This window comes from Cryobacterium tepidiphilum (assembly GCF_003716325.1).
GTDB classification, from domain to species: domain Bacteria; phylum Actinomycetota; class Actinomycetes; order Actinomycetales; family Microbacteriaceae; genus Cryobacterium; species Cryobacterium tepidiphilum.
On record NZ_RDSR01000004.1, the window covers coordinates 54,635 to 168,161 of the forward strand.

General features: G+C 69.5%; 104 protein-coding genes and 5 tRNA genes (2 of these 109 cut by a window edge). 22 read left to right on the forward strand and 87 right to left on the reverse strand.

The annotated features are described in order from the left end of the window. The 3 genes in view from EEJ31_RS03580 to EEJ31_RS03590 are tightly spaced (each overlapping or abutting the next) and all read left to right on the forward strand, a layout consistent with a single transcriptional unit that may run on beyond the window. Positions 1-167: the 3' portion of a DUF3099 domain-containing protein gene (locus tag EEJ31_RS03580; protein ID WP_123044926.1), read on the forward strand. It extends 178 nt beyond the left edge of the window; only the last 167 of its 345 coding nucleotides appear in the window; the start codon falls outside the window, past its left edge; it ends in the stop codon at positions 165-167. Further along, positions 164-382: a hypothetical protein gene (locus EEJ31_RS03585; protein ID WP_123044927.1), complete on the forward strand. Its 219-nt coding sequence runs from the start codon at positions 164-166 to the stop codon at positions 380-382. The genes EEJ31_RS03580 and EEJ31_RS03585 overlap by 4 nt, the downstream gene beginning before the upstream one ends. Further along, a complete protein-coding gene (locus EEJ31_RS03590) occupies positions 379-1,218 on the forward strand; it encodes an SURF1 family cytochrome oxidase biogenesis protein (RefSeq protein WP_123044928.1) in 840 nt (279 codons plus the stop codon). The genes EEJ31_RS03585 and EEJ31_RS03590 overlap by 4 nt, the downstream gene beginning before the upstream one ends. Positions 1,219-1,264: 46 nt before the next feature. Here the strand turns inward: EEJ31_RS03590 and EEJ31_RS03595 are convergent, their stop codons facing one another. From EEJ31_RS03595 to sufB, 6 genes are all read right to left on the reverse strand, one after another. Next, positions 1,265-2,863 carry an ABC-F family ATP-binding cassette domain-containing protein gene (locus EEJ31_RS03595; RefSeq protein ID WP_123044929.1) on the reverse strand — a complete coding sequence of 533 codons (1,599 nt, stop codon included), beginning with the start codon at positions 2,861-2,863 and terminating at the stop codon, positions 1,265-1,267. Positions 2,864-2,975: 112 nt separating this feature from the next. Continuing rightward, complete coding sequence (locus tag EEJ31_RS03600; protein WP_123044930.1) at positions 2,976-3,305, reverse strand: metal-sulfur cluster assembly factor; 330 nt, start codon at positions 3,303-3,305, stop codon at positions 2,976-2,978. Between the two features lie 4 nt (positions 3,306-3,309). Continuing rightward, positions 3,310-4,074 carry a Fe-S cluster assembly ATPase SufC gene (sufC, locus tag EEJ31_RS03605; RefSeq protein ID WP_123044931.1) on the reverse strand — a complete coding sequence of 255 codons (765 nt, stop codon included), beginning with the start codon at positions 4,072-4,074 and terminating at the stop codon, positions 3,310-3,312. A gap of 38 nt (positions 4,075-4,112) precedes the next feature. Further along, the gene (locus tag EEJ31_RS03610) at positions 4,113-4,439 is read right to left on the reverse strand and encodes a non-heme iron oxygenase ferredoxin subunit (protein ID WP_123044932.1); all 327 of its coding nucleotides are present in this window, start codon (positions 4,437-4,439) and stop codon (positions 4,113-4,115) included. A gap of 2 nt (positions 4,440-4,441) precedes the next feature. Further along, positions 4,442-5,626, reverse strand: coding sequence for a Fe-S cluster assembly protein SufD (gene sufD / locus EEJ31_RS03615; protein WP_407643194.1), 1,185 nt, complete (start codon positions 5,624-5,626; stop codon positions 4,442-4,444). Next, entirely contained in the window at positions 5,627-7,045 is a 1,419-nt protein-coding gene (gene sufB / locus EEJ31_RS03620; protein WP_123044934.1) for a Fe-S cluster assembly protein SufB, read from the reverse strand. Positions 7,046-7,321: 276 nt separating this feature from the next. Here sufB and EEJ31_RS03625 point away from each other — a divergent pair, with 276 nt between their 5' ends. Continuing rightward, positions 7,322-8,266 carry a COX15/CtaA family protein gene (locus EEJ31_RS03625; RefSeq protein WP_199727261.1) on the forward strand — a complete coding sequence of 315 codons (945 nt, stop codon included), beginning with the start codon at positions 7,322-7,324 and terminating at the stop codon, positions 8,264-8,266. A gap of 219 nt (positions 8,267-8,485) precedes the next feature. Here EEJ31_RS03625 and EEJ31_RS03630 read toward each other — a convergent pair whose 3' ends face one another. After that, complete coding sequence (locus tag EEJ31_RS03630; RefSeq protein ID WP_123044935.1) at positions 8,486-9,421, reverse strand: heme o synthase; 936 nt, start codon at positions 9,419-9,421, stop codon at positions 8,486-8,488. Positions 9,422-9,678: 257 nt separating this feature from the next. Between EEJ31_RS03630 and tkt the strand changes: the two genes are divergently transcribed. Genes tkt through pgl form a run of 6 tightly spaced genes read left to right on the forward strand, consistent with a single transcriptional unit; the run spans position 9,679 to position 17,816 of the window. Continuing rightward, the gene (gene tkt / locus EEJ31_RS03635; protein WP_123044936.1) at positions 9,679-11,772 is read left to right on the forward strand and encodes a transketolase; all 2,094 of its coding nucleotides are present in this window, start codon (positions 9,679-9,681) and stop codon (positions 11,770-11,772) included. A gap of 25 nt (positions 11,773-11,797) precedes the next feature. Beyond that, entirely contained in the window at positions 11,798-12,925 is a 1,128-nt protein-coding gene (gene tal, locus EEJ31_RS03640) for a transaldolase (protein WP_123044937.1), read from the forward strand. Further along, positions 12,922-14,526 (forward strand): glucose-6-phosphate isomerase, encoded by a 1,605-nt coding sequence (locus EEJ31_RS03645; protein ID WP_123044938.1) that lies wholly within the window; start codon positions 12,922-12,924, stop codon positions 14,524-14,526. Before tal ends, EEJ31_RS03645 begins: the two co-directional genes overlap by 4 nt. Positions 14,527-14,566: 40 nt before the next feature. Then, complete coding sequence (gene zwf, locus EEJ31_RS03650) at positions 14,567-16,108, forward strand: glucose-6-phosphate dehydrogenase (protein ID WP_123044939.1); 1,542 nt, start codon at positions 14,567-14,569, stop codon at positions 16,106-16,108. Further along, the gene (locus EEJ31_RS03655) at positions 16,105-17,049 is read left to right on the forward strand and encodes a glucose-6-phosphate dehydrogenase assembly protein OpcA (protein WP_123044940.1); all 945 of its coding nucleotides are present in this window, start codon (positions 16,105-16,107) and stop codon (positions 17,047-17,049) included. The genes zwf and EEJ31_RS03655 overlap by 4 nt, the downstream gene beginning before the upstream one ends. Then, entirely contained in the window at positions 17,046-17,816 is a 771-nt protein-coding gene (gene pgl / locus EEJ31_RS03660) for a 6-phosphogluconolactonase (RefSeq protein ID WP_123044941.1), read from the forward strand. The genes EEJ31_RS03655 and pgl overlap by 4 nt, the downstream gene beginning before the upstream one ends. A gap of 67 nt (positions 17,817-17,883) precedes the next feature. Here pgl and EEJ31_RS03665 read toward each other — a convergent pair whose 3' ends face one another. The 15 genes from EEJ31_RS03665 to polA form a co-directional block, all read right to left on the reverse strand. Further along, positions 17,884-18,252: an RNA polymerase-binding protein RbpA gene (locus EEJ31_RS03665; RefSeq protein WP_123044942.1), complete on the reverse strand. Its 369-nt coding sequence runs from the start codon at positions 18,250-18,252 to the stop codon at positions 17,884-17,886. A gap of 62 nt (positions 18,253-18,314) precedes the next feature. Beyond that, entirely contained in the window at positions 18,315-18,566 is a 252-nt protein-coding gene (gene secG, locus EEJ31_RS03670; protein ID WP_123044943.1) for a preprotein translocase subunit SecG, read from the reverse strand. 67 nt (positions 18,567-18,633) lie between these two features. After that, complete coding sequence (gene tpiA, locus EEJ31_RS03675; RefSeq protein ID WP_123044944.1) at positions 18,634-19,422, reverse strand: triose-phosphate isomerase; 789 nt, start codon at positions 19,420-19,422, stop codon at positions 18,634-18,636. After that, on the reverse strand, positions 19,413-20,627 hold the full coding sequence (locus EEJ31_RS03680; protein ID WP_123044945.1) for a phosphoglycerate kinase: 1,215 nt from the start codon (positions 20,625-20,627) through the stop codon (positions 19,413-19,415). The genes tpiA and EEJ31_RS03680 overlap by 10 nt, the downstream gene beginning before the upstream one ends. A gap of 13 nt (positions 20,628-20,640) precedes the next feature. Beyond that, complete coding sequence (gene gap / locus EEJ31_RS03685; RefSeq protein ID WP_123044946.1) at positions 20,641-21,648, reverse strand: type I glyceraldehyde-3-phosphate dehydrogenase; 1,008 nt, start codon at positions 21,646-21,648, stop codon at positions 20,641-20,643. 100 nt (positions 21,649-21,748) lie between these two features. Then, entirely contained in the window at positions 21,749-22,375 is a 627-nt protein-coding gene (locus EEJ31_RS03690) for a superoxide dismutase (protein WP_123044947.1), read from the reverse strand. Positions 22,376-22,444: 69 nt separating this feature from the next. Next, positions 22,445-23,425, reverse strand: a complete 981-nt coding sequence (gene whiA, locus EEJ31_RS03695; RefSeq protein ID WP_123044948.1) for a DNA-binding protein WhiA — start codon at positions 23,423-23,425, stop codon at positions 22,445-22,447. A 53-nt stretch (positions 23,426-23,478) separates the two neighbouring features. Beyond that, on the reverse strand, positions 23,479-24,351 hold the full coding sequence (rapZ, locus tag EEJ31_RS03700) for an RNase adapter RapZ (RefSeq protein WP_123044949.1): 873 nt from the start codon (positions 24,349-24,351) through the stop codon (positions 23,479-23,481). Between the two features lie 42 nt (positions 24,352-24,393). Further along, entirely contained in the window at positions 24,394-26,271 is a 1,878-nt protein-coding gene (uvrC, locus tag EEJ31_RS03705) for an excinuclease ABC subunit UvrC (protein ID WP_123044950.1), read from the reverse strand. Between the two features lie 13 nt (positions 26,272-26,284). Continuing rightward, the gene (gene uvrA / locus EEJ31_RS03710; protein WP_123044951.1) at positions 26,285-29,152 is read right to left on the reverse strand and encodes an excinuclease ABC subunit UvrA; all 2,868 of its coding nucleotides are present in this window, start codon (positions 29,150-29,152) and stop codon (positions 26,285-26,287) included. Positions 29,153-29,204: 52 nt separating this feature from the next. Further along, positions 29,205-31,289, reverse strand: a complete 2,085-nt coding sequence (gene uvrB, locus EEJ31_RS03715; RefSeq protein ID WP_123044952.1) for an excinuclease ABC subunit UvrB — start codon at positions 31,287-31,289, stop codon at positions 29,205-29,207. A gap of 10 nt (positions 31,290-31,299) precedes the next feature. Continuing rightward, positions 31,300-31,905, reverse strand: a complete 606-nt coding sequence (gene coaE, locus EEJ31_RS03720) for a dephospho-CoA kinase (RefSeq protein ID WP_123045050.1) — start codon at positions 31,903-31,905, stop codon at positions 31,300-31,302. 266 nt (positions 31,906-32,171) lie between these two features. Next, entirely contained in the window at positions 32,172-33,623 is a 1,452-nt protein-coding gene (rpsA, locus tag EEJ31_RS03725) for a 30S ribosomal protein S1 (RefSeq protein ID WP_123044953.1), read from the reverse strand. A gap of 260 nt (positions 33,624-33,883) precedes the next feature. Then, a complete protein-coding gene (locus EEJ31_RS03730; protein ID WP_123044954.1) occupies positions 33,884-35,560 on the reverse strand; it encodes a DUF885 domain-containing protein in 1,677 nt (558 codons plus the stop codon). 105 nt (positions 35,561-35,665) lie between these two features. Next, on the reverse strand, positions 35,666-38,347 hold the full coding sequence (gene polA, locus EEJ31_RS03735) for a DNA polymerase I (RefSeq protein WP_123044955.1): 2,682 nt from the start codon (positions 38,345-38,347) through the stop codon (positions 35,666-35,668). A gap of 55 nt (positions 38,348-38,402) precedes the next feature. On the opposite strand from polA, the gene EEJ31_RS03740 reads away from it, so the two are divergent. Beyond that, positions 38,403-38,867, forward strand: a complete 465-nt coding sequence (locus EEJ31_RS03740) for a hotdog fold thioesterase (RefSeq protein WP_123045051.1) — start codon at positions 38,403-38,405, stop codon at positions 38,865-38,867. 73 nt (positions 38,868-38,940) lie between these two features. Here the strand turns inward: EEJ31_RS03740 and EEJ31_RS03745 are convergent, their stop codons facing one another. Next, positions 38,941-39,546, reverse strand: coding sequence for an ANTAR domain-containing response regulator (locus tag EEJ31_RS03745; protein ID WP_123044956.1), 606 nt, complete (start codon positions 39,544-39,546; stop codon positions 38,941-38,943). A 38-nt stretch (positions 39,547-39,584) separates the two neighbouring features. On the opposite strand from EEJ31_RS03745, the gene EEJ31_RS03750 reads away from it, so the two are divergent. After that, positions 39,585-39,667 (forward strand) — tRNA-Leu (locus EEJ31_RS03750). 1 nt (position 39,668) lies between these two features. On the opposite strand, the gene EEJ31_RS03755 is transcribed toward EEJ31_RS03750, so the two are convergent. Together EEJ31_RS03755 and EEJ31_RS03760 are read right to left on the reverse strand one after the other, a co-directional pair. Next, positions 39,669-41,489 (reverse strand): family 43 glycosylhydrolase, encoded by a 1,821-nt coding sequence (locus tag EEJ31_RS03755; protein WP_123044957.1) that lies wholly within the window; start codon positions 41,487-41,489, stop codon positions 39,669-39,671. Between the two features lie 105 nt (positions 41,490-41,594). After that, positions 41,595-42,068, reverse strand: coding sequence for a heme-degrading domain-containing protein (locus EEJ31_RS03760; protein WP_123044958.1), 474 nt, complete (start codon positions 42,066-42,068; stop codon positions 41,595-41,597). Between the two features lie 205 nt (positions 42,069-42,273). On the opposite strand from EEJ31_RS03760, the gene EEJ31_RS03765 reads away from it, so the two are divergent. Continuing rightward, complete coding sequence (locus tag EEJ31_RS03765) at positions 42,274-43,698, forward strand: aldehyde dehydrogenase family protein (RefSeq protein ID WP_123044959.1); 1,425 nt, start codon at positions 42,274-42,276, stop codon at positions 43,696-43,698. 80 nt (positions 43,699-43,778) lie between these two features. On the opposite strand, the gene pyk is transcribed toward EEJ31_RS03765, so the two are convergent. From pyk to EEJ31_RS03990, 45 genes are all read right to left on the reverse strand, one after another. Further along, positions 43,779-45,224, reverse strand: coding sequence for a pyruvate kinase (gene pyk, locus EEJ31_RS03770; RefSeq protein WP_123044960.1), 1,446 nt, complete (start codon positions 45,222-45,224; stop codon positions 43,779-43,781). A 68-nt stretch (positions 45,225-45,292) separates the two neighbouring features. Next, the gene (locus tag EEJ31_RS03775) at positions 45,293-46,750 is read right to left on the reverse strand and encodes a glutamate synthase subunit beta (RefSeq protein WP_123044961.1); all 1,458 of its coding nucleotides are present in this window, start codon (positions 46,748-46,750) and stop codon (positions 45,293-45,295) included. Beyond that, complete coding sequence (gene gltB, locus EEJ31_RS03780) at positions 46,743-51,353, reverse strand: glutamate synthase large subunit (protein WP_123044962.1); 4,611 nt, start codon at positions 51,351-51,353, stop codon at positions 46,743-46,745. Before gltB ends, EEJ31_RS03775 begins: the two co-directional genes overlap by 8 nt. Positions 51,354-51,457: 104 nt before the next feature. Then, on the reverse strand, positions 51,458-52,447 hold the full coding sequence (gene lgt, locus EEJ31_RS03785; protein WP_123044963.1) for a prolipoprotein diacylglyceryl transferase: 990 nt from the start codon (positions 52,445-52,447) through the stop codon (positions 51,458-51,460). Between the two features lie 90 nt (positions 52,448-52,537). Then, complete coding sequence (trpA, locus tag EEJ31_RS03790) at positions 52,538-53,347, reverse strand: tryptophan synthase subunit alpha (protein WP_123044964.1); 810 nt, start codon at positions 53,345-53,347, stop codon at positions 52,538-52,540. Next, positions 53,344-54,555 carry a tryptophan synthase subunit beta gene (gene trpB / locus EEJ31_RS03795; RefSeq protein ID WP_123044965.1) on the reverse strand — a complete coding sequence of 404 codons (1,212 nt, stop codon included), beginning with the start codon at positions 54,553-54,555 and terminating at the stop codon, positions 53,344-53,346. Before trpB ends, trpA begins: the two co-directional genes overlap by 4 nt. Continuing rightward, a complete protein-coding gene (trpC, locus tag EEJ31_RS03800) occupies positions 54,556-55,338 on the reverse strand; it encodes an indole-3-glycerol phosphate synthase TrpC (RefSeq protein WP_123044966.1) in 783 nt (260 codons plus the stop codon). 5 nt (positions 55,339-55,343) lie between these two features. Beyond that, complete coding sequence (locus EEJ31_RS03805; protein WP_123044967.1) at positions 55,344-55,568, reverse strand: DUF6704 family protein; 225 nt, start codon at positions 55,566-55,568, stop codon at positions 55,344-55,346. Between the two features lie 58 nt (positions 55,569-55,626). After that, on the reverse strand, positions 55,627-56,262 hold the full coding sequence (locus EEJ31_RS03810) for a Trp biosynthesis-associated membrane protein (protein ID WP_123044968.1): 636 nt from the start codon (positions 56,260-56,262) through the stop codon (positions 55,627-55,629). Beyond that, entirely contained in the window at positions 56,262-57,794 is a 1,533-nt protein-coding gene (locus EEJ31_RS03815) for an anthranilate synthase component I (RefSeq protein ID WP_123044969.1), read from the reverse strand. The genes EEJ31_RS03810 and EEJ31_RS03815 overlap by 1 nt, the downstream gene beginning before the upstream one ends. Beyond that, on the reverse strand, positions 57,791-58,156 hold the full coding sequence (hisI, locus tag EEJ31_RS03820) for a phosphoribosyl-AMP cyclohydrolase (RefSeq protein WP_123044970.1): 366 nt from the start codon (positions 58,154-58,156) through the stop codon (positions 57,791-57,793). The genes EEJ31_RS03815 and hisI overlap by 4 nt, the downstream gene beginning before the upstream one ends. Beyond that, on the reverse strand, positions 58,153-58,917 hold the full coding sequence (hisF, locus tag EEJ31_RS03825) for an imidazole glycerol phosphate synthase subunit HisF (RefSeq protein WP_123044971.1): 765 nt from the start codon (positions 58,915-58,917) through the stop codon (positions 58,153-58,155). The genes hisI and hisF overlap by 4 nt, the downstream gene beginning before the upstream one ends. A gap of 13 nt (positions 58,918-58,930) precedes the next feature. After that, the gene (gene hisG / locus EEJ31_RS03830) at positions 58,931-59,770 is read right to left on the reverse strand and encodes an ATP phosphoribosyltransferase (protein ID WP_123044972.1); all 840 of its coding nucleotides are present in this window, start codon (positions 59,768-59,770) and stop codon (positions 58,931-58,933) included. A 49-nt stretch (positions 59,771-59,819) separates the two neighbouring features. After that, positions 59,820-60,083, reverse strand: coding sequence for a phosphoribosyl-ATP diphosphatase (locus EEJ31_RS03835; protein ID WP_123044973.1), 264 nt, complete (start codon positions 60,081-60,083; stop codon positions 59,820-59,822). Between the two features lie 12 nt (positions 60,084-60,095). Next, entirely contained in the window at positions 60,096-60,764 is a 669-nt protein-coding gene (gene rpe / locus EEJ31_RS03840; RefSeq protein ID WP_123044974.1) for a ribulose-phosphate 3-epimerase, read from the reverse strand. 106 nt (positions 60,765-60,870) lie between these two features. Continuing rightward, positions 60,871-62,289 (reverse strand): RsmB/NOP family class I SAM-dependent RNA methyltransferase, encoded by a 1,419-nt coding sequence (locus EEJ31_RS03845; RefSeq protein ID WP_123044975.1) that lies wholly within the window; start codon positions 62,287-62,289, stop codon positions 60,871-60,873. Continuing rightward, a complete protein-coding gene (gene fmt, locus EEJ31_RS03850; protein WP_123044976.1) occupies positions 62,286-63,197 on the reverse strand; it encodes a methionyl-tRNA formyltransferase in 912 nt (303 codons plus the stop codon). The genes EEJ31_RS03845 and fmt overlap by 4 nt, the downstream gene beginning before the upstream one ends. Beyond that, positions 63,198-65,228, reverse strand: coding sequence for a primosomal protein N' family DNA-binding protein (locus EEJ31_RS03855; protein ID WP_123044977.1), 2,031 nt, complete (start codon positions 65,226-65,228; stop codon positions 63,198-63,200). It lies immediately after the preceding gene. Positions 65,229-65,230: 2 nt separating this feature from the next. Further along, the gene (metK, locus tag EEJ31_RS03860) at positions 65,231-66,424 is read right to left on the reverse strand and encodes a methionine adenosyltransferase (RefSeq protein ID WP_123044978.1); all 1,194 of its coding nucleotides are present in this window, start codon (positions 66,422-66,424) and stop codon (positions 65,231-65,233) included. A 13-nt stretch (positions 66,425-66,437) separates the two neighbouring features. Continuing rightward, a complete protein-coding gene (coaBC, locus tag EEJ31_RS03865) occupies positions 66,438-67,697 on the reverse strand; it encodes a bifunctional phosphopantothenoylcysteine decarboxylase/phosphopantothenate--cysteine ligase CoaBC (protein WP_123044979.1) in 1,260 nt (419 codons plus the stop codon). A 23-nt stretch (positions 67,698-67,720) separates the two neighbouring features. Continuing rightward, positions 67,721-67,978, reverse strand: coding sequence for a DNA-directed RNA polymerase subunit omega (rpoZ, locus tag EEJ31_RS03870; protein WP_123044980.1), 258 nt, complete (start codon positions 67,976-67,978; stop codon positions 67,721-67,723). 48 nt (positions 67,979-68,026) lie between these two features. After that, positions 68,027-68,962 (reverse strand): guanylate kinase, encoded by a 936-nt coding sequence (gene gmk / locus EEJ31_RS03875; RefSeq protein ID WP_123044981.1) that lies wholly within the window; start codon positions 68,960-68,962, stop codon positions 68,027-68,029. Beyond that, on the reverse strand, positions 68,952-69,812 hold the full coding sequence (gene pyrF, locus EEJ31_RS03880) for an orotidine-5'-phosphate decarboxylase (RefSeq protein WP_123044982.1): 861 nt from the start codon (positions 69,810-69,812) through the stop codon (positions 68,952-68,954). Before pyrF ends, gmk begins: the two co-directional genes overlap by 11 nt. Continuing rightward, positions 69,809-73,093 (reverse strand): carbamoyl-phosphate synthase large subunit, encoded by a 3,285-nt coding sequence (gene carB, locus EEJ31_RS03885; RefSeq protein WP_123044983.1) that lies wholly within the window; start codon positions 73,091-73,093, stop codon positions 69,809-69,811. The genes pyrF and carB overlap by 4 nt, the downstream gene beginning before the upstream one ends. Continuing rightward, positions 73,093-74,274 (reverse strand): glutamine-hydrolyzing carbamoyl-phosphate synthase small subunit, encoded by a 1,182-nt coding sequence (carA, locus tag EEJ31_RS03890; RefSeq protein WP_233563712.1) that lies wholly within the window; start codon positions 74,272-74,274, stop codon positions 73,093-73,095. The genes carB and carA overlap by 1 nt, the downstream gene beginning before the upstream one ends. Position 74,275: 1 nt before the next feature. After that, positions 74,276-74,809 (reverse strand): PH-like domain-containing protein, encoded by a 534-nt coding sequence (locus tag EEJ31_RS03895; RefSeq protein WP_123044984.1) that lies wholly within the window; start codon positions 74,807-74,809, stop codon positions 74,276-74,278. Next, positions 74,802-76,139 (reverse strand): dihydroorotase, encoded by a 1,338-nt coding sequence (locus EEJ31_RS03900; protein WP_123044985.1) that lies wholly within the window; start codon positions 76,137-76,139, stop codon positions 74,802-74,804. Before EEJ31_RS03900 ends, EEJ31_RS03895 begins: the two co-directional genes overlap by 8 nt. Continuing rightward, a complete protein-coding gene (locus EEJ31_RS03905) occupies positions 76,140-77,090 on the reverse strand; it encodes an aspartate carbamoyltransferase catalytic subunit (protein ID WP_123044986.1) in 951 nt (316 codons plus the stop codon). Further along, entirely contained in the window at positions 77,087-77,629 is a 543-nt protein-coding gene (gene pyrR, locus EEJ31_RS03910; protein WP_123044987.1) for a bifunctional pyr operon transcriptional regulator/uracil phosphoribosyltransferase PyrR, read from the reverse strand. Before pyrR ends, EEJ31_RS03905 begins: the two co-directional genes overlap by 4 nt. 74 nt (positions 77,630-77,703) lie before the next feature. Continuing rightward, the gene (locus EEJ31_RS03915) at positions 77,704-78,414 is read right to left on the reverse strand and encodes a DsbA family protein (protein ID WP_123044988.1); all 711 of its coding nucleotides are present in this window, start codon (positions 78,412-78,414) and stop codon (positions 77,704-77,706) included. Positions 78,415-78,449: 35 nt separating this feature from the next. Beyond that, entirely contained in the window at positions 78,450-78,869 is a 420-nt protein-coding gene (gene nusB / locus EEJ31_RS03920) for a transcription antitermination factor NusB (protein ID WP_123044989.1), read from the reverse strand. Then, positions 78,866-79,429: an elongation factor P gene (efp, locus tag EEJ31_RS03925; RefSeq protein ID WP_123044990.1), complete on the reverse strand. Its 564-nt coding sequence runs from the start codon at positions 79,427-79,429 to the stop codon at positions 78,866-78,868. Before efp ends, nusB begins: the two co-directional genes overlap by 4 nt. Positions 79,430-79,589: 160 nt before the next feature. Next, entirely contained in the window at positions 79,590-80,036 is a 447-nt protein-coding gene (locus tag EEJ31_RS03930) for a type II 3-dehydroquinate dehydratase (RefSeq protein WP_123044991.1), read from the reverse strand. A 58-nt stretch (positions 80,037-80,094) separates the two neighbouring features. Next, positions 80,095-80,385: a hypothetical protein gene (locus EEJ31_RS03935; RefSeq protein WP_123044992.1), complete on the reverse strand. Its 291-nt coding sequence runs from the start codon at positions 80,383-80,385 to the stop codon at positions 80,095-80,097. A gap of 156 nt (positions 80,386-80,541) precedes the next feature. Next, entirely contained in the window at positions 80,542-81,645 is a 1,104-nt protein-coding gene (gene aroB / locus EEJ31_RS03940; RefSeq protein ID WP_123044993.1) for a 3-dehydroquinate synthase, read from the reverse strand. Next, entirely contained in the window at positions 81,642-82,121 is a 480-nt protein-coding gene (locus EEJ31_RS03945) for a shikimate kinase (protein ID WP_123045053.1), read from the reverse strand. Before EEJ31_RS03945 ends, aroB begins: the two co-directional genes overlap by 4 nt. Positions 82,122-82,153: 32 nt before the next feature. Beyond that, on the reverse strand, positions 82,154-83,362 hold the full coding sequence (gene aroC / locus EEJ31_RS03950; RefSeq protein ID WP_123044994.1) for a chorismate synthase: 1,209 nt from the start codon (positions 83,360-83,362) through the stop codon (positions 82,154-82,156). A gap of 4 nt (positions 83,363-83,366) precedes the next feature. Then, a complete protein-coding gene (locus EEJ31_RS03955) occupies positions 83,367-84,263 on the reverse strand; it encodes a shikimate dehydrogenase (protein ID WP_123044995.1) in 897 nt (298 codons plus the stop codon). 22 nt (positions 84,264-84,285) lie between these two features. Then, a complete protein-coding gene (mltG, locus tag EEJ31_RS03960; RefSeq protein WP_233563713.1) occupies positions 84,286-85,611 on the reverse strand; it encodes an endolytic transglycosylase MltG in 1,326 nt (441 codons plus the stop codon). Positions 85,612-85,613: 2 nt separating this feature from the next. Then, positions 85,614-86,084: a Holliday junction resolvase RuvX gene (gene ruvX / locus EEJ31_RS03965; protein ID WP_199727263.1), complete on the reverse strand. Its 471-nt coding sequence runs from the start codon at positions 86,082-86,084 to the stop codon at positions 85,614-85,616. A 3-nt stretch (positions 86,085-86,087) separates the two neighbouring features. Beyond that, positions 86,088-88,742, reverse strand: a complete 2,655-nt coding sequence (gene alaS / locus EEJ31_RS03970) for an alanine--tRNA ligase (RefSeq protein ID WP_123044998.1) — start codon at positions 88,740-88,742, stop codon at positions 86,088-86,090. Between the two features lie 39 nt (positions 88,743-88,781). After that, positions 88,782-89,009 (reverse strand): hypothetical protein, encoded by a 228-nt coding sequence (locus EEJ31_RS03975; RefSeq protein WP_123044999.1) that lies wholly within the window; start codon positions 89,007-89,009, stop codon positions 88,782-88,784. A gap of 35 nt (positions 89,010-89,044) precedes the next feature. Continuing rightward, entirely contained in the window at positions 89,045-89,416 is a 372-nt protein-coding gene (locus EEJ31_RS03980) for a DUF948 domain-containing protein (protein WP_123045000.1), read from the reverse strand. 101 nt (positions 89,417-89,517) lie between these two features. After that, positions 89,518-90,147 (reverse strand): 30S ribosomal protein S4, encoded by a 630-nt coding sequence (rpsD, locus tag EEJ31_RS03985; protein WP_123045001.1) that lies wholly within the window; start codon positions 90,145-90,147, stop codon positions 89,518-89,520. A gap of 196 nt (positions 90,148-90,343) precedes the next feature. Beyond that, positions 90,344-91,699: a replication-associated recombination protein A gene (locus tag EEJ31_RS03990; RefSeq protein WP_123045002.1), complete on the reverse strand. Its 1,356-nt coding sequence runs from the start codon at positions 91,697-91,699 to the stop codon at positions 90,344-90,346. Positions 91,700-91,749: 50 nt separating this feature from the next. Between EEJ31_RS03990 and EEJ31_RS03995 the strand changes: the two genes are divergently transcribed. The 3 genes from EEJ31_RS03995 (at position 91,750) to EEJ31_RS04005 (ending at position 94,636) form a co-directional block, all read left to right on the forward strand. Further along, complete coding sequence (locus EEJ31_RS03995) at positions 91,750-92,544, forward strand: peptidylprolyl isomerase (protein WP_123045003.1); 795 nt, start codon at positions 91,750-91,752, stop codon at positions 92,542-92,544. A gap of 131 nt (positions 92,545-92,675) precedes the next feature. After that, positions 92,676-93,908 carry a DUF349 domain-containing protein gene (locus EEJ31_RS04000; protein ID WP_233563714.1) on the forward strand — a complete coding sequence of 411 codons (1,233 nt, stop codon included), beginning with the start codon at positions 92,676-92,678 and terminating at the stop codon, positions 93,906-93,908. 179 nt (positions 93,909-94,087) lie between these two features. Continuing rightward, positions 94,088-94,636, forward strand: coding sequence for a hypothetical protein (locus EEJ31_RS04005; protein ID WP_123045004.1), 549 nt, complete (start codon positions 94,088-94,090; stop codon positions 94,634-94,636). Between the two features lie 26 nt (positions 94,637-94,662). Here the strand turns inward: EEJ31_RS04005 and EEJ31_RS04010 are convergent, their stop codons facing one another. The 13 genes from EEJ31_RS04010 to thrS form a co-directional block, all read right to left on the reverse strand. Beyond that, on the reverse strand, positions 94,663-96,918 hold the full coding sequence (locus EEJ31_RS04010) for a RelA/SpoT family protein (protein WP_123045005.1): 2,256 nt from the start codon (positions 96,916-96,918) through the stop codon (positions 94,663-94,665). Between the two features lie 51 nt (positions 96,919-96,969). After that, positions 96,970-97,287, reverse strand: coding sequence for a rhodanese-like domain-containing protein (locus tag EEJ31_RS04015; RefSeq protein ID WP_123045006.1), 318 nt, complete (start codon positions 97,285-97,287; stop codon positions 96,970-96,972). Beyond that, the gene (secF, locus tag EEJ31_RS04020) at positions 97,284-98,291 is read right to left on the reverse strand and encodes a protein translocase subunit SecF (protein WP_123045007.1); all 1,008 of its coding nucleotides are present in this window, start codon (positions 98,289-98,291) and stop codon (positions 97,284-97,286) included. Before secF ends, EEJ31_RS04015 begins: the two co-directional genes overlap by 4 nt. Beyond that, entirely contained in the window at positions 98,291-100,024 is a 1,734-nt protein-coding gene (gene secD / locus EEJ31_RS04025; protein ID WP_123045008.1) for a protein translocase subunit SecD, read from the reverse strand. Before secD ends, secF begins: the two co-directional genes overlap by 1 nt. 67 nt (positions 100,025-100,091) lie before the next feature. Beyond that, positions 100,092-100,490 (reverse strand): preprotein translocase subunit YajC, encoded by a 399-nt coding sequence (gene yajC, locus EEJ31_RS04030; RefSeq protein ID WP_233563715.1) that lies wholly within the window; start codon positions 100,488-100,490, stop codon positions 100,092-100,094. An 84-nt stretch (positions 100,491-100,574) separates the two neighbouring features. Further along, entirely contained in the window at positions 100,575-101,609 is a 1,035-nt protein-coding gene (gene ruvB, locus EEJ31_RS04035; RefSeq protein ID WP_123045010.1) for a Holliday junction branch migration DNA helicase RuvB, read from the reverse strand. Further along, complete coding sequence (gene ruvA, locus EEJ31_RS04040) at positions 101,606-102,238, reverse strand: Holliday junction branch migration protein RuvA (RefSeq protein WP_123045011.1); 633 nt, start codon at positions 102,236-102,238, stop codon at positions 101,606-101,608. Before ruvA ends, ruvB begins: the two co-directional genes overlap by 4 nt. Then, on the reverse strand, positions 102,235-102,837 hold the full coding sequence (gene ruvC / locus EEJ31_RS04045) for a crossover junction endodeoxyribonuclease RuvC (protein ID WP_123045012.1): 603 nt from the start codon (positions 102,835-102,837) through the stop codon (positions 102,235-102,237). The genes ruvA and ruvC overlap by 4 nt, the downstream gene beginning before the upstream one ends. Before the next feature lie 4 nt (positions 102,838-102,841). Continuing rightward, on the reverse strand, positions 102,842-103,606 hold the full coding sequence (locus tag EEJ31_RS04050) for a YebC/PmpR family DNA-binding transcriptional regulator (protein ID WP_123045013.1): 765 nt from the start codon (positions 103,604-103,606) through the stop codon (positions 102,842-102,844). Positions 103,607-103,652: 46 nt separating this feature from the next. Continuing rightward, positions 103,653-104,246: a pyridoxal 5'-phosphate synthase glutaminase subunit PdxT gene (gene pdxT, locus EEJ31_RS04055; RefSeq protein WP_123045055.1), complete on the reverse strand. Its 594-nt coding sequence runs from the start codon at positions 104,244-104,246 to the stop codon at positions 103,653-103,655. An 11-nt stretch (positions 104,247-104,257) separates the two neighbouring features. Further along, complete coding sequence (pdxS, locus tag EEJ31_RS04060; protein ID WP_123045014.1) at positions 104,258-105,160, reverse strand: pyridoxal 5'-phosphate synthase lyase subunit PdxS; 903 nt, start codon at positions 105,158-105,160, stop codon at positions 104,258-104,260. Positions 105,161-105,228: 68 nt separating this feature from the next. Further along, on the reverse strand, positions 105,229-105,786 hold the full coding sequence (locus EEJ31_RS04065) for an HIT family protein (RefSeq protein WP_123045015.1): 558 nt from the start codon (positions 105,784-105,786) through the stop codon (positions 105,229-105,231). Between the two features lies 1 nt (position 105,787). Further along, on the reverse strand, positions 105,788-107,716 hold the full coding sequence (gene thrS, locus EEJ31_RS04070) for a threonine--tRNA ligase (protein ID WP_233563720.1): 1,929 nt from the start codon (positions 107,714-107,716) through the stop codon (positions 105,788-105,790). A gap of 222 nt (positions 107,717-107,938) precedes the next feature. On the opposite strand from thrS, the gene EEJ31_RS04075 reads away from it, so the two are divergent. From EEJ31_RS04075 to EEJ31_RS14080, 4 genes are all read left to right on the forward strand, one after another. Continuing rightward, positions 107,939-108,256, forward strand: coding sequence for a hypothetical protein (locus EEJ31_RS04075; RefSeq protein ID WP_123045017.1), 318 nt, complete (start codon positions 107,939-107,941; stop codon positions 108,254-108,256). A gap of 349 nt (positions 108,257-108,605) precedes the next feature. Then, complete coding sequence (locus EEJ31_RS04080) at positions 108,606-109,547, forward strand: ABC transporter ATP-binding protein (protein WP_123045018.1); 942 nt, start codon at positions 108,606-108,608, stop codon at positions 109,545-109,547. Further along, a complete protein-coding gene (locus EEJ31_RS04085) occupies positions 109,544-110,341 on the forward strand; it encodes an ABC transporter permease subunit (RefSeq protein ID WP_123045019.1) in 798 nt (265 codons plus the stop codon). Before EEJ31_RS04080 ends, EEJ31_RS04085 begins: the two co-directional genes overlap by 4 nt. A gap of 95 nt (positions 110,342-110,436) precedes the next feature. Beyond that, positions 110,437-110,619 (forward strand): hypothetical protein, encoded by a 183-nt coding sequence (locus EEJ31_RS14080; protein ID WP_233563716.1) that lies wholly within the window; start codon positions 110,437-110,439, stop codon positions 110,617-110,619. A gap of 73 nt (positions 110,620-110,692) precedes the next feature. Here EEJ31_RS14080 and EEJ31_RS04095 read toward each other — a convergent pair. From EEJ31_RS04095 to EEJ31_RS04105, 3 genes are all read right to left on the reverse strand, one after another. Beyond that, a tRNA-Val gene (locus tag EEJ31_RS04095) sits at positions 110,693-110,764 on the reverse strand. A gap of 26 nt (positions 110,765-110,790) precedes the next feature. Continuing rightward, positions 110,791-110,864 (reverse strand) — tRNA-Cys (locus EEJ31_RS04100). Positions 110,865-110,919: 55 nt separating this feature from the next. Beyond that, positions 110,920-110,991, reverse strand: a tRNA-Gly gene (locus EEJ31_RS04105). Between the two features lie 159 nt (positions 110,992-111,150). On the opposite strand from EEJ31_RS04105, the gene EEJ31_RS04110 reads away from it, so the two are divergent. Further along, a tRNA-Val gene (locus tag EEJ31_RS04110) sits at positions 111,151-111,226 on the forward strand. A 109-nt stretch (positions 111,227-111,335) separates the two neighbouring features. Here EEJ31_RS04110 and EEJ31_RS04115 read toward each other — a convergent pair. Then, positions 111,336-112,211 (reverse strand): DUF2382 domain-containing protein, encoded by an 876-nt coding sequence (locus EEJ31_RS04115; RefSeq protein WP_123045020.1) that lies wholly within the window; start codon positions 112,209-112,211, stop codon positions 111,336-111,338. A gap of 262 nt (positions 112,212-112,473) precedes the next feature. Between EEJ31_RS04115 and EEJ31_RS04120 the strand changes: the two genes are divergently transcribed. Then, positions 112,474-113,527, forward strand: partial view of a YihY/virulence factor BrkB family protein gene (locus EEJ31_RS04120; RefSeq protein WP_123045021.1) — the 5' portion only. Its footprint extends 83 nt past the window's final position; only the first 1,054 of its 1,137 coding nucleotides appear in the window; the start codon lies at positions 112,474-112,476; its stop codon lies off the right edge, out of view.

A 113,527-nucleotide genomic window follows, 5' to 3' on the forward strand; every position in this document is an offset into this window, starting at 1 on the left:
CGGTCGTGGTCGCAAACGTGCACTCCGACCCGCGCGGGGCGCGGGTCGTGCGTCCCGGTGGCGTGGAGGTGTACCGGCCGGAGGGTCCGCCCTACCAACCGGAGACGCCGCATCCCGCCGCACGGGCCGCGGATGCGCCGGGCACGCCCGAGGACCAACCGCGGTGATCGGCGGCGACCTTGCCCACGCGACCTGCTCGCGTGCCGGGTGCAGTGAGCGCGCCACCTGGCGGCTGGACTGGCGGAACCCCAAGCTGCACACGGAGGAGCGCGTGAAGACCTGGCTGGCGTGCGAGGACCATGTCGGTTTCCTGCAGGACTTCCTCGCCGCACGCGATTTCCCGCTGACGGTGTCCGCCTACACCGAGGAGCAGCAGGCGTGATCGGCTGGCGGTTCCTGTTCTCCCGGCAGTGGGCGGGCTACCTCGCACTCACCATCCTCTTCGCGGTGGTGTGCGCGGGCCTCGGCATGTGGCAGCTGGACCGCCGCGGGCAGGCGCTTGCCGAGATCGCCCTCGTGCAGCAGAACTTCGACAGCGAGCCCGTGCCGATCGCGCAGGCTCTGCCGAGCCTGGGCGCGTTCGATGAGTCGCAGAAGTGGCTGCGGGTCACCGTCTCGGGCACCTACCTCACCGACCACACGATGTTGGTGCGAAACCGCCCGCTGAACGGCAACCCGGGCTTCGAGGAGCTGGTGCCCCTGCAGCTGGACGACGGAACGGTCTTCGTCGTCGACCGCGGATGGCTGCCCACCGGCCAGCGGCAGGACGCTCCGGACGTCGTGCCCGAGGCGCCCGCGGGACCGGTCACGGTGACCGCCCGGCTGAAGGCGGGCGAGCCGACGATCGCCGGCCGGAGCGCGAGCGGCCACCAGATCGCCACCATTCACCTGCCCGAGATCGAGGGCCGCGTCGACGCGCCCACCTACACGGGCGCCTACGGGCTCCTCGCCACGGAGGACCCGGCGCCGGCGCAGCGTCCCGTCGCCGTCACCAAGCCGATCCCCGATGAGGGACCGCACCTGTCCTACGCGTTCCAGTGGTTCACGTTCGGCGTGCTCGGCTTCGCCGGGCTCATCTGGGCCGCCCGGCAGGAATTCCGCAGCCGCAACGCCGACGATCCGGAGGAGCGTGAGCGTGCCGCCGAGCGGGCGCGCCGGAAGGCCGCCAAGCCGCGGAGCGACGCCGAGGTGGAAGACGAGCTGCTGGGCCACCGCTGACGCGCGCAGGCGCATCCGCTGGCGTCGCGCGCCCCGTGCACCAGTCTCAGGCGAGCGTGATCAGCTCGAGGTAGTCCGGGTTCCAGTGGTCCTCGACACCGTCGGGGAGGATCAGGACGCGTTCGGGGTTCAGCGCCTCGACCGCGCCCTCGTCGTGGCTGACGAGCACGACCGCGCCGCTGTAGTTCGCCAGCGCGTCGAGGATCTCGTCGCGGCTCGCGGGGTCAAGGTTGTTCGTCGGCTCGTCGAGGAGCAGCACGTTGGCGCCGGAGACGACGATCATGGCCAGCGCCAGGCGGGTCTTCTCCCCGCCCGAGAGCACGCCGGCGGGCTTGTGGGCGTCGTCGCCGGTGAACAGGAAGGATCCGAGCACCCGGCGGGCCTCGGTCTCGGTGAGGTTCGGCGACGACGACACCATGTTCTGCAGCACGCTGCGCTTGACATCGATCGTCTCGTGCTCCTGGGCGTAGTAGCCGATGCGGAGCCCGTGGCCCGGTTCGACCTGCCCGGTGTCCGGCTCGTCGACGCCGGCCAGCATCCGCAGCAGTGTCGTCTTGCCGGCACCGTTCAGTCCGAGGACGACGACCTTGGAGCCGCGGTCGATCGCCAGGTCGACGGCCGTGAAGATCTCCAGCGATCCGTAGCTCTTGGACAGGTCGCTCGCCATGAGCGGCGTGCGGCCGCAGGGCGCGGGCTCCGGGAACCGCAACTTCGCAACCCGGTCGACGGCGCGCACCTCTTCGAGGCCGGAGAGCAGCTTCTCGGCGCGGGCAACCATCTGGTGCGCCGCGGCCGCCTTGCTGGCCTTCGCGCCGAAGCGCGCGGCCTGCAGCTGGAGGGTGCTGGCCTTCTTCTCGGCGTTCGACCGCTCCTTGCGGCGGCGTTCCTCGTCGGCCGCGCGCTGGCGCTGGTAGTTCTTCCAGTTCATGTTGTAGATGTCGATCACCATGCGGTTGGCGTCCAGGTAGAACACACGGTTGACCGCCTCGCCGACGAGCTCGACGTCGTGGCTGATGATGATGCATCCGCCGCGGTAACTCTTGATGAACTCACGCAGCCAGATCACCGAGTCGGCGTCGAGGTGGTTGGTGGGCTCGTCGAGGATCATGGTGCCGGCGTCGGAGAAGAGGATCCGCGCCAGCTCGATGCGGCGCCTCTGGCCGCCGGAGAGCGTCTTCAACGGCTGGTCGAGGATCCGGTCGGGCAGGCTCAGGTTGCTGGCGATGGATGCCGCCTCCGCTTCGGCGGCGTAGCCCCCGAGCGCGTTGAACTGGTCGGTGAGGGCGCCGTACTTCTTCATGGCGGCTGCGCTCACGGCGGCATCCGTGCTGGCCATGGCGAGGCTCGACTCCTGCATGCCGAGGGCGATGCTGCCGAGCCCGCGGGCGTCGAGGATGCGCGTGCGCGCGAGCATCTCCGGGTCGCCCGAGCGCGGGTCCTGTGGAAGGTAGCCGATCTGGCCGGACCGGTCGATGGTGCCGTTCGTGGGCAGGGTCTCCCCCGCGAGCGTCTTGGTCAGCGTGGTCTTGCCCGCGCCGTTGCGGCCGACGAGGCCGATCTTGTCACCGTCGGAGACCCGGAAGTTGACGCCCTCCATGAGCACGCGAGCTCCGACGCGGATCTCGAGGTCTTGCACACTCAGCACAGCGAATGGTCCGTTCCGGGGGTTGGGGGTTGATCAGGCGTGATCATGGGTGAATCGGGGGCAGCACGCGAGTCGCCCGTGGCCGGTGGGCCACGGGCGACGGGGACGCAGGTCAGATGGCGAAGCCGAGGGCCCGCATCATCTCGCGCCCGTCATCGGTGATCTTCTCGGGACCCCACGGCGGCATCCACACCCAGTTGATGCGGAACTGCTCCACGACCCCGTCGAGGGCTTCGGCCGTCTGCTCCTCCAGCACGTCGGTGAGCGGGCAGCCGGCGGATGTCAGGGTCATGTGGATGATCAGGGCGTCGTTCTCGTCGTCCCAGCCGAGGTCGTAGATGAGCCCGAGGTCGACGACGTTGACGCCGAGCTCGGGGTCCATGACGTCTTTGAGCGCTTCTTCGATCTCGTCGTAGCGCGCAGGGCTGAGCGTGGAAACCATGGTCTTATTCTACGTTCGCGGTGTCGACATAGCGATCGTAGCCCTCGTCTTCGAGCCGGTCGGCGAGTTCGGGACCGCCCTGCTCGGCGATCCGGCCGGCCACGAAGACGTGAACGAAGTCGGGCCGGATGTAGCGGAGGATGCGCGTGTAGTGCGTGATGAGGAGCACGCCGAGGCCGGTGGTGGCCTTGGCGCGGTTGACGCCCTCGGACACGATCTTGAGCGCGTCGACGTCGAGGCCGGAGTCGGTCTCGTCGAGGACCGCGAACCGGGGCTTCAGCAGCTCGAGCTGCAGGATCTCAGTGCGCTTCTTCTCGCCACCGGAGAACCCCTCGTTGACGTTGCGCTCGGCGAAGCTCTTGTCCATGCGGAGGTTCGACATGGAGTCGCGGACCTCCTTGATCCAGCCGCGGATGGCGGGTGCCTCGCCGGCGATGGCGGTCTTCGCGGTGCGGAGGAAGTTGCTCACGCTCACACCCGGGATCTCCACCGGGTACTGCATAGCGAGGAACAGACCCGCCCGCGCGCGCTCGTCGACGGTCATCGCCAGCACGTCTTCGCCGTCGAGCGTGATGGTGCCGCCCGTGACGGTGTACTTCGGGTGACCGGCGATCGTGTAGGCCAGCGTCGACTTGCCGGAGCCGTTGGGGCCCATGATCGCGTGGATCTCCCCTTCGTTGATCGTCAGGTCGACGCCGCGCAGGATCGGCTTGATGCCCTGGTCGGTCTCCACGGTGACGTGCAGGTCTTTGATCTCAAGAACAGACATGAATTTCGATTTCGCTTTCTGACGTTTCTGGACGCGCGCTAAACGGCGACGGTCACGGAGGGGTCGATGTAGACGTCGCCGTCTTTGAGCTCGACCTGGTAGACCGGGACCGGCTCGTAGGCGGGAAGGGAGAGCGGGCGACCGGTGCGGAGCGAGAACTTCGAGCCGTGGGCCCAGCACTCCAGACTGTCGTCCTCGACGAAGCCCTCCGAGAGGGAGATGTCGCCGTGCGTGCAGGTGTCGCCGATGGCGAAGATGTCACCGGCGGAGTCTTTGACCAGGGCGATCGCGACGCCGTCGATGTCGACCTTCACCGGCTGGTCGGCCTCGAGGTCGTCCACGCCGCATACTTTCACTGCCGCCATCGTTATTCGCCTTCCGTTCCGCGCAGTTCGTCCTCGATCGCCTGGTGCAGCCGCTCTTCGAGCGCAGGCGAGCCGATCTGCTGCACGATCTCCGCGAGGAAGCCGCGCACGACCAGGCGGCGTGCCTCGCCCTCCGGGATGCCGCGCGCCTGCAGGTAGAACAACTGCTCGTCGTCGAACCGCCCGGTGGCGCTGGCGTGGCCGGCTCCCTGGATGTCGCCGGTCTCGATCTCGAGGTTCGGCACCGAGTCGGCGCGCGTGCCCTCGGTGAGCACCAGGTTGCGGTTCTGCTCGTAGCTGTCGGTGCCGGTCGCGGCCCGCCCGATGAGCACGTCGCCGATCCACACGGTGCGGGCACCCTCGCCCTGCAGGGCGCCCTTGTAGGTGACCCGGCTGCGGCTGTGGGGAGCGTCGTGGTTGATGTACACCTGCTGCTCGAGGTGCTGCCCGGCGTCGGCGAAATAGAGGCCGAGCGCTTCGATGTCGGAGCCGGCGCCGGCGAGGTGCACCGAGGGGTTCACCCTGACGATGCCGCCGCCGAGGGAGACGACGACGTGCTTGAGCTTGGCGTCGCGGCCGATGGATGCGAAGTGGCTGGCCAGGTGCACCGCGGTGTCGTCCCACTCCTGGAGCGACACGACGGTGAGGTTCGCCGACTCACCGACGATGATCTCGACGTTCTCGCTCAGCCGGGCGTCGCCGGTGCTCTGCAGGATGACGACGGCGTTGCTGAACGGCTTCGCCTCGATGATGGTGTGCGCGGCACGCGGGGCCGAACCGAGCCCGGAGCGCACGACGGTCAGTTCCCTGCGCCCCTCGCCGGCGACGGTGATGGCCAGTGCCTTCTCGAATCCTGTCCAGGCGTTCGCCGACGCGCGTTCCTCGGGGAAGCCCGCGGTGCCGATGCGGGCGTCGTCGCGGCCGACCCACTCCACGCTGATGTCAGCGGCATCCGTTGCCTGGACGGCGTACGGGGAGCCGTCGAGCGGCGCGCCGGTCAGGTCGGTCAGTCGGCTGACGGGCGAGAAGCGCCACTCGGCCTCCCGGCCGGTGACCGGCGCGAAGTCGGTCACGTCGTAGCTCTTGAACCGCTCCGAGCGCGTCTGCACCGGGACGATCGGGCCGTCGGAGTGCGCCTTGATTCCGTGCTGTTCTGCCGTGGGCATTGCTGTGGTTACGGCAGTCATCTAGCCGACCGATCCTTCCATGCCCATCTCGATGAGCTTGTTCAGTTCCAGGGCGTACTCCATGGGGAGCTCCCGGGCGATGGGTTCGATGAAGCCGCGCACGATCATGGCCATGGCTTCGTCTTCGGGCAGTCCGCGGCTCATCAGGTAGAACAGCTGCTCCTCGCTGACGCGGGAGACGGTGGCCTCGTGGCCGAGCTGCACGTCGTCGACGCGGATGTCGATGGCCGGGTAGGTGTCGGAGCGCGACTGGGTGTCCACCAGGAGCGCGTCGCAGCGCACGGTGTTGGCGGAGTGGTGCGCGCTGGCATCCACCCGCACCTCACCGCGGTAGCCGGAACGGCCGCCGCCGCGGGCGATCGACTTCGACACGATCGACGACTGGGTGTACGGCGCCATGTGCACCATCTTCGCGCCGGCGTCCTGGTGCTGGCCGGGGCCCGCGAACGCGACTGAGAGCGTTTCGCCCTTGGCGTGCTCGCCCATCAGGTAGATCGACGGGTACTTCATGGTGACCTTCGAGCCGATGTTGCCGTCGACCCACTCCATGGTGGCGCCCTCGGCGGCCGTGGCGCGCTTCGTGACCAGGTTGTAGACGTTGTTCGACCAGTTCTGGATGGTCGTGTAGCGCACGCGGGCGTTCTTCTTCACGACGATCTCGACCACGGCGGAGTGCAGGGAGTCGGACTTGTAGATGGGGGCGGTGCAGCCTTCGATGTAGTGCACGTAGCTGCCCTCGTCGGCGATGATCAGCGTGCGCTCGAACTGGCCCATGTTCTCGGTGTTGATGCGGAAGTACGCCTGCAGCGGGATCTCGACGTGCACACCCGGCGGCACGTAGACGAAGGAGCCGCCTGACCAGGCGGCCGTGTTCAGGGCCGCGAACTTGTTGTCGCCGCTCGGGATGACGGTGCCGAAGTACTCCTCGAAGAACTCGGGGTGTTCGCGCAGCGCCGTGTCGGTGTCGGTGAAGATGACGCCCTGGGCCTCGAGGTCCTCGCGGATCTGGTGGTAGACCACCTCGGACTCGTACTGGGCGGTGACGCCGGCCACCAGGCGGGAGCGCTCCGCCTCGGGGATGCCGAGCTTCTCGTAGGTGTTCTTGATGTCCTCGGGGAGGTCGTCCCAGGTCTGCGCCTGCTTCTCGGTGGAGCGCACGAAGTACTTGATGTTGTCGAAGTCGATCTCGGACAGGTCGGCGCCCCAGGTCGGCATGGGCTTGCGCTCGAACAGTTGCAGGGCCTTGAGTCGGCGCTTCAGCATCCACTCCGGTTCCTTCTTCAGCCGGGAGATGTCTGCGACCACTTCCGGTGAGATGCCGCGCCTGGCCGAGGCCCCCGCGACGTCGGAGTCGGCCCAGCCGAATTCGTATACGCCCAGACTGTTCAGTTCCGGCCGATCAAGCAAAACGTCCGACATAATTACCTCTTTCCCACCCACAACAACCCGGATATCAGTCCGGTCATTCCCGGGCATGCCCGTTGGAGGGCAATCACAGGGAACGGATTGTGTGGGCGGCTACGTTGCGTACCTAAGATGTTCACGGACCATGCCGCACCGACTCGTGATGCGACGTGCGGTGCATGTGAAACACCTAATTCTACTGGTTATGTCGGCAATGAATAAAGCATGCTCGGTGGATTCACACCCGGGCGGGTTCCGACCGGGTGAGCGCCGGTGTGCGACAGGAAAGTGATGGGAAGCGTGAAGCAGATCTTCTCGTGGATACCCGATCGGGTCGACCGACGGCTGCGCGTGATCGCCTGGGTGTACCTGGCGGCGCAGATCCTGCTCGTCGGCACGGGAGGACTGGTGCGCCTCACGGGCTCCGGGCTCGGCTGCCCGACCTGGCCCACCTGCACGGCAGACTCTCTCGTGAACACGCCGGAGATGGGCGTGCACGGCATCATCGAGTTCGGCAACCGGCTGCTGGCCGTCATCCTCGGACTCGTCGCGATCCTCGCGTTCGTCGCGATCCTGCGACTCCGCCGCGCCCGCCGCGACCTGTTCTGGCTGACCCTGCTGGCCGGCTTCGGCATCCCCGCCCAGGCACTGATCGGAGGCATCAGCGTGTGGACAGGCCTGAACCCCTACGTGGTCGGCCTCCACTTCGTGATCTCGGTGGTGCTGGTGACGCTCTGCGCCGCGTTCGTGCACCGGGTGTCGACCACACCGGGAGCCCGGGCCCTCGCCGTTCCCCGCTGGTACGCGGTGCTCGCCGGGGCCACGGCGTTCTTCGCCGCCGTGACGATCCTCGTCGGCATCATCACCACCGGCTCCGGTCCGCACGCGGGTGACGCCCACGCGCCCCGCAACGGACTCGACTCGGAGCTGCTGCAGCACGTGCACAGCTGGCCCGCCTACGCGACCTTCGTGCTGACCGTGCTGCTGGTCGCGTTCGCGCTTCGCCGCCGCCTTCCGGCCGCCGGCTGGGCGACGCTGCTCCTGGTGATCGAGCTCATGCAGATCGGAGTGGGACTGCTGCAGGCGAACACGGGCCTGCCCCCGTTCCTGGTCGGGCTGCACATGGTGCTCGCGGCGGCGCTGGCCGCGGCCACGACCGCCGTGCTGCTGAACCTGCGCCAACCGGCCCTCGTCGCGGAGCCGCGGCCCCTCCGCGCGCAGGCCGCGCTTCGCTGAGCAGCCGCGCCCTCGCTGCCTCTGGGCTCCTCGCGTTCGCTGAGTCGCGGACAAATGCGCCTTCGCCCGGGCTGCGCGAAGGTGGTTTCTCCGCACGTCAGCGACGGATCGCCACGGAACGAGCCCGCGAAAAGGCGCGTTCTCCGCAATTCAGCGAAGGAACGCGAAGGAACGCGCCCGTACCCGCGCCGTCGGTGAGCCAGGGGCTGAACCGCCGACCTAGAGCCAGGTGATGCCGGTCGGCAGCAGCGGGTCGATGCCCACGGCGAGGAAGACCAGTGACAGGTACGCGATCGAGCCGTGGAACACCCGCATCGGTGACACGTGCTCGTGCCGGATCGCGAGGTTGTACAGCCGGTGCGTCTCGTAGATGAACCAGGCGCCGACGACGAGAGCGACGAAGGCGTAGGTGAGCCCCATTCCCGCCACCGGAACCAGGAGCAGCGAGCACGCCACCGTCGCCCAGGCGTACAGGATCACCTGCAGCCCCACCTGCGCGCGTCCGCGCACCACGGAAAGCATGGGCACGCCCGCCGCCTGGTAGTCGCCGCGGTACTTCATCGACAGCGGCCAGTAGTGCGGGGGCGTCCAGAGGAAGATGATCGCGAAGAGAATGAACGGCGGCCAGGAGAGGTCGCCGGTGACGGCCGCCCATCCGATCAGCACCGGCATGCACCCGGCCACCCCGCCCCAGACGATGTTCTGCGCGGTGCGGCGCTTGAGGATCATCGTGTACAGCACCACGTACAGCACAATCGCTGCCAGGGACAGCACGGCGGCGAGCCAGTTGGTGAATACCCACAACCAGGCGATGGATGCCGCGCCGAGCACCCAGGCGAACACCAGCGCCTGCCGGTCGGTGAGCTCGCCCGTCACGAGGGGGCGGTTCTCGGTGCGCTTCATGACACGGTCGATGTCGCGGTCGAGGTAGCAGTTGAATGCGCCCGCCGAGCCGGCGCTCAGCGCGCCGCCCACGAGGGTCGCGAGCATGAGCCACAGGCTCGGGATGCCGCCCTCGGCGAGCACCATGGTCGGCGCCGTCACCACGAGCAGCAGTTCGATGACCCGCGGCTTCGTCAACGCGATGTACGCCTTGACGGTCGTTGAGAGACTCCGGCTCCTGCTCGCCACGGTCGGTTCTACGGCAACGTCCATTGCTCCTCTAACGCTCATCTCCCGAGCGATTCTAGTTCACCGGAGCACCGCCGGGCCCGGGCGCGATACCGGCGGGAAATCCTTACCACGCCTATACTGGGAATTGCTCGCCAGTCACTGTGATTGATGCGGCGGTTCCTCGCCGGACCAGCCGACAGCACTGGGACGCCGAAGATGTCTACGGGCGCGCTACACCTCATGGGGCGCGGGTTGAGACAGCCTGCCCTCTTTCTATTCGTAAGAAGGGTCAAGATCTAGTGGCAGCTTTGCAGTGGGATTCGATTGACGACAGGGCTGTGGACACCGCCCGCATTCTCGCGGCAGACGCCGTGGAGAAGGTGGGCAACGGTCATCCCGGCACCGCCATGAGCTTGGCCCCGGCTGCCTACCTCCTGTTCCAGAAGGTGATGAGGCGCGACCCATCCGACAACGCCTGGATCGGCCGCGACCGCTTCATCCTCTCCCCCGGCCACACCTCGCTGACCCAGTACGTCCAGCTCTACTTCGGCGGATACGGCCTCGAGCTCGACGACCTGAAGGCGCTCCGCACCTGGGGCTCCAAGACGCCCGGCCACCCCGAGTACGGCCACACCGACGGCATCGAGATCACGACCGGCCCGCTCGGGCAGGGACTCTCCTCCGCCGTCGGTTTCGCCTATGCGGCCCGCTACGAGCGAGGCCTTTTCGACCCCGAGGCGCCCGAGGGACAGAGCCCGTTCGACCACTTCATCTACACCATCGCCAGCGACGGCGACATGGAGGAGGGCATCACGAGCGAGGCGTCCTCGCTCGCCGGCGTGCAGCAGCTCGGCAACCTCATCGCGATCTACGACAGCAACGAGATCTCGATCGAGGACGACACCGACGTCGCGTTCACCGAGGATGTCGCCAAGCGCTATGAGGCGTACCACTGGCACGTGCAGACGGTCGACTGGAAGAAGACCGGTGAGTACGTCGAAGACGTGCAGGAGCTGTTCGACGCCATCGAGAAGGCCAAGTCCGTCACCGACAAGCCGTCGCTCATCGTCCTGAAGACCATCATCGGCTGGCCGGCACCGAAGAAGCAGAACACCGGGAAGGTGCACGGCTCCGCCCTCGGCGGCGAGGAGCTCGCGGCCGTCAAGGAAGTCCTCGGCTTCGACCCGGAGAAGACCTTCGAGGTCTCCGACGAGGTCATCAGCCACACCCGCGAGGCGGTCGAGCGCGGTGCGAAGCAGCACGCCGACTGGAGCGAGCAGCTCGCAGCCTGGGCCGACGCCAACCCCGAGAAGAAGCAGCTGCTCGACCGCATCCTCTCGGGCGACCTGCCCGATGGGGTGGACGAGGCCCTGCCCGTCTTCGAACCCGGCAAGGACGTCTCGACCCGCGCCGCCTCCGGCAAGGTGCTGAACGCCCTCGCCCCGGTGATCCCCGAACTGTGGGGCGGTTCCGCCGACCTCGCCGAGTCGAACAACACCACCATCGCCGACGCGGCCTCGTTCATCCCGGCCGAGCGCTCCACGAAGGAATGGACCGGCAACAGGTACGGTCGTGTGCTGCACTTCGGCATCCGCGAGCACGCCATGGCGGCGATCCTCAACGGCATCGTGCTGCACGGCAACACCCGCCCCTACGGCGGCACGTTCCTCATCTTCAGCGACTACCAGCGTCCCGCCGTGCGCCTCGCCGCACTGATGAAGGCGCCGTCGATCTTCGTCTGGACCCACGACTCGATCGCCCTCGGCGAAGACGGCCCGACCCACCAGCCGATCGAACAGCTCGCCTCGCTCCGCGCGATCCCCGGACTCGACGTGGTGCGCCCCGGTGACGCCAACGAGGTGGCATGGGCCTGGAAGGCCCTGCTGGAGCGCCGTAACGGCCCCGCCGGTATCGCGCTCACCCGCCAGAACATCCCCGTCTTCGAACGCGGCGAGGGCGATGCCTCCGGCGACACGCTCGCATCGGCGAAGAACACCGTCAAGGGCGCCTACGTCCTGGCCGAGGCACCGAACGGCACGCCAGACGTCATCATCATCGCCACCGGTTCCGAGGTGCAACTCGCCCTCGGCGCCCGCGACGAGCTGAAGAGCGAGGGCATCAACGCCCGCGTGGTGTCCGCACCGAGCCTCGAGTGGTTCCAGGAGCAGTCCGACGAGTACCGCGAATCGGTGCTCCCGGCATCCGTCACCGCCCGCGTGTCGGTCGAAGCCGGCATCGCACTCACCTGGCGTTCCTACGTCGGCGACCGCGGCCGCAGCGTCTCGATCGAGCACTTCGGCGCGTCCGCCGACTACAAGACGCTGTTCCGCGAGTTCGGCTTCACCACCGAGCACGTCGTCGCCGCCGCCAAGGAAACGCTCGCTGCCCAGTAACGGCAGCACGAATAGGAGACCGAAAATGACCGAGAACACTCCCCTCGCCCAGCTTTCCGCTGCCGGCGTCAGCATCTGGCTCGACGACCTGTCCCGCCAGCGCATCGTCTCCGGTGGGCTGCAGGAACTCATCGACAGCAAGAACGTCGTGGGCGTCACCACCAACCCGACCATCTTCGCCACGGCCCTCAGCAAGGGCGAGTCGTACGCCGACCAGGTGAGCGAGCTCGCCACCTCGGGCGCCGACGTGCACACGGCAGTCTTCGAGATCACCACGCACGACGTCGCCACCGCGAGCGACATGTTCCGCCCCGTGTACGACGCCACGAACGGTGTCGACGGCCGCGTCTCCATCGAGGTGGAGCCGGGACTCGCGAACGACGCCGAGGGCACCGTGGCGCAGGCCAAGCAGCTGTGGGCCAAGGTCGACCGTCCGAACGCGATGATCAAGATCCCGGCGACCATCGCCGGCCTCACCGCGATCACCGAGACCATCGCCGCCGGCATCAGCGTCAACGTGACGCTGATCTTCAGCCTCGAGCGCCACCGCGAGGTCATCAACGCCTACCTCGCCGGGCTCGAGAAGGCCAAGGCGGCCGGGATCGACCTGTCCACCATCCAGTCGGTCGCCTCGTTCTTCGTGTCACGCGTCGACACCGAGATCGACAAGCGCCTGACGGCCATCGGCACGGAGGAGGCGCTGGCGCTCAAGAGCAAGGCCGGCATCGCCAACGCCCGCCTCGCCTACCAGGTCTACGAGCAGGCCTTCGCCACCGAACGGGCGAAGAACCTCCTCGCGGCCGGCGCCAACAAGCAGCGCCCGCTGTGGGCCTCGACCGGCGTCAAGGACCCGAGCCTCCCCGACACGCTGTACGTGACCGAGCTCGTCGCACCGGAGATCGTGAACACGATGCCGGAGAAGACGATGCTGGCCACCCTCGACCACGGCGAGATCCCACAGAACTCCATCGCGGGCACCTACGACGAGTCCAACAAGCTGCTCGACGCCATCGCCGCGCAGGGCATCTCCTACGACGAGGTCACCCAGCAGCTCGAGGAGGAGGGCGTGTCCAAGTTCATCGTCTCCTGGAACGAGCTGCTCGACACGGTCACCGCCGCCCTCGAGGGCGCCGGAGCCAAGGCCGCACGATGAGCGTGCGGATCTCCGTCAGCGGCGCGTCGGCGGATGCCGTGCGCGCCGCCGTGCCGGGTCTGGTGAGCGACAAGGTCGCCTCCGGCATCCACGGCCAGAACGCCGACCTCTGGGGTCCCGACGCCCAGTCCGAATCCGCGAAGCGACTCGGCTGGACCGACGCCGTCGCGATCTCCCGGCCCCTCGTCGACGAGATCACCGCGCTGCGCGACGAACTGCGCCAGGCCGGCGTGGACCACATCGCGCTGGCCGGCATGGGCGGCTCCTCGCTGGCACCGGAGGTCATCACCCAGACCGCGGGCGTGGAGCTGACCGTCCTCGACGCGACCGCGCCGGGCCAGGTGCTCGCCGCCCTGAACGACCGGCTGGCGTCCACCGCGCTCGTGGTGTCGTCGAAGTCGGGCTCGACGACCGAGACCGACAGCCAGCTGCGGGTGTTCCGCCGTGCCTTCAGCGACGCCGGCATCGACCCCACCGGCCGCATCGTCGTCGTCACCGACCCGGGCTCGCCGCTCGACACGGCGGCCCGGGAAGCCGGCTACCGGGTCTTCAACGCCGACCCGAACGTGGGCGGCCGGTACTCGGCGCTCACGGCGTTCGGTCTCGTGCCGTCCGGGCTCGCCGGCGTCGACGTCGCGGGCCTCCTCGACGACGCGCAATCAGTGACCGAGGCACTCGGTTCCGACTCCGACGACAACCCGGCGCTCATCCTGGCTGCCGCCATCTCGGCGACCTCGCCGCGGCGCGACAAGCTCGCCCTGGTGGCCGACGGCACCCCCATCGTGGGATTCCCCGACTGGGCGGAGCAGCTGATCGCCGAATCGACCGGCAAACTCGGCACCGGCATCCTCCCCGTCGTTCTCGGCACGGATGCGCCGGAGCTGTCCGAGAACCTCCCCGACTTGCAGGTGGCCCGCATCGTCGACGACGCCGGAAGCGACGTCTTCCGGAACGACGGCACCGACGACATCTGTGTCAGCGGCGCCCTCGGCGCACAGTTCCTGGTGTGGGAGTACGCCATCGCCGTCGCCGGGCGTCTGCTGCAGATCAACCCGTTCGACCAGCCCGACGTCGAGTCGGCGAAGACGGCCACGCGTGGCCTGCTCGACGAGCGTCCGGAGCCGGAGCCCGCCGCCTTCGTGTCGGACGGCATCGAGGTGCGCGGCACGCCGCACGTCATCGGCGCAGCCAGCGACCTCGCATCCGCTGTCGACGCCCTGCTGGAGGAACTCGGACCCGACGGCTACCTCGCCGTACAGGCCTACGTGGATCGCCTGGCCCTGCCGCAGCTGGCGGGGGTGCGCGACCTGCTCGCCGAGCGGGCCAAGCGCCCGGTCACCTTCGGCTGGGGTCCCCGGTTCCTGCATTCCACCGGGCAGTACCACAAGGGCGGACCGGCGACGGGTGTGTTCCTGCAGATCCTGGCGACACCCGCCGAGGACCTCGACATTCCCGGCCGCCCGTTCACTTTCGGTGAGCTGGTCCAGGCCCAGGCCAGCGGCGACGCAAGCGTGCTCGCCGAGCACGGCCGCCCCGTCCTGACCCTGACGCTGACCGACCCCGACCGGGACGTCGACGCCCTGTTCGCCGCCCTTCGCTAGGGCGTTCCCGCACACCGACGTTCCCACACAAAGGAGCTGCATGTCCCCGGTGCCTGTCACCCCGGAATTCAATCCGCTGCGATCTCCGTCCGACTACCGGCTGAACCGCATCGCAGGCCCGTCCAGCCTCGTCATCTTCGGCGTCACGGGCGACCTGTCGCGCAAGAAGCTGATGCCCGCCGTCTACGACCTCTCGAACCGGGGCCTGCTGCCGCCGGGCTTCGCGCTGGTCGGCTTCGCGCGGCGCGACTGGGACGACCAGGACTTCATGCAGGTCGTGTACGACGCCGTCAAGGAGCACTGCCGCACGCCGTTCCACGAGGACGTGTGGGCCCAGCTGGCCGAGGGCATCCGTTTCGTGCCGGGGTCCTTCGACGACGACGCCGCGTTCGAAACGCTCAAGGAGACCATCGACGCGCTGGACCGCGAGAGGGGCACGATGGGCAACCACGCGTTCTACCTCTCGATCCCGCCGAAGGCGTTCCCGGTGGTGACCGAGCAGCTGCGTCGGTCGGGGCTCGCGGAGCAGAAGGCCGGTCAGTGGCGCCGGGTCGTCATCGAGAAGCCCTTCGGCAGCAACCTGGAGACGGCGCGGGAACTCAACGACGTCGTCGAGTCGGTGTTCCCGGCCGACTCCGTGTTCCGCATCGACCACTACCTGGGCAAGGAGACGGTGCAGAACATCCTGGCGATGCGTTTCGCCAATGAGATGTTCGAGCCGCTGTGGAACTCGAACTACGTCGACCACGTGCAGATCACCATGGCCGAGGACATCGGTGTGGGCGGCCGGGCCGGCTACTACGACGGCATCGGCGCGGCCCGCGACGTGATCCAGAACCACCTGCTGCAGCTGCTCGCCCTCACGGCGATGGAGGAGCCGATCTCGTTCAACGCGGCGGCGCTGCGGAGCGAGAAGGAGAAGGTGCTGGCGGCCGTGCGGTTGCCCGACGACCTCGCCACCGGCACCGCCCGCGGACAGTACGCCGGCGGCTGGCAGGGCGGCGAGAAGGTCGTGGGCTTCCTGGAGGAGGAGGGGATGAGCCCCGAGTCCGTCACCGAGACCTACGCGGCGCTGCGGCTCACGGTGGAGACGCGCAGGTGGGCCGGCGTTCCCTTCTACCTCCGCGCCGGCAAGCGCCTGGCCCGGCGGGTCACCGAGATCGCCGTCGTCTTCAAGCGCGCACCGCAGTCGCTGTTCAACGGGCGCAGTATGCAGCAGCTCGGGCAGAACGCCCTCGTCATCCGCGTGCAGCCCGACGAGGGGGTCACCCTCCGATTCGGCTCCAAGGTGCCGGGCGCCGGCATGCAGGTGCGCGACGTCACGATGGACTTCGGCTACGGCCACGCCTTCACCGAGGCCAGCCCCGAGGCGTACGAACGGCTCATCCTCGACGTACTCCTCGGCGACCCGCCCCTGTTCCCGCGGCACGAGGAAGTCGAGCTGTCCTGGAAGATCCTCGACCCGATCGAGAAATTCTGGGCGACGCAGGGACAGCCCGAGCAATACAGCCCCGGGTCGTGGGGGCCGGCGTCCGCCGACGCCCTCCTCGAACGCGACGGCCGGAATTGGAGACGCCCATGATCGTTGACCTGCCCAACACCACGACGGCGAAGATCTCCCGCGAGTTGGTGCGCATCCGCGAGGAGGGCGGCGCCGTCGCCCTCGGTCGCGTGCTGACCCTCGTGATCGTCTCCCAGCTGGGGCGCGAGGAGGAGGCGATCGAAGCGGCCAACGACGCGTCCCGTGAGCACCCGATGCGTGTCATCGTCGTCTCCACCGATCCCGGCGACACGGAATGCGACGCTAAGCTCGACGCCGAGATCCGCGTCGGCGGCGACGCCGGCGCCAGCGAGGTGATCGTGCTGCGCGCCTACGGGGCCGCCGCGTCAGACCCGGAGAGCCTCGTCACGGGCCTCCTCCTCTCGGATGCGCCGGTCGTCGCGTGGTGGCCGGAGCTCGCGCCCGACGTGCCCGCCGACTCCCCCATCGGCCGACTGGCGTCTCGGCGCGTGACGGATGCGTCGGCGCAGCCCGACCCGCAGGCCGCGTTGCACCGCCTGCAAGGCAGCTACCGACCCGGCGACACCGACTTCGCCTGGACCCGCCTCTCGCTCTGGCGGGCGCAGCTCGCCGCCGTGCTCGACCAACCGCCGTACGAGAGCGTCACGGGCATCCAGGTCTCCGGCGCGGCCGACTCCCCGTCGACCACGCTGCTCGCCGCGTGGCTGCAGATGGCACTCGAGGTGCCCGTCGACTACGAGCTCACCACGGGGCCGCTGGCCCACGGGATCCACGGCGTGCATCTCACCCGGCCGTCGGGCGTGATCTCGCTGGAGCGCAATATCCCCGACGTGGCGACGCTCAGCCAGCCGGGCCAGCCGACCCAGAATCTCACCCTCAAGCGCCGCAGCCTGCGGGACTGCCTGGCCGACGAGCTTCGCAGGCTCGATCCTGACAAGCTGTACGGTGAGGTCCTCGAACGTGGACTTCCGCTCCTCGATGAGAAGGTGGTCCAATCGTGACGAACGAACGACGCGTCCTCGTCCACGCCGACAAGCAGACTCTCGCCGGTGCCGTCGCCGCCCGGTTCATCACCAAGACGGTCGACATCCTCGACGAACAGGACGCGGCCACCGTGGTCCTGACCGGCGGAACCGTCGGAACGTCGGTGCTCGAGGCGATCCGGGAGTCGCCCGCCCGCGACATGGTCGACTGGTCGCGCGTGCACTTCTGGTGGGGCGACGAACGCTGGGTGCCCAAGGACGACCCGGAGCGCAACGAACGCCAGGCCCGGGACGCGCTGCTCGACCACATCGCGGTGCCGGCCGAAAACATCCACCCGTTCGCCGCCTCCGACGAGGGCATCGACCTGCAGGCAGCGGCGGCCCGGTACTCGGAGGAGATCGCCGAGGCCGCGCCGTTCGGGCAGCCGCTCCCCCGGTTCGACATCACCTTTCTCGGCGTCGGCGCGGACGGGCACATCGCCTCGCTGTTCCCGGCGAACCCGTCCACGAGCGAGGACGGCGCGAACGTGCTCGCCGTGACCAACTCGCCCAAGCCCCCGCCCGAGCGACTCAGCCTGACCCGCCCCGTGATCAACTCGTCAGAGCGCGTGTGGCTGGTGCTCGCCGGACCGGACAAGGCGTCGGCACTCGGGCTCGCCCTGGCCGGCGCCAGCCGCGACGAGGTGCCGGTCGCCGGCATCAAGGGCCGCCGGCGCACGGTCTTCTTCGTCGACCGTGAGGCGGCCGCCGAGGTGCCCGAGAACCTGATCGCGCCCAGCTACTGAGCCCACGAACGCGAAACGGCCTGGCCGCTCCCGAAGGGATGCGGCCAGGCCGTTTCGGCGTGGATGCCTAGTTCGTGGCGGTGAGCTTGCCGCGGCGGATGCGCAGCTGCTGGAGGGCCTCCTCGAGGAGCGCCTCCGCCTCTTCGTCGGTGCGACGTTCCTTCACGTACGCGAGGTGCGTCTTGTACGGCTCGAGCTTCGCCACCGACGGCGGGTTCTCCTTGTCCCGCCCGGCCGGCAGCCCCGACTGCGGGCTGTCGATGACGTCGGGGATCTCCTCCTCGGGGAGGTTGGCCGCGAAGTACCGGATGGTCTCGTTGCCGAGGGCGTCCCAGTAGGACACCTTCACCCGGTCCGCGTGGAAGCCGCGGTCCTGTTCGCCCATGGGTCCTGCTCCGACGCGTGACCCGCGGATCGCACTGCCACCAGATGCCATTGTGTTCCTCCGTTAGAACCGGGGAACGGTCAGGTCGACCGTTCGCCTGTGAAAGTCGTGGGCTATGCGCCGGTCTCGAACTTGGTGATCAGGCCGAGAACGACGATGCACGCGAGCCAGAGCAACGCCAGGATGACGGTGATGCGGTTCAGGTTGCGCTCGGCCACACCGGATGCGCCGAGGTTGGACGTGACGCCGCCGCCGAACATGTCGGACAGGCCGCCACCGCGGCCCTTGTGCAGCAGGATGAGCATGGTGAGGAGGAGGCTCGTGATGCCGAGCATCACCTGCATCACTACCTGGAGAATCTCCACGAGGAACCTTTCACAGTGTGGTGGGCATGGTGCCGCACCGAAGTCTTTGGCAATTATAGCCGAGAGGCTAAACTCCGACGTGCTTCTGGAAGCGCACGATGTTGGCGAACTCGGTCAGGTCGAGGCTCGCGCCCCCGACGAGGGCACCGTCGACGTTGGGCTCCCGCATGAAGCCGAGGATGTTGTCGGCCTTCACCGACCCTCCATACAGGATGCGCGTCTTCGCGGCGACGTCCTGCCCGAGCATGTCGGCGAGGACCGCCCGCAGCTGCGCGGCGACCTGTTCGGCCTGTTCCGGTGTCGCCGCCTTCCCCGACCCGATGGCCCACACGGGCTCGTAGGCCACGACAATGTCGGCCGCTGCGTCGACGCCGGCGAGGGCGGCGCGCAACTGGGCGACGGGGACGGCGCTCGGGCCGTGCTTCTCCAGGTCGTCGGCGCTCTCACCGACGCAGATGACGGGAACCAGGTTGTGCTTGAGGGCCGCCTGCACCTTCGCCTGCACCTGGTCGTCGTCCTCGCGGTGCAGTGTGCGCCGCTCGGAGTGCCCGATGATGACGTACTGGCATTCCAGCTGCGCGAGGAACGCGCCCGAGATCTCGCCCGTGTAGGCGCCAGAGTCGTGGGCGGAGACATCCTGCGCCCCGTAGGCGAGCGGCAGCTTGTCGGCGGAGACGAGCGTCTGCACCGACCGCAGGTCGGTGAACGGCGGGAACACGGCGACCTCGACGGCGGTGAAGTCGTGGTTCGCGTCCTTCAGGCCCCAGGCCAGCTTCTGCACGAAGGCGATGGCCTGCAGGTGGTCGAGGTTCATCTTCCAGTTCCCCGCGATGAGCGGGGTTCGGTTCACTGCCATCCGAGGACCTCCAGTCCTGGCAGGCGCTTGCCCTCGAGGAACTCGAGGCTCGCACCCCCGCCCGTTGAGATGTGACCGAAGCGGTCATCGTCGAAGCCGAGGGTGCGCACCGCTGCGGCGGAGTCGCCCCCGCCGACGACGCTGAGGCCGTCGGCCTGGGTGAGCGCCTCGGCGACGGTGCGGGTGCCTTCCGCGAACGGCGCGAGCTCGAAAACGCCCATCGGACCGTTCCAGAACACCGTCTTCGACGAGCGGATGACGTCGGCGAACGCTTTCGCGCTGTCGGGGCCGATGTCGAGGCCGAGGCCCGACGACCCGAACGGGGTGTCCTCGATGGCGTCGGCCGCCGTCACGACATGCTCGGCGTCGGCGGAGAACGCGGCGGCGACGACGATGTCCGTCGGCAGCACGAGGTCGACGCCGCGGCGCTCGGCCTCGTCGAGGTAGCCGCGCACGGTGTCGAGCTGGTCGGGCTCGAGCAGGCTCGAGCCCACACTGTAGCCCTTCGCAGCGAGGAATGTGAAGACCATTCCGCCGCCGATGAGCAGCGAGTCGACGCGGGGCAGCAGGTGCCCGATCACGCCGAGCTTGTCGGAGACCTTCGAGCCGCCGAGGACGACCGTGTACGGGGACTGCGGCTTCTTCGTGAGTCGCTCGAGCACATCCAGTTCCGCGGCGATCAGCAGGCCGGCGGCGCTCGGCAGGATCTCGGCGAGGTCGTAGACGCTCGCCTGCTTGCGGTGCACGACGCCGAAGCCGTCGGACACGAGCACGTCGCCGAGGCTGCCGAGCTGCTCGGCGAACGCACGTCGTACGGCGTCGTCCTTGCTGGTCTCGCCCGCGTTGAAGCGGAGGTTCTCGAGCACGACGACCGCTCCGTCGGAGAGCCCGTCGACCGCGGCCCGCGCCGAGTCGCCGACCGTGTCGGTGGCGAACCCGACCGGGGAGCCGAGGAGCTCCCCGAGGCGGGCGGCGACGGGCGCCAGGCTGTACGCCGGGTCCGGCTCGCCGTCAGGGCGGCCGAGGTGCGAGACGACGATCACCTTGGCGCCCTGCTCGACGAGCGTGCGGAGGGTGGGAAGCGACGCCCGCACCCGGCCGTCGTCGGTGATGCGCCCGTCGTCCAGGGGGACGTTCAGGTCGCAGCGGACGATGACACGCTTGCCGGCCAGCGGCCCGAGCGATGCGATGGTGCGAAGCGTCACAGCGGTCCCCGGGTTAGAGGCGCTCGGCGACGAACTCGGTGACGTCGACGAGACGGTTGGAGTAGCCCCACTCGTTGTCGTACCACGACGCCACCTTGACCTGGTCGCCGATCACCTTGGTGAGCCCGGCGTCGAAGATCGAGGAGTGCGGGTCGCCGACGATGTCGCTGGAAACGATCGGGTCCTCGGTGTAGCTGAGGATGCCCTTGAGCGGGCCCTCGGCGGCGGCCTTGTACGCCGCGTTGACGTCGGCGACGGTCACCGGCTTCGACGCGGTGACGGTGAGGTCGGTGATGGAACCGGTGGGGACGGGCACGCGCAGGGCATAGCCGTCGAGCTTGCCGACGAGTTCCGGGATGACCAGGCCGAGGGCCTTGGCGGCACCGGTGGAGGTCGGGATGATGTTCTCGGCAGCGGCGCGCGCACGACGGAGGTCGCTGTGCGGGCCGTCCTGCAGGTTCTGGTCGGCGGTGTACGCGTGCACCGTGGTCATCAGGCCGCGCTCGATGCCGAAGTTGTCCATGAAGACCTTGGCCAGCGGCGCGAGGCAGTTGGTGGTGCAGGAGGCGTTGGAGATGACGTCCTGGGTGGCCGGGTCGTAGCTGTCCTCGTTCACGCCGAGCACGAGCGTTGCGACATTGTCACCGGTGGCCGGTGCCGAGACGATGACCTTCTTGGCGCCGGCAGCGATGTGCTTGCGCGCGTCTTCGGCCTTCGTGAAGCGGCCGGTGGACTCGATGACGATGTCCACCCCCAGCTCGCCCCACGGCAGGTTCGCGGGGTCGCGCTCTTCGAGAACCTTGATCGGCTTGCCGTTGACGATGATGGTGTCGCCCTCGAGCTCGACGGTCGCGTCGAGACGTCCGTTGATGCTGTCGTACTTGAGGAGGTGGGCGAGGGTCTTGTTGTCGGTGAGGTCGTTCACCGCGACGATTTCGAGCTCGCTGCCCTTGGCGAGGGCGGCTCGGAAGTAATTGCGGCCGATGCGGCCGAATCCGTTGATTCCGATCTTTACGGACACAGATGACTCCTGTTGCTGGATGGGCGCCGGGGGCGCGGGTTGTGGGTGTTCCGAGACGCAGCGCGGTGTCCCGCGGGATGGGCCCGCGGGACACCATCGGTTATGACAGTATCAGCAGCCCGGCGGTCTTCTCACGGGCGGTCTGGAAGCGCTGCTGCACGTTCTCCCAGTTGGCGATGTTCCAGAACGCCTTGACGTAGTCGGCACGCACGTTCTGGTAGTCGAGGTAGTAGGCGTGCTCCCACACGTCGAGCATGAACAGCGGGATGACACCGGCCGGGACGTTGCCCTGCTGGTCGTAGAGCTGGTCGATGAAGAGCCGCTGGCCGACCGAGTCCCAGGCCAGGATCGACCATCCGGAGCCCTGGACGCCCATGGCCGCTGCGGTGAAGTGCGCCTGGAACTTGTCGAACGAGCCGAAGAAGTCGTCGATCGCGCTGGCCAGCTCGCCGGTGGGCTTGTCGCCGCCGTCGGGCGACATGTTGGTCCAGAAGACCGAGTGATTGATGTGGCCGCCGAGATTGAAGGCGAGGTCCTTCTCCAGCTTGTTCACGTTCGCGAGGTTGCCGGAGTCGCGGGCCTCGGCGAGCTGTGCGAGGGCGTTGTTCGCGCCGGTGACGTACGCCTGGTGGTGCTTGTCGTGGTGGAGCTCCATGATCCGGCCGCTGATGCTCGGCTCGAGGGCCGCGTAGTCGTAGGGCAGGTCAGGCAGGGTGTATTCAGCCATTGCGTATCTCCTTGTGTTTGTCCGACATTTTCAGTCTAGTCAGCCGTCCCGGTGTCGTTCCGGGCGCCGTCACACGTCGTCGAGGTCGGCCGGCAGGTTCGCGTCGGTGCCCGGGATGCCGAGTTCGACGGCCTTCTTGTCGGCCATGGCGAGCAGGCGACGGATGCGGCCGGCCACGGCATCCTTCGTCATGGGCGGGTCGGCGTGGTGACCCAGCTCGTCGAGGCTGGAGTCCCGGAAGCCCAGGCGGAGCTCCCCCGCGTACCGCAGGTGCGGCGGCGTCTCGTCCCCGAGGATCTCCATGGCGCGTTCGACGCGCGCGCACGCGGCCACGGCGGCCTGCGCGGAACGGCGGAGGTTGGCGTCGTCGAAGTTCACCAGGCGGTTCGCGGTGGCGCGCACCTCGCGGCGTTGCCGCATCTCCTCCCAGCCCTGCACGGCCTTCTCCGCGCCCATCCGGAGCAGCATGGCGCTGATGGCGTCGCCGTCCCGGATCACGACGCGGTGCACGCCGCGCACCTCGCGGGCCTTGGCGGCGATCCCGAGGCGCCCGGCCGAACCGACCAGTGCCATGGCGGCCTCGTTCCCGGGGCAGGTCACCTCCAGTGAGGCGGAGCGGCCGGGATCGGTGAGGGAGCCCTGGGCAAGGAACGCCCCGCGCCACACCGCGGCGACCTCCTCCTTCGACCCGGTGGTCAGCCGGTTCGGAAGCCCGCGGATGGGCCGCCGACGGGCGTCGAGCAGGCCCGTCTGCCGGGCCAGGGTCTCCCCGCCGTCCATCACGCGCACCAGGTAGTGGTTCGTGCGGCGGACGCCGGAGGCGCCGAGCACCGAAACGGCGCTGCGCACCCCGTACAACTCGGCCAGGTCCTTCCGCACCCGTTGGGCGAGCACCGGCGAGTCCAGTTCCGACTCCACGGCGATGCGGCCGGAGATGATGTGCAGGCCGCCGGAGAAACGCAGGATGGTGGCCAGCTCGGCAGCCCGCACCGTGGTCTTGGACACCTCAACGCGGGAGAGTTCGTCTTTGACGTCGATGGTGAGTGCCACTGGTGGATCCATTCTGTTGAAAACTGTCGCTGCGCTACCGGTGCCGGTGCGCGCTATTCACGGCCGAGGTCGCGGTGCTTGACGCTCACGTTCACCCCGAGGTCATCGCGGATCATCGTGGCCAGCTCGCGGACCATCGCGACCGAGCGGTGACGGCCCCCCGTGCAGCCGACCGCGATCGTCGCCCGCCGCTTGTTCTCGCGCTCATACCCGGCCAGCACCGGGCGGAGGGCGGCGACGTAGTTGTCGAGGAACTCCCGGGCGCCCTCCTGCTCGAAGACGTAGTCGCTGATCTCCTCGGTGAGCCCGGTCAGGGGCCGGAGCTCGGGGATCCAGAACGGGTTCGGCAGGAATCGCACGTCGGCGACCATGTCGACATCCGTGGGGAGCCCGTACTTGAAGCCGAAGCTCATGACGGTGAGGCGGATACCCGCCTCCTCCTCGTCGGCGAACGCCTCGGCGATCGCCGTGGCGAGCTGGTGGATGTTGAGGCTGGATGTGTCGATCACCATGTCGCTGGAGGCGCGCACCTCGCTGAGCCGCGCGCGTTCGGCGGCGATGCCGTCGAGGAGCGTCCCGTCGCCCTGCAGCGGATGCGGCCGGCGCACGGCCTCGAACCGCCGCACCAGCACCTCGTCGGTGGCCTCGAGGAAGATGACGCGCACCCGGGCGCCCGTGCGCAGGGTTCCGACGATGTCCTGGAACGCACTGAAGAAGTTGCCGCCGCGGATGTCGACGACCGCCGCGATGCGCGGCAGGCTACCGGCTCGCTGGGCGAGGTCGACGAGCGGCCGCAGCATCTGCGGCGGCAGGTTGTCGACCACGTACCAGCCGAGGTCTTCGAGCGCGTTGGCGACGGTAGAGCGCCCCGCTCCGGACATCCCGGTGACGATCAGCATCTCCTGCTGTTCGTGGTCGGTCGTCATGGATGCTTCGGGCTTTCGATCGGGGCGGTCACTGCCTCCAGCCTAGCCAGCCTTGGAGGCAGTGGCATGCACATGCTGGTGAATGGTGGCGGCCAGCACCGGGCCGATGCCGTTCACCTGGCCGATCTCGTCGACGCCGGCCTGCTTCAGCCGCGACACCGACCCGAAGTGGCGCAGCAGTTGCTTCACCCGCGCGGGCCCGAGCCCCGGCACCTCGGACAGCACGGTGGAGATATCGCGCTTGCGGCGGGTGCGCTGGTGGGCGATGGCGAAGCGGTGCGCCTCGTCGCGAATGCGCTGCATGAGGAACAGCGCCTCGCTGTTGCGCGGCAGGATCACCGGGTAGTCGGAGTCGGGGAGCCAGATCTCCTCGAGCCGCTTCGCGATGCCGCACAGCGCGATGTCGGTGATGCCGGAGTCGGCGAGGGCGCGGGCCGCGGCCGCGACCTGCGGCTGCCCGCCGTCGACGATCAGGAGGTTGGGGCGGTACCGGAACTTGGTGCGTCGTTCCTCGCCGGCGGCATCCGTTTCACCGAGCTCGGGTTTCAGGTAGGCGAGGCGGCGCATGAGCGTGCGGTACAGGGAGTCGGTGTCGTCCGTCGACTCCGGGATCGTGAAGCGCCGGTACTCGTCCTTGCGGGCGAGGCCGTCTTCGAACACAACCATGGAGGCGACGATGTTCGTGCCGCCGAGGTGCGACACGTCGTAGCACTCCATGCGCAACGGGGCCGACGGCATCTCGAGCGCCTCCTGGATGTCCTCCAGGGCCTTGCTGCGGGCCACGAAGTCGGAGCTGCGCCGGGTCTTGTAGAGCATGAGGGCGTGCTTCGCGTTCTGGTTCGCCGTCTCCAGCAGCGCCGCCTTCTCGCCGCGCTGCGCCGCGACGAGGCGCACCTTGCGGTTGCCGATGCTGCCCAGCCAGTCCTGCAGGGCGTCGACGTCGTCGGGCAGTTCCGGCAGCACCACCTCGCGCGGCGGCCGGCCGTCATGGTCGTATGCGGACTTCATGATCGAATCGACCAGTTCGTCGGTGGAGAGGTCGAGTTCCTTGTCCACGATCCAGCTGCGCACACCGCGCACCCGGCCGCCGCGGACGATGAACTGCTGCACCGCGGCCGCCAGCTCATCCTGGTCAATGCCGAACAGGTCGATGTCCACCGTGTCGCGGAGCACCACGGCGCTCTTCTCCAGGACGGCGTCGAGCGCCATCACCTGGTCGCGGCGCTTGGCGGCGAGCTCGTAGTCCTGCTCTGCTGCGGCAGCCTTCATCTCGGCGGTGAGCATGTTGATGAGCTTGCGGTCCTGGCTCGTCATGAAGCTGACGAACTGGTTGACCGTCGCCCGGTGCTCCTCGATGCTCACCTTGTGGGAGCACGGCCCGAAGCAGCGGCCGATCTGGCTCGCGAAACACGGCTTGCCGCTCTGCATGGCGCGCTTGTAGTTGGCGTTCGAGCAGGTGCGGATCGGGAACGCCTTGAGCATGAGGTCCATGGTCTCGTGCACGGCCCACACCTTGGGGTACGGCCCGAAGTAGCGGGCGCCGCGGATGCCGGTGGTGCGGGTCACGAGGACGCGCGGCGCTTCGTCGGCGAGCGTGACCGCCAGGTACGGGTAGGACTTGTCGTCCTTGAACTGCACGTTGAACGGCGGGTCGAACTCGTTGATCCAGGTCCACTCCAGCTGCAGCGCCTCCACCTCCGTGCCGACGACCGTCCACTCGACACTCGCGGCGGTGGTCACCATGCGCCGGGTGCGCTCGTGGAGGTTGTGCAGGGGCGCGAAGTAGTTGCTGAGGCGGGCGCGCAGGTTCTTCGCCTTGCCGACGTACAGCACCCGGCCGGTGGCGTCACGGAACCGGTACACTCCCGGGCTCGTCGGGATCTCGCCCGTCCTGGGGCGGTAGCTCAGCATGTCTGACATGGTGCTTCGCGGGTCAGTCGGCCGCGAGTATCTCCTTCAGGAACGTGCCGGTGTGGCTGCCTGGCGCCTGGGCGACCTGCTCGGGCGTGCCGGTGGCGACGATGGTGCCTCCGCCCGAACCGCCCTCCGGGCCGAGGTCGATGACCCAGTCGGACGACTTGATGACGTCGAGGTTGTGCTCGATGACCACCACGGTGTTGCCCTTGTCGACGAGGCCGTTCAGGACCAGCAACAGTTTACGCACGTCTTCGAAGTGCAGGCCGGTGGTCGGTTCGTCGAGCACGTAGACGCTCCGGCCGTTGGAGCGTCGCTGCAGTTCGGTCGCGAGCTTCACGCGCTGTGCCTCACCGCCGGAGAGGGTGGTGGCGCTCTGCCCGAGCCGCACGTAGCCGAGCCCCACTTCGACGAGCGTCTTCAGGTAGCGGTGGATCGCGGAGATCGGCTCGAAGAACTCGGCCGCCTCGCTGATCGGCATCTCCAGCACTTCGGCGATGTTCTTGCCCTTGTAGTGCACGGCGAGGGTATCGCGGTTGTACCGCGCTCCCCCGCACACCTCGCAGGCGACGTAGACGTCGGGCAGGAAGTTCATCTCGATCTTGATGGTGCCGTCACCCGAGCAGGCCTCGCAGCGGCCGCCCTTGACGTTGAAGCTGAACCGCCCGGGCAGGTATCCGCGCGCCTTCGCCTCGAGCGTGTCGGCGAACAGGGTGCGGATGCGGTCGAAGACGCCCGTGTACGTTGCGGGGTTCGACCGCGGGGTGCGGCCGATGGGCGCCTGGTCGACGTGGATGACCTTGTCGAGATGGTCGAGTCCGGTGACCCGGCTGTGTTTGCCGGGCAGCTTGCGGGCGCCGTTGAGCTGGTTGGCGAGCACCCGGTACAGGATGTCGTTGACGAGCGACGACTTGCCCGACCCGCTGACGCCAGTCACCGAGGTGAAGACGCCGAGCGGGAAGTCCACCGTGACGTTCTGGAGGTTGTTGGCCGAGGCGCCCTTGACCGTGATCATGCGGCCCGGGTCGATGGAGCGCCGGGTCGAGGGCGTCTCGATGGACTTGCGGCCGGAGAGGTAGTCGCCCGTGAGCGAGGCCGTGTCGGCGATGAGCTCGGCGTACGGGCCGGAGTGCACCACGGTGCCGCCGTTCACGCCCGCTCCGGGCCCGATGTCGACGATCCAGTCCGCCGTGCGGATGGTGTCTTCGTCGTGCTCCACGACGATGAGGGTGTTGCCGAGGTCACGCAGGGCGACGAGGGTCTCGATGAGGCGGCGGTTGTCGCGCTGGTGCAGGCCGATGCTGGGCTCGTCGAGCACGTAGAGCACCCCGGTGAGGCCCGAGCCGATCTGGGTGGCCAGGCGGATGCGCTGCGCCTCGCCGCCGGAGAGCGTGCCGGCGGAGCGGGCGAGGTTGAGGTAGGTGAGCCCCACCCGGATGAGGAAGTCGAGGCGCACCTTGATCTCGCGCAGCACCTGCGCTGCGATGGCGCTCTCCCGGTCGGTGAGCCGCAGCTGGTCCATGAACCCGCGGGCGTCGCTCAGGCTCAGCTCGCACACGTCGGCGATGCTCACGCCGTGCACGAGAACGGCGAGGACCTCGGGCTTCAGTCGCTTGCCGTCGCAGACCGGGCAGTTGACCTCGCGGAGGTACTCCCCCCAGCGCTGGCGCTGGCTGTCGGTCTCCGCCTGCAGGTACTGCCGCTCGATGTACGGGACGACGCCCTCGAACCCGGACGTGTAGGTCATCTCCCGCCCGTAGCGGTTCTTCCACTTGACCTTCACCTCGAAGTTGTCGCCGCGGAGCACGGCGTGGCGCACCTCATCGCTGAGCTCCTCCCACGGGGTGCTGAGCGAGAAGCCGAGGTCGCGGGAGAGGCCCTCGAGGAGCTTCTCGTAGTACTGGAACAGGCCCTTGCCCTGCGTGGTCCAGGGGACGATGACGCCCTCGGCGATGCTGAGGCTCGGGTCGGCCAGCAGCAGGTCCTGGTCCACCGACATGCGGGTGCCGAGGCCGGAGCACTCCGGGCACGCTCCGAATGGCGCATTGAACGAGAAGGTTCGCGGTTCGATCTCGGTGAGCTGCACCGGGTGATTGTTGGGGCAGGAGAGCTTCTCGGAGTAGGTCTGCCAGGCGGCGGTGCCCTCCGCGTCGACGTAGTTGACCTGCGCGAGGCCGTCGGCGAGTTTGAGGGCGGTCTCGAGCGAGTCGGTGAGCCGGCTGAGGATGTCGGGTGAGGCCACGAGACGGTCGACGACGACCGAGATGTCGTGCTTCACCTGCTTCTTCAGCGTGGGCGGTTCGCTCAGCTGCACGGTGACGCCGTCGACCATGGCCCGGGAATACCCCGACGCGGCCAGCTCCTTGAACAGGTCGACGAATTCACCCTTCTTCTTCGATACCAGCGGGGCGAGGATCTGGTAGCGCGTGCCGGCCGGCAGCTCCATGAGCTGGTCGGCGATCTGCTGCACGGTCTGCGACTGGATGACCTCGCCGCAGATGGCGCAGTGCGGCACGCCGATGCGTGCCCAGAGCAGGCGCAGGTAGTCGTAGATCTCGGTGATGGTGCCGACGGTGGAGCGCGGGTTGCGGTTGGTGGACTTCTGGTCGATCGACACGGCCGGGCTCAGGCCCTCGATGAAGTCGACGTCGGGGCGGTCCACCTGGCCGAGGAACTGCCGGGCGTACGCGGACAGCGATTCCACGTAACGGCGCTGGCCCTCCGCGAAGATGGTGTCGAAGGCGAGGGACGACTTGCCGGAGCCGGAGAGGCCGGTGAAGACGACGAGGGAGTCCCGCGGGATCTCCAGGTCGATGTTCCGGAGGTTGTGAACGCGGGCCCCGCGGACGCTCAGAGTGGACTCGGACTCGACCTTTGCAATTGACACCAAATGAGTCTATGCAGACCCTCCGCCATCCATTGACCGATCGCGCATGCTATCAGCGAACGCCGCCGACGGGGTTGACGTGCCCGGCGCGTTCCATGGTGCGGAGCTCGCGCTTGAGCTCGCTGACCTCGTCGCGGAGGCGCGCGGCCAGCTCGAACTTGAGTTCGCCCGCGGCCTCCAGCATCTGCCCGTTCAGGTCGGCGATCAGCGATTCGAGGTCGTTCGCGCCGTTGGCGGCGAGCCCCTGCCGCCGCAGGTTTGGCGTGGGGCTCTTCTTGCCCCGGTCGCGGCCGGCGAGGAGCGCGGCCGTGTCGGCCTCCTCCCGGGCGAGGATGTCGGTGATGTCGGCGATCTTCTTGCGCAGCGGCGTCGGGTCGATGCCGTGCTCGGCGTTGTAGGCGATCTGCTTGTCGCGGCGCCGGTTGGTCTCCTCGATCGCCAGCGCCATCGAGGGGGTGAGCCGGTCGGCGTACATGTGCACCTGGCCGGAGACGTTGCGGGCCGCACGGCCGATGGTCTGGATCAGCGACGTGGATGAGCGCAGGAAGCCCTCCTTGTCGGCGTCGAGGATCGCCACGAGCGAGACCTCGGGAAGGTCGAGGCCTTCCCGCAGCAGGTTGATGCCCACCAGCACGTCGAAGACGCCGGCGCGCAGCTCGGAGAGCAGCTCGACGCGGCGGAGCGTGTCGACGTCGGAGTGCAGGTAGCGCACGCGCACGCCCGCCTCGGTGAGGAAGTCGGTGAGCTCCTCAGCCATCTTCTTGGTGAGGGTCGTGACGAGCACCCGCTCGTTGCGCTCGACCCGCGCCCGGATCTGCTCGAGCAGGTCGTCGATCTGCCCCTCGGTGGGCCGCACCTGAATCTCGGGGTCGATGAGGCCGGTGGGCCGGATGATCTGCTCGACGACGCCGTCGGCGATGCCGAGCTCGTACTTGCCCGGCGTCGCCGACAGGTACACGGTCTGGCCGACCCGGTCTTTGAACTCGTTGAACTTCAGCGGCCGGTTGTCGAGGGCGCTCGGCAGCCGGAAGCCGTGGTCGACGAGGGTGCGCTTGCGGGAGGAGTCGCCCTCGTACATCGCCCCGATCTGCGGCACGGTGACGTGCGACTCGTCGATGACGACCAGGAAGTCGTCGGGAAAGTAGTCGAGCAGGCAGTGCGGCGCCTCGCCGGGGTTCCGCCCGTCGATGTGCCGGGAGTAGTTCTCGATGCCGGAGCAGAACCCGATCTGTTCCATCATCTCCAGGTCGAACATGGTGCGCATGCGCAACCGCTGCGCCTCGAGCAGCTTGCCCTCGCGCTCGAGTTGGGCGAGCCTTTCATCGAGCTCGGCCTGGATGGTGCCCATGGCCCGGTGCATCACATCGGTGCTGGCGACGTAGTGGGAGCCGGGGAACACCGAGACCGCGTCGAGCTTGCGGACGATGTCGCCGGTGAGCGGATGCAGGCTGTACAGCGCCTCGATCTCGTCACCGAACATCTCGATGCGGATCGCCAGTTCTTCGTACATGGGGATGATCTCGATGGTGTCGCCGCGCACCCGGAAGTTGCCGCGGGAGAAATCGATGTCGTTGCGCTGGTACTGCATGGAGACGAACTTGCGGATCAGCCAGTCCCGGTCGACGCGCTGCCCCACCTGGAGCGGCATCATCGCCTCCAGGTAGCCCTCGGGCGTGCCGAGGCCGTAGATGCAGGAGACCGTGGAGACGACGACGACGTCGCGGCGGCTCAGCAGTGAATTGGTCGTGGAGTGCCGCAGCCGCTCGACCTCGGCGTTGATCGAGCTGTCTTTCTCGATGAAGGTGTCGGTCTGCGGCACGTAGGCCTCGGGCTGGTAGTAGTCGTAGTACGAGACGAAGTACTCGACGGCGTTGTTCGGCATGAGTTCGCGGAACTCGGTGGCGAGCTGCGCGGCGAGGGTCTTGTTGTGGGCGAGCACGAGGGTGGGCCGCTGCACCGCTTCGATGAGCCACGCGGTGGTCGCCGACTTGCCTGTTCCCGTGGCGCCGAGCAGCACGACATCCGTCTCGCCGGCGTTGATGCGGCCGGCCAGCGCTTCGATCGCGGCCGGCTGGTCGCCGCTCGGCGAGTATTCGCTCACTACCTCGAACGGGTGCACGGCACGGGTGGCTTCCATGACCACCAGTTTACGGAGCGCCCCTGACAACGCGCTCCCAGAGGGCATCTGCCTGCGAGGCGGTCTGCTCGATGCTGCCGTCGGTGTCGATCACGACGTCGGCGATCGCGAGCCGCTCCGCGTCGGCCGCCTGCGACCCGAGCCGACGGGCGGCATCCGCTTCGCTGAACCCGCGTAGACGGATGAGGCGCTCACGTCGCACCGATTCGTCGGCGTGCGCGACGACGACGAGGTCGAACGGATGGTCGACGGCGGCTTCCACAAGCAGGGGCACGTCGTAGACGACGACGGCGTCGGGGTTCGCCTGCTCCGCCTCGGCGATGAGCCGCCGGGTGAGGGCGCGCACCGCCGGGTGCACGATGGCGTTCAGCGTGGCCAGCTGTTCGGGATGCCCGAAGACGCGCTGGCCGAGCGCCGCGCGGTCGAGTGTGCCGTCGGGGGCGATCACGTCGTCGCCGAAAGCGGAGCGGATGCGGGCAAGTCCCTCGGTGCCGGGTTCGACCACCTCGCGGGCCAGCCGGTCGGCGTCGATGTGCACGGCGCCCTGCTCGGCCAGGCGGCGGGCGATGGTGCTCTTGCCCGAGGCGATGCCGCCGGTCAGTCCGATCAGGTACACGCCTGCCATGCTACTGGCCGCCCAGCCTCCCGCGACCTCGCCCGTGCGGGGATTCCGCCGCCCTTCCCCTGCCGAGGCGGCAGTTTGCCCGCACCCGCGGCAGCGCATGCCCGCCGGTGCGGGGTTTCCGCCGTCTCCCACGTGTGGGGGCGGCAGTTTGCCCGCACCGACGAGGGTATGGGAGGAGGGCGCGCCCGACGCCGCGCGATAGACGACGAATGGCCGGACCCCGTGGGGCCCGGCCATCCGTGGTACTGCGGTGGAACCTAGTTGCCGGAGAGCTTCTCGCGCAGTGCGGCGAGGGCCTCGTCGTCGGCCAGGGTGCCGGCTCCGGCGGTCTCGCCGGAGTAGTTGGCACCGGTGCCGGTGGCGGCGCCGACCGAGATGAGCTCGTCGTTCGCCGACGCGACCTGCTTCTTGTGCGCCTCCCAGCGAGCCTGGGCGGCAGCGTAGTCCTGCTCCCACTTCTCGCGCTGGGCCTCGAAGCCCTCGCGCCACTCGTTGGTCTCCGGGTCGAAGCCCTCGGGGTACTTGTAGTTGCCCTGCTCGTCGTACTCGGTGAGCATGCCGTAGAGCGCCGGGTCGAACTCGGTGCCCTCGGGGTCGACACCCTCGTTGGCCTGCTTGAGGCTGAGCGAGATGCGGCGGCGGTCGAGGTCGATGTCGATGACCTTCACGAACACCTCGTCACCGACGGAGACGACCTGCTCGGCCAGCTCGACGTGCTTGCCGGAGAGCTCGGAGATGTGCACGAGGCCCTCGATGCCGTCGGCGACGCGAACGAACGCACCGAACGGAACCAGCTTCGTGACCTTGCCCGGTGCGACCTGCCCGATGGCGTGGGTGCGGGCGAAGACCTGCCAGGGGTCTTCCTGCGTGGCCTTGAGCGACAGCGACACGCGCTCGCGGTCCAGGTCCACCTCGAGGATCTCGACGGTGACTTCCTGGCCCACCTCGACGACCTCGCTGGCGTGCTCGATGTGCTTCCAGCTGAGTTCGGAGACGTGGACGAGGCCGTCGACGCCGCCGAGGTCGACGAACGCACCGAAGTTGACGATCGAGGAGACGACGCCCTTGCGGACCTGCCCCTTGTGCAGGTTGTTGAGGAACGTGGTGCGGCTCTCGGACTGGGTCTGCTCCAGCAGGGCGCGACGCGACAGCACGACGTTGTTGCGGTTCTTGTCGAGCTCGAGGATCTTCGCCTCGATCTCCTGGCCCAGGTACGGGGTCAGGTCGCGCACGCGGCGCAGCTCGATGAGCGAGGCCGGGAGGAAGCCGCGGAGTCCGATGTCGACGATCAGGCCGCCCTTGACGACCTCGATGACCGTGCCGGTGACCACACCGTCGGCGTCCTTGATCTTCTCGACGTCGCCCCAGGCGCGCTCGTACTGCGCGCGCTTCTTGGAGAGGATCAGGCGGCCTTCTTTGTCTTCCTTCTGGAGGACAAGTGCCTCGACCAGGTCGCCGACCTTGACGACCTCAGTGGGGTCGACATCGTGCTTGATGGAAAGTTCGCGGGAGGGGATGACACCCTCGGTCTTGTAACCCACGTCGAGGAGGACCTCGTCGCGGTCGATCTTCACGACGGTGCCTTCAATGAGGTCTCCGTCGTTGAAGAATTTCAGAGTCTTTTCGACCGCGGCAAGAAAGTCTTCAGCAGATCCGATGTCGTTGATGGCGACCTGCTTGGGTGCCTTTTCGGTCGTTGCGATTGTCATGTAGTGGTTGCTCCAGTATGGACAAATTCAGGCCCGCGCAGCAAGAGACCTGTATCGAACAAGCAGCTTGTGGTTCCGCGAGGGCAGCGGATAGTAAGTCACAAACGTGACGTTCTACCTTAGCTGCTTCGGCCTGCCGCCGGCAACCCGCACTCCGCCGGCACCACGGGGACGGCCACCGCCGCGAGTGCTGGCGACATGCCGCCAGCGTGCGAGGGAAGCGGCAGGAAGCGCGCACCCGCGGATCAGGGAGGCGAAGGCTAGGTCAGCAGTGCCGACCGCAGCGTGTCGAGGCCGACACCGCCCAGGTCGAGCGCCTGGCGGTGGAACTCTTTGATCGAGAAGGCGTCGCCCTCGCGTTCCCGGTAGGCGTCGCGCAACTGCTCCCAGATGCGCTGCCCCACCTTGTAGGAGGGCGCCTGCCCCGGCCAGCCCAGGTAGCGGTTGACCTCGAAGCGCACGAATCCGTCGTTCATGTTGACGTTCTGCCGCATGAACTCGAACGCGTACGCCGCATCCCAGACGCCGTGCCCGTCGGGGCGCTGCTTGCCGAGGTGCACGCCGATGTCGAGCACCACGCGCGCCGCGCGCATCCGCTGCCCGTCGAGCATGCCGAGCCGGTCGGCCGGGTCGTCGAGGTACCCGAGCTGTTCCATGAGCCGCTCGGCGTACAGCGCCCAGCCCTCGGCGTGCCCGGAGGTACCGGCGAGCTGGCGCCGCCAGGTGTTGAGCTTGGCGCGGTTGTAGACGGCCTGGCCGATCTGCAGGTGGTGCCCGGGGACGCCCTCGTGGTAGACGGTGGTGAGCTCCCGCCAGGTGTCGAACTCGGTCACGCCCGGCGGCACCGACCACCACATGCGGCCGGGGCGGGAAAAGTCGTCGGTGGGGCCGGTGTAGTAGATCCCGCCCTCCTGGGTGGGGGCGATCATGCACTCGAGCGCCCGGATCTCCTCGGGGATGTCGAACTGGGTGCCGGCGAGCTCGGCGACGGCCCTGTCGCTGGTCTCCTGCATCCAGCGCTGCAGCGCGTCGGTGCCGTGCAGTTTGCGGGTCTCGTCGCGGTCGAGGTGCGCGATGGCTTCGGCGACGGATGCGCCGGGCAGGATCTCCCGGGCGATGCTCTCCTGTTCGCGCACCATCCGATCGAGCTCCGCGACGCCCCACTCGTAGGTCTCGTCGAGGTCGATGGTGGCGCCGAGGAAGCGGCGCGACTGCAGAGCGTACAGCTCCCGCCCCACCGCGTCCTGCTCCGTCGCCGCCGGCTCCAGGTCGTGCTCGAGGAACGCGGCGAGCGTGCCGTACGCGGCGGCGGCCTTGCGGGCGCCGGCCTCGAGGTCGAGGGCGAGCGAGGCGGGCAGGCTGCCCTCGGCGAGGTCGGCGTTCGCGGCAAGGGCGGCGAAGAAGCCGTCGTGGGCCGCATGCTTGCCGGCCTGCTCGGCGACCTCCCGCACCTGCCGCTTCGCGGGCGTCACCCCGCGCTCGATGCCGAGCCGGAGGGTCTCGATGTAACCCGACACGGCGCGCTCCACCTGGCCGAGGCGGGAGGCGATGTGCGACCAGTCCTCCACGGTGGCGGTGGGCATGAGGTCGAAGACCTCGCGGATCTCCTGGGCTGGGGACGCGATGACGTTGAGGTCGCGGAGGTCCCAGCCCGCGTCGTGGCTCTCCAGCGCAAGTGCGAGCTCGCTGCGGAGGTCCGTCCGGGTGACCTCGTCCACGCCGTCGACCGGGGTGGACGCGTCGAGGCGGGCGATGACCTTCCGCGCCTCCTCGACGAAACGGTCGTGGCCCGCCGGCGAGTAGTCGCCGAAGCGACCGGCTCCCTCCGTGCGGCCGATGTAGGTCCCGACAGTCGGGTCGAGGTCGACGAGGGCGTCCACCCAGTCCTCGGCGATGGCGTCGATCGCGGTGGGAGTGCGCTGCGGTTCGTTCGTCATGCCCCGAGCCTAGAGGAGCGCCCAATACTCGCGAAACGGGAGTTGTGGCCGGACCCGCGGCGTTCTGAACGGCCACGACTCCGGTTTCGCATGCGGGGTCGCTGGTCAGTGGGCGGCCGCGTCCCAGTTCGGGCCGCGGCCCACCTGCACGTCGAGGGGCACCAGGAGATCAGCGGCCGTGGACATGCGGTGCGTGACGAGCGCCTGGAGCGGCTCCCACTCCCCCGGCGCCACGTCGAAGATCAACTCGTCGTGCACCTGCAGCATCATGCGCGACGCGAGCTGCTGGTCGGCGAGGTCGCGGGCGATGTTGATCATCGCGATCTTCATGATGTCGGCGGCGGAGCCCTGGATGGGCGCGTTCAGCGCCGCGCGTTCGGCGTTCTCGCGCAGCACCCGATTGCGGCTGTGCAGATCGGGGAACGGCCGGCGGCGACCGTAGATCGTCTCGGTGTACCCATCGACCCTGGCCTGTTCGACGACGTTCCGGAGGTAGTCGCGCACCGACCCGAACCGGGCGAAGTAGTCCGTCATCAGCTGCTTCGCCTCGGCTGTCTCGATGCGCAACTGCTTGGACAGGCCGAACGCGCTGAGGCCGTAGGCGAGACCGTACGACATGGCCTTGACCTTCGAGCGCATCTCGTTCGACACCTCCTCCGGGCTGACGCCGAAGATGCGGGCGCCGACGAACCGGTGCAGGTCCTCTCCCGCGTTGAACGCCTCGATGAGCCCTGGGTCCTCCGACAGGTGGGCCATGATGCGCATTTCGATCTGCGAGTAGTCCGCGGTCAGCAGCGACTCGGCATCCGCCCCGGCCTGGAAGGCGGCACGGATGCGACGGCCCTCTTCGGTGCGCACCGGGATGTTCTGCAGGTTCGGGTCGTTCGACGAGATGCGGCCGGTGGTGGTGCCGATCTGCAGGTAGTTGGTGTGGATGCGCCCGGTGGCGTCGATCGCCTTGTCGAGCGTCTCCACGATCTGGCGCAGCTTCGTGGCGTCGCGGTGCTGCAGCAGGAGGTCGAGGAACGGATGCGGGTTGCGCTCCTGCAGGTCGGCCAGCGAGCCGGCATCCGTTGAGTAGCCGGTCTTGTTGGCGCGGGTCTTCGGCATGCCGAGCTGGTCGAAGAGGACCTCCTGCAGCTGCTTGGGCGACCCGAGGTTCACCTCCCGGCCGATCTCGGCGTACGCGCCGGCGGCCAGCGTCGCGATCCGGTCGGCGAGCTGCGCCGACAGCTGCGACAGCTGCTCGTGGGAGACGGAGACGCCGGTGAGTTCCATGTCGACGAGGGCGCGGAGCGTGGGCATCTCGATGTCGGTGAGCACCCTGCGGGAGCCGTCGTCGAGGAGCGTGATGATCGCCGCGGCCGCGCGGAGCGCGAACCACGCCTGGGCCGGCGCTCCCCCGCCGGGCCCCTCGTCGGGCACGAGCTGGTTCGGGTCGCTCACCGGGAGCGTTTCGTCGAGGTAGCGGGTGACGAGGTCGGCCAGGGTCTTATCCGGGCCCCCGGGCCGGAGCAGCCAGCCGGCCACCAGGGCGTCGACGGCCAGGCCGTTGAACGCGACGCCGGCGCGGGCGAGGGCCTTCAGCTGGTACTTGGCGTCGCACATGACCTTCGGGGCGTCGCTTGCCAGCCAGGCCTCGAGCGGGGCGTAGTCGGCGCGTCCGGGCTGCCAGTTGAGGGTGATCGTCTCGGTGGGGCCGGCGAGCCCGAATCCGATGATCGCCTCCCCTTGCACCTCGACGGTCAGGCCGAGGCCTTCCGGGGAAGCCGCCTGGGCCTGGGTGATCCAATGCGCGAGTTCCTCATCGAGGAGCTCCTTCGGCTCGGGGATCGCCGGCGCCTCGGGCCGGAGGTCGCCCGCGACCTCGAGGATCTGGTCGGCGATGGGCCCGTCGGCGCCCTCGAGCTTCAGCACCCGGTCGAGCAGGCTCTTGAACTCCAGCTTGTCGAAGATGTCACGCACCGAGGTGTGGTTGATCGCCGCGCGCTGGAGCGCCTCAAGTTCGACCGGGAGCTCCACGTCGGTCACGAGGCGGTTCAGCCTGCGGTTCCGGATCGCGTTCTCCTTCTGCTCGCGCAGGTTGTTGCCGACGACGCCCTTGATCTCCTCGGCGTGCTCCAGGATGCCGTCGAGGCTTCCGTAGAGCCCCAGCCACTTCACGGCCGTCTTCTCGCCGACCTTGCTGATGCCGATGAGGTTGTCGCTGGTCTCCCCGACCAGGGCGGCGATGTCGGGGTACTGGTGCGGTTCGATGCCGTAGCGCTCGCGCACCTTGACCGGGTCGTACCGGGTGAGCTGCGAGACGCCCATCGCGGACGGGTAGAGCAGGGTGACGTCGTCGTTGACGAGTTGGATGGTGTCGCGGTCCCCGGAGACCAGGAGCACGTCATAGCCCGCCTCCCGGCCGCGTACCGAGAGCGTCGCGAGGATGTCGTCGGCCTCGTAGTCCTCTTTCGTGATGGTCGGGATGTTCATGGCGGCGAGGGCTTCCTGCAGCAGCGGGACCTGGCCGGAGAACTCGGGCGGCGTCTCGTTGCGGGTGCCCTTGTACTCCGGGTAGTCCCGGGTGCGGAACGAGTGCCGGGAGATGTCGAACGCGACGGCGAGGTGGGTGGGGTTCTCGTTCTTCAGCAGCAGGAGCAGCATCGACAGGAACCCGTGGATCGCGTTGGTGTGCTGCCCACCGCGGGTCTGGAAACTGTGCACCGGGAGTGCGTAGAACGCCCGGAAGGCCAGGGAATGGCCGTCGATGATCATCAGGGTAGGCTTTTTCGCGTCCGACACAGACCCAGCCTACAAGCGCCGTCCGGCGCCGCTGGCCGAGGATTTACAGGTGACGATGAGCGAGCAGACCGACGTGCCACAGCAGACCGCCGACCACCTCCACTGGGTGGAGCGACGCGGCGCCGGCGCCCTCGCCGAGAAGATGGGCATCGAGTTCCTCGAATTCAGCCTGGAACGCGCGGTGGCGCGTATGCCCGTGGAGGGCAACACGCAACCGGCGATGCTGCTGCACGGCGGCGCATACGTCGTGCTCGGTGAGTCGCTCGGCTCGATGTCGGCGAACCTGCACGCCGGGCCGGGCCGGCTGGCGGTGGGCATCGAGATCAACGCCACGCACACGCGGGCGGCGACCTCGGGTTACGTGACCGGGGTGTGCACGCCGATCCACCTGGGGCGCACGCTCACCACCCACGAGATCGCGGTCACCGACGACCAGGGCCGCCGCTGCTCCACGATCCGCATCACGAACCTGATCACCGACCGGCCTGCATCCGTCGCCCCTGACCCGAACGCGGGTTGAACGCCGCTGCGCGGGTCGAATTCATGCCGCGTAACGGCGTTCGACCCGCGCAGCGGAAAGAGACGGCTACTGGCTACTTCTTGACGGAGAGCTGCTCGATGATGGCCTGGGCAACGTCGTGCATGGTCAGGCGGCGGTCCATCGACGCCTTCTGGATCCAGCGGAACGCCTCGGGCTCGGTGAGGCCCATCTTCTCGTTGAGGAGGCCCTTGGCCCGGTCGACGAGCTTGCGGGTCTCGAAGCGCTCGACGAGGTCGGCGACCTCGGCCTCGAGCGTGATGATCTGGCTGTACCGCGACAGGGCGATCTCGATCGCCGGCAGCAGGTCGTTGGGGGTGAACGGCTTGACGACGTAGGCGAGGGCGCCGGCTTCGGTGGCGCGCTCGACGAGCTCCTTCTGGCTGAACGCGGTGAGCAGGACGACCGGCGCGATGTGCGCCTTGCTGAGGCGCTCGGCAGCGCTGATGCCGTCGAGCTGCGGCATCTTCACGTCCATGATGACGAGGTCGGGGCGAAGCTCGGTCGCGAGGGCGACGGCCGTCTCGCCGTCTCCGGCCTCACCGACCACCTCGAATCCGTTGTCGCGAAGGATTTCGACGATGTCGAGGCGGATCAGGGATTCGTCCTCGGCGACGACGACGCGGCGCGGAGGAGTGGGGGTGCTGTCTTGGTCGGTCACGGTGAAAGCCTACGGTATTCTGATCAACGGTGTTGTGAGCCGGTGTGGCGGAATGGCAGACGCGGAGCACTCAAAATGCTTTGTCCGGAAGGACGTGTGGGTTCAAGTCCCACCACCGGCACCTAGTCCTTGAGGGCGCTGACGCGAACGTAGTCGAAGGTGCTCGTGAACCCGGCGCCGCCCATCGACACGAGCCCGATCCGGGCGTCGCCGAGCGCGTGCGTCCAGGTGCCGGACTCGCGCCAGGTGTGGCCGTCGATGCTCGTGAAGGCCGTGTACAGGTCGGTGTCGCCCTGCGCGCGGTGCACGATCCGCAGGTACGCCCAGTCCTCCCCGACCGGGCCGCCGACGGTGTTGCCGTAGCTCGGGTATCCCTCGGGCACCGGCTGCACGTTCTTTCCGAACTCGGTCTGCTTGGTGTTCCAGATCGAGACGGATGCGAGCTTGACGTAGTTGCCGTCGTCGCCGTAGACCACCAGGCCGCCTTGCACGTAGTTGAAGCAGCAGCCCTCCGGCGTGTCCATGCTCACCTTGGCCTCGACCACGTAGTCGCCGTCGGGCGCCGGTTCGGTCAGTACGCTCGCGAGCGGCGTGGCCGGCGGATGCAGGTCGGCGGCCTGGGTGTCCCACACCAGCTTCCCGTGCGACAGGTCGTACTCCCCCGCGCCGGGCTCACGCACCCAGGTCCACTGGTCCGACAGCCGATTGCCGCTGAACTCGTCGGAGAGACCGGCGATGCGGTGGCCCGGGCGGAGTTCGCCGCTCCTGCCGGGGGCGAACGACGGCTCGTACGCGGTCTGCTGCCCCGGCTGCGCGGCCGGACCGGGCACGGGCTCGTCGGAAGGCCCCTGGCCGCCCCGCACCACCGGCCAGCCGTTCCGCCAGTCGAGCGGGTCGATCAGCGCCGGGCGTTTCGTGTAACCGACGTCCCCGGAATAGTAGGGGTCGGTGCGGTCGACCGCGTGGTAGACGATCCAGTCCTGGCCACTGGCATCGGTGATGACGGTGTTGTGGCCGGTGCCGACCCAGCGGTTGCCGTTCTGGGTGAGCACCGGGGTGCCGCCCACGTGCGGGTCGAGGATGGATACGCCGTCGCGGTCGAGGAACGGGCCCAGCGGGCTGCGCGAGCGCGCGACGAAGGTGGCGTACCCGGTGAGCGGCCCGTTGCAGCAGTTCGTAGCGGAGCCGAAGAAGTAGAACCATCCGTCGTGTTCGACGATGTAGGTGCCCTCGTAACGGTTGTCGATCGCGATCTGCTGCTCGGTCGCCGGGTCGGTGGAGAGCCCGTCGTCCGAGAGCACCCGCGCGAAGATGCCGCCGAAGTAGCTGCCGTAGTACAGGTAGCTGGCGTCGGCGGTCGTCACCACGTGCGGGTCGAACTTCCAGTGCCCGGCGTCGTCGGGCAGCACCACCGGGTCGTAGTCGTAGTTCCAGGGCCCGGTGGGGCTGTCGCTGGTGGCGACCCCCACGGCGGAGCCGCCGCCTGCCAGTGTGGTCTCGCTGGCGGCGAAGTACAGGCGGTACTGCCCGTCCCGGTAGATCACCTCGGGCGCCCAGATGCCGCCGGTGGGCTTCACCCAGTCGGGCTTCGTCGGGAACGCATCGCCGACGTAGGTCCAGTGGATGAGGTCGGTCGACTGGAATGTCGGCACGCTGTGCTGCACGAGGGCCCCGGCCGCGTCTCGCTCCGTCTCGGTGAGCGCGTCGGACGTGCAGTACAGGTACCAGTGGGTGTCGCCGCTCGCCTGCCCGTGGATGACGCTCGGGTCGGCGCAGCTGGCCGCCTGGCCGCCGTCCGGGAGCTCGAGGTCGAGCGGGTTCTGGTAGGCGGGGGCGACGGATGACGCGCCCGCCGTGGGCGGGGAGCCGAAGGCCGTCGTGGGTATGGCCAGCGCACCGGCTACGAGAACAGCGGTGAACAGGGCAAGACGGCGACTCGTCATTGTGGCTCCTCCACGTCGGCGTGGCAACTGGAGCCAAGGGTACGCCCGGCCGGGCGGGAGGCCAAGGGCGGCATCCGTCTCGTCACCGCCCGGCGGTCGGCCGCGTCACCGACCGGCGGTGTACTCCCGGAGCGCCTCGACGACGAGCGCGTGATCGTCGACCTGGGCGAGGCCGGAGACGCCCACGACACCGACCAGGATCTCGCCGACGATGAGCGGGAAGCACCCGCCGTGCGCGGCGAAGCGGCGCGGGTCGAGGCGGGAGTCTCGGTCGAAGTCGCGCCCGGCCGCCTGGAACTGGGTGCGCACGGCGAGCGACGAGTGGCCGAACCGGCGCACCACGCGTGCCTTGCGCTCCAGCCAGTCGTCGTTGTCGGCAGCCGACCCGGCCAGGGCGATGTGGAACACGCGCTGCTCCCCCAGCGTGACCTCCACGGCGATGGGGTGCGAGCGTTCCCGGCCGAGACGCACCAGAAGCATGCCGAGCTCGAACGCGTCGTCGTACCCGAACGAGCCGAACCGCAGGTCGCGCTCCTGCTGGAGGAGTTCGGACAGCAGGTCCTGGTCGTGCTCGCTCATGTGTCTCCCGTTCGTGTCAGCCGATGCCCGGTGCCACCGCGCATGCCCGAGCTTAGCGAGACCCGGGCGCGGTCAGGGTGTGAAGCGCGGCCCTCCGGGGTACCCGTCAAGGGAGCACGTTCGAGCAGCCGGGCCGACGCACCCAGGACGCGTGCACCAGGACGCGTGCATCCAGGACGCGTGCACCCAGGCACGGAGGAGACCGATGACAACGATGACCCGGCCCCACACCGAGCACGCCGAGAACGACGAGGCCGCCCGGATGCTGTGCATCACCGACCCGAGGGACGGCACGCCGGTCGGCGAGGTCGCGGTCTCGGCCGATGCCGAGGTGGCCGCGGCGCTCGAGCAGGCCGCACGCGCCTTCACGGAATGGCGTCGCGTCTCCCCCGCCCAGCGCGGCCTCGCCCTGCGCGCGGCCGGGCGACGTCTCGCCGCGCACGCGGAGGAACTGGCCGCGCTCACCGAGCGTGAGACGGGCAAGCCATACCAGCAGGCGCTCGGCGGCGTGAACGCGGGCGCCGACACGCTGCTGCAGTACGCGGAGCTGGCCCCGGTGCACCGCGGAAAGAGCCTGCGCGGTGCGGGCACCGCCATGGATTACACCGTCGACCAGCCCCGCGGCGTGGTCGTCGTGCTGACGCCGTGGAACGACCCCGTCGCCGTCGCCGCCGGGCTCATCGGGGCGGCGGTGGTCACGGGCAACACCGTCGTGCACAAGCCGAGCGAGCGCTGCCCGCACCTGGGCGCCCGCCTCGGCGAGATCCTCGCGCCCGCGTTCCCCGACGGCGTGCTCAGCACCGTGCAGGGTGACGGGGCGGTCGGGGCGGCGCTCGTCACTGGCCGCGGTGTGGCCGCCGTCGCCCACGTCGGCTCCTCCGACGCTGGGCGGAACATCGCGCGGGCCGCGGCCGGAACCGGGGTGCACGTCATCCGCGAGAACGGCGGCAACGACGTGCTGATCGTCGACGCCGACGTCGATCCGGCCTGGGCGGCGAGCCAGGCGGCTCTCGGCGCGTTCTTGAACTCCGGCCAGATCTGCACCTCGGTGGAACGCGTCGTCGTGCTTCGCGACATCGCCGACGCGTTCATCGGGCACCTCGTCGAGGAGGCGAACGCGCTGAACGCCTCCGGCGCGCTCGGCCCCATGGTCGACGAGCGGATGCGCCGTGCCGTGCACGCGCAGGTGCGCCAAGCCGTCGAGGCCGGAGCGCGGGCGCTCGTGGGCGGTGCGATACCGGACGGCGCGGGTTCGCACTACCCGGCGACCGTGCTCGTGGACTGCGACCCGGCGATGGAGGTTCTGCGGTCGGAGACCTTCGGGCCGGTCGCGCCCGTCGTCGTGGTCGACAGTTTCGACGAGTCCGTGCGCCTGGCGGCGGACGACCGATACGGACTCGCCGCGACGGTGCTGACGGCGTCCATCGCGCACGCCGCCCGGGCGGCGGACGAGCTGCCCGTGGGAACGGTGAAGGTGAACGCGGTGTTCGGCGGCGCCCCCGGCGGCGCCGCCGAGCCGCGTGGCGACAGCGGAAGCGGGTTCGGCTACGGGCCGGAACTGCTCGACGAGATGACATTCACCAAGGTGGTGCACATCGAGCCGGCGCCGCCGGCATCCGCCGCCTCGTAGCCCGGCGCGGCGGTTGAGCGCTGCGAGCGGAGACACGGAAACCCCGCCGGCGGGACCGGCGGGGCTTCGTATGCTCGCGGCTAGGCGCGGGCGTACGCGGGGTGCACCTGGTTGTGCGCGTCGCCGACCCGGTGGACCCGGATGTCGTTGGTCGAGCCGATGATGCCGGGAGGGGACCCGGAGATCACCACGACGGTGTCGCCGATCTCGGCCAGGCCCTCGCCGATCAGGATGTCGTCGACCTGGCCGAACATGGCGTCAGTGTGGGTGACGCGGTCGACGAGGTGGGTCTGGATGCCCCAGGTGAGCGCGAGGCGGCGGCGGATCGCGGGCAGCGGCGTGAAGGCGATCATGGGGATCTTCGAGCGCAGCCGGGCCATCCGGCGGGCGGAGTCGCCGGACTCGGTGAACACGCACAGGAACTTCGCGTCGACGAACTCGGCGACCTCGCTGGCGGCCAGCGTGACGGCCCCGCCCTGGGTGCGCGGCTTGGTCGACAGCGGCAGGATGCGCTCCAGGCCGTGCACCTCGGTGGAGTCCACGATGCGGGCCATGGTCTGCACGGTCACGACCGGGTACTCGCCCACGCTGGTCTCGCCGCTCAGCATGACGGCGTCGGCGCCGTCGAGCACAGCATTGGCAACGTCGGAGGTCTCGGCGCGCGTCGGCACCGGGCTGTGGATCATCGACTCCAGCATCTGCGTGGCGACGATGACGGGCTTGGCCATGCGGCGCGCGATCTCCACGGCGCGCTTCTGCACGATCGGCACGGCCTCCAGGGGAAGCTCGACGCCGAGGTCGCCGCGGGCGACCATGATGGCGTCGAACGCGTCGATGATCTCCTCGAGGTGGTCAACGGCCTGCGGCTTCTCGATCTTGGCGATCACGGGAACCCGGCGGCCTTCCTCGGCCATGATCTCGTGCACCCGGGTGATGTCGCTGGCGTCGCGCACGAAGGACAGCGCGATGAGGTCGGCGCCGAGCTTCAGGCCCCAGCGCAGGTCGTCCTCGTCCTTCTCCGACAGGGCGGGAACGTTGACGGCGACGCCCGGCAGGTTGATGCCCTTGTTGTTCGACACGGGTCCCGCGACCACGACGCGGGTCGTGACGACGGTGCCGTCGGTCTCGACGACCTCGACCTTGACCTTGCCGTCGTCGATGAGCAGGAAGTCGCCCGGCTTCACGTCCTGCGGCAGCCCTTTGAACGTGGTCCCCGAGAGCTCCTTGGTGCCCACGACGTCTTCGATGGTGATCTTGAAGATGTCGTCGACGGCCAGGTCGTACGGGCCGGCCTCGAACTTGCCGAGGCGGATCTTGGGACCCTGCAGGTCGACCATCACGGCCACCGCCCGGCCCGAGTCATCCGCTGCCTTGCGCACGTTGGCGTAGACACCCTCGTGCACGTCGTAGCTGCCGTGGCTGAGGTTCATGCGGCAGACGTCGACGCCGGCATCGATCAGCGCCCTGATCTGCTCGTAACTGGACGCTGCCGGCCCGAGGGTGGCAACGATTTTCGCGCGTCTCATTCTGGTGAGTCTCCGGTTTCCGCGCTTCTGGAGCGCTGTTGTGCTGGTTGTGCCGGCGCCGGCCGGGATCAGATGGCGAAGGCGCGGTCCGTGGGCTTCACGGGTGCGGGCAGCATGGTCTCGCCCTCGAGGTAACGGTCGACGGCCGCTGCGGCCGCGCGTCCCTCCGCGATCGCCCAGACGATGAGCGACTGTCCGCGGCCGGCGTCTCCGGCAACGAACACGCCTTCACGGCTGGTCTGGTAATCGGCATCACGGTCGACATTACCGCGCTCGTCGAACCCGAGACTCATCTGGTGCTCCAGGTCGCCCTGTTCCGGCCCGGTGAAACCGAGGGCCAGCAGCACGAGGTCGGCCGGGATCTCCCGCTCCGTCCCCGCCTTCGGCACGCGCCTGCCATCGAGGAACTCGGTCTCGGCGACGCGGATGGCGCGCACCTCACCCGCGTCGTTGGAGAGGAACTCGACCGTTGACGCCAGGAACTGCCGCACTCCGCCCTCCTCGTGCGCGCTGGACACCTCGAACAGTGTCGGCGACATGGGCCACGGCTGGTGGTCGGGCCGGGTCGTGCCCGGCTGTTTGCCGATGGCGAGGCTGGTCACGGATGCCGCGAGCTGGCGATGCGCCGTGCCCACGCAGTCGGCGCCGGTGTCGCCGCCGCCCAGGACGACGACGTGCTTGCCGGCCGCGGTGATCTGGTCGGCGACCTCGTCGCCGGCGCCCACCCGGTTCTGCTGCACCAGGTAGTCCATGGCGAAGTGCACGCCGCGGAGGTCGCGGCCGGGGATCGGCAGGTCACGGGGCACCATGGCGCCGATGGCGACCACGACGGCGTCATAGCGGCCGCGGAGCTCGTCCCAGCTCATGTCGACGCCGATGTTCACGCCCGGGCGGAAGCGGGTGCCCTCGGCGGTCATCTGCGCCAGGCGCTGGTCGAGCTGGCGCTTCTCCATCTTGAAGTCAGGGATGCCGTAGCGCAGCAGGCCGCCGATGCGGTCGTCGCGCTCGAAGACGGCGACCGTGTGCCCGGCGCGGGTGAGCTGCTGGGCAGCGGCGAGGCCGGCCGGGCCGGAGCCGACGACGGCCACCGTCTTGCCGGTGAGGCGCCCCGGAAGCTGGGGCTCGACCCATCCGTTCTCGAACGCCTGCTCGATGATCGACATCTCGACGTGCTTGATGGTGACGGCGGGCTGGTTGATGCTGAGGACACATGCGGATTCGCAGGGCGCCGGACAGAGCGTGCCGGTGAACTCGGGGAAGTTGTTGGTGGCGTGCAGGCGTTCGATGGCCACGCGGCCCTCGTCGCGCCAGGTGAGGTCGTTCCATTCCGGGATCAGGTTGCCGAGCGGGCAGCCCTGGTGGCAGAACGGCACGCCGCAGTCCATGCAGCGCCCGGCCTGGCGCCGCAGAGTGTCGTTGTCGCGCGCCTCGTAGACCTCTTTCCAGTCCATGAGCCGCACCGAGACGGGTCGCCGTGGCGGCAGTTCCCGCTCGCGGGTCTTCAGGAATCCCTTGGGATCAGCCATTGGTTACCTCCAGAATTCGGTTCCAGACCACGTCGCCGTCGGGGTCGAGGCCCTCATCGAGGGCGCTCTGCCGGGTTTCGAGCACGGCCGCGTAGTCGCGCGGCAGGACCTTGACGAACGATCCCATGGCGGTGTCGATGTCGGCGAGCAGCCGGGTGGCCAGGGCGGAGTCGGTCTCCGCGACGTGCTGCTGCAGCAGGTCGACGAGGATCTCCCGGTCGGCGGCGCCGAGCGGCAGCAGCTGCAGCTCACCGGAGTCGACGGCCTCGCGGTTGACCGCGTCGGGCCGGAGCTTGTACACGTACGCGGTGCCGCCGGACATGCCGGCGCCGAGGTTCCGGCCGGTGCTCCCGAGGATGACGGCGAGGCCGCCGGTCATGTACTCGAGCGCGTGGTCGCCGACGCCCTCGACCACGGCGATGGCGCCGGAGTTGCGCACCAGGAAGCGCTCGCCCACGATGCCGCGGATGAACATGCTGCCCTGGGTGGCGCCGTAGCCGATCACGTTGCCGGCGATGACGTTCTTCTCGGCCGCGAACACGCTCTGACGGTCGGGGCGAAGCACGATCTGGCCGCCCGAGAGTCCCTTGCCGACGTAGTCGTTGGAGTCGCCTTCGAGGCGGAGCGTGATGCCCGCCGGGAGGAAGGCGCCGAGCGACTGGCCCGCGCTGCCGGTGAGGGTGACGTCGATCGACCCGGCGGGCAGCCCGTTGGCGCCGTGGCGCACGGTCAGTTCGTGCCCGAGCATGGTGCCGACGGCACGCTCGGTGTTGCGGATGGGCAGTGCGATCCTGACCGTGCCGCCGTGGTCCAGCACGCTCGCGCTCTGCCGGATCAGTTCGTTGTCGAAGTGGTCCTCGAGCTCGTGGTCCTGGGGGCGTCCCCACTGCCGCGGCTCGGACCAGGAGAAGTCCGGCCCGACGAGGATGGGGGCGAGGTCGAGCCCGGATGCCTTCCAGTGGTCGATCGCCCCGTTCACGTCGAGCATCTCGCGGTGGCCGACGGCCTCCTCGATGCTCCGGAACCCGAGCTCGGCGAGGTACTCGCGCACCTCCTGGGCGATGAACTCGAAGAAGTTGACGACGTAGTCCGCCTGGCCGGAGAACCGCTCACGGAGCTCGGGGTTCTGCGTCGCCACGCCCACGGGGCAGGTGTCGAGGTGGCAGACACGCATCATGATGCAGCCCTCCACGATGAGCGGGGCGGTGGCGAAGCCGAACTCCTCGGCACCGAGGAGTGCGCCGATGACGACGTCGCGGCCGGTCTTCAGCTGCCCGTCGACCTGCACGACCACCCGGTCGCGCATGCCATTGAGCATCAGGGTCTGCTGCGTCTCGGCCAGGCCCAGCTCCCATGGCGTGCCGGCGTGCTTGAGCGAGTTGAGCGGACTGGCGCCGGTTCCGCCGTCGTGGCCGGAGATCAGGATCACGTCGGACAGGGCCTTGGCGACACCCGCGGCGACGGCGCCGATGCCCGACTGGCTGACCAGTTTCGTGTTGATGCGCGCCTTCGGATTGGCGCGCTTGAGGTCGAAGATCAGCTGCTTGAGGTCTTCGATCGAGTAGATGTCGTGGTGCGGCGGCGGAGAGATGAGGCCGACGCCCGCGGTCGCGTGGCGGGTGCGGGCGATCCACGGGTAGACCTTCGTCGGCGGCAGCTGCCCGCCCTCGCCGGGCTTGGCGCCCTGCGCGAGCTTGATCTGGATGTCCTCGGCGTGGGTGAGGTACATGCTCGTGACCCCGAACCGGCCGGATGCCACCTGCTTGACGGCGCTTCGGCGTTCCGGGTCGAGCAGGCGCTCCAGGTCCTCGCCGCCCTCACCGGTGTTGGACTTGCCGCCCAGCCGGTTCATGGCGATCGCGAGCGTCTGGTGCGCTTCCTCGGAGATGGACCCGTAGCTCATGGCGCCGGTCGCGAAGCGCTTCACGATCGTGGAGACCGGCTCGACCTCGTCGAGCGGCACGGGCGGCCGCACCCCGGTCTTGAGCTTGAACAGCCCGCGGAGGGTCATGAGCTTCTCCGCCTGGTCGTCGACCAGCGTGGAGTACTCGCGGAAGATGTCGTACCGCCGGGTGCGGGTGCTGTGCTGCAGCCGGAACACAGTGTCGGGGTTGAACAGGTGCGGTGCGCCGTCGCGGCGCCACTGGTACTCGCCGCCCGTGCTGAGCCGCTCGTGCGCGGTCGCCGCGGTGTCCTGCGGGTAGGCCAGGGTGTGCCGGCGCAGGTTCTCGGCGGCGATGACGTCCATGCCGACGCCGCCGAGCTTGCTCGTGGTGCCGGTGAAGTACGCGTCGATGAACTTTTGGCTGAGCCCGACCGCTTCGAAGGTCTGGGCCCCGGAGTAGGAGGACACCGTGGAGATGCCCATCTTCGACATGATCTTCAGCACGCCCTTGCCCAGGGCCTTGATCACGTTGTAGACGGCCTGCTCGGGCGTGACGTCGGTGATGGTTCCGCTGCGCACGAGTTCCTCGCAGGTCTCCATCGCGAGGTAGGGGTTGACGGCGGATGCGCCGTAGCCGATGAGCAGGGCCACGTGGTGCACCTCGCGCACGTCGCCGGCCTCCACGACGATGCCCACCTTCATGCGGTTCTCGGTGCGGATCAGGTGGTGGTGCACGGCCGCCATCATCAGCAGCGACGGGATCGGTGCGAGGTCCTTGTTGGAGTCGCGGTCGGAGAGCACGATGAAGTGCGCACCGGCCTCGATCGCCCGGTCGACCTCGTGGCAGATGACCGCGAGGCGGTTCGCCATCGCGCCCGGGCCCTCGTCGAAGCGGTACAGGCCGCGGATCGTCTTGGTGGTGCGGCTGCCGGGAGCGATGTCGATGTGCTGGATCTTGGCCAGCTCGTCGTTGTTGATCACCGGGAAGTCGAGGACCACCTGGCGGGCATGCTCCGGGCCGGCGGTGAGCAGGTTGCGCTCGGGTCCGAGGCCGAGGCGGAGCGAGGTGACGACCGCTTCGCGGATCGAGTCCAGCGGCGGGTTGGTGACCTGCGCGAACTGCTGGGTGAAGTAGTCGAAGAGCAGGCGGGGCCGCTCGCTCAGCACGGCGATGGGCGTGTCACTGCCCATGGCGCCGATCGGCTCCGCGCCGGTGCGGGCCATGGGAGCCAGCAGGATACGCACCTCTTCCTCGGTGTAGCCGAAGGTGCGCTGGCGGCGCACGACGGATGCCCGCGGGTGCACGATGTGCTCGCGCTCCGGCAGGTCGGCAAGGTTGATGCGGCCCGAACCGAGCCAGTCGCCCCACGGCTCGCTGGCGGCGAGCTCGGTCTTGATCTCGTCGTCCTCGATGAGGCGGCCGGCGACGGTGTCGACGAGGAACATCTTGCCGGGGCGGAGCCGCCCCTTCTTCACCACGCGGCTGGGGTCGATGTCGAGCACGCCGATCTCGCTGGCGAGCACGACGAGGCCGTCGTCGGTGACGAGGTAGCGTCCCGGCCGGAGGCCGTTGCGGTCGAGCGTCGCGCCGACCAGGGACCCGTCGGTGAAGACGATCGCGGCGGGGCCGTCCCACGGCTCCATCATCATCGAGTGGTATTCGTAGAAGTCGCGGCGCTCCTGGTCCAGGCCGGGCTGGTTCTCCCACGCCTCGGGCACCATCATCATGACGGCGTGCGGGAGGCTGCGCCCGGCGAGGGTGAGCAGCTCAACGACCTCGTCGAACGACGCCGAGTCGCTCGCACCGGGGGTGACGATCGGCAGCAGCGGGTCGAGGTCGCCGAGGAGCTCGGAGTGGAGCTGGGACTGCCGGGCGCGCATCCAGTTGCGGTTGCCCTGCACGGTGTTGATCTCGCCGTTGTGGGCGATCATCCGGAACGGCTGCGCCAGCGGCCAGGACGGGAAGGTGTTGGTCGAGTACCGGGAGTGCACGAGGGCGAGCGTCGACGCGAACCGCTCGTCGGAGAGGTCGGGGTAGAACGGCTCGAGCTGGAGCGTGGTGACCATGCCCTTGTAGACGAGGGTGCGACACGACAGCGACGCGAAGTACACCTGCAGTTCGCGCTCGGCGCGCTTGCGCAGCCGGAACGCCTGCCGGTCGAGGTCGATGCCGCCGACCGGCGCGCCGGCGGTTGTGGTGTGCGTGCTCGACACGAACAGCTGCTGGATGGCGGGCATGGCCGCGCGGGCGAGGGTGCCCACCTCGTCCGGGCGCACCGGCACCTCGCGCCAGCCGAGGACCGTGAGGCCCTCCGACTCGGCGATGGCGGCCAGTTCCCGCTTGACGGTGCTCCGGGCGGTGGGGTCGGTCGGCAGGAACGCGTTGCCGACGGCGTAGCGGCCCTTGTCGGGCAGGGCGAAGTCGGCGACGGCGCGCAGGAACACGTCGGGGACCTGCGTGATGATGCCGGCGCCGTCGCCGGTGCCGGCATCGGAGCCGACCGCGCCGCGGTGCTCGAGGTTGCGGAGCGCCCCGAGCGCGGCGGTGATGATGTCGTGCCCGGGGGTGCCGCGAAGCGTGGCGACCATGGCCAGGCCGCAGGCGTCGCGCTCATCGGCCGGGTCGTACAGTCCCTGCTTTGCGGGAAGGCTGCCGCACCGGGTGAACGGTGACGGCGCGACGGCGTCGGTCTGCGGGGAGTGGGGGGTCTTTGCCATGGGGCTGTCCTCACGTCGTGATCGGCACGCTGGGACGTCGCTGGCCCGCTGGATGGGGAGGTACGCGGGCTCGGCTGGCCCGCGAGGCCGGGGTTCGGGGATGCCTACCTGGCTTGGGAGTGCGAGTCGCCCTGACTTGTGGCCGGCGTCTCGTGGAGGGGAGGTGACCCAGCGGCATCGTCGCCCTGGTCGTCGATGTCGCCATCGATGTCGTCAGAGTCTACCTCAGCATCAACCGGTACCCATTCACGGCCCGGCCGGTAGGGGCTGAGCTCTTCGCCGGTGTGCCGGTAGTGCTGCACGATGAGGATGGCGACGCCGATCGCGACGGCCAGGAAGGCCGCCCAGATGTTGGTGCGGATGCCGAAGAACATCTCGCTCGGGTCGATGCGGATCGCCTCGAAGAAGCTGCGCCCGATGCCGTACCAGATCAGGTAGACCGCGAATGCCTTGCCCCAGCGCAGGGTGAACCGGCGTTCCAGGAACAGGATCACGGCGATGCCGATGACGTTCCAGATGATCTCGTACAGGAACGTGGGGTGGAACAGCGTTCCCGCGGGAAGCCCCACCGGGAACGCGGGGTTCGTGGACTCGATCTCCAGGCCCCAGGGAAGCGTGGTGGGCAGGCCGAACAGCTCGTGGTTGAACCAGTTGCCGAAACGTCCGAGAGCCTGGGCAAGCAGCATGGCCGGTGCGAGCGCATCCGCGAACGACCAGTAGCGGATGCCGGTCTGCCGGCAGCCGAACCAGGCGCCGATGGCCCCGCCGATCAGGCCGCCGAAGATCGCGTTGCCGCCCTCCCAGATGAAGAGGATCCGCCACGGGTTCGCGCCGTCGTAGAAGTAGTCGCCGGGGTGCGTGAACACGTGGTACAGGCGCGCCGCGATGATGGCGGGCACGACCGTCCAGATGACGATGTCGAGCACCACACCGGGCTCAGCGCCGCGGCGCGTCAGCCGCGACGACGTCCACATCGTGGCGGCGATGATGCCGGCGAGGATGCAGAGCGCGTAGGCGTGGATGCGGAACGGGCCGAGGTCGAAGTAGCTCCAGTCGGGACTGGGGATGCTGGTCAGAACAATTGCCGGAAGCATGGGTCGTGCCTTTCATCGTGGCTCAGGGCCACCACCTCGTCCGGGCGTGCCCGGTCCTGGTCTTCTTGTGAACGCTGTCTCTGGATGCCCTCAGACGCTTCGCACCACGTCGCGGGTGCCCTCCGCGAGCTCCCGGGCGAGGGCGCGAACCCCCTCGATCCCGCCGTCGGCGAGGCTCTTCACGAGCGCCGAGCCGACGATGGCGCCGTCGGCGTAGCCGAGGATCTCGCGGACCTGTGCGGCTGTGGAGACGCCGACGCCCACGCAGGCGCTGGTGGCGCCCGCGTCGCGCAGCCGGTCGATGAGCACGCGGGCCGCCGCATCGACGTCGCTGCGCGCCCCGGTGATGCCCATCGTCGACACGGCGTACACGAAGCCGCGGCTCGACTGCACCGCCTGCCGGAGGCGCGCGTCGGACGACGTGGGCGCGGCGAGGAAGACACGGTCGAGGCCGGTGCGGTCGCTGGCGGTCAGCCAGGCCCCCGCCTCGTCGGGAACGAGGTCGGGCGTGATGAGCCCTGCTCCCCCGGCGGCCTTCAGGTCGTCGGCGAACCGGTCGACGCCGTACTGCACGACCGGGTTCCAGTAGGTCATCATCACGACGGGCGCGGAGACCTGGCTGGTGATCGCGGCAACCGCCTCGAAACCGTGGCGGAGCTTGAACCCGTCGGCGAGGGACTGCTGCGTCGCCGCCTGGATCACCGGACCGTCCATGACCGGGTCGGAGTACGGGATGCCGAGTTCGATGACGTCGACGCCGCTCTCGACCAGTGCGACTGCGGCGTCGATGCTACCGCTGAGGGTGGGGAACCCGGCCGGGAGGTAACCGATGAGGGCGCCGCTGCCCGCGTCGCGGCGGGCGGCGATCGCGGTGGCGACGGCGGATGTGCCTGGGGTCATACCTGGAGTGCGCCTTCGTCGAGCAGGTCGAAGTACCGGCCTGCGGTTTCCATGTCCTTGTCGCCGCGTCCGCTGAGGCTCACCAGGATGGTGGCGTCCGGGCCGAGCTCCTTGCCGAGTTCAAGCGTTCCCGCGAGGGCGTGCGACGACTCGATGGCGGGAATGATGCCCTCGGTGCGGCTGAGCAGCCGGAACGCCTCCATGGCCGCCGCATCCGTCACCGGCCGGTACTGGGCGCGGCCGGTGCTGGCGAGCCAGGCGTGCTCCGGACCCACGCCCGGGTAGTCGAGGCCGGCTGAGATCGAGTGGGACTCGACGGTCTGCCCGTCCTCGTCCTGCAGCAGGAAGCTGCGGGCGCCGTGCAGCACACCGGGGCGTCCCTTGGTGATGGTCGCCGCGTGCCGCAGGGTGTCGGCGCCGTCGCCGCCGGCCTCGAAGCCCCAGAGGGCGACGTCCTGGTCGTCGAGGAAGGCGTGGAAGATGCCGATCGCGTTGGAGCCGCCGCCGACGCAGGCGGTCACGGCGTCGGGCAGGCGCCCGGTGAGTTCCAGCACCTGCGCGCGGGCCTCTTCGCCGATGATCTTCTGGAAGTCGCGCACCATGGCCGGGAACGGATGCGGGCCGGCGACGGTGCCGAAGATGTAGTTGGTGTTGCCGACGTTGGTGACCCAGTCGCGCATGGCCTCGTTGATGGCGTCCTTGAGTGTGCGGGAGCCCGTCTTCACGGCGACGACCTCGGCGCCGAGCAGGCGCATCCTGGCGACGTTCAGCGCCTGCCGCTCGGTGTCGACCTCGCCCATGTACACCACGCACTCCAGGCCGAACAGGGCGGCGGCCGTTGCCGTTGCCACGCCGTGCTGCCCGGCGCCGGTCTCGGCGATGATGCGGGTCTTGCCGATGCGGCGGGTGAGCAGGGCCTGCCCGAGCACGTTGTTGATCTTGTGCGACCCGGTGTGGTTCAGGTCTTCGCGCTTCAGGATCACGCGGGCACCGCCGGCGTGCCGGGCGAACCGGGGCACCTCGGTGATGATCGACGGGCGGCCGGTGTAGCTGCGGTGCAGCTCGGCCAGTTCCGCGGCGAAGGCGGGGTCCTGCTTGGCCACCTCGTACTCCGCGGTCAGCTCATCGAGGGCGGCGATAAGCGACTCGGGGACGAAACGTCCTCCGAAGTCGCCGAAGTACGGGCCGGATTCGGTGCGCAGGGACATTCAGACCGCCAGGAATTCGGAGAGGGTGCGGAGCGGGTCGCTGGTGACGAGGGCCTCGCCGACCAGGACGACGTCGGCGCCGTCCGCGCGGTAGCGGGCCACGTCATCCGCCGTCTTGACGGCGGACTCTGCGACGCGGATGACGCCGTCGGGGATGCGCTCGGCGAGCGACCCGAACAGGTTCTGGTCGAGTTCGAAGGTGGAGAGGTTGCGGGCGTTGACGCCGATGAGACCGGCGCCGATGTCGAGGGCGCGGCTGAGTTCGTCGCCGCTGTGGGTCTCGACGAGGGCCGTCATGCCGAGGTCCTGCACCAAGCCGTGCAGGGATTCGAGCGTGCGCTGGTCGAGGGCGGCGACGATGAGCAGCACGAGGTCGGCGCCGGCGGCGCGTGCCTCGAACACCTGGTAGCGGTCGGCGATGAAGTCCTTGCGGAGCACCGGGATCTCGACGGCGTCGCGCACGCGCCGGAGGTCGTCGAGGGAGCCGCCGAAGCGGCGTCCCTCGGTGAGCACGCTGACGGCGCTGGCGCCGCCGTCGGCGTATGAGGCGGCGAGGGCGGCGGGGTCGGCGATCTCGGCGAGGGGGCCGCGGGACGGGCTGGCGCGCTTGACCTCGGCGATGATCTTGACCCGGTCGGCGGGCGCGAGCGCGTCGAGGGCGTCGATGGCCCCGGGGCGGTCCAGCGCGGCGCGCTCCACGTCTCTCAGGGAACGGCGCGACTGGCGCTCCGCGGCGTCATCGAGCGCGCCAGCGAGGAGTTCGGCGAGGAGATCGGATGGCACGAGGCTCAGTGGCCCTGGCCGTTGACCGCGTCGACGCCGTAGCCCATCCGCTTCATGACCCAGCCCACGATAAGGCCGATGACGAGAAGCCCGACGGAGGCCCAGACGAGCCACTCGATCGCGAAGAAGAAGGCCACGGTGCCGATGAGGAAGGCGACGAGCATGATGATGACAGCGGTCCACGCTGCGGGCGAATTGCCGTGGCCGGGGTCAGCGATCTCGTTGCTCATGGTTCTCCTTCTGCGTCAGGCTGCCCCCCAGTCTAGCGGGCCGGGGGCAGGGCCTCGTTCAGGCGGTGGGGTCGTCGCCGCGGCTCAGCTGGTCCCAGTCGCCGACCGCATCCGGCGCGTCTGCGGCCGCGTCGGTCGGCTCCGAACGGGCGGTGCCCGCGGCAGGCGCCGTGCCCTCCGCCGGGGCGAATCGGGTCTGGTACCGGCGGGTCGGGCCGGGCCAGCGCCGGGCGGTGAGGAGGACCCCGACGCCCGCTGCGGCAAGGAGCACGGCGCCGGCGACGGCGATCCACGGCCAGAAGGTGATGGCGGCGCCGGCGATATCGGTCCGCACGGCGTCCTGCCCGGCGACGCCGGTCACCGCGGTGACCGCCGGGGCGCTGGCGGCCGCCGGGTCGGTGATGGGAGCGAGGGCGGCGATGAAGACCGAGACGCCGAGGAGCACGGCGAGGACTCCGAGCACCCCCCGGATCACGGGGCCGGCGATGGTGAGCGCGCCGGCGAGGGCGAGGCCGGCCAGCGCGAGGGCCGTCACTGCGGGCGCGGCGGTGGACCCGGTGACGCTGAGGTGGGATGCCGCGGCAGCCTCGGTGACGTCCACCTCCACCCAGGTCTGCGTCCAGGCGAGCAGGGCCAGGCCGCTGCCGGCGAGCACCGCGAGGATGAGGAGCAGCTTGACGCGCCTGCCGGTCATCAGGAGACCCGGTGCATGGCGTTCGCGACGGCGACGGCGCGAAGCGGCGCTGCTGCCTTGTTCTGCGACTCCTGGTACTCGGACTCGGGCACGGAGTCGGCGACGAGGCCGCCGCCGGCCTGCACGCGTGCGATGCCGCCGGTGATGGTGGCGGTGCGGATGGCGATGGCGAGGTCGGCGTCCCCGGCGAAGCCGAAGTAGCCCACCACTCCCCCGTACACCCCGCGCTGTGCTGGCTCGAGCTCGTCGATGATCTCCAGCGCCCGGGGCTTGGGCGCCCCGGAGAGCGTGCCCGCCGGGAACGTGGCCCGGAAGGCGTCGATGGCGCTTTGGCCGGGCGCGAGGTCGCCCTCGACCGAGGACACGAGGTGCATGATGTGGCTGAACCGTTCGATGCGCATGAACTCGGTCACTTCCACCGTGCCGGCGGTGCAGACCTTCAGCAGGTCGTTGCGGGCCAGGTCGACGAGCATCAGGTGCTCGGCGCGTTCCTTCTCGTCGTTCGCGAGTTCCTCGGCGAGGTCGACGTCTGCCTCCGGCGTGGCGCCACGCGGTTTCGACCCGGCGATCGGATGTGTGAACACGCGCCCGTTCTGCACCTTCACCAGCGCCTCGGGTGATGAGCCGACGATCCAGTACGGATCCTGGGTCGTCGATTCGAGGCGCAGCAGGTACATGTACGGGCTGGGGTTCAGGCTGCGGAGCACCCGGTAGACGTCGATGGGGTGGGCGGTGCACTCCTGGTCGAAGCGCTGCGAGATGACGACCTGGAACACGTCGCCGTCGACGATGCGCTCCTTGGCGGTGCCGACAGCGGCGAGGAAGTCGTCGCGGTCGGTGCGGTGCACGGGCGCCGCCGGGGTGCTGAGATCGACGTTGGCCAGCCATGCCTCGGCGGGCTGGGCCAGCCGGTGCTGCAGCGAGTCGAGGCGTTCCTGCGCGGCCGCCCACAGGGCATCCGCGGTCTCGTCGCCGTCGGCGAGGACGTTGGCGATGAGCTGCACGGTGCCGTGCCGGTGGTCGATGACCACCAGGTCGGCGACGAAGGTGAATGCCTGCCCGGGCATGTCGTAGTCGGCGGGCGGCTGGTGCGGGAGGCGCTCGATCTGGCGGATGGCCTCCCAGCCGATGAACCCGACCAGGCCGCCGGTCAGCGGCGGATGTTCCGGCAGGCGGGGCGTCTGCCAGCGGGCGTGCAGCTGGGCGAGGGCCTGCAGCGGCGCGAGGCCGGCCGCCTCGCCGAGAGCACGCTCCTCGGTGACCCCGTAGTCGACCCAGCGCGATTCGTCGCCGTCCTGGGTGAGCACGCCGAACGAGGACACCCCGACGAAGGAGTACCGCGACCAGATGCCGCCCTGCTCGGCGGACTCGAGGAGGAAGCTGCCGGGCGTCTCGCCGGCGAGCTTGCGGTAGATGCCGACCGGCGTCTCCCCGTCGGCGAAGAGCTCGCGGATGACGGGGATCACCCGGTGGCCGGGCCGGAGCGCGTCGAACTGCTCGCGGGTTGTCGATCCGGCGGTGCCCATGCTCATGATTCCTCCCCCGGCCGGTGACCGGTGACGACCTCGACCTCGCGTCCGTCGAAGCAGGTGTGGGTGCCGGTGTGGCAGGCGGCGCCCACCTGGTCGACCTGCACGAGCAACGTGTCCGCGTCGCAGTCCAGTGCCGCGCCGCGCACGTACTGGGCGTGGCCCGATGTGTCGCCCTTCCGCCAGTACTCCTGCCGGCTGCGCGACCAGAAGGTCACGCGGCCTTCGGTCAGGGTGCGTCGGAGCGCCTCCTTGTCCATCCAGCCGAGCATGAGCACCTCGCGGGTGTCCCACTGCTGGATGATCGCGGGAAGGAGCCCGTCGGCGTTGAAGGCGGCCTGGCCCAGAACGGCATCGGTCGTCATGCGCGCACCAGCATTCCGGCATCCGCCAATTCGCGTTTGACGTCGCCGATCGTGAGTTCCCCGTGGTGGAAGACGGATGCCGCGAGCACCGCGTCGGCGCCGGCGGTGATCGCCGGTGGAAAGTGCGAGGCCTGCCCCGCCCCGCCGGAGGCGATGACGGGAACCGTCGTCTCGCGGCGCATGAGCGCGATGAGCTCCGTGTCGAAGCCCTGCTTGGTGCCGTCGGCGTCGATGGAGTTGACCAGGAGCTCGCCGGCGCCGAGTTCGACGGCCCGGCACGCCCAGGCCAGCGCGTCGAGGTCGGTCTCGGTGCGGCCGCCGTGGGTGGTGACCACGAAGCCGGAGTCGGTGCGGCTGGAGCGCTTCACGTCGAGGGAGAGCACGACCACCTGGGCGCCGAACCGGTCGGCGATCTCGGCGATGAGCGGCGGTCGGCGGATCGCGGCGCTGTTGATGCCGATCTTGTCGGCGCCCGAGGCCTGCAGCCGGGAGACGTCCTCGACGCTGCGGATGCCTCCGCCGACGGTGAGCGGGATGAAGACCTGCTCGGCGGTGGCGCTCACGACGTCGTACATGGTGGCTCGGTTGTCGACGGTGGCGGTGACGTCGAGGAACGTCAGCTCGTCGGCGCCCTGCTCGTAGTACCGGCGGGCCAGCTCCACCGGGTCGCCGGCGTCGCGGAGGTTCATGAAGTTGACGCCCTTGACGACACGGCCGTCCGCCACGTCGAGGCAGGGGATCACGCGTACGGACAGACTCATGGTGTGCCTCCCGTCAGAGCCGGGCGTTGTGGATGGGGCTGACGAGGATGGCGCGGGCGCCGAGGCGGTACAGCTCGTCCATGACGTTGTTCATGTCCGCACGCGGGATCATCACCCGCACGGCGACCCATTCCGGGTCGTGCAGCGAGGAGACGGTCGGCGATTCGATGCCGGGGGCCAGGGAGCAGGCGTCATCCAGGAGCGCGACGGGAACGTCGTAGTCCATGAGCACGTATTGCCGGGCGACGAGCACGCCCTGCAGGCGGCGGAGCAGGGTGGCGACGCCCGGCTTCTCCTCGCCGCCGCGGATGAGCACCGCCGTGGACTCCAGGATCACCGGGCCGAAGATCTCCAGGCCGGCCTTGCGGAGGGTGGAGCCGGTGGAGACGACGTCCGCGACGGCATCCGCCACGCCCAGCTGCACCGCGGACTCGACCGCGCCGTCGAGCGTGACGATGTCGACGGTGACGCCGTGCGTGGCGAGGAAGGAGGCGACCAGGCCCGGGAAACTGGTGGCGACGCGCGCGCCGGCGAGGTCGGCCAGTGTCTGGAATCGTCCGGGAGGGCCGGCGAACCGGAAGGTGGAGTCGCCGAAGTCGAGGCTCGCGATCTCGGTGGCGCTGGAATTCGAGTCAAGCAGCAGGTCACGGCCGGTGATTCCCACGTCGAGGGCGCCGCTGCCGACGTAGGTGGCGATGTCGCGGGGTCGCAGGTAGAAGAACTCGACGCCGTTGCGGGGGTCGGCCACAACGAGGTCGCGCGGGTCGCGCCGGCCGGTGTAGCCCGCCTCGAACAGCATCTGGGCGGCGGTTTCGGACAGCATGCCCTTGTTGGGCACGGCGATTCGGAGCATGGGGGTGCTTTCTGGGGAAGGGGTCGACGAGGTCATCTGAACGCGCGCGTCACAGATGTCGGTAGACGTCGGCCGGGCTCAGCCCCTTGGCCAGCATGAGCACCTGCAGGTGGTACAGCAGCTGGGAGATCTCCTCCGCGGTCTCCGCGTCGCTCTGGTATTCGGCGGCCATCCACACCTCGGCGGCCTCTTCGACGATCTTCTTGCCGATGGCGTGCACGCCGGCGTCGAGCTCGCGCACGGTGCCGGAACCCTCGGGCCGGGTGGTGGCCTTCTCGCTGAGTTCGGCGAAGAGTTCGTCGAAAGTTTTCACAGTGACAGGTTACTAGTGCGCGTGGGCGTGCGCGTTCGCGGCGGCGCGGAGGGCGGCGATCTGCGCGGCCGGATCGCTCGAGTTGAAGACGCTGGAGCCGGCGACGAAGGTGTCGGCTCCCGCGTCGGCGGCCGTGACGATGGTCTCCTCGTTGATGCCGCCGTCCACCTGCAGCCACACGTCGAGGCCGGTGGCGCGGACGGCGCCGGCGACGGCCTCGAGCTTCGGCATGGTGGCGTCGATGAAGCTCTGGCCGCCGAAGCCGGGTTCCACCGTCATGATCAGCACCTGGTCGAATTCGGGCAGGAGGTCGAGGTAGGGCTCCACCGGTGTGCCCGGTTTCAGGGCGATGCCGGCCCGGGCGCCGATGGCGCGCAGCCTGCGGGCCAGGCCGACGGCATCCGTTGCGGCCTCGGCGTGGAAGGTGACCGAGAAGGCGCCGGCCTCGGCGTAGCCCGGCGCCCAGCGGTCCGGGTCATCGATCATGAGGTGCACGTCGAGTGGGAGCGGCGAGACCTGCTGCAGCCGTTCGACCATGGCCAGGCCGAACGTGAGGTTCGGCACGAAGTGGTTGTCCATGATGTCGACGTGCACGAGGTCGGCGCTGCGGATGCGGCCGAGTTCGCTCTCGAAGTTGGCGAAATCGGCGGCGAGGATGCTGGGGTTGATCCTGGTCGGCATGGTTTCACCCTATCGAGCGATTCCGAGGCGCGCGGGTTGAACGCCGTTGCGCGGGTTGACTTCAACGCGCGCAGCGGCGTTCAACCCGCGCAACGCACGAAGGTCGTCAGCGGATGCGGGTCAGCAGCGTGATGAACATGGCGTCGGTGCCCTGCCGGTGCGGCCAGAGCTGCACCTGGGTTCCGGCGCCGGCGAGGTCGAGCTCGGAGCGGGCGAAGCCCTGCACGACGGCGGCCGTGTCGCACTCCTCGATGCGGTCGCCCCAGGTCTTCAGCGCCGCCGCGACGATGCCGCGCGTCTCGCCGAGGTGCGGCGAGCAGGTCACGTAGGCGAGCACGCCGCCGGGCTTCAGGGCACCGAGCGCGGCGTCGAGGAGCGCCGTCTGCAGCCCGGACAGGGCGGCCACGTCGGCGGGCTCCTTGCGCCAGCGCGCCTCCGGCCGGCGGCGAAGCGCCCCGAGGCCGGTGCAGGGTGCGTCGAGCAGGATGCGGTCGAACGTCTTCGGGTGCGTGTCGGCGATGCGCGTGCCGTCGGTCTCCCACACGGGCACGTCGGCGGGGACGGCGGCCAGGGCGGTGCGCACGAGCTCCGCGCGGGCGGGCACGACCTCGTTGGCCACGAGCTCGGCTCCCCCGGCGATGGCCTCCGCGGCAAGCAGGGCGGCCTTGCCGCCGGGACCGGCGCAGAGGTCGAGCCAGCGCTCCCCCGGCCGCACCGGGCGGGCGCGGCTGAGCGCGAGCGCCGCGATCTGCGAGCCTTCGTCCTGCACGCGGATGCGGCCGCCGCTTTGGGTGACGACATCGACCGGGTCGCCGCCGGCGAGCCGCAGCCCGGTCGGCGCGTACGCGTCGGGCACGCCGGCGGCGGCGGCCTCCTCGTCGGTCGCGAGTCCCGGCAGCGCCACAAGGTTCACCCGCGGGGCGTCGTTGTCGGCGGCGAGGAGCGCCACGAGCTCGTCCTCCCGTCCCTCGGCGCGCAGTGCCTGCCGGAACGCGCGCACCACCCACACCGGATGCGAGTACTCCGCTGACAGCCGGTCGTCGGCGTTCCGCGCGTCGGCGAGCACCCGCTCCCGCCATTCCTCGGGGCTGGTGCGGGCGATGGTGCGCAGCACGCCGTTGGTGAAGGTCGTGGCCGACCGGGAGGCGACCAGCCGGGTGAGTGCAACGGACTCGTTGACGGCGGCGTGGCTGGCCACCCGCATGGAGAGCAGCTGGTGGGTGCCGAGGCACAGCACGTCCAGCACGGCAGGATCGATCGCGCTCACGGGGCGGCCCGCGGCGAGGGCGATGACCCGGTCGTAGTAGCCCTGCATGCGCAGGGTGCCGTAGGTGAGCTCGGTGGCCAGGGCCGCGTCTGCCCCGTTCAGCGCGGCCCGCTTGATCCGCGTGGGCAGCAGCAGGTTCGCGTACGCGTCAGACTCCCGTACGGCGGCGATGACGTCGTACGCCACCTGGCGGGCGGGCTGGACGACTCCGGCACTCGGTCCGCGGCGCCCCTGGTTTCCCCGTCGTGCGTCGCTCATGAGGCCACCAGTTCTGCGGCGGCGACGCCGCGCCACCAGTCCGTTGCGGGCATGGGTTTCTTTCCGGCGGGTTGCACCCGGCGCAGTTCCAGCGGATGCGTGCCGGTGCCGACGAGGACGCGGCCGTCGACGAGCCGGATGTGTCCTGGCGGCTGGGATGCGGCATCCGCTGCCGGCGCCGCCTCGGCGATCTTCAGCCGGGCGTCGCCGATGGTCGTGAACGCGCCCGGTTCCGGGGTGACGCCGCGGATGCGGTTTCCGATGGCGTCGGCCGCGGCGCTCCAGTCGATGCGGGCGTCATCGAGGGTGAGCTTGGGGGCGAGGGTGACCTCGCCGGTCTGCGGAACGGCCCGCACGGTGCCGGCGGCGAGCTCCGCCACGACCTGCAGGAGCAGGTCGGCGCCGCGGAGGCTCAGGACGTCCAGAAGGTCGCCGGACGTGTCGGCGGCCCCCACCGGGTGCGTGACCCGGCCGAAGACCGGCCCGGCGTCCAGCTCCGGCACAAGCTGGAACACGGCTGCGCCGGTGACGTCGTCGCCCGCGATGAGCGCCCGCTGCACGGGGGCGGCGCCCCGCCAGCGCGGCAGGAGCGAGAAGTGCAGGTTGATCCAGCCGAGCCGCGGCGCGGAGAGCAGCGGCTCCCGCACCAGGCCGCCGTACGCGACGATGACGCCCAGGTCGGCGCCGGTCACGGCATCCGTCGCCTCGTCGCCCAGCCGGTTGGTTTTCAGCACCGGCAGGCCGAGCGCGTCGGCCGTCGCCGCCACCGGCGACGGCGTGAGCACGCGCTTCCGGCCGAGGGGCGCATCCTCCCGGGTGAGAACCAGGGTGACGTCGTGGTCCGACCCGGCCAAGGCGGCAAGCGAGGGGACCGCGGCCTGCGGGGTGCCCGCGAAGACGAGTTTCATTTACAGCAGCTCCGGGTCGTCGAATCGTACTTTGAGTGTAGGCGGCGGTCGGTAGCCGCCGCCCTTGGCCGGTCGCCTGCCGGTGGCGGCGCGCACGATAGCGGCCTTCAGGGCGATGGCGACCTCGTCGCCGGCGCTGTAGGGCAGCCGAACGATGGCCCGCACCGTCTCGCGGTCGGCCCCAACCGGCCCCAGCACGTCGACACCCGCGATCCCGGCCAGCCCGGCGAGGGCCGTCTCGACGGCGGGCGCGGTTCCCGTGACAGATGCCGCGCGCACGGCGGGCGGGAAGCGGAGGCTCCGCCGGTCGGCCAGCTCACTGGCCGAATACCGTTCCGGTTGCCAGAGGCTGAGTGAGCGCGCGAGCAGGCCGCCGACCCCGATGAGCATGACGGATGCGCCGGGCGCGGCCAGCGCCGCCGCGTTCGACCACCAGCGCAGGCAGTCCTCCCCCACCCGCAGCGACTCGCGGGCCAGCAGCCGTTCCCCGTCGAGCAGCAGCACCGCGCGGTACCCGCCGGGCGCGAGGGGTTCGGCCCCGCGGGTGGCGATGACGAGCGCCGGGGAGGCGCCAACGTGCTGGACGATGTGATCGCCGTCGGCGACGATGACGCGCACGCCCGGGAAGGCGCGCCCGAGTTCTTCGGCCGTGCGGCCGCTGCCGACGGTCACCAAGCGGTAGGTCGTGCCCTCGCAGAGCGGGCAGTGCCAGCCCGCGGCGAGGGCGCCGCACCAGCGGCAGGCGGGGGTGGCGCCGGCCGACGCGAGGCCGAGCGGTCCCTGGCAGCGGGTGCAGCGCGCCGAGTGGCGGCAGGTGGTGCAGGCGAGCACGGGCGCGTAGCCGGGACTCGCGACCTGCACGAGCACGGGGCCGTGCTGCAGCGCGTCGCGGGCGGCGCCCCAGGCGGCGGAGGGGATGCGGGCCCCGCGCGCGTCGGCGCCGGCCTGCAGTTCGGTGGGGATGACCCGGGGATGCCGGGACCGGGCGGGTGCGACCGCGTCGAACCAGCCGATCTCCACGAGCCGCTCCACCTCGACGCTGCGTGCGTGCCCGAGGAACACCAGCGCGCACCCGCTCTGCTGCTGCCGCACCAGGGCGGCGTCGCGCGCGTGCACGTAGGGGCTGAGCGGCTCCGCATACAACGGGTCGCCGTCGTCCCACAGGGCGATGAGGCCGAGCTCGTGGGCCGGCGCGTACACGGCCGACCGGTTGCCGATGATGATGCGCGGCACCGGGTCGAGGCAGGCCAGGAAGTCGCGGTACCGGTCGGGGTCGGACTGGCGGGCGTCGACGCGGCGCACCGAACCGGCCGGCGCGAGCTGCTCCAGGGCCGCCTGCAGCTGATCCTGGTCGCGGTAGTCGGGCACCGCGAGGATCGCGCTTCGGCCCGCGGCCAGGGCGGCCACGCCGAGTTCGGCGAGGGTCAGCGCCCACTGCCCCACCGTCTCGCCGCCCGGCAGCTGCACGGGCTCGGGCACGGCGGCGACCGCCGCACGGCGGCCATCCGCGACGAGCGCCGCCACGGCGCCGGGCGGGTAGTCGGCGAACGCCGGCACCGTGACGGCCGGCACCGTGACGGCCGGCGCCGAATCGCAGGTCGGAGCCGCTGTCCCGGCGGCGTCCGCGGCATCCGCTGCCTGCGCCAGCCACGCCTTCTCCACCCGCACGCGTCGTGGCGGCACGGCGAGGCGGATGATGTCGCTCGCGTTCCCGGCCGCCCTGTCGGCGAGTGCGCGGGCGAGCGTCCACACCTCGCCCGTGAGCACTCGCGCCGGCGACACGACGCTCTCCAGCGGGCTGAGCGCGCCGTGGAAAAGCGCCTCGCCGTCGCTGCCGGTCGCGTCGGGCGGCACGAGGTCGATGAGGTACCCGCTCATGACCCGGCCCGACGACCCGAACGGCACCTTGACGCGCACACCGGGCAGCGCCACGGCGGCGAGCTCGTCAGGGACGGCGTAATCGAAGAGATGGTCGAGCTGCGGAAGCGGCGAGTCGATCAGCACCCGCGCCACGAGGCCGGTGTGCGTCATCGTCAGAGCCCGGCTGCGCTTCGGAGCTCCTCGACCCGGTCGAGCTTCTCCCAGGTGAAGTCGGGCAGTTCCCGCCCGAAATGACCGTACGTGGCGGTCTGGGCGTAGATGGGCCGCAACAGGTCGAGCGAGCGGATGATCGCGGCCGGCCGCAGGTCGAAGACCTCCTGGATGGCCGCGGTGATCGCGGTGTCGGGCAGGGCGCCGGTGCCGAAGGTCTCGACGTACAGGCCCACGGGCGCCGCCTTGCCGATCGCGTAGGCGACCTGCACCTCGAGTCGTTCGGCCAGGCCGGCGGCGACGGCGTTCTTGGCCACCCACCGCATGGCGTAGGCGGCCGAGCGGTCGACCTTCGACGGGTCCTTGCCGCTGAAGGCGCCCCCGCCGTGACGGCTGGAGCCGCCGTAGGTGTCGATGATGATCTTGCGGCCGGTGAGGCCGGCATCGCCCTGCGGGCCCCCGATCTCGAACCGCCCGGTGGGGTTGATCAGGGTCTGCGCGGCCGAGGAGTCGAGGTCGACGCCGGCGAGCACCGGCCGGATCACGAGCTCCTCGATCTCCTGCCGCAGGTGGTGCGTGGACACCGACGGCGAGTGCTGCGTGGAGACGACGACCGTCTCGACGGTGCGCGGGGTGATGCCGTCGTACCCGACCGTGACCTGCGTCTTGCCGTCGGGGCGGAGCCAGGTGAGTTCCCCGGACTTCCGAACGGCGGCGAGGCGCTCGGCGAGGCGGTGCGCGATCCAGATCGGGATGGGCATGAGGGTCGGCGTCTCGCGCGTGGCGTAGCCGAACATGATGCCCTGGTCGCCGGCGCCCTGCCGGTCGAAGTCGTCGACGCTCTGCTGCTCACGGGACTCGAAGGCATTGTCGACGCCCTGGGCGATGTCGGGCGACTGGCCGCCGATGGAGATCTCGACGCCGCAGGACCGGCCGTCGAACCACACGTCTGACGAGTCGTAGCCGATCTCGGTGATCGTGCGCCGCACGATCGAGGGGATCTCGACGTACCCGGCCGTGGTCACCTCGCCGGCCACATGCACGAGCCCGGTGGTGACCATGGTCTCGACCGCGACGCGGCTGTGCGGGTCTTCGGTGAGCAGGGCGTCGAGGATGCTGTCGGAGATCTGGTCGCAGATCTTGTCGGGGTGCCCCTCGGTCACCGACTCGGAGGTGAACAGGCGAAGTGCGCTCATAGGGCCGTCTCTGTCATTGTGGAAGACCAGTCGTGGGCGAGGTGCCCGTCGCTGGCGGATTGCTGACCACGTCGAGGATGGCATGTGCCACCGACACCTTGCCCCCGGTGGCCTCGCCCACTATAGCTCCGGCGGCGTCCAGCACGATGACGGCGTTGTCGTCGGCCGCGAATCCCTCGTGCCAGCCCACCCGGTTCACCACGAGGTAGTCGCAGCCCTTGCGCGCAAGCTTGGTGCGTCCGAGCTCCAGGAGCGCGCCGCGGTCGGTCTCGGTCTCGGCGGCGAAGCCCACCACCAGCTGCCCGGGGGTGCGGGCGGCGGCGAGCCCGGCAAGGATGTCGGGGTTCCGCACGAGCTCGAGGGCGAGCCGGTCGCCGGCCTGGTCTTTCTTGATCTTCCCGGGTTCCACGGTGGCGGGCCGGTAGTCGGCGACGGCGGCCGCCATGATGACGGTGTCGGCGTCCTTCGCAGCGGCCTGCATGGCCTCCTGCAGCTCGGCCGTCGTGGAGACGGGGCGCACGGTCACGCCGGACGGCGCGGGCACCTCGAGGTGCGCGGCCACGAGGGTCACCTGGGCGCCGCGGGCGGCGGCGGCGGCCGCGAGGGCCACGCCTTGCCGGCCACTGGAGCGGTTGCCGAGGAAGCGCACCGGGTCGAGCGGCTCCCGGGTTCCCCCGGCACTGATCGCGATGCGGCGTCCGGCGAGGTCCTGGTTCGACGACGTGCCGGCGGATGCCGCGTCCAGCGCGGCCAGCGCGGCGGCCACGATGGCGTCAGGTTCCTCCATTCGCCCGGGGCCGCTGTCGGCGCCGGTGAGCCGGCCGGTGGCCGGCCCGACGACGATCACGCCCCGGGAGCGGAGGATGGCGACGTTCGCCGCGGTCGCCGGGTTGCTCCACATCTCGGTGTGCATGGCCGGAGCGACCACGATGGGCGCTGAACTGGCGAGGATCGTGTTGCCGAGGAGGTCGTCGGCGAGGCCGGCCGCCATCTTCGCCAGGGTGTTCGCTGTGGCGGGGGCGATGACGATCAGGTCGGTCGTCTGGCCGAGGGCCACGTGGCGCACCTCGGCGACACCCTCGTAGAGGTCGGTGTGCACCGGATTCCTCGAGATGGCCTCGAGGGTGGGCCGGCCGACGAACCGGAGCGCGGCATCCGTCGCGACGACCTGCACGTCGTGGCCCTGCAGAACAAGAGCGCGCACGACGCCCACCGCCTTGTACGCAGCGATGCCGCCGGTGATTCCGACGATGATCCTGCGACCAGTGGGCATTCGTGCGCGCTCGGGGCCTGGCGTTACTGGGCGATCGGGCGGGCGACGATCTTGTCTTCGTTGATCTCGCGGAGGGCGACCGACAGCGGCTTGTCGTCGATGGTGGAGTCGACCAGCGGGCCGACGTTGTCGAACAGGCTGCCTTCGTGCAGGTCGGCGTAGTAGTCGTTGATCTGGCGGGCGCGCTTGGAGGCGAAGATCACGAGCGCGTACTTGGAGTCGACCTTCGAGAGCAGGTCGTCGATGGGCGGGTCGATGATTCCGGTGGACTTGGTGGCCATGGGTGACACTCCTTCAGTGCATGAACGGTGCGTCGGGGACGCACAAAATCAAGGCATTCCGGCCGGAGGGCGCGACAATGCCTTGCGAATCTGTATCAAGTCTACGACTTCCTGGGCGGCCTCGGCCACGTCGGTGTTGACGACCTGGTAATCGAACTCCCCCTGCGCGGCGAGTTCGAGCTTCGCCGTCTCCAGCCGGCGGGCCCGTTCGGCGGCGTCTTCGGTGCCGCGGCCGACCAGCCGGCGCACGAGTTCGTCCCAGCTCGGCGGGGCCAGGAACACGAGCGTCGCCTCGGGCATCGCCCGGCGCACGGCCCGGGCGCCCTGCAGGTCGATCTCCAGCAGAACGCTCGTGCCGGAGGCGATCGCGTCGTCGACGGGCTTGCGGGGTGTGCCGTAGCGGTAGGCGTTGTGCACGGTCGCCCACTCGAGCATCTCGCCCTGCTCGACCATGCGGTCGAACTCGGCGTCGTCGACGAAGAAGTAGCTGACACCCTCGACCTCGCCGGGACGCGGGGCCCTGGTCGTGGCCGACACGGACAGGCTCACCTCGGGGAAGTTCTCGCGGATGTAGGTGGCGACGGTGCCCTTGCCGACGGCGGTCGGCCCGGCGAGCACGACGAGCGTGGAGCGGGTGGAGCCGCGCCTGGTGGTGGGCTTGGTGGAGAGGAAGTCCCGCAGCCGGTCGCGCTGGTGCGTGCCGAGGCCGCCCAGGCGCTTGGCGCGCGAGATGCCCAGCTGGTCCATGAGCCGATCCATCTTGGTGACCCCGATCGCCGGGATGCTGAGGAGCAGTTCGGTGACCCGGAGTTTGCCCTCGACGCCGTTGGGGTCGGCGATGGCGGCGGAGAGCACTTCGAGCGCCGTGCGCTCCCCCGCGGCGACCTGTGCTTTGACGGCCGCGCGGGCTCGGCGGGCGGCGACGGCCGCGCGGGACGCGGCGACCCGGTCGACGTCGGGCGGGGTGGGGCGATTAGTGGACACGGGCGGCTCCTGCTTGCGTGGCTCGGTTCGCGATGGCGTCGGCGAGCCGTTCCGGCCCGGCCGAGAGCACACTGCGCGACTCACTCACAATAACCGCTGGTGCGAGGCTGCCGTAGATGCTGCGCAGATTCTCCACGTCTGCACCCTGGTAGCCGAAGCCCGGGGCGAGCACCGGGGCCAGCGGATGCGCCGGTGCGGCGTGCACGTCGATGCCGTATGCGGCGAGGTCCACGGTGGCGCCGAGGACCACCCCGACGGACCCGAACCCGGCCCCGCCGGCCCGTGCGTTGTGCTCGGCGACCTCGTCGAGCACGGCCCGCGCGACGGTCTTCCCGGCCGCCGGGCCGTCCTGCAGCAGCGCGCGCTGGAGGAGCGCCGCCTCCGGGTTGGAGGTGGCGGCGAGCACGAAGACGCCCTTGCCGGACTCCTCGGCGAGACGGAGCACCGGGCCGAGCGACCCGACGCCGAGGTACGGGCTGGCGGTGACGGCATCCGCTTCGAGGGGCGAGCCGGGGGCGAGCCAGGCCTGCCCGTACCCGTCGGCGCTCGTGCCGACATCGCCGCGCTTGGCGTCGGCGATGACGAGGAGGCCGGCTTGCCGGGCGTCGGCGAGCACGCGCTCGAGGGCCGTGTAGCCGGCCGCGCCGAAGCGCTCGAAGAACGCCACCTGCGGCTTGACGATGCCCGCCCGGCCGGCCGTGGCCTCCACGACGAGCCGTCCGAAGCGCTCGGCGCCGGCGGCGGAGTCGGGCAGGTTCCACTCCCCCAGGAGCCACGCGTGCGGGTCGATGCCCACGCACAGCGGTCCCCGCTCGGCGAACGCCTGCTCGAGGCGCGCCCCGAAGCTCACCGTGCCGCCCGGGCGGCCGCGTACTCCTGGAGCGAGGTGACCTCGAAGCCCGACCGGATCGCGTCGATCGACGCGACCGCGGCGGAGAGTTCGGCGATCGTGGTGAACAGCGGCAGGTCCCCGGCGACGGCGGCGGCGCGGATCTCGTACCCGTCGGCGCGGGTGGCGCGGCCGCCGGGCGTGTTGATCACGATGTCGACCTTTTGCGCTTTGATCAGCTCCACGATCGAGTCCTGGTCGCCGCCGGTCTTCTCGCTGTACTTGCCGACCACGCTGGCGTGGATGCCGTTCCGCCGCAGCACCTCGGCGGTGCCCTCGGTGGCCATGACCTGGTAGCCGAGCTGCTGCAGGCGCAGCACCGGCAGGATGATGGAGCGCTTGTCGCGGTCGGAGACCGACACGAACACGGTTCCCTCCAGCGGCATGCCCCCGTATGCGGCCAGCTGGCTCTTGGCGAACGCGCGCGGGAAGTCGCGGTCGACGCCCATCACCTCGCCGGTGGAGCGCATCTCCGGGCCGAGCACGGAGTCGACGATGTCGCCGCCGGGGGTGCGGAACCGCTTGAACGGCAGCACGGCCTCCTTCACGGCGATGGGGGCGTCCATGGGAACGCGTGAGCCGTCCTGTTCCGGGAGCAGCCCATCCGCTTTCAGCTGCTCGATGCTGGTGCCGACCATGATGAGCGACGCGGCCTTGGCCAGCGGGATGCCGAGGGCCTTGCCGACGAACGGCACCGTGCGGGAGGCGCGCGGGTTCGCCTCGAGCACGTAGAGCACGCCGGCGCCGATGGCGAACTGCACGTTCAGCAGCCCTTTCACGCCGATGCCCTGGGCGATGCCGAGGGTGGCCTCGCGCACCCGGTCGATCTGGGCGCGGCCGAGGGTGACGGGCGGGAGGGTGCAGCTGGAGTCGCCGGAGTGGATGCCGGCCTCCTCGATGTGCTCCATCACGCCGCCGATGTAGAGCTCGTGGCCGTCGTAGAGCGCGTCGACGTCGATCTCGATGGCGTCGTCCAGGAACCGGTCGACGAGCAGCGGATGCGCCGGGCCGATGATGCCCTGGCCGGCCATGCGGCCGAAGTAGTCAGCGAGCGACGCGGAGTCGTAGATGATCTCCATGCCGCGGCCGCCGAGCACGTAGCTCGGGCGCACGAGCACCGGGTAACCGATCTCCTCAGCGACGGCGACCGCGCCGGGGAAGTCGGTGGCGGTGCCGTTGCGCGGCGCCAGCAGGCCGGCCTGCTCGAGGATGCCCGCGAACAGCCCGCGTTCCTCGGCGAGGTCGATCGCCTCGGGGCTCGTGCCGAGGATGGGGATCCCGGCCGCCTGCAGGCCCTTGGCCAGTCCCAGGGCCGTCTGCCCGCCGAGTTGCACGACGACGCCCACGAGTTCGCCGCTCTGGCTCTCGGCGTGGATGACCTCGAGGACGTCCTCGAGGGTGAGCGGCTCGAAGTACAGCCGGTCGGAGGTGTCGTAGTCGGTCGAGACCGTCTCCGGGTTGCAGTTGATCATGATGGTCTCGTACCCGGCGTCGGAAAGCGCGAAGGACGCGTGTACGCAGGAGTAGTCGAACTCGATGCCCTGGCCGATGCGGTTCGGGCCGGAGCCGAGGATGACGACCTTGCGGCGGTCGCTCGGGGCGACCTCGGTCTCCTCGTCGTAGCTGGAGTAGTGGTACGGCGTGAGCGCCGGGAACTCGCCCGCACACGTGTCGACGGTCTTGTACACCGGGCGCACGTCGAGGATGTGCCGGATCTTGCGGGCGTCCTCCTCGCCGAAGCCGCGCAGTTCGCCGATCTGTGCGTCGGAGAACCCGTGGTCCTTGGCCAGGCGCAGGGTGGCGGTGTCGAGCGTGGCGGCCGCGGCGACCCGGTCGGCGACGTCGTTGATCAGCACGATCTGGTCGATGAACCAGGGGTCGATCTTGGTGGCCTCGAACACCTGCGCCGCGGTGGCGCCCTTCCGGAGCGCCTGCTGCACGGTCACGATGCGGCCGTCGGTGGGCACTTCGGCCTCGGTGAGGAGCTGCGAGGCGCTGCGGGTCTCCTCGCCCCAGTGGAACGACGAGCCGCGCTTCTCGAGGGAGCGCAACGCCTTCTGCAGTGCGGAGGTGTAGCTGCGACCGATGGCCATCGCCTCCCCCACCGATTTCATGGTGGTGGTGAGGCGCTGGTCGGCGGCGGGGAACTTCTCGAACGCGAACCGCGGCACCTTCACCACGACGTAGTCAAGGGTCGGCTCGAAGCTGGCCGGGGTGACCTTGGTGATGTCGTTCGGGATCTCATCGAGGCGGTAGCCGAGCGCGAGCTTGGCGGCGATCTTCGCGATCGGGAAGCCGGTGGCCTTGCTGGCCAGGGCGGAGGAGCGGGACACGCGCGGGTTCATCTCGATGACGATGATGCGCCCGGTGGCCGGGTCGACGGCGAACTGGATGTTGCAGCCGCCGGTGTCGACGCCGACGGCGCGGATGATGTCGATGCCGATGTCGCGGAGCTTCTGGTATTCGCGGTCGGTGAGGGTCAGGGCGGGGGCGACGGTGATCGAGTCGCCGGTGTGCACGCCGACCGGGTCGACGTTCTCGATGGAGCAGACGACGACCGTGTTGTCGGCCGTGTCGCGCATGAGTTCGAGCTCGTACTCCTTCCAGCCGAGGATCGACTCTTCCAGCAACACCTCGGTGGTGGGGCTCTGGTGCAGCCCGTCGCCGACGATGCGGCGGAGCTCCTCCTCGCTGTAGGCGAAGCCGGACCCGAGGCCGCCCATGGTGAACGAGGGGCGCACGACCAGTGGGTAGCCGAGGTCCTCGGCGAAGCCGACGGCCTCCTCGACGGTCTTCGCGATGTGGGAGCGGGCCACGTCGGCGCCGGCCTCGATCACGAGGTCCTTGAAGATCTGCCGGTCCTCGCCCTTGTGGATGGCCTCGAACTTGGCGCCGATGAGCTCGACGCCGTACTTCTCGAGGATGCCCAGGTCGTGCAGCTGCGTCGCCGCGTTCAGCGCCGTCTGACCACCGAGGGTCGGCAGGATCGCGTCGGGCTTCTCCTTGATGATGATCGACTCGATGATCTCGGGGGTGATCGGCTCGATGTAGGTCGCGTCGGCGAAGTCCGGGTCGGTCATGATCGTGGCCGGGTTCGAGTTGACCAGGATGACGCGCACGCCCTCCGCGCGGAGCACGCGGCAGGCCTGGGTGCCGGAGTAGTCGAACTCGGCCGCCTGGCCGATGACGATCGGGCCGGAGCCGATCACGAGCACGCTGTTGATGTCGTCGCGCTTGGGCATTACTTCGCGTCTCCTGCTCCGGCGGCCGCCTTGCGGGCGACCACCACATCCCTGAACTGGTCGAAAAGGTGGTTGGCGTCGTGCGGGCCGGCCGCCGATTCCGGGTGGTACTGCACGCTGAACGCGGGGATGTCGAGGCAGCGGATGCCTTCCACCACGTTGTCGTTCAGGCTGTAGTGGCTCACTTCCACCCGCCCGAAGCCGGTGCGCGACTCGCTGACGCCCTCGATGGGCATGTCCACGGCGAAGCCGTGGTTCTGTGAGGTGATCTCCACCCGACCGGTGCTCTTGTCGAGCACCGGCTGGTTGATGCCGCGGTGCCCGAACGGCAGCTTGTAGGTCGAGAAGCCGAGCGCCCGGCCGAGAAGCTGGTTGCCGAAGCAGATGCCGAAGTACGGCAGGCCCGCCCGCAGCGCCTCCTGCAGCAGGGTCACGTGGGCGCCGGAGGCGGCGGGGTCGCCCGGGCCGTTGGAGAAGAACAGGGCGTCGGGCTTCAGCGACAGCACGTGCTCGGCGGTGACGTTCTGCGGCAGCACGAACACCTCGAAGCCGCGCTCCGACAGGTAGTCGAGGGTGGACTTCTTGACCCCGAGGTCGAGGACCGCGACCGAGCCGATCCGTTCGCCCTGGGCGGGGATGGAGAAGGGCTCGACGGTCGAGACGTCGTCGGAGAGGTTGCGGCCGCGCATCTGCGGGCCGGCCTGCACCAGCTCCAGCTGCTCGCCGTCGGAGAGGGCGAACCGGTCCCCGGAGAAGACGCCGGCGCGCATGGCGCCGGCCGAGCGGATGTGCCGGGTGACGGCGCGTGTGTCGATGCCGCTGATGCCGACGACACCGCCGGCCTCGAGGTCGTCGTCGAGGCTCCGCTCGGAGCGGAAGTTGGACACGGTGCGGGAGGGCTCGCGCACAATGAAGCCGGCCACCCAGATGCGCCGGGACTCCATGTCGGTGTCGTTGACGCCCGTGATGCCGATGTGCGGCGAGGTCATCAGCACGATCTGCCCGGCGTACGACGGGTCGGTGAGGGTCTCCTGGTAGCCGGTCATGCCGGTGGCGAAGACGACCTCGCCGAGGGTCTGGCCGGTGGCGCCGTATGCGCGGCCCGTGAATCGGCGCCCGTCCTCGAGGACGAGGACGGCGGGTCCGGCCTCCAGGGGTGTGTTCTCAGCTGGCTCGCTCACGTTATGCCTCACTTTCGGTGGTTCCTGCAGGCGTCACGGGCGCGATGCGCGTGAGAGCCTCGATGACGCGGTCCCGGTCGCCGCTGTCGACGATCCGGAGGTAACTGTCGACGCCGATGCCGGCGGCATCCGCTGTGGGCGCCTGCCAGCCGACGAGCAGCAGCCCGTCGCTCTCGACGACCCGGTCGATGGTCCAGGTGGCGCGGGCTACCGTCTCGATCGCGGCGGCGGGGATGAACCGGGGCTCCTCGCCGGCGAGCGACAGCACCAGCCCGTCATCACGCACGGCGACGTGGCCGCGGGCGCGGAAGCCAAGGCCGCGGATGTTCAGCCGCTCCAGCGGCTGGTCGCGGCGGGTGGTGGCGACGTAGAAGACGTCCGCGGATGCGAGGGGCGCGGCCTCCGCCTCCGGCAGCGGGTACCCGGGTTCGATGCCAGCGTCGCGGAACGTGCGGCGGCGCCAGGCGAACCAGAGGAGCGCCAGCACCGCGACCAGGGCGACGATGACGATGAGCCCCGCGGCCGTCCTATCCATGGATCGCCTCCCGCGCGGCCTGCTCGATGGCGGCGGCGTCCTGCACCGCTCCGTGGAGCACGGTGGCGTAGCCGTGATGGAAGGTCGCCTCGACCCGGCCGGGGAGCGTCATGGACAGGTACGGCGAGTTGGTGCCGAGTCCGGCGAGGTCGGAGCGGTCGAAGACGCGGCGCACGGAAGGGTCGTAGAGGGTGAGTTCGGCCGGCGCGCCCTGGCTGAGGCCTTCGCCCTGACCGGAGATGCGGCCGATTCGCGCCGGGGTGGCCGAGAGCACCCGGGCGATGTCCGCCCAGTCGAGCAGCCCGGTCTCGACGACCGCGGCGTGCGCGACCGACAACGCGGATTCGAGCCCCACCATGCCGTTGGCCGCCGCGGGCCACTCGCACTCCTTGGCCTCGACCGGGTGCGGTGCGTGGTCGGTGGCGATGATGTCGATCGTGCCGTCGGCCAGTCCCGCCCGCAGCGCCTGCACGTCCTCGGCGCTCCGGAGCGGCGGGTTCACCTTGTACCGGGCGTCGTACCCGGCGATGAGGTCCTCGGTGAGCAGGAGGTGGTGCGGGGTGACCTCGGCGGTCACGTTGATCCCGCGGGCCTTGGCCCAGCGGATGACGTCGACGGAGCCGGCGGTGGAGACGTGGCACACGTGCAGGCGGGAGCCGACATGCTCGGCCAGGAGCACGTCGCGGGCGATGATCGACTCCTCGGCGACCGCCGGCCAGCCAGCGAGGCCGAGCTCGGCGGACAGGGCGCCCTCGTTCATCTGTGCGCCCACGGTCAGCCGCGGCTCCTGCGCGTGCTGGGCGACGACGCCGTCGAAGGCTTTCACGTATTCGAGCGCGCGGCGCATGAGCAGCGGGTCGGCGACGCAGTTGCCGTCGTCGGAGAACACGCGCACGCGGGCGCGGCTCGCGGCCATCGCGCCGAGTTCGGCGAGGTGGGTGCCGGCGAGGCCCACGGTGACGGCGCCGATCGGCTGCACTGTGGCGTAGCCGGCGCGCTCACCGAGGGCGAGGACCTGCTCCACGACGCCGGCGGTGTCCTGCACGGGCGAGGTGTTGGCCATCGCGAAGACGGCGGTGAAGCCGCCGGCCGCGGCGGCGCGGCTGCCGGTGAGCACCGTCTCGCTCTGCTCGTAGCCGGGTTCGCGGAGGTGCGTGTGCAGGTCGACGAGTCCGGGCAGGGCGATCAGGCCGTCTGCGTCGATGACGGTGGCGCCCGCGGCGGAGAGCCCGGGGCCGATATCCGCGATGCGGCCGTCGGCCAGCAGCAGGTCGGCTGTCTCGCCACCGCAGGGCGCGGCCCCGCGGATCAGGTAACGCTCGCTGGCCATTTAGCTTTCCTCCCGGTCACCGGACAACAGCAGGTACAGCGCGGCCATCCGCACGGAGACGCCGTTGGTGACCTGCTCGAGCACCGTCGACTGTGCGGAATCGGCCGCAGCGGATGAAATCTCAAGGCCGCGATTCATCGGTCCGGGGTGCATGACCATCGTACCGGGCCGCAACCGGGCGAATCGCGTGTCGTCGAGCCCCCAGGTGCGCGCGTACTCCCGGCTGTTCGGGAAGAAGGAGTCCTGCATCCGCTCGGCCTGGATGCGAAGCATCATCATGACGTCCGGGCCCTCGTCGACCGCCTCGTCGAGGTCGAAGCCGACCCGTGCGGGCCAGGCCGACGTGTCGGCCGGCACCAGGGTGGGCGGCGCGATGAGGGACACCTCGGCACCGAGGGTGGACAGCAGCCAGACGTTGGAGCGGGCGACCCGGGAGTGCAGCACGTCGCCGACGATCGTGACCCGCACCCCGGCGAGGTCCTTGCCGCGGGACGCCGTGCCGTGCAGGCGCCGGCGGATGGTGAACGCGTCGAGGAGCGCCTGCGTGGGGTGCTCGTGGGTGCCGTCGCCGGCGTTGATGATCCCCGCGTCGATCCATCCGCTGTCGGCCAGCACCTGCGGGGCGCCGGAGGCGGGGTGGCGGATGACGACGCCGTCGGCGCCGATGGCCGCGAGGGTCTGCGCGGTGTCCTTCAGGCTCTCGCCCTTGGAGACGCTGGAGCCCTTGGCGCTGAAGTTGATGACATCGGCGGAGAGCCGCTTGGCGGCGGCCTCGAAAGAGATGCGGGTGCGGGTGGAGTCCTCGAAGAACAGGTTCACCACGGTCTTGCCGCGCAGGGTGGGGAGCTTCTTGACCTCCCGGGTGGCCACGTCGGCCATGTCCTCGGCGACGTCGAGCAGCAGGATCGCCTCGTCGCGGCCGAGGGTGCGCGTGGAGAGCAGGTGCCTCATGCGGCGCCGCCCTCGATGCTCACGAACTCGTCGCCGTCGGTCTCGGCCAGGTGCACGTTGATGCGTTCCGCGGTCGAGCTCGGCAGGTTCTTGCCGACGAAGTCGGCGCGGATCGGGAGTTCCCGATGGCCGCGGTCGACGAGCACGGCCAGGCGCACGGTGCGGGGGCGGCCGTAGTCGTTCAGCGCGTCGAGGGCCGCGCGGATGGTGCGCCCGGAGTACAGCACATCGTCGACGAGCACGACGGTGGCACCGTCGATGCTGCCGGGAACATGGGTGGGAGCGGGGGTGCGGGTACGGGTGCGCGAGAGGTCGTCGCGATACATGGTGATGTCGAGGGCGCCCACCGGGACATCCGCTGCCTGACCCTCGATGGAGCCGATCATGGCGGCGATGCGGCGGGCCAGCACGGCGCCGCGCGTGGGGATGCCGAGGATCATGAGGTTCTCGGAGCCCCGGTTGGACTCGAGGATCTCGTGGGAGATCCGAGTCAGGGCACGCGTGATGTCAGCCTGGTTCAGCACGGTACGTGCCATCAAACCGACCTCCTTCCCCGTCTCACAGGACGGCTCTTAAAGGATGTCTACGCGTCAAGCATACCCTGCGCCGGGACTCAGCCCGCGGCGATGAACTCGGCGAGGGCTCCGGCGTCGTTCACGGGGCCCTGGTAGCTCTTGCCGTTCACGAGCACGGTGGGCGTGCCCTGGATCGCGGGGATGTCGGCGCCCTCGATGCCGGCCAACGCCGCGTCGTTGGCGCGCTGCGCCCAGCTCGTGTAGGTGCCCCCTGCGACGCAGTCGGCGATGTCGGGCGCGCCGATGTCGTCGGTGAGCCCGGCGAGTTCATCGTCGCTCAGCCCCTTCGAGTTCTCCTTGGGCTGGTTCTCGTACAGGGCGGCCAGGTAGTCCAGGGTGGCTTCGGGCTTCGCGACGGCGACGCAGGTGAGCGCCGAGTCGGCCCGGGTGGAGTACAGCGTGCCCTGCGAGGCGCGGTCGAGGAACGTCATGGGGTGCAGCCGGAGGGTGATCGTGCCCGCGTCGACGAGGCTCGCGAGCTGGTCGCCGTTGGTCTTCTCGAAGACACCGCAGATCGGGCACATCGGGTCGAAGTAGACGTCGACCACCGTGGCGCCCTCGCCCACCTGGAGGTAGCCGTCGTCGAAGTGGGCGGCGCCCGCGGTGCCGGTGGGGATCGGCACGCTGGAGGCGCTGGCCGTCGCGTCGGAGTCGGTACCGCCGCCGCCGGCGCAACCGGTCAGGGCGAGGGCGGCGGCGACCCCCAGGGCGACGGCGAGGCGGATGCGGCGGGGTGCGGTGTGTGACATCGGTGGGCTTTCGTCGTGCCGCTTCCGCCGAACGGCTAAGCGGAGGGTGCGGTCTGGGCGATACGGCCGAGAAGGCCGTTCACGAAGCCGGCGGAGTCGGCCGTGGAGAGGACCTTGGCGGCTTCCACCGCCTCGTCGATCGCGACCGCGTGCGGGATGGCGTCGTTGTACAGGATCTCCCAGATGCCGATCCGCAGGATGGCGCGGTCGATCACGGGCATGCGGGCGAGCGTCCAGCCCTGGGAGTAGGTCTCGATGAGTTCGTCGATCTCCTCGGCGTGGTCGACCACGCCGTCGACGATCTCGCGGGCGTACAGCCACGAGGCGGCGCGGGCGGGTTCGTTCGCCGCGCGCTCAGCCTCGATCGCGAGAGACTGCGCCACCGTGATCTGGCGCACGTCCGCCACATAGAGCACGTCGAGGGCGCGCTTACGCGCCTTGGTGCGAGCGCTCACTCGTTGACGCGGCCCAGGTAGTCGCCGGTGCGGGTGTCGACCTTGACTTTGGTGCCCTGCTCGAGGAACAGGGGGACCTGGATCTGGTAGCCGGTCTCGACGGTGGCGGGCTTGGTGCCGCCGGTGGAGCGGTCGCCCTGCAGGCCCGGCTCCGTGTAGGTGATCTCCAGCGTGACGGATGCCGGCAGTTCGACGTAGAGCGGGTTGCCGTCGTGCAGGGCCACGGTCACGGCCTGGTTCTCGAGCATGAAGTTCGCGGCGTCGCCGACGACCGCGGCGGGCACGCTCAGCTGGTCGTAGTCGGAGGTGTCCATGAAGACGAAGGCGTCACCGTCGGCGTACAGGTACTGGAAGTCGCGGCGGTCGACGTTCTCGGTCTCGATCTTGGCGCCGGCGTTGAAGGTGCGGTCGACGGTCTTGCCGCTCACGACGTTCTTCATCTTGGTGCGCACGAACGCGCCACCCTTGCCGGGCTTCACGTGCTGGAATTCGATGACGGTCCAGAGCTGGCCGTCGATCTTCAGGACGACGCCATTCTTGATGTCGGCGGTAGATGCCATGGAAGGAGAATCCGTTTCGTTGGGAAAGTGGTGGCCGAATGCCTCAAAAGAGTCTAGTTGAGCCTCCCCTCCCCCGCGAAACCCGACGTGTGGTCGCTGAAACTCGCGAATAACGGCCACGAGTCCGGTTTCGCGTGCGGGGGCGGGGGCTAGCGGGGGGCTAGGAGGCGGGGTGCGCGCGGGTGACCGCGTCGAGGGCGAGGCGGTAGGAGTCGAACCCGAACCCGGCGATGACGCCGGTGGCAATCCCGCTGATGACGCTGGTGTGCCGGAAGCTGTCCCTGGCGTGCGGGTTGGAGATGTGCACCTCCACCAGCGCGAGCCCGGCCTTCGTGACGAGCGCCGCCGCGTCGCGCAGTGCGTAGCTGTAGTGGGTGAACGCGGCCGGGTTCAGGATCACCGGGAGCGCGCTGTCGACGGCCTCGTGCAGCCAGTGGATGAGCTCGGCCTCGTCGTCGGTCTGCCGGAGGTCGATGGTCACGTCGTCGCCGGCGGCATCCATCAGATAGGTGCGCAGCGCGTCGAGGTCGGCGGCGCCGTAGACGTCGGGCTCGCGGCTGCCGAGCCGGCCGAGGTTCGGACCATTCAGGACGAGGACTGTGCGCATGCTGACAGCCTAAAGGCAGGCGGCCGAACGGCAGGGACGGGCAGTCGGAGCTGGGCGATCACCGGAGGGCACAGATTCCCCCGTCGTGGGCCACGAACATCCCGGTGATCGGCATGACCTTGCCGAAGGACCGCTGCAGTTCGTGCGCCCAGGTCTCGTCGGCAACAGTCACTGTCGCGGTACCCGGGCGTTCCAGCGTCAGGATCACGCTGCCGCCCGGAGCCTCCTGGGTGAGGATGCGGTTCAGCTCGGCCGCCGCAGCGACGGCACCGCCGGGTTCCGGACGCGCCGGGATTCCATCGATCACGATGAGTTGAGAGAGCTGGCGCCCGTTGGCATCGAGCATCATGAGCCACAGTTGCCGCTGGTTGGCTCGCCCGACGAGGTCGGCGACCCGCTCCCGTGCTTCGTCCTTCGTGGTGACCGGTGGTGCGTCTCGACGTTCAGTGATGGGGTCATGCCGACCAGTGTGCGCCCGCGGCGCGAGACGGTGGCGGCGAGCCGGTTAGGAGCCGATCTCCTGGTACGCGGCGAAGAGGAGCGACGCGTCCGGTCCCTCCAGCACCGTCGGCTTGCCGATGTCGTCGAGCACGATGAACCGGAGCATGCCGCTCCTTGTCTTCTTGTCGCGCTGCATGGTGGCCAGCAGGGTGTTCCAGCGCCCGACCGGGTACGAGGTGGGCAGGGTGAGCGACTCGAGGATGCGCCGGTGCCGGTCGACGGCGGCGTCGGACAGCCTGCCGGAGAGGCGCGCCAGCTCGGCGGCGAAGATCATCCCCACCGAGACGGCGGCGCCGTGCCGCCACCCGTATCGTTCGGCGTGCTCGACGGCGTGCCCGAGGGTGTGGCCGTAGTTCAGGATCTCCCGGAGCCCGGTCTCGGTGAAGTCCTCCCCCACCACGCGCGCCTTCATGGCGATGGCGAGCTCGACCACGCGACGGAACTCGGGCGCCTGCGGGTCGGTGGCGGCGTCGACATCCGCTTCGATGATGTCGAGGATCTCGGGGACCTGGATGAACCCGGCCTTCACGATCTCGGCGAAGCCGGCGAGGATCTCGTTGCGCGGCAGGTCGGCGAGCATGTCGAGGTCGCAGATGACGGCGGCCGGCGCGTAGAACGTGCCGACGAGGTTCTTGCCCTCGGCGGTGTTGATGCCGTTCTTGCCGCCGACGGCCGCGTCGACCATGCCGAGCACACTCGTGGGGACCTGCACGAGCCTGACGCCCCGCAGCCAGGTTGCGGCGACGAACCCGGCGAGGTCCGTGACCGCACCGCCGCCGAAACCGATGACGGCGTCGGTGCGGCTGAAGTCCGCCTGCCCCATCACCTGCCAGCAGAAGGCGGCGACCTCGACGCGCTTGGCGGCCTCGGCATCGGGCACCTCGGCGATGAGCACCTGGTAGCGGCCCGCGAGGCTCTCCCGGAGGGCCTCCGCCCGAGCGCCGACGGTGCCGGTGTGCACGATGAGCACCTTCTGCACCCGGTCGCCGAGGAGGCGGGGCACTTCCCCGTGCAGACCGCGGCCGACGAGCACCGGGTAGCTGTCCCGGCCGTTCACGGTGATGGTGGTGGTGCCGTCGGTGCTGCCGGCGGGGACGGTGTCGGTCATGAGGTTCCTCTCACCCAGGTGGCGATGTCGGCCGCGATCGCATCGAGCGGGCGGGTCGACGTGTCGAAGCGGATGCTCGCCAGCTGTTCGTAGAGCGGGCGGCGTTCGTCGAAGATGCGCTGCCAGTCCTCGATGCCGCCGGCCAGCAGCGGGCGCTTGGTGCCGCCGATGCGCGTCGCGACGGCCGACGCCGCGACCGTGAGGTACACGACGCTGCAGCGGGACAGGTCGGCGCGGGTGGCGGCGTCGAGCACGGCTCCCCCGCCGAGCGAGACCACGCCGCCCGGGTCGCGCGCGTCGGCGAGGGCGTCGATCACCGCCTGCCGTTCCAGCCGGCGGAAATGCCCGGCGCCGTGCTCGGCGAAGATGTCGGCGATCGGGCCGTGGTCGGCGACGACGCGCTTGTCGGTGTCGGTGAACGGAACCCCGAGGGCTCGGGCGACGCGCTTGCCGACCTTGGTCTTGCCGGCGGCCATGGGGCCGATGAAGACGACCGGGAACGGATGCGTCACGGCGCGGTGACGGTCCGGGCAGTCGTCTTCAGGTTCTCCGGGATGTTCGCCAGGTAGGACTCGAGGTTGCGCTTCGTCTCTCCGAGCGAGTCGCCGCCGAACTTCTCCAACACGGCGTTCGCGAGAACGAGCGCGACCATCGCCTCCGCGACGACACCGGCCGCCGGGACCGCGCACACGTCGGAGCGCTGGTGGTGCGCGACGGCGGCGTCGCTGGTGGCCACGTCCACCGTGCGGAGAGCGCGCGGCACGGTGGCGATGGGCTTCATGCCTGCGCGCACGCGGAGCACCGTGCCGGTCGACATGCCGCCCTCGGTGCCGCCGGCCTTGTCGCTGGCGCGGCCGATGCCATCCGCTGACGCGAACAGCTCGTCGTGCGCCTCGGACCCGCGCCGGGTGGTGGTGAGGAACCCGTCGCCGACCTCGACGCCCTTGATCGCCTGGATGCCCATCAGGGCGGCGGCGAGCTGCGAGTCGAGGCGGCGGTCCCAGTGCACGTAGGAGCCGAGGCCGGGCGGCAGGTCGTAGGCGAGCACCTCGACGACGCCGCCGAGGGTGTCGCCGTCCTTGTGGGCGGTGTCGACCTCGGCCACCATGCGCTCCGAGGTTCCGGGGTCGAAGCAGCGCAGCGGATCCGCGTCGAGCGTGTCGACGTCGGCGCGTGTGGGAAGCGGTGCACCCTCGGGCACCCGGACCGGGCCGATGGCGAGGGTGTGGCTGACCAGGGTGATGCCGAGTTCGGCGAGGAACGGGCGCACCACGGCGCCGAGCGCGACGCGGGCGGCGGTCTCGCGGGCGCTGGCCCGCTCGAGCACCGGGCGGGCCTCGGCGAAGTCGTATTTCTGCATGCCGACGAGGTCGGCGTGACCGGGGCGGGGGCGCGTGAGCGGTGCGCCGCGGCCGCGGGACAGCGACTCGGCCGGCACGGGGTCCGGGCTCATGACCTCGGCCCACTTGGGCCATTCGGTGTTGCCGATGCGCACGGCCACGGGGCCGCCGAGCGTGAGGCCGTGCCGCACGCCGCCGGAGATGTCCAGCTCGTCCTGTTCGAACTTCATGCGCGCGCCGCGACCGTAGCCGAGCTTGCGGCGCGCGAGGTCGTCACGGATGAGGTCAGTGGAAACGGGAATCCCGGCGGGCAGACCCTCGACAATGGCGAGCAGTTCGGGCCCATGGGACTCTCCGGCGGTAAGCCATCGAAGCATGGCCCTATCCTCCCACAGCGTCCGAGGGGCCCGCGGCCAGGGCCGCCCGCATGCTCGCGAGCACCGCCGGCTCGTCGGGCAGCGGTGCGAACGGGTCGCCGGAGACGAAGATGCGCACCTGGATCAGCGCCTGGTGCAGCAGCATGCCGAGGCCCGACAGCGCCGTTCCCCCGGCCTCCTGCCAGGAGGCACCGAGCGCGCTCGGCCAGGGGGCGTAGGCCACGTCGAGCAGCGTGGCGTGCTGCCGAAGCGCTGCCGGGAACTCCACGTCGAGTCGGGTGCCGCCGGGCAGCGTGCTGACGACGAGGCCGACCGCGCGGGAGGCGTCGGGCACGGTGGCGAGGTCGGAGACGACGACGACGAGGCCCAGCGACCGCCCCAGCTCCACGAGCGGCGCCGCCTTGGCCGGGGTGCGGGCGATGAGTTCCACGGATTCCGCGCCGAGTTCCGCGGCGGCCATGACAGCGGATGCCGCGGTCGCGCCGGCGCCCAGCACGGCGACGCTGCTGACCGCGGTGATGCCCGCGTCGGCCAGCGCGCGGACGATGCCGACGACATCCGTGTTGAACCCGGCGACGGTGCGCGTGCCGTCGGCGCCCGGTTCGGAAAGGAGCAGCGTGTTGGCCGCACCGGTGACCTGGGCGACCCGGTCGCGTTCGGTGAGCAGAGGCAGCGCCTCGTGCTTGAACGGCATGGTGAGCGACAGGCCGAGCCAGTCGGGCCCCAGCGTGCCGAGGAACGCGCCGAGCTCGCCGGGGGCGACATCCTGCGCGGTGTACTCCCAGTCCAGGCCGAGCTGCCGGTAGGCGGCACGGTGCAGGGCAGGGGACTTGGAGTGGCTGACCGGGGCGCCCAGAACGGCGAGGCGCCGCCCGGGGGGCAGCTTCAGTTCGGTGGCCATGCGTCTCCCTCTGTGTGTTCGGCTACTTGTACTCGGGGTGGTCGTCCATCCACGCCAGCCACTTGTCGACGGCGGCCTGGTGCTCCTCACCGGTGGTCGAGAAGATCGTCTCGCCCGTCTCGAGGTTCCAGGTGACGAAGAACAGCCACGGGCCATCGGCCGGGTGCAGGGCCGCGTTGATGGCGAGGTCGCCCGGGTTCGAAATGGGGCCAGGTGGCAGACCCTTGTGGACGTATGTGTTGTAGGGGTTCCCGGCATCCTGGCGTTCGTCGTCGGTGGTGGCGACCCGATCGGAATGACCCGTCCCGTACGCGACCGTGGCGTCGGATTCCAGCCCCCGCGACCAGAGGTCGGGGTTCAGCCGGTTCAGGAACACCCGGGCGACCTTGGGGTAGTCCTCGGCGAGGCCGGCCTCCTTCTGCACGAGCGACGCCAGCACGATCGTGCGCCATCGGTCCTTGGGGGCGACGCCCGCTTCGTCGAGGGCCTGGAACGAGCGGTCGACCATGGTGGTGATCGCCTGCTCGGCCGTCGTGCCCGGCTGGAACGTGTACGTGGCCGGGAACAGGAATCCCTCGAGCGTCTTCGCCTGCGGCGGCAGGCCGTAGGCCTGTGGATCGGCGGCGGCCTTCTTCAGGGCGTCCAGCGGGATCCCCGTCGCCTCCGACACGAGCTGCAGCACGTCCGCCTCCACCGTCCCCTCCGGGATGACGACCTTGGCGTCGACGCGGCTGTCCGGGTCGAGGAGCAGGTCCAGGGCGGACCGGGCGCTCATGTGCGTCTTCAGCTGGTAGCTCCCCGGGTGGAACACGGGTGCGGGGCGTTGGGAGAGGAGGAGCTGGTAGAAGGCGTCGAAACTCTTGACCACGTCGTTCTTCACGAGGGTGTCGGCGATGTCTGAGCCGTCCTCGCCCTCCTGGATCGTGACGACGACGTCCTTGTCGCCCGTGCCGGTGTAGTCGCCGGGGCCCATGATGGCCTCTCGCACCTGGCTGAGCGGGCCCTGCAGGGCGATGAAGCCGGCGCCGAGCAGCGCCACGACCACGATCAGCGCGATGAGGCAGCCCCACGGCCCGCGCTTCCGCTTCTCACGCGGCGCGTGTTCGCGCAGCCGGTGGTGGGTCGCGGCAGCCGTGGCTCCGTGGTCGCGGTTCCGCGCCTCGCGGCGGGAGAGCGGCCGGTTCGCGTCGTCCGGGGCCGTGCCGCCGGCATCCGGGGTCACGTCGCCGGCCGCGTCCCCGCCGAGGAAGTGTTCCCAGTCCAGCTGGGCGCCGTCGCGTGCCGCGCCCTCCGGCCCGGTCGGTTCAGCGTGGTTCGGGTCGGAGGGGTCAGGAGGGAAGCCGGCCACCGTCACGTCCCTTCGGTCGGGTCGAGGAGGGAACCGGCGGGCCGCCCGGAGGCGCGCTCGCTGTCCAGGGCATGCTGCAGGATTATAGTCGCCGCAACTTGGTCGACCACCGGGCGCTGCGTCTTCGCGGATCGTCCCGACGAGCGCAGCGCGGACTGGGCGGTCACCGTAGTCAGTCTCTCGTCGACGAGCCGCACCGGAACCGTGAGGGCCGCGTGCAGCGCGCGGGCGAAGGCGACGGCATCGTTCGTCGACGCGGTCGTCGCGCCGGAGAGCGCCAGCGGCAGGCCCACGATCACCTCGACGACGTCCAGCTCGGCCGCGATCCCGGCGATCCGGTCGACATCCGCCGTGCCGGCGTGGTCACGCGGCACCGTCTCGACGGGAGTCGCGAGCATGGCGTGCAGGTCGCAGCGTGCAACGCCGATCCTGGCCTTGCCGACGTCGACGCCCAGCCTCACGCCCGGTCGCATCGGTCAGCGCTGCGCGGCCGTGCGCACGGTCTGGAGCGCCGCGTCGATGGCCGCCACGTCGGTGCCGCCGCCCTGCGCGAGGTCGTCCTTGCCGCCGCCGCCGCCGCCGAGCACGCCGGCCATGGCCTTGGCGAGCACGCCGGCACGCACTCCGTACTCACGGGCGGCCGGGTTGGTGGCCACGACGACGACGGGCTTGTCCCCGGCCACGCCGGCCAGGGCGACCACGGCTGCGTCGCTGCCGAGTCGTTCGCGGGTCTGGGTGACGAGGGCGCGCACGTCGTCGGCCGAATTCACGGTTCCGAGGTTCGCCGTCACCACGCGCACGTCGCCGATGCGCTCAGCGGATGCCACGAGGCTCGGAACGCGGTCTCCGAGCGCCCGGGCCTCGAACGCCGCGATCTTCTTCTCCGCGGCCTTCAGGCTCTGCACGAGGTCGTTGATGCGTTCCGGCAGCTGTTCGCGCGGGGTCTTCAGGTTCGCGGTGATCTGCGACACGATGGCGCGCTCCGCCGCGAGGTCGTTGAAGGCGTCCAGCCCGACGAGGGCCTCCACGCGCCGGTTCGCGGAGCCGACGGAGGACTCGCTGACCAGGTTGACCATGCCGATCTCGGCACTGGTCGACACGTGTGTTCCCGCGCAGAGCTCACGGGACCACGGTCCCCCGATGTCGACGACCCGCACCCGCTCGCCGTACTTCTCACCGAACAGCGCCATGGCGCCCAGCGCCTTCGCCTCGGCGAGGGGCAACTCGCGCGTGACCACCTCGAGATTGTCGCGGATGGCGTTGTTGGAGATCTCCTCGATCTCGCTGCGCGTGGCCTGCGAGAGCCCCTGGTTCCAGGAGAAGTCGAGACGGAAGAAGCCCGCCTTGTTGTACGAGCCGGACTGGTGCGCGTTCGGGCCGAGCACCTGACGGAGTGCGGCGTGCAGGATGTGCGTTCCGGAGTGCGCCTGGCGGGCGCCCCTCCGCCAGTCGGCGTCGACGATGCTCGTGGCGGGGTCGCCCACCCCGACTTCGCCCGTGCGCACGGTGACCTTGTGGCTGATGAGTCCCTTGACCGGCTTCTGCACGTCAAGCACATCGAGCTCGTACCCGGGACCGACGATGAGCCCCGCGTCCGCCTCCTGCCCGCCGGACTCGGCGTACAGCGCGGTCTCGGCGAGGATGACCTCCGCCACCTGGCCGGCGACCGCACTCGCCACCGACTCGCCGTCGACGATGAGGCCCAGGATGGAGGACTCCGTCTGGAGCTCGTCGTACCCGGTGAAGACGGTCTCCCCCGCGGCCCGGAAGGCGCTGTAGACCGACAGATCGGCCAGGTGCGTCTTCTTGGCCTTCGCATCCGCTTTCGCCATGGCGCGCTGCTTGGCCATGAGCGCGTCGAACGCCTCACGGTTCACGCTGAGGCCGGCCTCCTCGGCCATCTCGAGGGTGATTTCGATGGGGAACCCGTAGGTGTCGTGCAGGAGGAACGCGGTGTCACCGGGGAGTTCCGCCTTCTTCTCGCTGCGGGTCTTCGCGACGGCGAGGTCGAGCACGGTGCTGCCGCTGGCCAGGGTGCGGAGGAACGTCTCTTCCTCGGCGTACGCCGCCTGGCTGATGCGGTCGAACTCGGTCGCGACATCGGGATACGCGGGACTCATGGCGTCGCGGGAGGCGGGGAAAAGCACCGGGAAGGTGGCGTCATCGACGCCGAGCAGGCGCATCGCGCGCACGCTGCGGCGCAGCAGGCGACGCAGGATGTAGCCGCGGCCCTCGTTGGACGGCATGACACCATCGCTCATGAGCATGAGGGAGGAGCGCACGTGGTCGGCGACGATGCGCATCCGCACGTCGTCCTCGTGGTCGGCGCCGTAGCCGCGGCCGGACAGACCGGCAGCCAGGTCGAGCACCGGGCGCACCTGGTCGATCTCGTACATGTTCTCAACGCCCTGCTTGAGGAACGCCACACGTTCGAGGCCCATGCCGGTGTCGATGTTCTTCTTGGGCAGGTCGCCGAGGATCTTGAAGTCGTGCTTGCTCGTGCCCTCGCCGCGGAGGTACTGCATGAAGACGAGGTTCCAGATCTCCACGTACCGGTCGTCGTCGGTGGCGGGGCCGCCGTCGACGCCGTAGGCCGGGCCGCGGTCGAAGAAGATCTCGGAGCACGGGCCGGCCGGGCCGGGCTGGCCGGTTGACCAGTAGTTCGTGTCCATGCCGAGGCGCTGGATGCGCTCCTCGGGGAGGCCGAGCGCGCGCCAGTAGCGGATGGCCTCGTCGTCGTCCTGGTAGACGGTGACCCACAGGTCCTTCTCGGCGAACCCGTAGCCGCCGCCGGACTCTGGCGTGGTCAGGAGCTCCCAGGCGTAGCCGATCGCCTGCTCCTTGAAGTAGTCACCGAAGGAGAAGTTGCCGTTCATCTGGAAGAACGTGCCGTGGCGCGGGGTCTTGCCGACTTCCTCGATGTCGTTGGTACGGATGCACTTCTGCACGCTCGTGGCGCGCGGGTACGGTGCGGGCACCAACCCGGTGAGGTACGGCACGAACGGGACCATCCCGGCCACCGTGAACAGCAGCGTGGGGTCGTCACTCACGAGCGAGGCGGAGGGGACGACCGTGTGGCCCCGGTCGGCGAAGAAGTCGAGCCAGCGCCCGCGAATGTCAGCAGTCTGCATGGGTTCCGTATGTCTTGGGGGAAATGGAAAAGAGAATCGTCAGAGGGCGCCGCTGCCCGCGGCGCCGCCCTGGGCGTCGTCGCCGCCGAGCGCGGCGCGGAGCTCGGCTTCACGCTGCCGGTAGCCATCGGAGATCGCCTCGCCGAACTCGCGGGCCTTCTGGTCGAGGTCGCGGAAGAAGGCGTTGCCCTGGCGGGTCTTGTTCGCCTCGTGCGCGAGGGCGAACCCGATGCCAATGCCGATGACCAGCCAAACGAACTTCTTCATGCCCCTGCTCCCGCGTGTCGTGATGTGAGTCAAGACTAGCGTTTGCGCTCCGGCCGCGTTCCGCGCCCGACCGTCAGGGCGGCGCGCACGGCGGCCGAGAAACCGGCGAGCTTGATGAGCGGGCCCCCGACGGTGGCGGCGAACAGGGCCACGAGCGCCGAGGCGTTGCCCGTGACCTCGGCGACGTTCCGGGTGATCCCGTCCACGCGCGCGAGCTGCTTGTTGGCCTCCCGGATGGTGGTGGTCGTCTCCTGCAGGATGGGGGCGATGCCCTGGCTCGTCTCGCGGATCGCACCCGTGGTCTCGTCGAAGACCTTGCCGAGCTTGACCAGCGGGATCGCGAGGAGCGCCACCAGGACGGCGAACACGCCCGCTGCGATGAGGCCGGCGATATCTCCACCTGACATTGACACACCATCCGTTTCAAGAGCCGGGCCGCCCGCGCGGCGAATGCGAAAGGGCGGGCCACCCGTCGTGGGTGACCCGCCCTCCAGCGTAGTTCAGTTGCCTAGCGCGCTGCGTAGTACTCGACGACGAGCTGCACTTCACAGGTGACGGGGACCTCGGCACGCTTCGGGCGGCGCACGAGGCGGGCCTGCAGCTTGTCGAGTTCGACGTCGAGGTAGGCCGGAACCTTGGGGAGCACGTCGACGTGGCCGCCGGCCGCGGCGACCTGGAACGGCTCGGTGCCTTCGCTCTTGGCCTTGACGTGCATGAGCTGGCCCGGCTTCACGCGGAAGGACGGGCGGTCGACGAGCTGGCCGTCGACGAGGATGTGGCGGTGCACGACCATCTGGCGGGCCTGCGCGGTGGTGCGGGCGAAGCCGGCACGCAGCACGAGGGCGTCCAGGCGCATCTCGAGGAGCTCGACCAGGTTCTCACCGGTCAGGCCCTGGGCCTTGCGGGCCTCTTCGAAGGCGATCTTCAGCTGGGCCTCGCGGATGCCGTACTGGGCGCGCAAGCGCTGCTTCTCACGCAGGCGGACCGCGTAGTCGGAGTCGGCCTTGCGCTTGGTGCGGCCGTGCTCACCGGGAGCGTACGGACGCTTCTCGAGGTACTTGGCGGCCTTCGGGGTGAGGGCGATGCCCAGGGCGCGCGAGAGGCGGGTCTTGCTGCGCGTACGTGACTTGGTAGACACGGTTTCCTTTCAATAGAACTCAAACAGGGAGCCCGGACCGGGAACCATGCCCGGGGGCACAGCACACAGGTGCGGGGAAAGTCAGAGGGGTGGTGCCGCGGGCCGCCCGGCTACAGAGCTAGACCCAACAAACCGGAATTGGACGCAGCCGCACGCCAAGACCCGTTGTAGGCACCAGCAAGGTTACCACAGCGGCCTATCTCCCCCGCACGATCCGCCGCAGTTTCGCGAGCCGGGCCGAGACCTCGCGTTCGTTGCCATGCTCGGTGGGTTCGTAGTAGCGCACCTCGCGAAGCTCGGTCGGCGGATACTGTTGCTCGAGCACCCCGAGGGCGTCGTCGTGCGGGTATTTGTAGCCCTTGCCGTGCCCGAGTCGCTTCGCCCCGGGATAGTGGGCGTCGCGCAGGTGTTTCGGAACCCGGCCGCCCTTGCCGGCGCGCACGTCGCTGATGGCGGCGTCGAGGGCCAGGTACGAGGCGTTCGACTTGGGCGCGGTCGCCAGGTGAACCACGGCCTGCGCCAACGGGATGCGCCCCTCGGGCATGCCGATCAGCTGCACGGCGTCGGCGGCCGCGACAGCGACCACGAGCGCCTGCGGGTCGGCCATGCCGATGTCCTCGGAGGCGAGGACGATGATGCGACGGGCGATGAACCGCGGGTCCTCCCCCGCTTCGATCATGCGCGCGAGGTAATGCAGTGAGGCGTCCACGTCGCTGCCCCGCACCGATTTGATGAATGCGCTGATCACGTCGTAGTGCTCGTCGCCGTTGCGGTCGTACCGGAGCAGGGCCCTGTCCACGGCGGTGGCGACGATCTCGCTGGTCACCAGGGGCTTCTCGGCGGGCTGCCCCTCGTCGTCGCCCTCCTCGGCGGGTGCTGACATCGCCGAGACGGATGCCGCTTCCAGCGCCGTCAGGGCACGCCGTGCGTCGCCCGAGGCCAGGCGGATGATCATGGCCCGGGCGTCGGGGCGGAGCTGCACGCGCCCGGCGAGGCCGCGCTCGTCGCTGACCGCGCGGTCGACGAGGGTGCCGAGGTCCTCGTCGGAGAGCGGCTCGAGGGTGAGCAGCAGCGACCGCGACAGCAGCGGTGAGATCACCGAGAACGACGGGTTCTCGGTGGTGGCCGCCACGAGGATGACGACGCCGTTCTCGACGCCGGGGAGAAGGGCATCCTGCTGGGCCTTGCTGAAGCGGTGGATCTCGTCGAGGAACAGCACGGTGGAGATGCCGTACAGGTCCCGTGTCGTGCGGGCCTCCTCCATCACCTGCCGCACATCGCGGACGCCGGCCGAGACCGCGGAGAGCTCGACGAATCGCCGGCCGGAACTGTGGGCGATCGCCTGGGCGAGGGTGGTCTTGCCGGTGCCGGGCGGGCCCCAGAGGATCACGGACACGGAGCCGCGCTCCCCCGTCGTGTCGCCGGCGAGGCTCACGAGCGGCGATCCGGGCGTCAGCAGGTGCCGTTGGCCGGCCACCTCGTCCAGGCTCCGAGGACGCATCCGGACCGCGAGGGGCGTCGCTCCTCGTCGCAATCCGGGTTGATCCGCCATTCCTCCAGCGTAGTTTGTGCGTAGAGTTCAAGCTGGCCGAAAGGAAGAACGTGGCGCAGAACCCCAAGAACGATCGCGAAGCTCGGGCCCGGCTCCGGGCATACCAGGCACGGCGCGCGGTGCACGAGCACCAGCAGAAGCGGCGCAGGCGCGACAACGCCCTCGCCGCAGCGGGCCTCGTCATCGTCGTCGTCCTCGCGGTCGCTGCCCAGCTGCTCTTCTTCCACGGCGGTCCGGGCACCGCGGCGCCGAGCCCGAGCGGCACGCCCACGCCGAGCGCCACGCCCACACCGAGCGCGTCCGGCCAGAATTCGGGCGACGTGCCCGCGTCGACCCTCGCCGAGGGCCGCACGTGGACCGGGACGATGACGCTGAACGACGTGCAGCTCGGGTTCGAGCTCGACGGCGCGAAGGCCCCGCAGGCGGTCTCGTCGACCATCGACCTCATCAAGAAGGGGTTCTACAAGGGGCTCAGCTGCCACCGGCTCACCACGGGCGGCTTCTTCGTGCTGCAGTGCGGCGACCCGAACGGCGATGGCTCCGGCGGCCCCGGCTACAGCTACGGCCCGATTGAGAACGCCCCGGCGAACGCGGTGTACCCGGCCGGGACGATCGCCATGGCACGCCAGGGCGGGAACGCCTACAGCCAGGGCAGCCAGTTCTTCATCGTCTACGACGACACCACCATCCCGGCCGACGCGGCGGGCGGCTACACCGTCATCGGCCACGTCACCGACGGGCTCGACCAGCTGACCGCTGACATCACCGACGCGGGCGTCGCAGGCGGCGGCAGTGACGGGAAGCCGGCCGTGCCGACCACGATCACGGGCATCAGCCTGGACTGACCGATGCCGCGGCTCGGGGCGGGGAGCGACTCCAGTAGCATCGGGAGACCGTGCGGCGCGCCGTGCAATAGGCTTATGCCGGTACTGGCGCGTTAGCGTAACGCAACCCGACAACATCAAAGGTGAGACTCTTGACTGCCACAGAACAGCAACCATGGGGTCGCGTAGACGAGGACGGAACCGTCTACGTGCGCGAGGCCGACGGCGAACGCATGGTGGGCCAGTACCCTGACGCGACGCCCGCGGAGGCCCTCGCCTACTTCGAGCGCAAGTATGTGGAACTGAACGGGCAGGTGACCCTGCTCGAGCAGCGCGCCAAGGGCGGCGCCCCGGCCGGTGACATCGCCAAGGCCGTGGCGAACCTCTCCACCGCCGTTCAGGGCGCCAACGCTGTCGGCAACCTCGCCGCGCTCCAGGAGCGGCTGGCCGCCCTGGGCGGAACCGTCACCGAACTCACCGAGCAGCAGAGCAGCGAGGCGAAGGCGGCCATCGAGGCCGCCGTCGCCGAGCGCACCGCCATCGTGGAGGAGGCCGAGCGCCTCGCCGCTGAGGACCCCTCGAAGACCCAGTGGAAGCAGGCGAGCGCCACACTCGACAGCCTGTTCGCGAAGTGGCAGGCGCACCAGCACGACGCCCCCCGCATTCCCAAGGGCGAGGCGAACGAACTGTGGAAGCGCTTCCGCGCCGCCCGCAGCACCATCGAACAGCACCGCAAGGCGTTCTTCGCAGAGCTGGACAGCGCCCACAAGGAGGTGCGCACCCGCAAGCAGGAACTCATCGACAAGGCCGAGGGGCTCGCTCCGCAGGGCGTCGCCGGCATTCCCGCTTACCGTGGCCTGCTGGAGGACTGGAAGAAGGCGGGCCGGTCCGGCAAGAAGCAGGACGACGCCATGTGGGCCCGGTTCAAGGCCGCCGGCGACGTGCTGTACGCGGCGAAGTCCGAGATCGACGCCCAGGAGAACGAGGAGTTCTCCGGCAACCTCACCCAGAAACTGGAGCTCCTCACGGAGGCCGAGGCCCTGCTCACCGAGACCGACCGCACCAAGGCGCGCACGGCCCTCACCGGGATCCAGCGGCGCTGGGATGCCATCGGGAAGGTGCCGCGCGACCAGGTGAAGGTCGTCGAGGAGCGCCTGCGCAAGGTCGAAGCCGCCGTGCGCAAGCTCGACGACGAGCACTGGAAGCGCAACAACCCCGAGACGAAGGCGCGCACCGAGGGCCTGGCCGGGCAGCTGCACGACGCCATCGCCAAGCTCGAGGCCGACCTCGAGGCGGCGAAGGCGACCAAGGACCAGGCGGCCATCCAGGAAGCGAACGAGGCGCTCGAGGCCCGGAAGGCGTGGCTCCGCGCCATCGGCCAGTAGCCGCCAGCGCCGCGCACGTCCCTTCGCGCGCGAGTGCGGGCTCAGTGCCGCCTCACGCGCGAAAAGGCGACCGAACGGCCGCACTCGCGATTACTCCACAGGGAGCGACGCTCGGTGGGTTGTCCACAGACGTGAGCGAGCGCGCCAAGCGGATGCCGAGGCTGGCGCATCCTGTCGGCATGACCCCTCGCCTGGCCCCCGTCCTCTCCCCCGCTGACCTCCCGGTCGCCGAGCTCTGCAGCGCCCGCCTCGACGGGGAGCTGTACGCCAACGGCGACGGGTGGTGCCCGGTCGACGAGATCGACGACGCGACCACGCGCTCCCTGGCCGCGGCGCTCCTCGTACCGCCACGCGCGGTTGCCGAGCGGATGACCGCCGCCTGGATCTACGGCGCGTGCCCGGAGCCGGCCCGGCAGCAGTACTGCGTTGATGCCCGCTGCCGGGTCAAGATGATCCTGTCGCCGCGAATCCAGCTGCGGGAGGTCACACTGCCGCCGGCCGACGTTGTGACGCTCGTCGGCATCCGCGCGACGACACCGCTTCGCACTATGGCGGACCTCGCCCGTGACGCCACCCTGGCCGAGGACGCCGTCGTGGCCGCCCTGGGCGCCCTCGCTGATCGCTTCGGTTTCACTGCCACCGTGGTGCTGGGCGAACTGCCACGCTCCGGGCGCCAGCTGACGTGCGCGGCGGCCCGGCTGCGGGCTGTGGGGGACGGGGTCCGGTGATGGGCGCGGAGTGAATCGGCGCGTGCTCAGCCGTCGCTGACCCGGTAGACGTCGTAGACCGCGTCGATGCGGCGCACGGCGTTCAGCACGCGGTCGAGGTGGCGCGTGTCGCCCATCTCGAACACGAACCGGCTGAGGGCGAGCCGGTCGTTGGACGTGTTGACCGTGGCGGAGAGGATGTTCACGTGGTGCTCCGAGAGCACCCGCGTGACGTCGGAGAGCAGGCCCGACCGGTCGAGGGCCTCGACCTGGATGTGCACCAGGAACACGCTCTTCGATGTGGGCGCCCACTCGACGTCGATCATCCGCTCCGGCTCCTTGAGCAGGTTCTGCACGTTGTGGCACGAGGCCTGGTGCACCGACACACCGGCGCCGCGGGTGATGAACCCGACGATCTTGTCGCCGGGCACCGGGGTGCAGCAGCGGGCGAGCTTCACGAGGATGTCGGGCGCGCCGCGCACGAGGATGCCGGAGTCGCTGTTGCGAAGGGTCTGCGCACGGCTGCGCGGCGCGACCGGCAGGTCGGGGACGTCGGCGTCGTCGACCGTCTGCAGCGACGCGACGACCTTCTCGAGCACCGACTGCGTCGACACGTGGCCTTCGCCGATGGCCGCGTACAGCGCCGACACGTCCTCGTACTTCATGACCGCGGCCACCTCGGCGAACGAGTCCTGGTTCATGAGCTTCTGCAGCGGCAGGTTCTGCTTGCGCATCGCCCGGGCGATCGCGTCGCGGCCCTGTTCGATCGCCTCGTCGCGGCGCTCCTTGGTGAACCACTGCCGGATCTTGTTGCGGGCGCGCGGGCTCTTGACGAAGTTCAGCCAGTCCTGGCTGGGGCCGGAGTCGGGGTTCTTGGAGGTGAAGACCTCGACGACGTCGCCGTTGCCCAGGGTGCTCTCCAGCGGCACCAGCCGGCCGTTGACCTTGGAGCCCATCGTGCGGTGGCCGACCTCGGTGTGCACGGCGTAGGCGAAGTCGACGGGTGTCGCGCCGGCGGGCAGCCCGATCACGCGGCCCTTGGGGGTGAAGACGTACACCTCCTTGGCGCCGATCTCGTAGCGCAGCGAGTCGAGGAACTCCCCCGGGTCGGCGGTCTCCGCCTGCCAGTCGGAGATGTGCGCGAGCCACGCCATGTCGGTGTCGTTCTGCGGGCCGGGCCCGGAACTGCGCCCGGTGGTCTGCTCCTTGTACTTCCAGTGCGCGGCCACACCGAACTCGGCGCGCTGGTGCATCTCCTGCGTGCGGATCTGGATCTCCACCGGGCGGCCGCTGGGACCGAGCACCGTCGTGTGCAGAGACTGGTACAGGTTGAACTTGGGGGTGGCGATGTAATCCTTGAACCGGCCGGGCAGCGGCGTCCACCGGGCGTGGATCGCGCCAAGCACCGCGTAGCAGTCGCGCACCGAGTTCACGAGCACGCGGATGCCGACGAGGTCGTAGATCTCGTCGAACTCGCGGCCGCGCACCACCATCTTCTGGTAGATCGAGTAGTACTGCTTGGGGCGCCCGGCGACCTTTCCGCGGATGCGTGCCGCCTTCAGATCGTCGTTGATCGCATCGACGACCTGCTGCACGAACTCCTCGCGCTGCGGGGTGCGCTGCTTGACGAGGCTCTCGATCTCGGCGTAGAGCTTAGGGTAGAGCACCGCGAACGAGAGGTCCTCAAGCTCCCACTTGATGGCCTGGATTCCGAGCCGATGCGCGAGCGGAGCGTAGATCTCCAGCGTCTCGGTGGCCTTGCGGGCGGCGGACTCGGCGGGAACGAAGCCCCAGGTGCGCGCGTTGTGCAGGCGGTCGGCGAGCTTGATGATGAGCACACGGATGTCCTTGGACATCGCGACGATCATCTTGCGGACGGTCTCGGCCTGGGTGGAGTCGCCGTACTTGACCTTGTCGAGCTTCGTGACGCCGTCGACCAGCATCGCGATCTCATCGCCGAAGTCGGCGCGCAGCTGGTCGAGGGTGTACTCGGTGTCCTCCACCGTGTCGTGAAGGAGCGCGGCGGCGAGGGTCTTCGGGCCGATCCCCAGGTCGGCGAGAATCTGGGCGACGGCTACCGGGTGGGTGATGTAGGGCTCGCCGCTTCGCCGTTTCTGGCCGCGGTGGGCCGACTCGGCCGCCGCGTAGGCGCGCTCGATGATCGACAAGTCCGCCCGCGGGTGGTGCATCCGCGCCGTGCGGATGAGCGTCTCGACGGCGCCGACCGGCTGGGCGCGCGAGAAGATGCGCGGCACGAGCCGGCGAAGCGACGCACCGGAGGGCGCCTGCGTCGTCTCGGTCATTGCGTCACCTCGCTCCCGCACTCATTATCGCGCTTCCCGGTTGCGGTTGCGTCAGCGAAGGACCGGGCCGCCGGCGGCCTGCCAGGCGTCCATGCCGCCTTCGACGTTGGCGGCCGGGTAGTCGGCGGCCAGCAGGGCGTCGGTCACGACGCGCGAGCGGCCGCCCACGTGGCAGATGACCAGGATGGTCTCACCGGCGGGCAGCTCGTCCTGGCGGCGGCCGATCTCGCCCATCGGGATGTGGTGGGCGCCGGGCGCGTGGCCCGCCTGCCACTCCACGTCCTCACGCACATCGAGCAGCCATCCGGTGCCCGATTCCACCGCTGCGATGGCGTCGGGTGCGGCGATGGAACCGGTGATGGCGGTCACACCGTCACCTCGTCCGCCTGCGCGGCGGCCTTGCTGCGCGCCGCGAGGACACGCTTGTCGTGCTTGCTGATCGCCGGCTCACCCTCACGTAGGTGCGCATAGAGCGGCGCGGCGATGAAGATGGTCGAGTAGGTGCCGACCAGGATGCCGATGAGCAGCGCCAGGGAGATGTCCCGGAGGGTGCCCGCGCCGAGAACGAACGCTCCGATGAAGAGGATCGAGGCGACCGGGAGCGCGGCGACGACCGAGGTGTTGATCGAGCGCACCAACGTCTGGTTGACCGCGAGGTTCACGGAGGCGGGGAAGGTGCGCGAGGAGCTGCTCTCGTCCTCGTGCGTGTTCTCGCGGATCTTGTCGAACACCACGACGGTGTCGTACAGCGAGTACCCGAGGATCGTCAGGAAGCCGATCACGGCGGCCGGGGTGATCTCGAACCCGGTGATGCCGTAGAACCCAGCCGTGATGATCAGGTCGTGCACCAGCGCCACCATGGCGGCCAGCGACATCTTCCACGTGCGGAAGTAGAGCGCCATGACGACGGCCGCGAGCACGAGGAACGTGATCAGTCCGCGGAGCGCCTGCCCGGTGATGTCCTTGCCCCAGGACGGGCCGATGAAGGAGGACGTGACCTTGCTCACCGGCACGTCGTATGCGGCGGCGAGAGCGTTCCGCACCTGCGTGTTCTCCTCGCCGGTCAGCTGGTCGGTCTGCACGCGCACGCCGGTATTACTGACCGTGGAGATCTTGGGCACGACGTCGGGGACGACGCTCTGCACCGCATCCGTTGCCTTGCCCTGCTGCTGGTCGGCGACGTCGGAGACGACGAACTCCGAACCGCCGGTGAACTCGATGCCGAACGTGAACCCGCCGCGCAGGAGCGGCCCGATCACGGCGATGAGAATGAGGATGCCCGCGATCAGGTACCAGCGACGGCGCAGGCCGACGATGTCGAACGAACGCTTACCGGTGTGCAGGTCGTTGCCGAACTGGGAGAAGCTGGCCATCAGGAGTCCTTCCCCTCGGACGATGTACTGGACGACGATGCGCTGGTCGAGGCGAGCTCTGCCGCCTTGCGCTCGGCGATGGTCTGCCGTTTGGCCGCCTCCCGGCTGACGGATGCCGCCTTGGCGGGCGTGATCGCGTCGGAGGGACGGAACCGGGCCCGACCCCGGTACGCGGCGCCGAGCGCGCGTGGGTCGAGTCCGCTGAACCGGTGCCCCTCGCTGAAGAACCGCACATGGGCCAGCAGCTGCAGCATCGGGTGGGTGAACAGTGCCACCACGGCGACGTCAACGATCGTGGTGAGGCCGAGCGTGAGGGCGAAGCCCTTGACGTTGCCGACCGCGACGATGAACAGCACGGCTGCCGCGAGGAAGTTGACCGTGTCAGACGCGAGGATCGTGCGGAGCGCGCGTTTCCAGCCGGCTTCGACGGATGACTCCAGCCCGCGGCCGTCGCGCAGCTCATCGCGCACGCGCTCGAAGTACACGATGAAGGAGTCGGCCGTGATACCGATCGCCACAATGAGGCCGGCGACGCCGGCAAGGGAGAGGCGGTAGCCCTCGCGCCAGGACAGCACGGTGATCAGCAGGTAGGTGATCACGGCAGCCACCGCAAGCGACGCGATCGTAACGAGCCCGAGCAATCGGTATTGAAGGAGCGAGTAGATGACCACGAGGATGAGGCCGATGAGGCCCGCGATCAGCCCGTTGACGAGCTGCGTCGAGCCGAGCGTCGCCGAGATGGTGTCCTGACTCTGAACCGTGAAGCTGATCGGGAGGGCACCGAACTTCAGCTGGTCGGCGAGAACCTTCGAGCTCTCCTGGGTGAAGTTGCCGCTGATCTCCGGCTTGCCGTCGGTGATGACGGCGAGAGTACGCGGGGCGGAGATGACCTCCCCGTCCAGCACGATCGCGAACTGGTTCTGCACTCCCTGAAGACCGGAGAGGCGCGTCGTGACGGTGGCGAACGACTTGGCGCCGGTCTGGTCGAAGACGATGTTCACGACCCATTCGCCGGTGGAGGCGCCGGTCTGGGTCTGGCGCTGGCCGTTGGTGGCGTCGGTGATGTGCTCGCCGCTCACCTCGACCGGGCCCAGCAGGTACTTGACGGAGCCGTCCGTCTCACAGGTGACGAGGGGTTCGTCGGCCGGGGCCACGTTCGAGGTGTTGTTGATCGTGGAGCAGTCGAAGGAGTCGTATTTCGCCTGCAGCGCCGGCGTGACGTAGTTGAGGTCGCTCGCGTTGGTGGGGCTCACGGTCGGAGTGCTGCGGAGGTTCGGGTCAGGGGTGGCCGAGGGGGCGGGTGTCGTCTTCCCGTCGGCGCCGACGGACGCGGCGGACGGCTGCCCGGCGAGCAGCACCGGCCGGAATTCGAGCTTCGCCGACGACTTGATGCGGTTGAGTGTCTCGTCATCCGGTGTGCCGGGGATGGAGACGACGATGTTCTGCCCGCCCTGCGTGTTGATCTCCGCTTCGGAGACGCCCGACGAGTCGATGCGCTGGCGGATGATCGAGACCGCCTGGTTCAGCTGCTCCTGCGAGACGGTCTTCCCCGACTCGAGCTTGGGCGCCAGGATGATCTGGGTTCCGCCCTCGAGGTCGAGCGCCAGCTTCGGCGCCCAGGATCCACCACCGGTGAGCACCCCGGCGGTGTTGAGTGCGATCAGGCCGACGATGATCACCGCCAACCAGGTCAGGGATCGCCAGGCCTTCTTGACCGGGGACAGTTTTGCCACCTGTGAACTCAGCTTTCTATGCTCGTGCCCCCGGCGTCAGTACCGGGGGCACGGTAAGGACTATGGGTTACGCGTCGCCCTTTTTGCGGTCGGCGTCGGACTCGTCCAGGCGCTGGCCGAACTCCGGCTCGCCCACGAGGTGGCCGTGCGACTCGTTCAGCTCCGGGGCAAGGAACTCCGGCTCGGCGTCGGTCGCGACGACGGGCTCCTCGACGACGGGCTCGATGACGCGGGCCACGGTCTGCCGGTGCAGGTGCACGACCGTGCCCGGAGCAATTTCGAGCGCGACCTTGTTGTCGACCTCATCAATGGACACAATGGTTCCGTAGAGTCCGAAGTTGGTCATCACGTCGGCACCGGGCACCATGGTGGACTGCAGCTTTTCCTGCTCCGCCTTGCGCTTGCGTCCGTTGCGGAACATGAAGAATACGAGCACCGCCAGGACGGCGAGCATGACGAGGGTCATTGGATCCATGGGAGTGTAAAGCCTTTCGATTGCGGCGCACGTCGTGCAACGGCCTCGTTGCCGGGCGTTGCTGGCCAGCTTGAATTATAGGACATCCAGGGTGAGACCAGCCTGTGGATGGCTGAGACCGAAATGCCGCCACGCTTCGGGCGTGGCCACACGTCCCCGTGGTGTGCGCGTGAGAAAGCCTATCCGCACCAGGAACGGTTCAACGACCGACTCGACGGTTTCGGACTCTTCTCCCACCGAAACCGCCAGCGTGTTGAGGCCTACCGGGCCCCCGCCGAACCGGGTGAGCACCGTGCGCATGACCTCCCGGTCGAGGCGGTCGAGCCCGATGCCGTCGACGTCGTACAGGTCGAGGGCCGCGTGCACCGCCTCGAGGTCGGCGTCACGCCCGTGCACCAGCGCGTAGTCGCGCACGCGACGCAACAGGCGATTGGCGATGCGGGGCGTACCCCGGCAGCGGCCGGCGATCTCCGCCAGCGCGGCCTTGTCGATGGGCAGGTCGAGCAGCGCCGCCGCTCGGCCGAGCACCTGCTCCAGCTCGTGCTCGGCGTAGAACTCGAGGTGCGCGGTGAAACCGAAGCGGTCGCGCAGCGGGTTGGGCAGCAGGCCGGAACGGGTGGTCGCGCCCACGAGGGTGAACGGCGCCAGGTCGAGCGGAACCGACGTCGCCCCGGCGCCCTTGCCGACCATGATGTCGATGCGGAAGTCCTCCATCGCGAGGTAGAGCATCTCCTCGGCCGAGCGGGCCATGCGGTGGATCTCGTCGATGAACAGCACTTCGCCGGGAACGAGCGACGAGAGCACGGCGGCCAGGTCGCCGGCGTGCTGGATGGCGGGTCCGCTGGACATGCGGAGCGGCCGGTCGCCCTCCTGGGCGATGATCATCGCGAGTGTCGTCTTGCCGAGCCCGGGCGGGCCGGCCAGCAGGATGTGATCAGGTGTGCGCTGTTGCATGGTCGCCGCAGTGAGCAGGAGCTGCAGTTGCCCGCGCACCTTCTCCTGGCCGACGAACTCCCGCAGGGTGCGGGGCCGCAGGGCACCTTCGAAGGCGATCTCGGCCTCGCCCTCCGCCACCGGGTTGGTGAGCTGGGTGCCGGCATCCGCCGTCATGAGGCGCCGCCCTTCGACGAGCCCGCACGGGCGGGCCCGAGCCGGGCCAGCGCCAGCCGGAGCACGGCCGCGACGGCGAGTTCGGCATCCGCTGCGTCGGCGAGGGTCTGCTCGACGGCCTCGGCGGCGACCTTCTCCGACCAGCCGAGGCCGATGAGCGCCGCCTGCACGGTGGCTGAGGTGCCGGTGCCGGCGGAAGCGGCGGCGCCCGGCGCGGCCGCGGCCTGCACCGGGGCGAGCTTGCCGGCCAACGAGAGCACGATGAGTTTGGCGGTCTTCGGACCGATGCCGCTGACCTTGCGGAACACTCCGTCGTCGTCGGCGTTCACGGCCTGGGCGACCTGGTCGGGGGTGAGCACGGCCAGTACACCGAGGGCCGACTTCGGGCCGACGCCGGTGACGCCCACAAGGAGGTCGAAGACGGCGAGCTCCTCAGCGGATGCGAAACCGTACAGGGTGAGCGAGTCTTCACGCACGATCAGGGTCGTCACCAGGCGCGCCTCCTGGCCGACGCGAACGGAGAGGGCGGTCGCGGGGGTGACCTGCACGGTCAAGCCGACGCCGCCGACCTCGACGACGACGGTCGTTCCCAGGGCGGAGAGGACGAGGCCGCGTACGGAGGAGATCATCGCTTAAGACTACGGTGCCCCACCGACGCTGCCGTGCCACGCTCCGCGGCGAGCCACGCCTGCTGGGCGGGAGTCATCGTGCCGCTGCGGGCGCCCGCGGTCGGGAGCGTGCCGCCGGAGATGCCGGTGCGCCACGCGTGGCAGATGGCCAGGGCGAGGGCATCGGCCGCGTCGGCGGGGCGAGGCACCTCGGCCAGGCCGAGCACTCGGGCCACCATGGTGCCCACCTGCTTCTTGTCGGCCGAACCGTAGCCGGTGATGGCGGCCTTCACCTCGCTGGGCGTGTGCAAGCTGACCGGGAGCCCGCGCTGCGCGGCGAGCAGCAGCGCGACGCCGCTGATCTGCGCGGTGCCCATCACGGTGCGGAGGTTGTGCTGCGCAAACACCCGCTCGAGGGCGACGAAGGCGGGCTGGTGCTCGTCGAAGAGCAGCTCGAGTTCGCGGCTGATCGACAGCAGCCGTTGCTCCAGCGGCAGGTCGGTGGCGGTGCGCAGCACGCTGACGTGCACGAGCGTGGCGGTGCGGTTACCGGCGACATCGACGATGCCGACGCCACAGCGGGTGAGGCCGGGGTCGATGCCGAGCACCCGAACCGTCATCGGGCTATTCCGAATCCGCTTCGAGCTCGGCCTGCACCGACGCGGGCACGTCGTAGTTGCTGTAGATGTTCTGCACGTCGTCGAGGTCTTCCAGCGCGTCGATCAGGCGGAACACCTTGCGGGCGGTGTCGGCGTCGACCTCCACCTTGAGCGACGGGACGAAGGCGATGTCGGCGGAGTCGTAGTCGATCCCGGCGTCCTGCAGGGCGGTGCGGGCGGCGACGAGGTCGCTGGCGTCGGTGAACACCTCGAAGACGTCACCGTCGCCCACGACCTCCTCGGCACCGGCGTCGAGCACGGCCACGAGCACGTCATCCTCGGTCAGTTCGTCGGACTGGGGAACGACGACAACACCTTTGCGGTGGAAGTTGTACGCGACGCTGCCCGGGTCGGCCATGGTGCCGCCGTTGCGCGTCATGGCGGTGCGCACCTCGGCGGCCGCGCGGTTCTTGTTGTCGGTGAGGCACTCGATCATGATGGCGACGCCGTTCGCGGCATAGCCTTCGTACATGATCGTCGTGTAGTCGATGGACTCACCGGTGAGACCGGCGCCGCGCTTGATGGCACGGTCGATGTTGTCGTTCGGGACCGAGGTCTTCTTGGCCTTCTGCACGGCGTCGACCAGGGTCGGGTTGCCGGAGAGGTCGGCGCCGCCCATCTTGGCGGCGACCTCGATGTTCTTGATCAGCTTCGCGAACGACTTGGCCCGGCGCTGGTCGATGACCGCCTTCTTGTGCTTGGTGGTCGCCCATTTGGAATGCCCGGACATGAATCTCCCGTGTGTGTCGTTCGGCTCTGGTGCAGAGCCATTCTAATCAGGGCCGGTAGTCGGCAGCCTCGACCTTGCCGAGGAAATACTCATGGAACCGGTACTCCCCCGTGATCTCCGGGTGGAACGAGGTTCCCAGCAGGTTGCCCTGCTCCACCGCCACGCACCGGCCGTCGGCAACGGATGCGAGGGCGGTCGCGGCCTCGCCCACCCTCTCGACGATCGGGGCCCGGATGAAGACCGCGTGCACCGGTGTGTCGGCCACGGCCGGGACGTCGAGGTCCGTTTCGAAGGAATCGACCTGGGAGCCGAAGGCGTTGCGGCGCACGCTGATGTCCAGTCCCCCGATGCTCTGCTGCCCGGCGATGCCGTCGATGATCGTGTCGGCGAGCATGATCAACCCGGCGCACGTGCCGAACACCGGCATGCCGGCGCGCACGGCGTCCTTCAGCGGTTCAGCCAGCCCGTAGCCGCGCGACAGCTTGTCCATGACGCTGGATTCGCCGCCCGGGATCACCAGCCCGCTGACACGGGCGAGCTCCTCCGGGCGGCGCACCAGGATCGTCTCGGCGCCGAGCGATCGCAGCACGTTCGCGTGCTCCCGGAAATCGCCCTGCAGGGCGAGGACGCCGACCGTCATCGACCGGGCGGTCACCAGCCGCGTTCGGCGAGGCGGTGCGGCGCGGCGAGGTCGGCGACGTTGATGCCAACCATGGCCTCACCGAGCCCGCGGGAGACGTCGGCGACGACGCTCGGGTCGTCGTAGAACGTCACGGCCTTCACGATCGCGTTCGCGCGCTGCTCCGGGTTGCCGGACTTGAAGATGCCGGAGCCCACGAACACGCCGTCAGCGCCGAGCTGCATCATCATGGCCGCGTCGGCGGGGGTGGCGACGCCGCCGGCGGTGAAGAGCACGACGGGGAGTTTGCCGGTCGAGGCGATCTCGGCGACCAGCTCGTACGGCGCCTGCAGTTCCTTCGCGGCGACATAGAGCTCGTCTTTGGTCATGGCTGACAGTGCGTTGATCTCGCCCTTGATCTTGCGGATGTGCTTGGTCGCCTCCGAGACGTCGCCGGTTCCGGCCTCGCCCTTGGAGCGGATCATCGCCGCGCCCTCGTTGATGCGGCGGAGCGCCTCGCCCAGGTTCGTGGCGCCGCAGACGAAGGGAACGGTGAAGTTCCACTTGTCGATGTGGTTCACGTAGTCGGCCGGGCTCAGCACCTCGGACTCGTCGATGTAGTCGACACCCAGCGACTGCAGCACCTGGGCCTCCACGAAGTGCCCGATGCGCGCCTTCGCCATCACCGGGATGGACACCTCGGCGATGATGCTGTCGATCAGGTCGGGGTCGCTCATGCGGGCGACGCCGCCCTGCGAGCGGATGTCGGCGGGGACACGCTCGAGGGCCATGACGGCGACGGCGCCGGCGTCTTCGGCGATGCGGGCCTGCTCGGCGGTGACGACGTCCATGATGACGCCGCCCTTCAGCATTTCGGCGAGCCCGCGCTTGACGCGGCTCGAGCCGAACTGCGAGGTCTGTGTGGTGTCAGTCATACTTTCGATTCTATTCCTTGCGTGGGGGCGCCACGGCCGCTGGGCCGTGTGCACTGCTGGTGATCGGGCTAGTGTGCGACGCCGGGGCCGGCCGCGGGCCATGCCGCGGCGATCTCTCGGCGCACGTCGCCCAGGAGCCGCGGGATTGCCTTGGTCTGGGCGATGATCGGGAAGAAGTTCGAGTCCTGCGCCCAGCGGGGAACGATGTGCTGGTGCAGGTGCTCGGCGATGCCGGCGCCCGCGACGGCGCCCTGGTTCATCCCGATGTTGAAGCCGTGGCTGCCCGAGACGGACCTCACCACGCGCATCGCCGTCTGCGTCAGGCTACCGATCTCGGTCACTTCGTCGGGTGTCGCCTCGTCATACGTCGCAATATGCCGGTACGGGCACACGAGCAGGTGGCCGCTGTTGTAGGGGAACAGGTTGAGGATCACGTACGCGAACGTGCCGCGGGCGACGATCAGTGCCGTCTCGTCGTCCTTCGCCGGTGCGACGCAGAACGGGCAGCCCTCATCGGGCAGGTCGTTCTGGATGTACACCAGGCGGTGCGGGGTCCACAGTCTCTGGAAGGCATCGGGAACGGCGGCGAAGTCCGCCGAGGACTCCACGTCGTCGTGCTCGCCCACGTTACATCTGCCCCTGGGTCGTCACCTGGCTCCTGGCCTCGATCGAGGCGACGATACGACGGATGGCGTCGGCAACCGGCACCCCGTTCTCCTGGGTGCCGTCACGGAACCGGAAGCTCACCGAGTTGTTCGCCTGGTCCTCCTCCCCTGCGATCAGCAGGTAGGGCACCTTGGCCTTGGTGTGGGTGCGGATCTTCTTCTGCATCCGGTCGTCGGAGTGGTCCACGTCGGCGCGGACGCCCGCGGCCTTCAGCTGTGCCACCACATCGTCGAGGTAGGGTCCGTACTGGTCGGAGATCGGGATGCCGACGACCTGCACGGGAGCGAGCCACACCGGGAAGGCGCCGGCGTAGTGCTCGGTGAGCACACCGAAGAACCGTTCGATCGAGCCGAACAGGGCGCGGTGGATCATGACCGGGCGCTGCTTGGAGCCGTCGGCGGCCGTGTACTCGAGCTCGAAGCGCTCCGGCAGGTTGAAGTCGAGCTGCACGGTCGACATCTGCCAGGTACGGCCGATCGCGTCGCGCGCCTGCACGGAGATCTTCGGCCCGTAGAACGCGGCGCCGCCCGGGTCGGGCACGAGGTCGAGACCGGAGGCGATGGCGACGTCTTCGAGGGTCTGGGTGGCTTCGTCCCAGACCTCGTCGCTGCCGACGTACTTCTCCGGGTCCTTCGTGGAGAGCTCCAGGTAGAAGTCGGTGAGGCCGTAGTCGCGCAGGAGCTCCAACACGAAGTTCAGGGTCTTGGTGAGCTCGTCCTTCATCTTCTCCTTGGTGGTGAAGATGTGGGCGTCGTCCATCGTGAGGCCCCGCACGCGGGTGAGGCCGTGCACGACGCCGGACTTCTCGTTGCGGTAGACCGTGCCGAACTCGAAGAGCCGGAGTGGCAGGTCGCGGTAGGAGCGCCCGCGGGACCGGTAGACGAGGATGTGGAACGGGCAGTTCATGGGCTTCAGGTAGTAGTCCGCGCCCTGCCGGGTGACCTCGCCTTCCTCGTTGCGGGCCTCGTCGAGGTGCATCGGCGGGAACATAGCGTCGGCGTACCAGCCGAGGTGACCGGACTCCTCGAACAGCGCACCCTTGGTGATGTGCGGCGTGTAGACGAAGTCGTAGCCCTCCCGCTCGTGCTTGACGCGCGAGTAGTTCTCCATCTCGCGGCGGATGATGCCGCCCTTCGGGTGGAAGACCGCGAGCCCCGAGCCGATCTCGTCGGGGAAGCTGAACAGGTCGAGCTCGGCGCCGAGGCGGCGGTGGTCGCGCTTGGCCGCCTCCTCCAGCCGGGCCTGGTAGGCGCGCAGTTCGTCCTTGCTGGGCCACGCGGTGCCGTAGATGCGCTGCAGCTGCGGGTTCTTCTCCGAGCCGCGCCAGTACGCGGCGGCAAGCCGGGTCAGCGCGTATCCGTTGCCGATCATGCGCGTGTTCGGCAGGTGCGGCCCGCGGCAGAGGTCCTGCCACACCGTCTCCCCCGTCTTCGGGTCGACGTTGTCGTAGATGGTGAGCTCGGCGCCGCCGACCTCGACCGACTCGTTGGCGTCGCTCGCCGTGCCGGCGTCGGAGCCCTTCAGACCGATCAGCTCCAGCTTGTACGGCTCGCCGGACAGTTCGTCGCGGGCTTCATCGGCGCTGACCACCCGGCGCACGAAGCGCTGCCCAGAGCGGATGATGCGGTCCATGGCCTTCTCGATACCCTTGAGATCCTCGGGCGTGAACGGCTCGGCAACGTCGAAGTCGTAATAGAAGCCGTCGGTGACGGGCGGGCCGATGCCGAGCTTCGCCTCCGGGTTGATCGACTGCACCGCCTGCGCCAGCACGTGGGCGGCGGAGTGGCGAAGGATGTTGAGGCCGTCCGGGGAGTCGATGGTCACCGGTTCGACGGCATCCGTCGGCGTGACAGTGGCGGCCAGGTCCCTCAACTCACCGTTGACGCGCATTGCAACAACGGAACGGTCAGTGAAGAGTGCAAAGCCATCAGCCACGTGTGTATCTCCTTGGTTACGCCTACCCGTCAACTTTAGTGCCCGCTGAGTTTGTGCCCGTCACGCTCGGCGGCCGCCTCGGACGGCCCCAGCAAGCGTCACGCGCAACCCGGAGCCCCGCCGAACGAAGTGCCTCCGCGCCCGGCTTCCCGTCGAGCTCGGGAGTACCCTGAAGGCATGAACAAGACAAATCCTCAGGAGCGGGGAGGCGCCGACGCCGCGCACCGCGGTGAGGAGCCGCACGGCGGGGAACGCACCGGTCACGAGCACCGGCACGGCGTCGGGACATGGGTGAACACGAAGCTCATGCAGGTGATCGGGCCGCCGCCGGTCGGTCCGTACGACGAGAACGTCGTCATGCCCGATTCCGAGGCACCGTGTCCGCTGTGCGGCGCCCCCATGTCGCAGCACGTCATCGACCGCACCGGCCGCGACGCCGAACTCGTCTGCCCCACGCCGCCGGCCCCGGCCGTGCACGAGCCGACAGCGCCCTGAGCGGGGCCGGCGAGCCAACCAGCACTCCGGCGCGGCTCAGGTCTGGCCGGTGCTGACCTGCACCTTCTCGAACGTGACCTCGACCGGCGCCGGGCTGATCCGTCCGCCAGAACGATCGCAGACCGCCACCTCGACGCGCCGGTTCTCGTCACGGGGCTACTGCCAGACGAGCTGGCCGTCGACCCACTCAGACATGCCTTCCGCCTTCTCCACGGCGTAGCCCACCCGCGACGGCGAACGCCGCGCATCCGTCGAGTTGCGACCGTTGAGGATCACGACGCCGCGTGCCAGACTTCGTGACGACCGACCGTGCTCGACGACGTCGCCACGTGACGGAAGGAGTCGGGAGTTGAATCCAGCGATCGAGACCCATGACCTCGGCAAACGTTATGGCCGGCAGTCGGCACTGTCCGGCCTGGGCCTCGTCGTCGAAGCGGGCAGTGTGTTCGGCATGATCGGCCCGAACGGTGCAGGCAAGACCACCACCATGCGCCTGCTGCTCGACCTCATCCGTCCCAGCACCGGCAGCGCCCACGTGCTCGGCACCGACCCTCGCACGGGCGGCCCCGGCCTCCGGCGCCGCATCGGGTTCCTCCCGGGCGAGTTCCGCGTGACCGGGCGCGCCACGGGACGCGACCTCGTCGAGTTCTATGCCCGCATCAGCGGCCGGGTCGAACCGGGCGTCATAGACCGCCTGGCCACGCGTCTCGACCTTGACCTCAGCCGTCCGGCGAGCACCCTGTCCAAGGGAAACAAGCAGAAGATCGGCCTGGTGCAGGCCTTCATGCACCGGCCCGACCTGCTCCTCCTCGACGAGCCGACCAGCGGCCTCGATCCGCTCGTGCAGCGGGAGTTCCTCACCCTGGTGCGCGAGGCGCGCGAGAACGGCCAGACCGTGTTCCTGAGTTCCCACGTGTTGAGCGAGATCCAGCACGTGGCCGACAGCGTCGGCATCCTCCGCGCCGGAGAGCTCGTCACGACCGCGACGGTGGCCGAGCTGCGAGAGTCGGCCGTGCGTCATGTGCGGGTCACGGTCGACACAGCGGATGCGCCGGCCCTGCACGCGGAACTCGCCGCCCTCCCGCAACTCGCCGATCTCACCCAGTCGGCAGGCGCATCCGGTGTGGGCGGGGTCACGCTCTCCGCGACCATCTCCACGGATCTTCACGAATTCGTGCGCGCGATCTCTCGCTATCGGGTGCTCGACCTCGTCGCCGAGGAGGCCGACCTCGAGGAGGCTGTGCTCCGTTACTACGGCACGGACCTCCGGGAAGGAGCCGAACCGGCATGAGCGCGCTCCCGCTGCTGCGTCGCGCGATGCGCTCCTCCCGGCGGTCGCTGGTCCTCTGGAGCCTCGGTGTGCTGGCCGCCCTCGCCCTCTACCTGCCGCTGTATCCGTCCATAGGCGGCAATGCCGAGATGCGGCAACTGATCGCGAACCTTCCACCCGCGCTCGTCAAGGTGATCGGCTACGACAACCTGAGCACCGGCGCGGGTTACGCACAGTCGACGTTCTTCGGGCTCATGGGCTTCTTCCTGTTCACCATCGCCGCGGTCGGCTGGGGCACCGCCGCCATCGCAGGCGAGGAGGAGAACGGGTCGCTGGAGCTCATCCTGGCGCACGCCGTGACGCGCGGCCGCGTCGTTCTCGAGCAGGCCGCCGCGGTGGCGCTGCGGCTGCTGGTTCTCAGCATCGTCAGCGTGTTGGTGATCCTCGCCCTGAACGGGCCCGCGCGAACGCACATCCAGCCCGGGAAGTTGCTCGCCGCGTCCGCTGCGCTGCTCGGGCTCAGCCTGCTGATCGCGTTCGCCGCACTGGCCGGAGGGGCGCTCAGCGGGCGGCGGTCGATCGCGCTCGGTGCTGGGGCCGGTCTTGCCGTGGTCGCGTACGCGGTGAATGCGGTCGCCAGCCAGAGCCCGGACTTGGACCGCCTGCACGCGTACTCCCCCTACGCCTGGGCGTTCGGCAATTCTCCCCTCACCGACGGCCCGGATTGGGGCGGCCTGGCGCCGTTGTACGGAGGGGTCGTGCTGCTGCTGGCTCTGGGCGTCGTCGGCCTTCGACGTCGCGACGTAGGGGTGTGACCGAGGCGGCTCGACCCCTTCACCCCTCGGAAGGCGACGATCGAACGGAGCAGGCACACTGAAGGTGTCCCCTTCCTGCACTGAACGCAGAACCCGTGCCCTCAGCCACCCCCGTGCTTCTCGTCATGGACTTTCAGGACGGCATCGTCGAGCGTCTCGGCACTCCCGATGTCGCCGACGCCGACCCTGAGGTGCATCGAGTGCTCATCGAGAAGGTCTTTCCGCGGCGGGCGGTCGTGGCCACCACCGGCGAGTGGATGGCCACCCTGCCGGCCTGATCGCCCGCACAGCGACCATCGCGGCAGGGCGCCGCAGACGAAAAAAGCCCCGGCAGCGCCGGGGCTTACGTCGTGGGCGATACTGGGATCGAACCAGTGACCTCTTCCGTGTCAGGGAAGCGCGCTACCGCTGCGCCAATCGCCCATTTCCTGCCGGTACCACTGCAGGAATGGAGGTGGATACGGGATTCGAACCCGTGTATACGGCTTTGCAGGCCGCTGCCTCGCCTCTCGGCCAATCCACCGTGCGGGTTCACCACCAAACGAAGAGAACCGCACCTTTCGGTGCGATTCCATTCGAGCGGATGACGAGATTCGAACTCGCGACCCTCACCTTGGCAAGGTGATGCGCTACCACTGCGCCACATCCGCGTTGCTCGCATTTCTGCGTGCTAGGAGACTCTATACCGAACCCATCGCGATATTCAAACTGAGCGCAGCCCACGTTCATGAAGGCCGCCGATGTGCCGAAAAGGCCGCTCGTGGTCTAGTATCGTGAGTCGCGGCTGAACGTGTTTCAGACGCACATTTGGGCGATTGGCGCAGTTGGTAGCGCGCTTCCTTCACACGGAAGAGGTCATCGGTTCGAGTCCGGTATCGCCCACCAGAACGGCCAAATTCGCGCCTCACACCGGCATCGCTCAAGACGCAGGCACACGCGGCGCGAGCCGGCCCGCAGGCAGACCGACTCGCGTTCGTTGCTCAGGGACTCGGTACTACCGGCCCTTCGGGTTGCCGTCGCCGTCGACCTCGATCCTTTCCTGGCGCACGTCCTCGTCGACGGACACGTTGTCGGTCACGGTCTCCTTGTCGAGGCGTACGCGCTCGACCGGAACCGTCTCCTTGTCGACCACGGGGCGCTCCGCGTTGAGGGTGACCTCGTGCTCCTCTTCACTGATGGCGGGACCGTCCAGGGCGTCGCCGCGGTTGCTGTAGGTGATCGGCTCGCGCTCGACCCGCACCTCCTCATGGCTGACCGGCACCGTCTGGGTGACGTTCTCGGTGACCACGTACTTGCGGAGGCGCGCCTTCCCCGACTGCGTGGACTCGGTGCCCACGTTGAGCCGCTCCTCCGACCGCGTCATGGCGTCATCCTTTGTGGGGCCCGAGGTGTCGTGGCCCACCGTGCCGGTCGTGTCGCGCACTCCCCCGGTGTCGCTGCCGGCGTACGTGTCAGCATCTCCGGCGTACGTTCCGCCGCCCGACACCTCGACGTGTCCTGCGTCACCGCTCGTGCCCGTGCCGAGCCCGGAATCGGACGCCGTCTGGCTGTACGACATCCCGTAGTACTCGTAGAGGGTGGCCTCCTCGCTCTCGCTCAGGGCCCCCTCGCTGTCGTCGACGCGCGGTGCATCCTTCACGGTGCCCTTGTCGTAGCCCACCCTCACCTCGTCGCCGCTCACGGTTGCGCCCTGCAGCGGGATAAACGACTCCGACATACCGAAGAGGCCGGTCTTCACGGTGACCCACTCCGGTTCGCCGCTCGCATTGTCGAGGAACACCTGTCCAACACTGCCGATCTTGTCGCCATCCGAACCGATGACGATGCCATTGCCCTGCAGGAGAGCCTGGACCCGCTCTGTGGTGATCATTTTCTGTTCCTATCCGTTGTGGTTCTGCGTTATGTCGTCGCGAGAATGCGGCCGCCACGGCCCCCTCAGGGCGCCGGCGACCGGCCGCGTATGCCCGGCTTCTCATGCGCCGACCGCGATCGTGGAGGCCAAGGTACTGCCGTCTTTCCGCACGCGCTAGGGGCTTCCGGTAATGGCCGGATCGGGTGATTCTGGGTCACAAGACCGTCGAGCGAATGCTGCGACGGATGCCCGAAACCGAACGAACGTGAAGGCGCGAACCATGGCAGAACAGAACAGCGTGGCGAAGCAGCAGCAGGCGCCGGCACCCGACGATTCACGCAAGCCCGACACTCCCACCGAGGTTCACAAGCCCGCCTGGGGCTACGTCCTCAAGCGCTCGCTGGCCGAGTTCTCGCAGGACAAGTGCACCACCCTGGCCGCTGCCCTGACCTACTACGCCGTCCTCGCGATCTTCCCCGCGTTGCTGGCGCTTGTGTCGCTTGTTGGCCTCTTCGGCCAGGCGAAGCAGACCAGCGACCTGCTGCTGCAGATCATCGGGAACTTCGCCGATGCATCCGTTGTCGACACGCTGCGGGGGCCGGTCGAAGCCTTGGCCACCTCGAACAGCGCCGGCCTGGCCCTCGTCATCGGTGTCGTCGCCGCCATCTGGTCGGCGTCGGGTTACGTGAGCGCCTTCTCGCAGGCGATGAATCAGATCTACGAAGTGGATGAGGGCCGGCCGTTCTGGAAGCTTCGTCCGACGGTGCTGCTCATCACGGTGATCCTGCTCGTGCTGGCCGTCGTCGTCGTGCTGCTGCTGCTCATCTCCGGGCCGATCGCCGAGGCGATCGGGCAGGCCCTCGGCCTCGGCGAGACCGTCGTGACCGTGTGGAACATCGCCAAGTGGCCGGTCATCGTGGTCATCGCGGTGCTGATGATCGCGATCATCTACTACGGCAGCCCGAACGTGAAACAGCCGCGCTTCAAGTGGATCAGTCTCGGCGCCGTCATCGCGCTGGTGGTGATGGCGATCGCCTCGTTGCTGTTCTTCTTCTACGTGTCGAACTTCGGCAACTACCAGAAGACCTACGGCAGCATCGCCGGGGTCATCGTGCTGCTGCTGTGGCTCTGGATCGCCAACCTCTCGCTGCTGTTCGGTGCTGAGTTCGACGCCGAGTTGGAGCGTGGCCGGGAACTGCAGGGCGGCATCGAGGCGGCCGAGACCCTCCAGCTGCCCCCGCGCGACGATCGCCAGACTAAGAAGCGCCAGGCGAAGGAGGAGAAGCTCGTCGAGGCCGGCCGCGAACTTCGCGAGGACTCCGGCGACAGCGGCT

What these genes read in the sequence shown, in the direction of transcription:
- EEJ31_RS03600 (WP_123044930.1), bottom strand. Translation starts at nt 3,305, where the DNA reads ATGGTTTCCACGCTCAGCCCTGCGCGCTACGACGAGATCGAAGAAGCG.
- sufC (WP_123044931.1), bottom strand. Translation starts at nt 4,074, where the DNA reads ATGTCTGTTCTTGAGATCAAAGACCTGCACGTCACCGTGGAGACCGAC.
- EEJ31_RS03610 (WP_123044932.1), bottom strand. Translation starts at nt 4,439, where the DNA reads ATGGCGGCAGTGAAAGTATGCGGCGTGGACGACCTCGAGGCCGACCAG.
- sufD (WP_407643194.1), bottom strand. Translation starts at nt 5,626, where the DNA reads ATGACTGCCGTAACCACAGCAATGCCCACGGCAGAACAGCACGGAATC.
- sufB (WP_123044934.1), bottom strand. Translation starts at nt 7,045, where the DNA reads ATGTCGGACGTTTTGCTTGATCGGCCGGAACTGAACAGTCTGGGCGTA.
- EEJ31_RS03625 (WP_199727261.1), top strand. Translation starts at nt 7,322, where the DNA reads ATGGGAAGCGTGAAGCAGATCTTCTCGTGGATACCCGATCGGGTCGAC.
- EEJ31_RS03630 (WP_123044935.1), bottom strand. Translation starts at nt 9,421, where the DNA reads ATGGACGTTGCCGTAGAACCGACCGTGGCGAGCAGGAGCCGGAGTCTC.
- tal (WP_123044937.1), top strand. Translation starts at nt 11,798, where the DNA reads ATGACCGAGAACACTCCCCTCGCCCAGCTTTCCGCTGCCGGCGTCAGC.
- EEJ31_RS03645 (WP_123044938.1), top strand. Translation starts at nt 12,922, where the DNA reads ATGAGCGTGCGGATCTCCGTCAGCGGCGCGTCGGCGGATGCCGTGCGC.
- zwf (WP_123044939.1), top strand. Translation starts at nt 14,567, where the DNA reads ATGTCCCCGGTGCCTGTCACCCCGGAATTCAATCCGCTGCGATCTCCG.
- EEJ31_RS03655 (WP_123044940.1), top strand. Translation starts at nt 16,105, where the DNA reads ATGATCGTTGACCTGCCCAACACCACGACGGCGAAGATCTCCCGCGAG.
- EEJ31_RS03665 (WP_123044942.1), bottom strand. Translation starts at nt 18,252, where the DNA reads ATGGCATCTGGTGGCAGTGCGATCCGCGGGTCACGCGTCGGAGCAGGA.
- tpiA (WP_123044944.1), bottom strand. Translation starts at nt 19,422, where the DNA reads ATGGCAGTGAACCGAACCCCGCTCATCGCGGGGAACTGGAAGATGAAC.
- EEJ31_RS03690 (WP_123044947.1), bottom strand. Translation starts at nt 22,375, where the DNA reads ATGGCTGAATACACCCTGCCTGACCTGCCCTACGACTACGCGGCCCTC.
- rapZ (WP_123044949.1), bottom strand. Translation starts at nt 24,351, where the DNA reads ATGACGACCGACCACGAACAGCAGGAGATGCTGATCGTCACCGGGATG.
- uvrC (WP_123044950.1), bottom strand. Translation starts at nt 26,271, where the DNA reads ATGTCAGACATGCTGAGCTACCGCCCCAGGACGGGCGAGATCCCGACG.
- uvrB (WP_123044952.1), bottom strand. Translation starts at nt 31,289, where the DNA reads ATGGAAGCCACCCGTGCCGTGCACCCGTTCGAGGTAGTGAGCGAATAC.
- rpsA (WP_123044953.1), bottom strand. Translation starts at nt 33,623, where the DNA reads ATGACAATCGCAACGACCGAAAAGGCACCCAAGCAGGTCGCCATCAAC.
- EEJ31_RS03730 (WP_123044954.1), bottom strand. Translation starts at nt 35,560, where the DNA reads ATGACGAACGAACCGCAGCGCACTCCCACCGCGATCGACGCCATCGCC.
- EEJ31_RS03740 (WP_123045051.1), top strand. Translation starts at nt 38,403, where the DNA reads ATGAGCGAGCAGACCGACGTGCCACAGCAGACCGCCGACCACCTCCAC.
- EEJ31_RS03755 (WP_123044957.1), bottom strand. Translation starts at nt 41,489, where the DNA reads ATGACGAGTCGCCGTCTTGCCCTGTTCACCGCTGTTCTCGTAGCCGGT.
- EEJ31_RS03760 (WP_123044958.1), bottom strand. Translation starts at nt 42,068, where the DNA reads ATGAGCGAGCACGACCAGGACCTGCTGTCCGAACTCCTCCAGCAGGAG.
- EEJ31_RS03765 (WP_123044959.1), top strand. Translation starts at nt 42,274, where the DNA reads ATGACAACGATGACCCGGCCCCACACCGAGCACGCCGAGAACGACGAG.
- pyk (WP_123044960.1), bottom strand. Translation starts at nt 45,224, where the DNA reads ATGAGACGCGCGAAAATCGTTGCCACCCTCGGGCCGGCAGCGTCCAGT.
- EEJ31_RS03775 (WP_123044961.1), bottom strand. Translation starts at nt 46,750, where the DNA reads ATGGCTGATCCCAAGGGATTCCTGAAGACCCGCGAGCGGGAACTGCCG.
- gltB (WP_123044962.1), bottom strand. Translation starts at nt 51,353, where the DNA reads ATGGCAAAGACCCCCCACTCCCCGCAGACCGACGCCGTCGCGCCGTCA.
- lgt (WP_123044963.1), bottom strand. Translation starts at nt 52,447, where the DNA reads ATGCTTCCGGCAATTGTTCTGACCAGCATCCCCAGTCCCGACTGGAGC.
- trpA (WP_123044964.1), bottom strand. Translation starts at nt 53,347, where the DNA reads ATGACCCCAGGCACATCCGCCGTCGCCACCGCGATCGCCGCCCGCCGC.
- trpB (WP_123044965.1), bottom strand. Translation starts at nt 54,555, where the DNA reads ATGTCCCTGCGCACCGAATCCGGCCCGTACTTCGGCGACTTCGGAGGA.
- EEJ31_RS03805 (WP_123044967.1), bottom strand. Translation starts at nt 55,568, where the DNA reads ATGAGCAACGAGATCGCTGACCCCGGCCACGGCAATTCGCCCGCAGCG.
- EEJ31_RS03810 (WP_123044968.1), bottom strand. Translation starts at nt 56,262, where the DNA reads ATGACCGGCAGGCGCGTCAAGCTGCTCCTCATCCTCGCGGTGCTCGCC.
- EEJ31_RS03815 (WP_123044969.1), bottom strand. Translation starts at nt 57,794, where the DNA reads ATGAGCATGGGCACCGCCGGATCGACAACCCGCGAGCAGTTCGACGCG.
- hisI (WP_123044970.1), bottom strand. Translation starts at nt 58,156, where the DNA reads ATGACGACCGATGCCGTTCTGGGCCAGGCCGCCTTCAACGCCGACGGG.
- hisF (WP_123044971.1), bottom strand. Translation starts at nt 58,917, where the DNA reads ATGAGTCTGTCCGTACGCGTGATCCCCTGCCTCGACGTGGCGGACGGC.
- hisG (WP_123044972.1), bottom strand. Translation starts at nt 59,770, where the DNA reads ATGCTCCGAATCGCCGTGCCCAACAAGGGCATGCTGTCCGAAACCGCC.
- rpe (WP_123044974.1), bottom strand. Translation starts at nt 60,764, where the DNA reads ATGCCGACCAGGATCAACCCCAGCATCCTCGCCGCCGATTTCGCCAAC.
- EEJ31_RS03845 (WP_123044975.1), bottom strand. Translation starts at nt 62,289, where the DNA reads ATGAGCGACGCACGACGGGGAAACCAGGGGCGCCGCGGACCGAGTGCC.
- fmt (WP_123044976.1), bottom strand. Translation starts at nt 63,197, where the DNA reads ATGAAACTCGTCTTCGCGGGCACCCCGCAGGCCGCGGTCCCCTCGCTT.
- EEJ31_RS03855 (WP_123044977.1), bottom strand. Translation starts at nt 65,228, where the DNA reads ATGACGCACACCGGCCTCGTGGCGCGGGTGCTGATCGACTCGCCGCTT.
- metK (WP_123044978.1), bottom strand. Translation starts at nt 66,424, where the DNA reads ATGAGCGCACTTCGCCTGTTCACCTCCGAGTCGGTGACCGAGGGGCAC.
- coaBC (WP_123044979.1), bottom strand. Translation starts at nt 67,697, where the DNA reads ATGCCCACTGGTCGCAGGATCATCGTCGGAATCACCGGCGGCATCGCT.
- rpoZ (WP_123044980.1), bottom strand. Translation starts at nt 67,978, where the DNA reads ATGGCCACCAAGTCCACCGGAATCATCGACCCGCCCATCGACGACCTG.
- carB (WP_123044983.1), bottom strand. Translation starts at nt 73,093, where the DNA reads ATGCCCAAGCGCGACGACATCAACAGCGTGCTCGTGATCGGCTCCGGC.
- EEJ31_RS03895 (WP_123044984.1), bottom strand. Translation starts at nt 74,809, where the DNA reads ATGGATAGGACGGCCGCGGGGCTCATCGTCATCGTCGCCCTGGTCGCG.
- EEJ31_RS03900 (WP_123044985.1), bottom strand. Translation starts at nt 76,139, where the DNA reads ATGGCCAGCGAGCGTTACCTGATCCGCGGGGCCGCGCCCTGCGGTGGC.
- EEJ31_RS03905 (WP_123044986.1), bottom strand. Translation starts at nt 77,090, where the DNA reads ATGAGGCACCTGCTCTCCACGCGCACCCTCGGCCGCGACGAGGCGATC.
- EEJ31_RS03915 (WP_123044988.1), bottom strand. Translation starts at nt 78,414, where the DNA reads ATGTCACACACCGCACCCCGCCGCATCCGCCTCGCCGTCGCCCTGGGG.
- efp (WP_123044990.1), bottom strand. Translation starts at nt 79,429, where the DNA reads ATGGCATCTACCGCCGACATCAAGAATGGCGTCGTCCTGAAGATCGAC.
- EEJ31_RS03930 (WP_123044991.1), bottom strand. Translation starts at nt 80,036, where the DNA reads ATGCGCACAGTCCTCGTCCTGAATGGTCCGAACCTCGGCCGGCTCGGC.
- EEJ31_RS03935 (WP_123044992.1), bottom strand. Translation starts at nt 80,385, where the DNA reads ATGATGCTCGATGCCAACGGGCGCCAGCTCTCTCAACTCATCGTGATC.
- aroB (WP_123044993.1), bottom strand. Translation starts at nt 81,645, where the DNA reads ATGACCGACACCGTCCCCGCCGGCAGCACCGACGGCACCACCACCATC.
- EEJ31_RS03945 (WP_123045053.1), bottom strand. Translation starts at nt 82,121, where the DNA reads ATGGCCGCCGGCAAGACCAAGGTCGGCAAGCGCGTCGCCCGAGCCCTC.
- aroC (WP_123044994.1), bottom strand. Translation starts at nt 83,362, where the DNA reads ATGCTTCGATGGCTTACCGCCGGAGAGTCCCATGGGCCCGAACTGCTC.
- EEJ31_RS03955 (WP_123044995.1), bottom strand. Translation starts at nt 84,263, where the DNA reads ATGGCCACCGAACTGAAGCTGCCCCCCGGGCGGCGCCTCGCCGTTCTG.
- ruvX (WP_199727263.1), bottom strand. Translation starts at nt 86,084, where the DNA reads ATGCGACCGGGCGTGAGGCTGGGCGTCGACGTCGGCAAGGCCAGGATC.
- alaS (WP_123044998.1), bottom strand. Translation starts at nt 88,742, where the DNA reads ATGCAGACTGCTGACATTCGCGGGCGCTGGCTCGACTTCTTCGCCGAC.
- EEJ31_RS03975 (WP_123044999.1), bottom strand. Translation starts at nt 89,009, where the DNA reads ATGAAGAAGTTCGTTTGGCTGGTCATCGGCATTGGCATCGGGTTCGCC.
- EEJ31_RS03980 (WP_123045000.1), bottom strand. Translation starts at nt 89,416, where the DNA reads ATGTCAGGTGGAGATATCGCCGGCCTCATCGCAGCGGGCGTGTTCGCC.
- EEJ31_RS03990 (WP_123045002.1), bottom strand. Translation starts at nt 91,699, where the DNA reads ATGGCGGATCAACCCGGATTGCGACGAGGAGCGACGCCCCTCGCGGTC.
- EEJ31_RS04005 (WP_123045004.1), top strand. Translation starts at nt 94,088, where the DNA reads ATGACCCCTCGCCTGGCCCCCGTCCTCTCCCCCGCTGACCTCCCGGTC.
- EEJ31_RS04010 (WP_123045005.1), bottom strand. Translation starts at nt 96,918, where the DNA reads ATGACCGAGACGACGCAGGCGCCCTCCGGTGCGTCGCTTCGCCGGCTC.
- secF (WP_123045007.1), bottom strand. Translation starts at nt 98,291, where the DNA reads ATGGCCAGCTTCTCCCAGTTCGGCAACGACCTGCACACCGGTAAGCGT.
- yajC (WP_233563715.1), bottom strand. Translation starts at nt 100,490, where the DNA reads ATGACCCTCGTCATGCTCGCCGTCCTGGCGGTGCTCGTATTCTTCATG.
- ruvB (WP_123045010.1), bottom strand. Translation starts at nt 101,609, where the DNA reads ATGACGGCGGATGCCGGCACCCAGCTCACCAACCCGGTGGCGGAGGGC.
- ruvA (WP_123045011.1), bottom strand. Translation starts at nt 102,238, where the DNA reads ATGATCTCCTCCGTACGCGGCCTCGTCCTCTCCGCCCTGGGAACGACC.
- ruvC (WP_123045012.1), bottom strand. Translation starts at nt 102,837, where the DNA reads ATGACGGTTCGGGTGCTCGGCATCGACCCCGGCCTCACCCGCTGTGGC.
- EEJ31_RS04050 (WP_123045013.1), bottom strand. Translation starts at nt 103,606, where the DNA reads ATGTCCGGGCATTCCAAATGGGCGACCACCAAGCACAAGAAGGCGGTC.
- pdxT (WP_123045055.1), bottom strand. Translation starts at nt 104,246, where the DNA reads ATGACGGTCGGCGTCCTCGCCCTGCAGGGCGATTTCCGGGAGCACGCG.
- pdxS (WP_123045014.1), bottom strand. Translation starts at nt 105,160, where the DNA reads ATGACTGACACCACACAGACCTCGCAGTTCGGCTCGAGCCGCGTCAAG.
- thrS (WP_233563720.1), bottom strand. Translation starts at nt 107,716, where the DNA reads ATGCGCGTCAACGGTGAGTTGAGGGACCTGGCCGCCACTGTCACGCCG.
- EEJ31_RS04075 (WP_123045017.1), top strand. Translation starts at nt 107,939, where the DNA reads ATGAACAAGACAAATCCTCAGGAGCGGGGAGGCGCCGACGCCGCGCAC.
- EEJ31_RS04085 (WP_123045019.1), top strand. Translation starts at nt 109,544, where the DNA reads ATGAGCGCGCTCCCGCTGCTGCGTCGCGCGATGCGCTCCTCCCGGCGG.
- EEJ31_RS04115 (WP_123045020.1), bottom strand. Translation starts at nt 112,211, where the DNA reads ATGATCACCACAGAGCGGGTCCAGGCTCTCCTGCAGGGCAATGGCATC.